Source organism: Mesorhizobium wenxiniae (assembly GCF_002284535.1).
GTDB lineage: Bacteria > Pseudomonadota > Alphaproteobacteria > Rhizobiales > Rhizobiaceae > Mesorhizobium > Mesorhizobium wenxiniae.
The window spans coordinates 57,672-173,014 of sequence record NZ_NPKH01000037.1; the positions used below are offsets into that span (position 1 = coordinate 57,672).

106 protein-coding genes and 4 pseudogenes (2 of these 110 cut by a window edge) are annotated in these 115,343 nt (G+C 59.8%); 81 read left to right on the top strand and 29 right to left on the bottom strand.

Annotation, left to right across the window (positions count from 1 at the left end; translation table 11 throughout):
- From CIT31_RS28890 to CIT31_RS28965, 17 genes and pseudogenes are all read left to right on the top strand, one after another.
- A protein-coding gene (locus tag CIT31_RS28890; protein WP_095521502.1) for a DUF7146 domain-containing protein crosses the window boundary here: on the top strand, nt 1–119 show its final stretch. The gene continues 919 nt to the left of window position 1, outside the view; only the last 119 of its 1,038 coding nucleotides appear in the window; its start codon lies off the left edge, out of view; the stop codon is at nt 117–119.
- 316 nt (nt 120–435) lie between these two features.
- Nucleotides 436–1,368: a DUF2493 domain-containing protein gene (locus CIT31_RS28895; protein ID WP_095521323.1), complete on the top strand. Its 933-nt coding sequence runs from the start codon at nt 436–438 to the stop codon at nt 1,366–1,368.
- A 214-nt stretch (nt 1,369–1,582) separates the two neighbouring features.
- Complete coding sequence (locus CIT31_RS28900) at nt 1,583–2,026, top strand: hypothetical protein (RefSeq protein ID WP_095521324.1); 444 nt, start codon at nt 1,583–1,585, stop codon at nt 2,024–2,026.
- Nucleotides 2,027–2,607: 581 nt separating this feature from the next.
- Nucleotides 2,608–2,928, top strand: a complete 321-nt coding sequence (locus tag CIT31_RS28905) for a DUF736 domain-containing protein (RefSeq protein WP_095521325.1) — start codon at nt 2,608–2,610, stop codon at nt 2,926–2,928.
- Between the two features lie 192 nt (nt 2,929–3,120).
- Nucleotides 3,121–3,381 carry a helix-turn-helix domain-containing protein gene (locus CIT31_RS28910; protein ID WP_095521503.1) on the top strand — a complete coding sequence of 87 codons (261 nt, stop codon included), beginning with the start codon at nt 3,121–3,123 and terminating at the stop codon, nt 3,379–3,381.
- Nucleotides 3,382–3,511: 130 nt separating this feature from the next.
- On the top strand, nt 3,512–3,775 hold the full coding sequence (locus CIT31_RS28915; protein WP_095521326.1) for a DNA -binding domain-containing protein: 264 nt from the start codon (nt 3,512–3,514) through the stop codon (nt 3,773–3,775).
- A gap of 106 nt (nt 3,776–3,881) precedes the next feature.
- A pseudogene (locus CIT31_RS35530) lies at nt 3,882–4,049 on the top strand (transcriptional regulator domain-containing protein); the annotation flags it as partial.
- A gap of 49 nt (nt 4,050–4,098) precedes the next feature.
- Nucleotides 4,099–4,638, top strand: a complete 540-nt coding sequence (locus CIT31_RS28920) for a DUF2285 domain-containing protein (protein WP_095521504.1) — start codon at nt 4,099–4,101, stop codon at nt 4,636–4,638.
- Between the two features lie 138 nt (nt 4,639–4,776).
- Nucleotides 4,777–5,031 (top strand): helix-turn-helix transcriptional regulator, encoded by a 255-nt coding sequence (locus CIT31_RS28925; protein WP_095521327.1) that lies wholly within the window; start codon nt 4,777–4,779, stop codon nt 5,029–5,031.
- 11 nt (nt 5,032–5,042) lie between these two features.
- Entirely contained in the window at nt 5,043–6,095 is a 1,053-nt protein-coding gene (locus CIT31_RS28930) for a replication initiator protein A (protein WP_095521328.1), read from the top strand.
- Complete coding sequence (gene parA / locus CIT31_RS28935; protein ID WP_095521329.1) at nt 6,092–6,745, top strand: ParA family partition ATPase; 654 nt, start codon at nt 6,092–6,094, stop codon at nt 6,743–6,745. The genes CIT31_RS28930 and parA overlap by 4 nt, the downstream gene beginning before the upstream one ends.
- Complete coding sequence (locus CIT31_RS28940; protein WP_095521330.1) at nt 6,742–6,993, top strand: ribbon-helix-helix protein; 252 nt, start codon at nt 6,742–6,744, stop codon at nt 6,991–6,993. Before parA ends, CIT31_RS28940 begins: the two co-directional genes overlap by 4 nt.
- Nucleotides 6,994–7,019: 26 nt before the next feature.
- Nucleotides 7,020–7,508, top strand: coding sequence for a DUF2840 domain-containing protein (locus CIT31_RS28945; protein WP_245316521.1), 489 nt, complete (start codon nt 7,020–7,022; stop codon nt 7,506–7,508).
- Entirely contained in the window at nt 7,505–8,062 is a 558-nt protein-coding gene (locus CIT31_RS28950) for a S26 family signal peptidase (protein ID WP_095521332.1), read from the top strand. Before CIT31_RS28945 ends, CIT31_RS28950 begins: the two co-directional genes overlap by 4 nt.
- Before the next feature lie 32 nt (nt 8,063–8,094).
- Entirely contained in the window at nt 8,095–8,442 is a 348-nt protein-coding gene (locus tag CIT31_RS28955; RefSeq protein ID WP_095521333.1) for a DUF736 domain-containing protein, read from the top strand.
- A gap of 3 nt (nt 8,443–8,445) precedes the next feature.
- On the top strand, nt 8,446–9,207 hold the full coding sequence (locus CIT31_RS28960; RefSeq protein WP_095521334.1) for a lytic transglycosylase domain-containing protein: 762 nt from the start codon (nt 8,446–8,448) through the stop codon (nt 9,205–9,207).
- Between the two features lie 242 nt (nt 9,208–9,449).
- A complete protein-coding gene (locus CIT31_RS28965) occupies nt 9,450–11,186 on the top strand; it encodes a relaxase/mobilization nuclease domain-containing protein (protein WP_095521335.1) in 1,737 nt (578 codons plus the stop codon).
- Between the two features lie 25 nt (nt 11,187–11,211).
- Here the strand turns inward: CIT31_RS28965 and CIT31_RS28970 are convergent, their stop codons facing one another.
- Nucleotides 11,212–12,054 carry a 5'-3' exonuclease gene (locus CIT31_RS28970; RefSeq protein WP_095521336.1) on the bottom strand — a complete coding sequence of 281 codons (843 nt, stop codon included), beginning with the start codon at nt 12,052–12,054 and terminating at the stop codon, nt 11,212–11,214.
- A gap of 246 nt (nt 12,055–12,300) precedes the next feature.
- Here CIT31_RS28970 and CIT31_RS28975 point away from each other — a divergent pair, with 246 nt between their 5' ends.
- The 13 genes from CIT31_RS28975 (at nt 12,301) to CIT31_RS29035 (ending at nt 24,452) form a co-directional block, all read left to right on the top strand.
- On the top strand, nt 12,301–14,283 hold the full coding sequence (locus CIT31_RS28975; RefSeq protein WP_095521337.1) for a conjugal transfer protein TraG: 1,983 nt from the start codon (nt 12,301–12,303) through the stop codon (nt 14,281–14,283).
- An 8-nt stretch (nt 14,284–14,291) separates the two neighbouring features.
- Nucleotides 14,292–14,744, top strand: coding sequence for a ribbon-helix-helix protein, CopG family (locus tag CIT31_RS28980; RefSeq protein WP_095521338.1), 453 nt, complete (start codon nt 14,292–14,294; stop codon nt 14,742–14,744).
- A gap of 202 nt (nt 14,745–14,946) precedes the next feature.
- Nucleotides 14,947–15,888: a P-type conjugative transfer ATPase TrbB gene (trbB, locus tag CIT31_RS28985; RefSeq protein ID WP_425350673.1), complete on the top strand. Its 942-nt coding sequence runs from the start codon at nt 14,947–14,949 to the stop codon at nt 15,886–15,888.
- Entirely contained in the window at nt 15,885–16,217 is a 333-nt protein-coding gene (locus tag CIT31_RS28990; protein ID WP_095521339.1) for a TrbC/VirB2 family type IV secretion system protein, read from the top strand. The genes trbB and CIT31_RS28990 overlap by 4 nt, the downstream gene beginning before the upstream one ends.
- Nucleotides 16,217–16,480 (top strand): VirB3 family type IV secretion system protein, encoded by a 264-nt coding sequence (locus CIT31_RS28995; protein WP_095521340.1) that lies wholly within the window; start codon nt 16,217–16,219, stop codon nt 16,478–16,480. The genes CIT31_RS28990 and CIT31_RS28995 overlap by 1 nt, the downstream gene beginning before the upstream one ends.
- A gap of 9 nt (nt 16,481–16,489) precedes the next feature.
- Nucleotides 16,490–18,964 (top strand): conjugal transfer protein TrbE, encoded by a 2,475-nt coding sequence (trbE, locus tag CIT31_RS29000; RefSeq protein WP_095521341.1) that lies wholly within the window; start codon nt 16,490–16,492, stop codon nt 18,962–18,964.
- Complete coding sequence (gene trbJ, locus CIT31_RS29005; RefSeq protein ID WP_095521342.1) at nt 18,961–19,734, top strand: P-type conjugative transfer protein TrbJ; 774 nt, start codon at nt 18,961–18,963, stop codon at nt 19,732–19,734. Before trbE ends, trbJ begins: the two co-directional genes overlap by 4 nt.
- 21 nt (nt 19,735–19,755) lie before the next feature.
- Entirely contained in the window at nt 19,756–20,022 is a 267-nt protein-coding gene (gene trbK-alt, locus CIT31_RS29010) for a putative entry exclusion protein TrbK-alt (protein ID WP_095521506.1), read from the top strand.
- Between the two features lie 3 nt (nt 20,023–20,025).
- Nucleotides 20,026–21,384: a P-type conjugative transfer protein TrbL gene (trbL, locus tag CIT31_RS29015; protein ID WP_095521343.1), complete on the top strand. Its 1,359-nt coding sequence runs from the start codon at nt 20,026–20,028 to the stop codon at nt 21,382–21,384.
- Entirely contained in the window at nt 21,381–22,070 is a 690-nt protein-coding gene (gene trbF, locus CIT31_RS29020) for a conjugal transfer protein TrbF (protein WP_095521344.1), read from the top strand. Before trbL ends, trbF begins: the two co-directional genes overlap by 4 nt.
- The gene (gene trbG, locus CIT31_RS29025) at nt 22,067–23,056 is read left to right on the top strand and encodes a P-type conjugative transfer protein TrbG (protein ID WP_095521345.1); all 990 of its coding nucleotides are present in this window, start codon (nt 22,067–22,069) and stop codon (nt 23,054–23,056) included. The genes trbF and trbG overlap by 4 nt, the downstream gene beginning before the upstream one ends.
- On the top strand, nt 23,053–24,231 hold the full coding sequence (locus tag CIT31_RS29030) for a TraB/TrbI/VirB10 family type IV secretion system protein (protein WP_095521346.1): 1,179 nt from the start codon (nt 23,053–23,055) through the stop codon (nt 24,229–24,231). The genes trbG and CIT31_RS29030 overlap by 4 nt, the downstream gene beginning before the upstream one ends.
- Nucleotides 24,228–24,452, top strand: a complete 225-nt coding sequence (locus CIT31_RS29035) for a DUF2274 domain-containing protein (protein WP_095521347.1) — start codon at nt 24,228–24,230, stop codon at nt 24,450–24,452. Before CIT31_RS29030 ends, CIT31_RS29035 begins: the two co-directional genes overlap by 4 nt.
- Here the strand turns inward: CIT31_RS29035 and CIT31_RS29040 are convergent.
- The 3 genes and pseudogenes from CIT31_RS29040 to CIT31_RS29050 form a co-directional block, all read right to left on the bottom strand.
- The gene (locus CIT31_RS29040) at nt 24,400–25,347 is read right to left on the bottom strand and encodes a LysR family transcriptional regulator (protein WP_095521348.1); all 948 of its coding nucleotides are present in this window, start codon (nt 25,345–25,347) and stop codon (nt 24,400–24,402) included. The genes CIT31_RS29035 and CIT31_RS29040 overlap by 53 nt on opposite strands.
- Nucleotides 25,348–25,369: 22 nt before the next feature.
- Nucleotides 25,370–26,004: pseudogene (locus CIT31_RS36205) on the bottom strand (acyl-homoserine-lactone synthase).
- A gap of 229 nt (nt 26,005–26,233) precedes the next feature.
- Nucleotides 26,234–26,956 carry a LuxR family transcriptional regulator gene (locus tag CIT31_RS29050; protein ID WP_095521349.1) on the bottom strand — a complete coding sequence of 241 codons (723 nt, stop codon included), beginning with the start codon at nt 26,954–26,956 and terminating at the stop codon, nt 26,234–26,236.
- 209 nt (nt 26,957–27,165) lie between these two features.
- Between CIT31_RS29050 and CIT31_RS29055 the strand changes: the two genes are divergently transcribed.
- The 6 genes from CIT31_RS29055 to CIT31_RS29080 all read left to right on the top strand — a co-directional run bounded on the left by CIT31_RS29055 (nt 27,166) and on the right by CIT31_RS29080 (nt 33,474).
- A complete protein-coding gene (locus tag CIT31_RS29055) occupies nt 27,166–28,722 on the top strand; it encodes a sugar ABC transporter ATP-binding protein (RefSeq protein WP_095521350.1) in 1,557 nt (518 codons plus the stop codon).
- Nucleotides 28,719–29,747, top strand: a complete 1,029-nt coding sequence (locus tag CIT31_RS29060) for an ABC transporter permease (RefSeq protein ID WP_095521351.1) — start codon at nt 28,719–28,721, stop codon at nt 29,745–29,747. Before CIT31_RS29055 ends, CIT31_RS29060 begins: the two co-directional genes overlap by 4 nt.
- A 58-nt stretch (nt 29,748–29,805) precedes the next feature.
- Nucleotides 29,806–30,750, top strand: a complete 945-nt coding sequence (locus tag CIT31_RS29065; RefSeq protein WP_077380568.1) for a substrate-binding domain-containing protein — start codon at nt 29,806–29,808, stop codon at nt 30,748–30,750.
- 111 nt (nt 30,751–30,861) lie between these two features.
- The gene (locus tag CIT31_RS29070; RefSeq protein ID WP_095521507.1) at nt 30,862–31,701 is read left to right on the top strand and encodes an SDR family oxidoreductase; all 840 of its coding nucleotides are present in this window, start codon (nt 30,862–30,864) and stop codon (nt 31,699–31,701) included.
- A 72-nt stretch (nt 31,702–31,773) separates the two neighbouring features.
- Nucleotides 31,774–32,769, top strand: a complete 996-nt coding sequence (locus CIT31_RS29075) for a Gfo/Idh/MocA family protein (protein ID WP_095521352.1) — start codon at nt 31,774–31,776, stop codon at nt 32,767–32,769.
- An 18-nt stretch (nt 32,770–32,787) separates the two neighbouring features.
- Nucleotides 32,788–33,474, top strand: coding sequence for an SDR family NAD(P)-dependent oxidoreductase (locus CIT31_RS29080; RefSeq protein WP_095521353.1), 687 nt, complete (start codon nt 32,788–32,790; stop codon nt 33,472–33,474).
- Between the two features lie 64 nt (nt 33,475–33,538).
- Here the strand turns inward: CIT31_RS29080 and CIT31_RS29085 are convergent, their stop codons facing one another.
- Entirely contained in the window at nt 33,539–34,693 is a 1,155-nt protein-coding gene (locus tag CIT31_RS29085; RefSeq protein WP_245316501.1) for a LacI family DNA-binding transcriptional regulator, read from the bottom strand.
- Nucleotides 34,694–34,724: 31 nt separating this feature from the next.
- Here CIT31_RS29085 and CIT31_RS29090 point away from each other — a divergent pair, with 31 nt between their 5' ends.
- From CIT31_RS29090 to panD, 24 genes are all read left to right on the top strand, one after another.
- The gene (locus CIT31_RS29090) at nt 34,725–35,942 is read left to right on the top strand and encodes a CaiB/BaiF CoA transferase family protein (RefSeq protein WP_245316502.1); all 1,218 of its coding nucleotides are present in this window, start codon (nt 34,725–34,727) and stop codon (nt 35,940–35,942) included.
- An 80-nt stretch (nt 35,943–36,022) separates the two neighbouring features.
- Complete coding sequence (locus CIT31_RS29095) at nt 36,023–36,772, top strand: 3-ketoacyl-ACP reductase (protein WP_245316503.1); 750 nt, start codon at nt 36,023–36,025, stop codon at nt 36,770–36,772.
- Nucleotides 36,769–38,319 (top strand): sugar ABC transporter ATP-binding protein, encoded by a 1,551-nt coding sequence (locus CIT31_RS29100; RefSeq protein ID WP_095521356.1) that lies wholly within the window; start codon nt 36,769–36,771, stop codon nt 38,317–38,319. The genes CIT31_RS29095 and CIT31_RS29100 overlap by 4 nt, the downstream gene beginning before the upstream one ends.
- Nucleotides 38,320–38,330: 11 nt before the next feature.
- Nucleotides 38,331–39,800: an aldehyde dehydrogenase family protein gene (locus CIT31_RS29105; RefSeq protein ID WP_095521357.1), complete on the top strand. Its 1,470-nt coding sequence runs from the start codon at nt 38,331–38,333 to the stop codon at nt 39,798–39,800.
- 10 nt (nt 39,801–39,810) lie between these two features.
- Nucleotides 39,811–40,632, top strand: coding sequence for an HAD family hydrolase (locus tag CIT31_RS29110; protein WP_095521358.1), 822 nt, complete (start codon nt 39,811–39,813; stop codon nt 40,630–40,632).
- 12 nt (nt 40,633–40,644) lie between these two features.
- Nucleotides 40,645–41,637, top strand: coding sequence for an ABC transporter permease (locus tag CIT31_RS29115; RefSeq protein ID WP_095521359.1), 993 nt, complete (start codon nt 40,645–40,647; stop codon nt 41,635–41,637).
- A gap of 69 nt (nt 41,638–41,706) precedes the next feature.
- Nucleotides 41,707–42,654 (top strand): substrate-binding domain-containing protein, encoded by a 948-nt coding sequence (locus CIT31_RS29120; protein WP_095521360.1) that lies wholly within the window; start codon nt 41,707–41,709, stop codon nt 42,652–42,654.
- 63 nt (nt 42,655–42,717) lie between these two features.
- Complete coding sequence (locus CIT31_RS29125; RefSeq protein ID WP_245316504.1) at nt 42,718–43,680, top strand: dihydrodipicolinate synthase family protein; 963 nt, start codon at nt 42,718–42,720, stop codon at nt 43,678–43,680.
- Nucleotides 43,677–44,117 carry a MaoC family dehydratase gene (locus CIT31_RS29130; protein ID WP_095521361.1) on the top strand — a complete coding sequence of 147 codons (441 nt, stop codon included), beginning with the start codon at nt 43,677–43,679 and terminating at the stop codon, nt 44,115–44,117. Before CIT31_RS29125 ends, CIT31_RS29130 begins: the two co-directional genes overlap by 4 nt.
- Nucleotides 44,105–45,760 (top strand): GMC family oxidoreductase, encoded by a 1,656-nt coding sequence (locus CIT31_RS29135; protein WP_095521362.1) that lies wholly within the window; start codon nt 44,105–44,107, stop codon nt 45,758–45,760. Before CIT31_RS29130 ends, CIT31_RS29135 begins: the two co-directional genes overlap by 13 nt.
- Nucleotides 45,747–46,535, top strand: coding sequence for an enoyl-CoA hydratase/isomerase family protein (locus tag CIT31_RS29140; RefSeq protein WP_095521363.1), 789 nt, complete (start codon nt 45,747–45,749; stop codon nt 46,533–46,535). The genes CIT31_RS29135 and CIT31_RS29140 overlap by 14 nt, the downstream gene beginning before the upstream one ends.
- A 26-nt stretch (nt 46,536–46,561) precedes the next feature.
- The gene (locus CIT31_RS29145) at nt 46,562–48,172 is read left to right on the top strand and encodes a GMC family oxidoreductase (RefSeq protein ID WP_095521510.1); all 1,611 of its coding nucleotides are present in this window, start codon (nt 46,562–46,564) and stop codon (nt 48,170–48,172) included.
- A 39-nt stretch (nt 48,173–48,211) separates the two neighbouring features.
- Nucleotides 48,212–48,493, top strand: a complete 282-nt coding sequence (locus CIT31_RS29150; protein WP_095521364.1) for a muconolactone Delta-isomerase family protein — start codon at nt 48,212–48,214, stop codon at nt 48,491–48,493.
- Nucleotides 48,494–48,692: 199 nt separating this feature from the next.
- Nucleotides 48,693–49,964: a glycerate kinase type-2 family protein gene (locus CIT31_RS29155; protein ID WP_095521365.1), complete on the top strand. Its 1,272-nt coding sequence runs from the start codon at nt 48,693–48,695 to the stop codon at nt 49,962–49,964.
- 237 nt (nt 49,965–50,201) lie between these two features.
- The gene (locus CIT31_RS29160; protein ID WP_095521511.1) at nt 50,202–51,152 is read left to right on the top strand and encodes an NUDIX hydrolase; all 951 of its coding nucleotides are present in this window, start codon (nt 50,202–50,204) and stop codon (nt 51,150–51,152) included.
- A 68-nt stretch (nt 51,153–51,220) separates the two neighbouring features.
- Complete coding sequence (gene nadA, locus CIT31_RS29165; RefSeq protein WP_165778585.1) at nt 51,221–52,195, top strand: quinolinate synthase NadA; 975 nt, start codon at nt 51,221–51,223, stop codon at nt 52,193–52,195.
- Nucleotides 52,192–53,727 carry an L-aspartate oxidase gene (locus CIT31_RS29170; RefSeq protein WP_095521367.1) on the top strand — a complete coding sequence of 512 codons (1,536 nt, stop codon included), beginning with the start codon at nt 52,192–52,194 and terminating at the stop codon, nt 53,725–53,727. The genes nadA and CIT31_RS29170 overlap by 4 nt, the downstream gene beginning before the upstream one ends.
- Nucleotides 53,727–54,581, top strand: coding sequence for a carboxylating nicotinate-nucleotide diphosphorylase (nadC, locus tag CIT31_RS29175; protein ID WP_095521368.1), 855 nt, complete (start codon nt 53,727–53,729; stop codon nt 54,579–54,581). Before CIT31_RS29170 ends, nadC (CIT31_RS29175) begins: the two co-directional genes overlap by 1 nt.
- 162 nt (nt 54,582–54,743) lie before the next feature.
- Nucleotides 54,744–55,685, top strand: a complete 942-nt coding sequence (bioB, locus tag CIT31_RS29180) for a biotin synthase BioB (RefSeq protein WP_095521512.1) — start codon at nt 54,744–54,746, stop codon at nt 55,683–55,685.
- Nucleotides 55,682–56,821: an 8-amino-7-oxononanoate synthase gene (locus CIT31_RS29185; protein ID WP_095521369.1), complete on the top strand. Its 1,140-nt coding sequence runs from the start codon at nt 55,682–55,684 to the stop codon at nt 56,819–56,821. Before bioB ends, CIT31_RS29185 begins: the two co-directional genes overlap by 4 nt.
- Nucleotides 56,818–57,453, top strand: a complete 636-nt coding sequence (gene bioD / locus CIT31_RS29190; RefSeq protein ID WP_095521370.1) for a dethiobiotin synthase — start codon at nt 56,818–56,820, stop codon at nt 57,451–57,453. The genes CIT31_RS29185 and bioD overlap by 4 nt, the downstream gene beginning before the upstream one ends.
- Entirely contained in the window at nt 57,453–58,718 is a 1,266-nt protein-coding gene (locus tag CIT31_RS29195) for an adenosylmethionine--8-amino-7-oxononanoate transaminase (protein ID WP_095521513.1), read from the top strand. Before bioD ends, CIT31_RS29195 begins: the two co-directional genes overlap by 1 nt.
- Nucleotides 58,715–59,698: a beta-ketoacyl-ACP synthase III gene (locus tag CIT31_RS29200; protein ID WP_095521371.1), complete on the top strand. Its 984-nt coding sequence runs from the start codon at nt 58,715–58,717 to the stop codon at nt 59,696–59,698. The genes CIT31_RS29195 and CIT31_RS29200 overlap by 4 nt, the downstream gene beginning before the upstream one ends.
- Before the next feature lie 65 nt (nt 59,699–59,763).
- Nucleotides 59,764–60,216 (top strand): aspartate 1-decarboxylase, encoded by a 453-nt coding sequence (panD, locus tag CIT31_RS29205; protein ID WP_095521372.1) that lies wholly within the window; start codon nt 59,764–59,766, stop codon nt 60,214–60,216.
- Between the two features lie 377 nt (nt 60,217–60,593).
- On the opposite strand, the gene CIT31_RS29210 is transcribed toward panD, so the two are convergent.
- Both CIT31_RS29210 and CIT31_RS29215 read right to left on the bottom strand, forming a co-directional pair.
- Nucleotides 60,594–61,283 carry a hypothetical protein gene (locus CIT31_RS29210; RefSeq protein ID WP_133116223.1) on the bottom strand — a complete coding sequence of 230 codons (690 nt, stop codon included), beginning with the start codon at nt 61,281–61,283 and terminating at the stop codon, nt 60,594–60,596.
- 563 nt (nt 61,284–61,846) lie between these two features.
- A complete protein-coding gene (locus CIT31_RS29215) occupies nt 61,847–62,566 on the bottom strand; it encodes a basic amino acid ABC transporter substrate-binding protein (RefSeq protein ID WP_206073428.1) in 720 nt (239 codons plus the stop codon).
- Nucleotides 62,567–63,184: 618 nt separating this feature from the next.
- On the opposite strand from CIT31_RS29215, the gene CIT31_RS29220 reads away from it, so the two are divergent.
- From CIT31_RS29220 to CIT31_RS35800, 3 genes are all read left to right on the top strand, one after another.
- Nucleotides 63,185–63,952 carry a basic amino acid ABC transporter substrate-binding protein gene (locus tag CIT31_RS29220; RefSeq protein ID WP_165778587.1) on the top strand — a complete coding sequence of 256 codons (768 nt, stop codon included), beginning with the start codon at nt 63,185–63,187 and terminating at the stop codon, nt 63,950–63,952.
- A 78-nt stretch (nt 63,953–64,030) separates the two neighbouring features.
- Nucleotides 64,031–64,699 carry an amino acid ABC transporter permease gene (locus CIT31_RS29225; RefSeq protein ID WP_095521376.1) on the top strand — a complete coding sequence of 223 codons (669 nt, stop codon included), beginning with the start codon at nt 64,031–64,033 and terminating at the stop codon, nt 64,697–64,699.
- A gap of 504 nt (nt 64,700–65,203) precedes the next feature.
- Nucleotides 65,204–65,329, top strand: a complete 126-nt coding sequence (locus CIT31_RS35800; protein WP_280950418.1) for a hypothetical protein — start codon at nt 65,204–65,206, stop codon at nt 65,327–65,329.
- 351 nt (nt 65,330–65,680) lie between these two features.
- Here the strand turns inward: CIT31_RS35800 and CIT31_RS29230 are convergent.
- The 3 genes and pseudogenes from CIT31_RS29230 to CIT31_RS29240 all read right to left on the bottom strand — a co-directional run.
- A pseudogene (locus CIT31_RS29230) lies at nt 65,681–66,219 on the bottom strand (transposase); the annotation flags it as partial.
- A 438-nt stretch (nt 66,220–66,657) separates the two neighbouring features.
- Nucleotides 66,658–67,428, bottom strand: coding sequence for an amino acid ABC transporter ATP-binding protein (locus CIT31_RS29235; RefSeq protein WP_095521377.1), 771 nt, complete (start codon nt 67,426–67,428; stop codon nt 66,658–66,660).
- Between the two features lie 370 nt (nt 67,429–67,798).
- Nucleotides 67,799–68,707, bottom strand: a complete 909-nt coding sequence (locus tag CIT31_RS29240) for an EamA family transporter (RefSeq protein ID WP_165778588.1) — start codon at nt 68,705–68,707, stop codon at nt 67,799–67,801.
- Nucleotides 68,708–69,211: 504 nt separating this feature from the next.
- Here CIT31_RS29240 and CIT31_RS29245 point away from each other — a divergent pair.
- From CIT31_RS29245 to CIT31_RS29260, 4 genes and pseudogenes are all read left to right on the top strand, one after another.
- Entirely contained in the window at nt 69,212–69,916 is a 705-nt protein-coding gene (locus CIT31_RS29245) for an MOSC domain-containing protein (RefSeq protein ID WP_095521379.1), read from the top strand.
- Between the two features lie 65 nt (nt 69,917–69,981).
- Nucleotides 69,982–70,737, top strand: a pseudogene (locus tag CIT31_RS29250) (IS5 family transposase).
- A 650-nt stretch (nt 70,738–71,387) separates the two neighbouring features.
- Nucleotides 71,388–72,623, top strand: coding sequence for an NAD(P)/FAD-dependent oxidoreductase (locus tag CIT31_RS29255; RefSeq protein WP_095521380.1), 1,236 nt, complete (start codon nt 71,388–71,390; stop codon nt 72,621–72,623).
- A gap of 52 nt (nt 72,624–72,675) precedes the next feature.
- Nucleotides 72,676–72,996, top strand: a complete 321-nt coding sequence (locus CIT31_RS29260; RefSeq protein ID WP_095521381.1) for a 2Fe-2S iron-sulfur cluster-binding protein — start codon at nt 72,676–72,678, stop codon at nt 72,994–72,996.
- A 125-nt stretch (nt 72,997–73,121) separates the two neighbouring features.
- Here CIT31_RS29260 and hutH read toward each other — a convergent pair whose 3' ends face one another.
- Nucleotides 73,122–74,642, bottom strand: a complete 1,521-nt coding sequence (hutH, locus tag CIT31_RS29265) for a histidine ammonia-lyase (RefSeq protein WP_095521382.1) — start codon at nt 74,640–74,642, stop codon at nt 73,122–73,124.
- Nucleotides 74,643–74,807: 165 nt separating this feature from the next.
- On the opposite strand from hutH, the gene CIT31_RS29270 reads away from it, so the two are divergent.
- Nucleotides 74,808–75,731: a LysR family transcriptional regulator gene (locus CIT31_RS29270; RefSeq protein WP_095521383.1), complete on the top strand. Its 924-nt coding sequence runs from the start codon at nt 74,808–74,810 to the stop codon at nt 75,729–75,731.
- Between the two features lie 5 nt (nt 75,732–75,736).
- On the opposite strand, the gene CIT31_RS29275 is transcribed toward CIT31_RS29270, so the two are convergent.
- The 4 genes from CIT31_RS29275 to CIT31_RS29290 are packed head-to-tail and all read right to left on the bottom strand — an operon-like array spanning nt 75,737 to nt 81,620.
- Entirely contained in the window at nt 75,737–77,251 is a 1,515-nt protein-coding gene (locus tag CIT31_RS29275) for an amidohydrolase family protein (RefSeq protein WP_133116225.1), read from the bottom strand.
- A 26-nt stretch (nt 77,252–77,277) separates the two neighbouring features.
- Nucleotides 77,278–78,984, bottom strand: coding sequence for a urocanate hydratase (locus tag CIT31_RS29280; RefSeq protein ID WP_095521385.1), 1,707 nt, complete (start codon nt 78,982–78,984; stop codon nt 77,278–77,280).
- A 24-nt stretch (nt 78,985–79,008) separates the two neighbouring features.
- Complete coding sequence (locus tag CIT31_RS29285) at nt 79,009–80,268, bottom strand: M20 family metallo-hydrolase (protein ID WP_095521386.1); 1,260 nt, start codon at nt 80,266–80,268, stop codon at nt 79,009–79,011.
- The gene (locus CIT31_RS29290; RefSeq protein WP_095521387.1) at nt 80,265–81,620 is read right to left on the bottom strand and encodes a dihydroorotase; all 1,356 of its coding nucleotides are present in this window, start codon (nt 81,618–81,620) and stop codon (nt 80,265–80,267) included. The genes CIT31_RS29285 and CIT31_RS29290 overlap by 4 nt, the downstream gene beginning before the upstream one ends.
- A gap of 481 nt (nt 81,621–82,101) precedes the next feature.
- Here CIT31_RS29290 and CIT31_RS29295 point away from each other — a divergent pair, with 481 nt between their 5' ends.
- The 5 genes from CIT31_RS29295 (at nt 82,102) to CIT31_RS29315 (ending at nt 88,878) form a co-directional block, all read left to right on the top strand.
- Complete coding sequence (locus CIT31_RS29295; RefSeq protein WP_095521388.1) at nt 82,102–83,358, top strand: Glu/Leu/Phe/Val family dehydrogenase; 1,257 nt, start codon at nt 82,102–82,104, stop codon at nt 83,356–83,358.
- Nucleotides 83,359–83,724: 366 nt separating this feature from the next.
- A complete protein-coding gene (locus CIT31_RS29300) occupies nt 83,725–84,792 on the top strand; it encodes a LysR family transcriptional regulator (RefSeq protein WP_095521389.1) in 1,068 nt (355 codons plus the stop codon).
- A gap of 480 nt (nt 84,793–85,272) precedes the next feature.
- A complete protein-coding gene (hydA, locus tag CIT31_RS29305; protein WP_095521390.1) occupies nt 85,273–86,727 on the top strand; it encodes a dihydropyrimidinase in 1,455 nt (484 codons plus the stop codon).
- Nucleotides 86,728–87,280: 553 nt separating this feature from the next.
- Entirely contained in the window at nt 87,281–87,958 is a 678-nt protein-coding gene (locus tag CIT31_RS29310) for an aspartate/glutamate racemase family protein (protein WP_095521391.1), read from the top strand.
- On the top strand, nt 87,955–88,878 hold the full coding sequence (locus tag CIT31_RS29315; protein ID WP_095521392.1) for a dihydrodipicolinate synthase family protein: 924 nt from the start codon (nt 87,955–87,957) through the stop codon (nt 88,876–88,878). Before CIT31_RS29310 ends, CIT31_RS29315 begins: the two co-directional genes overlap by 4 nt.
- A gap of 142 nt (nt 88,879–89,020) precedes the next feature.
- Here CIT31_RS29315 and CIT31_RS29320 read toward each other — a convergent pair whose 3' ends face one another.
- Nucleotides 89,021–89,806, bottom strand: coding sequence for an SDR family oxidoreductase (locus CIT31_RS29320; protein ID WP_095521393.1), 786 nt, complete (start codon nt 89,804–89,806; stop codon nt 89,021–89,023).
- A gap of 100 nt (nt 89,807–89,906) precedes the next feature.
- Nucleotides 89,907–90,095 carry a hypothetical protein gene (locus CIT31_RS33955; RefSeq protein WP_133116226.1) on the bottom strand — a complete coding sequence of 63 codons (189 nt, stop codon included), beginning with the start codon at nt 90,093–90,095 and terminating at the stop codon, nt 89,907–89,909.
- Between the two features lie 583 nt (nt 90,096–90,678).
- Here CIT31_RS33955 and CIT31_RS29325 point away from each other — a divergent pair.
- The 6 genes from CIT31_RS29325 to CIT31_RS29350 all read left to right on the top strand — a co-directional run bounded on the left by CIT31_RS29325 (nt 90,679) and on the right by CIT31_RS29350 (nt 98,179).
- Nucleotides 90,679–92,208, top strand: a complete 1,530-nt coding sequence (locus tag CIT31_RS29325; RefSeq protein ID WP_095521394.1) for an amidohydrolase family protein — start codon at nt 90,679–90,681, stop codon at nt 92,206–92,208.
- A gap of 665 nt (nt 92,209–92,873) precedes the next feature.
- Nucleotides 92,874–93,623, top strand: a complete 750-nt coding sequence (locus CIT31_RS29330) for an SDR family NAD(P)-dependent oxidoreductase (protein ID WP_165778590.1) — start codon at nt 92,874–92,876, stop codon at nt 93,621–93,623.
- Between the two features lie 159 nt (nt 93,624–93,782).
- Nucleotides 93,783–94,841, top strand: coding sequence for an extracellular solute-binding protein (locus tag CIT31_RS29335; RefSeq protein WP_165778591.1), 1,059 nt, complete (start codon nt 93,783–93,785; stop codon nt 94,839–94,841).
- A 4-nt stretch (nt 94,842–94,845) separates the two neighbouring features.
- Entirely contained in the window at nt 94,846–96,108 is a 1,263-nt protein-coding gene (locus tag CIT31_RS29340) for an ABC transporter permease (RefSeq protein WP_133116227.1), read from the top strand.
- Nucleotides 96,105–96,950 (top strand): ABC transporter permease, encoded by an 846-nt coding sequence (locus tag CIT31_RS29345; protein ID WP_165778592.1) that lies wholly within the window; start codon nt 96,105–96,107, stop codon nt 96,948–96,950. The genes CIT31_RS29340 and CIT31_RS29345 overlap by 4 nt, the downstream gene beginning before the upstream one ends.
- A complete protein-coding gene (locus CIT31_RS29350) occupies nt 96,947–98,179 on the top strand; it encodes an ABC transporter ATP-binding protein (RefSeq protein WP_095521399.1) in 1,233 nt (410 codons plus the stop codon). The genes CIT31_RS29345 and CIT31_RS29350 overlap by 4 nt, the downstream gene beginning before the upstream one ends.
- Before the next feature lie 328 nt (nt 98,180–98,507).
- Here the strand turns inward: CIT31_RS29350 and CIT31_RS29355 are convergent, their stop codons facing one another.
- Both CIT31_RS29355 and CIT31_RS29360 read right to left on the bottom strand, forming a co-directional pair.
- Nucleotides 98,508–99,125, bottom strand: coding sequence for a hypothetical protein (locus CIT31_RS29355; RefSeq protein WP_133116228.1), 618 nt, complete (start codon nt 99,123–99,125; stop codon nt 98,508–98,510).
- 206 nt (nt 99,126–99,331) lie between these two features.
- Nucleotides 99,332–100,399, bottom strand: a complete 1,068-nt coding sequence (locus tag CIT31_RS29360) for an Ldh family oxidoreductase (protein ID WP_095521401.1) — start codon at nt 100,397–100,399, stop codon at nt 99,332–99,334.
- A 1,014-nt stretch (nt 100,400–101,413) separates the two neighbouring features.
- On the opposite strand from CIT31_RS29360, the gene CIT31_RS36210 reads away from it, so the two are divergent.
- Nucleotides 101,414–101,806 (top strand): LysR substrate-binding domain-containing protein, encoded by a 393-nt coding sequence (locus tag CIT31_RS36210; protein WP_165778593.1) that lies wholly within the window; start codon nt 101,414–101,416, stop codon nt 101,804–101,806.
- Nucleotides 101,807–101,983: 177 nt separating this feature from the next.
- Here the strand turns inward: CIT31_RS36210 and CIT31_RS29370 are convergent, their stop codons facing one another.
- The 5 genes from CIT31_RS29370 to CIT31_RS29390 all read right to left on the bottom strand — a co-directional run bounded on the left by CIT31_RS29370 (nt 101,984) and on the right by CIT31_RS29390 (nt 108,041).
- Nucleotides 101,984–102,940 carry a DMT family transporter gene (locus CIT31_RS29370; RefSeq protein WP_425350676.1) on the bottom strand — a complete coding sequence of 319 codons (957 nt, stop codon included), beginning with the start codon at nt 102,938–102,940 and terminating at the stop codon, nt 101,984–101,986.
- Nucleotides 102,937–103,848, bottom strand: coding sequence for a carboxylating nicotinate-nucleotide diphosphorylase (nadC, locus tag CIT31_RS29375; RefSeq protein WP_245316523.1), 912 nt, complete (start codon nt 103,846–103,848; stop codon nt 102,937–102,939). Before nadC (CIT31_RS29375) ends, CIT31_RS29370 begins: the two co-directional genes overlap by 4 nt.
- A 55-nt stretch (nt 103,849–103,903) precedes the next feature.
- A complete protein-coding gene (locus CIT31_RS29380) occupies nt 103,904–106,075 on the bottom strand; it encodes a xanthine dehydrogenase family protein molybdopterin-binding subunit (protein ID WP_095521403.1) in 2,172 nt (723 codons plus the stop codon).
- Nucleotides 106,076–106,078: 3 nt separating this feature from the next.
- Entirely contained in the window at nt 106,079–106,534 is a 456-nt protein-coding gene (locus CIT31_RS29385; protein ID WP_095521404.1) for a (2Fe-2S)-binding protein, read from the bottom strand.
- A 73-nt stretch (nt 106,535–106,607) separates the two neighbouring features.
- Nucleotides 106,608–108,041 carry an NAD-dependent succinate-semialdehyde dehydrogenase gene (locus tag CIT31_RS29390; protein WP_095521516.1) on the bottom strand — a complete coding sequence of 478 codons (1,434 nt, stop codon included), beginning with the start codon at nt 108,039–108,041 and terminating at the stop codon, nt 106,608–106,610.
- Between the two features lie 271 nt (nt 108,042–108,312).
- Between CIT31_RS29390 and CIT31_RS29395 the strand changes: the two genes are divergently transcribed.
- Nucleotides 108,313–109,236, top strand: coding sequence for a LysR family transcriptional regulator (locus CIT31_RS29395; protein ID WP_245316507.1), 924 nt, complete (start codon nt 108,313–108,315; stop codon nt 109,234–109,236).
- Nucleotides 109,237–109,251: 15 nt separating this feature from the next.
- Here CIT31_RS29395 and CIT31_RS29400 read toward each other — a convergent pair whose 3' ends face one another.
- The 5 genes from CIT31_RS29400 to CIT31_RS29420 all read right to left on the bottom strand — a co-directional run.
- On the bottom strand, nt 109,252–110,028 hold the full coding sequence (locus CIT31_RS29400) for an SDR family NAD(P)-dependent oxidoreductase (RefSeq protein WP_095521405.1): 777 nt from the start codon (nt 110,026–110,028) through the stop codon (nt 109,252–109,254).
- Between the two features lie 15 nt (nt 110,029–110,043).
- Nucleotides 110,044–110,910, bottom strand: a complete 867-nt coding sequence (locus tag CIT31_RS29405; protein ID WP_095521406.1) for an alpha/beta hydrolase — start codon at nt 110,908–110,910, stop codon at nt 110,044–110,046.
- An 86-nt stretch (nt 110,911–110,996) separates the two neighbouring features.
- Nucleotides 110,997–111,698 carry a 4Fe-4S dicluster domain-containing protein gene (locus tag CIT31_RS29410; RefSeq protein ID WP_095521407.1) on the bottom strand — a complete coding sequence of 234 codons (702 nt, stop codon included), beginning with the start codon at nt 111,696–111,698 and terminating at the stop codon, nt 110,997–110,999.
- A complete protein-coding gene (locus tag CIT31_RS29415; protein ID WP_095521408.1) occupies nt 111,695–114,010 on the bottom strand; it encodes a molybdopterin-containing oxidoreductase family protein in 2,316 nt (771 codons plus the stop codon). The genes CIT31_RS29410 and CIT31_RS29415 overlap by 4 nt, the downstream gene beginning before the upstream one ends.
- 114 nt (nt 114,011–114,124) lie before the next feature.
- Nucleotides 114,125–115,343: the 3' portion of a branched-chain amino acid ABC transporter substrate-binding protein gene (locus CIT31_RS29420; protein WP_165778595.1), read on the bottom strand. 35 nt of this gene lie beyond the right edge of the window; only the last 1,219 of its 1,254 coding nucleotides appear in the window; the start codon falls outside the window, past its right edge; its stop codon occupies nt 114,125–114,127.

Genomic DNA, 115,343 nt, shown 5'->3' on the forward strand with positions numbered 1-115,343 from the left:
CGAGGATGGAGGACTTCAACGAGGATCTACGCTGCTTGGGCCTCGCCACGCTTCGCAAATCGATCGCGGACCAACTGGTTCGCCGGGATCGCTATCGTTTCCTCGAACGTGTGGCCTGAGCCAGGATGGAGCGCGGCGCAGTGCGGTCATGAGGCCGGCGTCACGCGAACAGGATCCACCGCCGGAGAGAGCCACGACCCGGCCTTCGAGAGGGCGATCGGGCCCACAACGGTCCGGCCAGGCAATGGCGCCGGCCGACTATTTTCCGGCGGCGGCTGCGCCGCCTTTCCATCGCGAGGCAAAATAGTCGGCCTCTGCCATCCTCCGCTGCCGCTCCGGCCCTCCGCGGCGCTCCGGGTGCGAGGCCATCCCGCCCGTGGGCTTTCGTCGCCATGAAGGCCGCGAGGGTCGCGGCCCCACCGACGGGAGTATCCCATGAGCGCACACGACGAGTCCGAACAGCACCACGCAGCGTCGCCCACCGATCACGTCCTCACCGAACTCCAGCTCTATGGCTGGCGCCCTTACGCCGATGACCCCGATCCGCGACCACTTCCCGACGGCGACCATGTCGCCGGAGCCGTTGCGGACATCTTCGATGCCCTCATCGCCACCCTCGGCGACACACGCCTCGAGCCCGACCTCGACGACCTGCTCTGGTCCGTCACCAATGTCTTCCACCGCGCCGTGCTGCGGATCGAGCGGCAAATAGATGACAACGAGCAGGCCCAGCGCCGCCTGCAGCGGGAACAGGACGGCACCGAGATCAAAGCGGTCGAACTCGAAAACCTCACCGCCCAGGGCCAGACCATGATCGAGCGGCGCGACGCCTTCGAATTGATGCGGGATCAGGCTTCCGAACACTACGAGCAGCACACCGGCTCGGCCTGGCGTCCGCGCACCGGATCGATGGTCAACCACCGGCATCTGACCGCGGCAATGATCGACAGCCGCGATTTCCTCGCCGCGCGGCGCAAGGCCGATACCGAGGTAATGCTGCCCGCCGGTCCGAAGATCGCCCTGACCGGCGGCCTCGATTTCAACGACCACCATCTCATCTGGGACGCGCTCGACAAGGTCCACGCCAAGCACCCCGACATGGTGCTGATCCACGGCAAGTCGCCAAAGGGCGCCGAACTGATTGCCAGCAAATGGGCCGACAATCGCAAGGTGCCGCAGGTCGGCTTCGCCCCGAACTGGGACAAGCATGGACGGGCCGCTCCGTTCAAGCGAAACGATGCGATCCTCGACATCCTTCCGATCGGCGTCATCGTGTTTCCGGGCACCGGCATCCAGGACAACTTCGCCGACAAGGCACGAAAGCTCGGCATCAACGCCTATGATTTCCGCGATCGTGGTCGCGCATGAGCGCTACCTTTCCCTCGCGGGTACCGCACTCGACCCGGCAATGCTGCCGGGTTGTCGTCGCCGGCGATTGTCGTGCGCCGCTAGTACAAACAACCGCGACCCTCGCGGGGCAATCAAGGCTCCCCAGATCGGGAGAATTGCTCTAGACTGATGTCTGCGCCGTGGAGGTGGTGGTTGGCGCGACCCGTCCAAACTATGCACGGAGATCACCACCATGATCATCATCGCCATTCTCGCCACGCTTGCCGGTATCGCTGCGCTGTGCTGGCTGTTGTTCAATCTCGCCGTATTCGCGCTGCCGCTGTTCGCCGGCATCGCCGTCGGCACCTGGGCGCATGACACAGGAGCCGGGATCCCCGGCGCCGTCATCGTCGGCGCCATTGCTGCCGCGATGACGTTCGGTCTCTTCCAACTCCTGCTGCTCGTCGCCCGACCCGCCTGGATCAAGCTCGTTGTGGTCCTTGCCTTCGTCGCGCCGGCAATCGTCGCCGGCTATCACGCCACCCTGGGCATCGTGAAGCTCACCATGCCCTCCGACGCCTGGCAGCTCGCCTTCGCTGTCGTGGGAGCGGTGGCGGTCGGCATCACCGCGTTCATGCGCCTGACCATGATGGCCCCGCCCGGACCAGCCGGACAGGGCGTCGCGGAAGTCTCGTGACCGTATCGGTGTGGTCGTGACCAGATCAGGCTGTAGCCCTCGCCTTCCAACGCCAATGGAGTTGCGGGCAGGATCGGAGTAGGCGCTCGGCACGAGCACGCGAGCCGGAGCAGCGAATTCCTAACTGCCCGCCATGCCAGTAAGCACCCCGATCCCGGCACCGCCATCTGGAGCGACAGATGGTCGGGACATTCCCGCCCTGCCGGAGTGTTGGAGAGCTGGCATTTCTCCTGATCCCGGGAAGGAGAGCGGCGCGCGCTGAGCGTGTGGGCCGGACCCCGCCTCTGGTTCGCGAGCCAGCCACGTTCTCCTTGCCTCGTTCTGCCTGTCCGACCGCTCCGCTACGGTCTCTTTCATGGCTTGATCTGGCCGAAGGCCGGCTCCGCCTCGATCGGCTAAGGCGCAACAGCGCCGTCAAACTATCTTCCCCTCCCGGCTGCGCCGGCATTCCTCGCGAGACAAGATAGTTCTCCTTTGCTGTCGGAGCCCCTGCGGGGTGCGCCGCCGATCGCCTCCGGCCTGCCGATCGCCATCGAGACCGCAATGGTGCGGGCTCGAGCAAGAAACCAAGGAGAACCACAATGGCTACCATTGGCACCTTCAAGAAGTCCGGCACCAACGAGTTCAGCGGCGAGATCGTCACCCTTTCCCTCCAGGCCAAGAACGTCCGCATCGCTCCCGATGCCCGCGCCAGCGGCGAGAATGCCCCCAGCCACCGCGTTTTCGTCGGCCGGATCGAGATCGGGGCCGCCTGGAGCAAGCAGTCCAACGAGGGCCGCGCCTACCTTGGCCTCAAGCTCGACGATCCGAGCTTCACCGCCCCGATCTACGCCAACCTCTTCGGCGACGAGGAAGGCGAGGGCTACAGCCTGTCCCGCCCGACCCGCCGCAACGGCGACTGAGGCGCGGAGCAAGCGCCCCGCCCGGCTGGTCCGGGCGGGGCCCTTCTTGGGCCAAGAAGACCGAATCAGTCGGCGTGAGGTCGCCCTTGGAACGCCTTGATCTGACGATTATGGGTGGCATTCGCTCCAAGAGCGACTATTATAGTCGTAGTTCTGGCTTCTGCGCCGCGCCTTGTGGCGGTGATCGAGTGCATGATCACCGCCCGCCAATCACGGGCCGCGCGAGCGTTGCTTGGCTGGAGCCAGGAAACGCTTGCAGAAGAGGCCGCCGTATCTTTGACCGCACTGAAACGCCTCGAATCCGAGAGCGGGTTGCGCGTGTATGAATCAACGCGCGACCAGGTGCGGCGCGCGCTCGAAGCGAACGGCATCGTTTTCCTGACAACGGAAAAGGGAGACGGGGTGATGTTCATGCGCGATGCTGCGAACCAGGGCAGCAAGAGACAGTCGTGAAGACTTGCTTTGGTAGAGCTGGAACGTTGTTAGACAGCGCCAGCATTTTTCACTCTTTCGCGCATGAGATGGCGGAGTTGATAACATTCCCCCTGTTCCCGGATACAAGGTCCCGGTGTGAGGGAGGAGAATGACACATTCGGAGTTCCTGGACGAGCCGCCCGTTGGTCCGCTGCTCACCGACTATGATCGCGAGCACATGAAGCTCTATATGCGGGTGCTCGACGCGGCGACCGAGGGTGCCGACTGGCGCGAAGCTGTCGCGGTGATTTTCGGCGTCGATCCGGATGCCGAACCCGAACGCGCCCGGCGCGTCCACGACAGCCATCTCGCTCGGGCACGCTGGATGGCGGAACACGGCTACCGTCATCTCCTGCGCGATGGCCACGACTAGCCAAAGCAATGCGCGCGGGACATCACTCGGCGCTTCTTTAGACTCTTCCCAAGTCATCAGGTTTAGGAAACGCTGTCCGCCCCACGTTGCGGCAACGAGGAGCACGATGACGGCCGATACATCCCGTTGGAGGACTTCGGAAGCATACGATTTTCTGGACTCCCTCGACCCTCCCGACCTTGCCTGGGAATGGCTCAGGCGCAACCCCGATTACCAGCAGGACTACGCAAGCGCCAACAGTCCTTCCCTGAAGCATCAGCTGCATCGGAAATGGGGCCTGCAGTTTTTTCGTCCCGCCGTCGTTGAATGCTGGCGAGGGTCCGGTGTTCTGGTCGGTCGAGGCCGATACGAGCGCCGTACTGCTCACGCACGCGCCAGCCATTGTGCCGGCGGCCGGGAACCTCTCTGTCGAGTTGCGCGAGACCTTGCCGCGCGCGGACGAGCAAGGCGTGCACTTCCTCCTCAAGACCGCCAGCCAGACCGTTCGGCTGGTGCGGCTCCCCGGTGTCCCGACCGGGGCGCCTCTCGCTGCACTCGTGCCGCTTGACGCGCACGGTGCCGACAGGATCGAAGCACTCGAACGGCTTTTGCGCGCTTTGCGGGGGCGGACCGTCCCTGACGACCAACGGCTGACATCGCAGCAGAAGCGACGGCACCGGTACATGCTCCAGGCAACCGACGGCCGCAGGAGCGGTGCCAGCTATCGCGAGATCGCCACCGTTATCTTCGGCCGTGACAGAGTAGCCTCCGAGCCGTGGAAGACCTCCACCGTGCGGGCGAGCGTCATTGGCTTGGTCAAGGACGGCCAAGCCATGATCGCGGGCGGGTATCGTCACCTTCTGCATCATCGTCGCAAGGAATAGCCCAAGCGCGGTGCGTTGAGGGATGAGGAACTTCGCCCTTCAAACTTCCTCATCCCCCCAGCCCAACAGTCTTCGCCACCGTGGTCGTCATCCGCCGCCAGCATCCGGCGGTCTCAATGAAGCCCCGGAGGCCCGACCATGACTTCCAATCCCGCCGGCATGCCGCCGCGCTATCTCAGAACACCCGAGGCTGCGCGTTTCCTCGGCCTCTCTGACCGGACCCTCGAAAAGCACCGCACCTACGGCACCGGCCCGGCCTATCGAAAGCTCGGCGGCCGCGTCGTCTATTCGCTCGAAGATCTGCAGGCTTGGGCCAACCGCGGCACCAAGACATCCACCTCCGATCCTGGAGTCGGAACCGTCCATCCGGCCCGCCGCTTCGAAGCACGCTGAGTGGTGATACGATGACGGCATCACACCGCCAGCGCAGCGAACGCGCTCATCTCGATCCCTTCGATGCGATCAGCGGCGACGTGCCGCCGCGCGACCAGCGCGATCTGATGGCACACCCGTTCTTCTCCCTCTCCAAGTCGCGCCGGGTCGCGCCGATCCACTACAAGGCGGGCGACGTCGAACTGCAGGTCTATGCCGTTGCGGAGCACGGCATGGCGACGATCTGGGATGCCGACATCCTGATCTGGGCGGCAAGCCAAATTCTGGCCGCGCAGGATCGTGGCCTTCCTACCTCACGCTTCTTCCGCTTCACCCCCTATCAACTCCTCAACGCCATTGGCCGCACCACCGGCGCGCGCAGCTACTTCCTCATCAAGGGTGCGCTCACCCGCCTTCAGTCCACAGTCATCCGCACGAGCATCCGCCAGGGCGAGCATTGGCGGCGCCAGCAATTCTCCTGGATCAACGAGTGGGAAGAACTTGCGACGCGCAGCGGCCGCGTCGAGGGCATGGAATTTGTGCTGCCCGAATGGCTCTATCAGGGCATCGTCGACCGCCGCCTGGTCCTTGCCATCGATCCCGATTACTTCGCACTGACTGGCGGCATCGAGCGCTGGCTCTATCGGATCGCTCGCAAGCACGCCGGCCGGCAGTCCGGCGGCTGGTGCTTTGAACTGCGCCATCTGCATGCCAAGAGCGGATCGCTCGCCCGCTATTCCGATTTCGCCATCGACATCCGCGCCATCACACGACGCCAGCCGCTTCCCGGCTATTTGCTGGCAATGGAACAGCCCTCTGGGCGTCCCGAACTTATCCACATCCGCCCTGTGGAAAAGCTGTGCGTAACTTCGCCGGATATCCGTACATCAGGCGCATCCGGTATCCGTACATCAGGCGCAAACCTATCTGTACTTCAGGCGCAGGAACCTCATTTAAGTCCTTGGCCCAACGACCGGAATCGCTCCCGTAAAGACTCTAAAGAAGAATCTAAATCTTATTATTTGGCGCGTTCCGGGGATAATCCGTGCACTTCCGGTCCCTCCCGCCGGAGGAACCGCCGATGATCGTCGCCCTCCTCAACCAGAAGGGCGGCGTCGGCAAGACGACCCTGGCGCTGCATCTCGCGGGAGAATGGGCACGCCGCGGCAGGCGCGTCACCCTGGTCGATGCCGACCCGCAAGGCTCGGCGCTCGACTGGTCGCAGCAGCGCAGCCGCGACGGTGCCCCGCGCCTGTTCGGTGTCGTCGGCCTTGCCCGCGACACGCTGCATCGCGAGGCGCCCGAACTGGCCCGCGATGCCGATCATGTCGTGATCGACGGACCGCCGCGTGTTGCCGGGCTAATGCGTTCGGCGCTGCTCGCCGCCGACCTCGTGTTGATCCCGGTTCAGCCGTCGCCGTTTGACGGATGGGCCTCTGCCGAGATGCTGGCACTTCTAAACGAAGCGCGCATCTATCGCCCTCAGCTCGCCGCGCGGTTCGTCCTCAACCGCTGTGGCGCCCGTACCCTGATCGCTCGGGAGACCGCCGAGACGCTCGCAGATCACGATCCGCCCGTCCTCTCGGCGACCGTCGGCCAGCGCGTGGTTTTCGCCGAGGCAGCACAGTCGGGGCGGCTCGCTGGGGAAATAGACGACGACAGCCCGGCCTCCCGCGAGATCGCGGCCCTGGCCGCCGAGATTGACCGGCTGAGCATAGCGACGGTCGCGCCATGACCAGCCGAAGCAACAAGCAGAGCTTCGCCTCTCGGCCCGGCGATCCTGACCGCTGGATCAAGTCGGCCGACACTTCGGCGCGCGGCATCGCGGCGTCCGAGTTCACCGCGCGTCTCACCATCGACGTCACGCCCGAACTGCGAGGCCGCATCAAAGTCGCCGCCTTCCATCGCGGCACGACTGTCGCCGACATGCTGCGCGAACTGCTTGCCCGCGAGTTTCCTGCCGACGACGGAGACGCCAGATGACCCAGCCCTCCTCCCTGCCACTGAGCATGCGGGCGACCGTCGCCGGCCCACCGCCCTTTACTACGCTGGTCGAACTGACCTGGCGTGAGAAGCGGATCGAATACTGGATAAGGTTCGGTCGGCAGACCTACGAACAAGTTCTCGATCGGCATCGCCGTCTCGTCGGCTTCCGGCCCGGCAGCACCTTCGCCTTCGTCCGTTGGGCGGCCAATGACTACGGCACCGTGCTGTCGCGCATCGACATCGTGCGGACGATCAACCGCGGCGAACCGTTCCAGACGCTGCCTTTCGTCAGGCCCGGCGGTGACATCCTGCTCAAGGTCGAGGGCTGGCCGAAGGTCGCCCGAGTGCTCGAGATCATCGATGCGATCGAGGCGCTCGGTATCGATGCCTGCGACGTCGCCACCGACCACTGGCGTCACGTAAGCCACCGCATCGCCGCCGGTGCCGAGCCGCGCGACTATGACGTCGACCGGCACGCAGCATGGCTCAAGCGTCGGCAGGTGGAGCAATGAGCCGGCGCGCGATCATCACGACAACGCTCGCCGCCGCCACGCTCGTCGCGGCGCCGGCCTGGCTAGGCTACGCCCCTGCCTTCATTTGGAACGCGTCCCCCAGCGTGCCGATCGGGCTCTATCGGCTTGCACCGGTCGAGCGCCTCGATATCGGCGACTACGTCGTCGTCACGCCACCCGAGCCCCTGGCCGCCCTTCTTGCCGAACGCGGCTATCTCGCGCGCGGCGTACCGCTCATTAAGCGCGTGCTGGCGCTTCCCGGCGCCAATGTCTGCCGCCGCGGCGCAACCATCATCGCGTTTGACCATGCCTACGGCTCGGTGCGCGAGCGCGACCGCCTCGGCCGTCCCCTGCCCTCCTGGCAAGGCTGCCGGAGGCTCGCCGACGGCGAGATCTTCCTCATGAACTGGGATGCACCCGACAGCTTTGACGGCCGGTACTTCGGCCCGCTCCCCGTCACCAGCATTGTCGCTCGAGCCCTTCCACTCTGGACCGATGCGGAAGGTGACGGCCGCCTCCATTCACATGCCGGTGACGCTGCAGACGCGCGCTGATCCCCTCCCAACCGCCAGAAAGGAACTCTTCCATGGCACAGATCGGTCAGTTTACCCGCACCCAGACCGGCTATTCGGGGCGTGTCCGCACGCTCTCGCTCGACCTCGCCATCGTCTTCGTCCCAGCCGACAACGCCGACGTCGAGAACGCACCGGACTACCGCATCCGCCTCGGCGACGAGGACGGCATCGAGATCGGCGCGGGCTGGCTTCAGACCGGCGACCGCGCCGGCACCTACATCTCGGTCATCCTCGACGACCCATCCCTTGCGCAACCGATCCGCGCCCGCTTGTTCCAGTCGGACGAGGACGGCCGCGACTGGGGCCTGCACTGGACGCGCCCGAAAAAGCGCGACGATCAGGACAGGCCGCAGGACTGAACCATGCTCCAACACCGCACCGGTGGTATCCTCCGGCGGCACGGCATCTGCTGCCGTGCCGCCATCCTTCTTCTTTCCAGCCTGTCGATCTTGGCACCCGCGTCGGCGCTCCTCGCGGAAGATGCCCCCATTGTCCGGCCGGTGGCGAACGATCGTTTCGCCGCCCACATTGCAGAGGCGTCGCAGCGCTTCCGCATTCCGCAGGATTGGATACGCGCCGTGCTCCACGCCGAGAGCGCGCAGGAGATTGGCGCGGTCTCCTCCGCCGGCGCGATGGGCCTGATGCAGATCATGCCCGACACCTGGGATGAGTTGCGCGCGCATCATCGGCTCGGCGACGACCCGTTTGATCCGCGCGACAACATCTTGGCGGGTACCGCCTATCTGCGGGCAATGCTCGACCGCTACGGAAATGTCGGCGCGATGCTGGCGGCGTATAATGCGGGTCCCGGTCGCTACGATGAGTATCTCTCAACCGGCCGCCCGTTGCCGGCCGAGACGCGCGACTATGTCGCCAAGCTCGCACCGCTGCTTGGCGGCAACCCGTTGCCCGTTCGAATCGAGACCGCGCCGCGGCCTACCAATTGGCGCGACGCACCGCTCTTTATTGTACCAGCCGGTGGCGTCTCTCCCGCCGGTTCGCTGCATCCCAGCAGTCAATCCGAAACACGATCGACGGCAGGATCTGCCCGCCATGATGGCACGGCCACCGCTCAGCCAGAGGGCATCTTTGTCGCGAAGTCCGGCGGGGATTCACAGCCATGAGCGAGCAACCAGTCTCGCGTCATGGCGAACCGCAGCGCAGCATGGAGAGCCGGCAGGGAAGAGCCCGCGAGAGCAACCGGAGGATGGCAGGATAAAGGGGCGCGAGGTGCGCTGCGGTTGGGGAGTTATATTTCAAGGACTTGCGAGGCATTTTTGAGATGTGCGCCTTGGGCGCCTACATCGCGAGACCGGCACTTGATCGGCGCTTTCAGTACCTTAGCGCGATGTGTGGAGATGCGGAGATGAGCGACCAAAGAGAGTTCCGTATCCGACCTGGCCGCATCCGTTCGAGCAAGACGCAGCGCGCGCGACCCTTCATCGCCCAGGCAATTGCCGCTGCACAAAAGGCCGGCGGCTCAGTCTCCCGGCAGGGAAGGATCGGGCCCGGCAACCGCTCGCGTTTCGGACGCGGTCAACGGGCATCAGTCCAAGCGAACCGGCTGCTCACCGCGCGCTCGCGCGGCGCAATCATCAAGGCTCGTGTCGTCCGCATGAATCTGCGCGGCGGCAACCTTCCGACGCATCTCACCTACCTTCGCCGCGAAGGCGTCACCCAGGATGGAGAGAAGGCGAGGCTGTTCGGTCCCGACACGAATGATGCACGTGCCGATGACTTTGCCGGGCGCTGCAAGGACGACCGCCATCATTTCCGCTTCATCGTCTCGCCGGACGACGCGCTTGAGATGTCCGATCTCAAAGCGTTCACCCGCGATCTCGTCGCGCAGATGGAAAGAGATCTCGACACCAAGCTCGATTGGGTCGCCGTCGATCACTGGAACACGGAGCACCCGCACGTTCACCTTATCGTTCGCGGTGTGCGCGAGGACGGCGAGAACCTCGTCATCGCGCGCGACTACATCAAGGAGGGCATGCGAGACCGGGCGCGCGATCTCATCACCCAAGAGCTCGGCCCCCGCACCGACCACGACATCCGCCGCGCCCTCGAGCGCCAGGTCCAGGCCGAACGCTGGACCAATCTCGACCGTCAGCTCCGGCGCGACAGTCAGCGGAACGGCATCATCGATCTCGCGCCGCGCGCCGGCGAGCAGCCCGACGAATACCATGCACTGAAAGTCGGCCGCCTTCGTAACCTCGAACGTCTTGGTGTCGCCCACCAGATCGGCCACGGCCAATGGTTCATGCCCGAAGAAGCGGAAGCGATCCTGCGCGAATTGGGCGAGCGCGGCGACATCATCAAGCGAATTCACCGCGGCCTCGCTGACGCAGGTGTCGAGCGCGGCGCTGCCACCTTCGTGCTTGCTGGAGAGGAGTTGCAGGAACCAATCATCGGGCGCCTGGTCAAGCACGGGCTCGACGATGAGCTCAAGGGCACGGCCTACGCCGTGATCGATGGTGTCGACGGCCGCGCCCATCACATCAGGCTTCCCGACCTTGATGCCGCTGGGGACAGCGCGCCAGGCTCGATCGTCGAACTCCGCAGCTTTGCCGACGCGAAGAACCGCCGCCGGGTGGCGATAGCAGTTCGATCGGACCTTTCGCTCGAGGAGCAGGTCACGGCTACCGGCGCCACCTGGCTCGACCGGCAGGCGCTATCCGACGGTCCTATCGCCCTAGGCGGCGGCTTCGGACGTGATGTCCGCGACGCCATGGAACGGCGGGTCGAGCACCTGATCGAGGAAGGTTTGGCGCGGCGCCAAGGCATCAGGGTGATCTTTGCGCGGAAGCTCCTGGACACGTTGCGGCGGCGTGAAGTCGACGCGCTCGGCGAAAAGCTGGCCGCCGAACTCGGCCGCCCATTCAACAAGGCGTCGACCGGTGAGTACGTCGCGGGCAACTACCGCCAGCGATTTGCCTTGGCGTCGGGTAGGTTCGCCATGATCGATGACGGCTTAGGCTTCCAGCTCGTGCCCTGGACACCATCGCTGGAAAGGAAGGTCGGTCAGCACGTGTCGGGCATCGCCCGTAGCGGCGCCGGAGTAGATTGGAGTTTCAATCGTAAGCGAGGGATCGGCCTATGAACGACGAGAGGACCAATGGCCGATGCTATTGCGAGTAGCTCACTGCGTGGCCGGCGGCCTTCGTGGCCCTCTCAAGGAGGCGTGGTTCCGATGCTTTCTCGCAAAAAGCCGCGAAGAAATCCGTTGCGCCCATCCAGCGTAGATCGTCGACGTCCTCGAAAGTGGGAGCGTCACTCCGAAGGGTCGCAAGGGTCTTGAAAAGCAAAGCCGTCGCATGACGCTTCCCAAGTACCTCGTCAGGAAAGCGTTCAAGCGGACCAAAACGGGCCAGGAGTCGTGCAGCTGACACGCGGCCGATCCCCTCCAGGCCTGGATACCCGTCGGCGCTATCGCCCACCAGGGCGAGAAAGTCTGGGATCAACCCCGGATCCACACCGAATTTTTCGCGCACACCGGGTTCGTCGCGGATGGTCTTGGTTTTGCGATCCACTTGGACGACGCGTGTTCCCTGCACGCATTGGGCCAGGTCCTTGTCCGGTGTCCAGATGCAGACTTTCTCGACGCGCTCATCGGCAGCCGCTTTGTTTGCCGCAGCAGCCAAGGCGTCATCGGCTTCGAAATCGATCATCGGCCAGACTACGACCCCCATCGCAGCAAGGGCCTTCTCGAGCGGATGGAACTGCGCGAGCAAAGCCGGCTCGATCCCCTGTCCAGTCTTGTATCCGGGCCACAGTCCATTGCGGAACGACTCGATGACATGATCCGTCGCCACTCCGAGATGTGTGGCTCCACCCTCGACCATTTCCAGCACGCTATGCAGCACGCCAGCGACCGCGCCAAACGGCTTGTCCTGACCGTTATTGAAGCGCCGTTGGCCGTAGAAATGGCGGAACAATTCGTAGGTGCCGTCTACCAGGTGGACAATCATATGGTGCTCGCGCCGAACGTTTTGTTGAATGAAGGCAATTCGACAGCCTAGCGCATTTTGCGAGCGAGCCTGTAGTGGACCGAGCGGATAATTCCCGATCCCGTTGTGAAGCCCCGTCACCTGCCTGAGCAAACACCGTGCTCCCCGGTTTTTCTTCGCCGCGGCACGCCGCGACACGACCAGTGTCGGGATGATCTTGAACCATGAACCTGTCTAGGCCGACCTCTGCTCTGCAGGGAGAAGGCGATGTCGGGAACGAAGATACTTTGGGGCCAGATTGTTGTCGTCGGCGTCATTGTGCTTGCCGCGAACTGGGGTGCCACGCAATGGACGGCTTGGCGGCTTGGCTTTCAACCTCAGCTTGGCGACCCATGGTTCGATCTCGCAGGCTGGCCGGTCTATCAGCCGCTCGCCTTTTTCTGGTGGTGGTTTTCCTACGACGCCTATGCGCGCACCATCTTCAACGAGGGCGCGATCATCGCGGCGTCGGGTGGCTTCGTTTCGATCGCCGCCGCCATCTTCATGTCGATCCTCCGCGCCCGCGAAGCCGACAACGTCGAGACCTACGGCTCCGCCCGTTGGGCGCAGCAGGGAGAGGTCAAAGGTGTTGGCCTGCTCGGCCAGGACGGCGTGATCCTCGGGCGATACGAGCGCGAGTATCTCCGACATGACGGCCCGGAGCACGTGCTGTGCTTCGCGCCGACCCGCTCGGGCAAGGGCGTCGGTCTGGTGATCCCTTCATTGCTGACCTGGCCGGGTTCGGCGATCGTCCATGACATCAAAGGCGAGAACTGGCAGCTCACTGCCGGCTTCCGAGCGAGGCATGGTCGCGCCCTGCTGTTTGACCCGACCAATGTTGAATCGTCGGCCTACAACCCGCTGCTCGAGGTACGCCGAGGCGAATGGGAAGTCCGGGACGTCCAGAACATAGCCGACATCCTCGTCGATCCCGAAGGGTCATTGGAACGGCGCAATCACTGGGAGAAGACTTCTCACGCGTTGCTGGTGGGGGCCATCCTTCATGTCCTCTACGCCGAGAAAGACAAGACCCTCGCCGGCGTCGCCAATTTTCTGTCCGACCCGAAGCGCTCTATCGAGGCGACCTTGGCCGCGATGATGAAGACACCCCACCTCGGCGAAGTCGGCGCCCATGCAGTCGTCGCGTCGGCCGCGCGAGAACTGCTCAACAAATCGGACAACGAACGCTCCGGCGTGTTGAGCACCGCGATGAGCTTCCTCGGGCTCTATCGCGACCCCGTTGTCGCGAAGGTCACCTCGCGCTGCGACTGGCGCATCTCCGATATCGTCGGCGGCGAGCGACCGACCACGCTCTATCTTGTGGTGCCACCATCGGACATCAACCGGACCAAGCCGCTGATCCGCCTGCTGCTCAACCAGATCGGGCGGAGGCTGACTGAGGATCTCCAAGCCAGGAACGACCGGCATCGGCTGCTCCTCATGCTGGACGAGTTTCCCGCTCTCGGCCGGCTGGACTTCTTCGAGAGCGCGCTCGCCTTCATGGCCGGCTACGGACTCAAGGCGTTCCTGATCGCCCAATCGCTCAACCAGATCGAGAAGGCCTACGGACCGAACAACTCCATCCTGGACAACTGCCACGTCAGGGTGAGCTTCGCCACCAATGATGAGCGCACCGCCAAGCGCGTGTCGGATGCCCTCGGGACCGCCACCGAAATGCGTGCGATGAAGAACTATGCAGGCCATCGCCTTTCGCCCTGGCTTGGACACCTGATGGTGTCGCGCCAGGAAACTGCCCGGCCGCTGCTCACCCCCGGTGAGGTGATGCAGCTTCCGCCCAGCGACGAGATCGTCATGGTGGCCGGCATTCACCCCATCCGAACAAAGAAAGCCCGCTACTACGAGGATGCCCGGTTTACAGAACGCATTCTGCCACCGCCTCGGATTGAGCACCTCGCACAAAGTTCGACCAACGACTGGAGTCTGCTCGCGACACCTGGGCGGCCGAAGCTTGATGCCAGCGACTTGCCTCCGATCGCTGTGGGTGATGACGAAGATTCGACCGAGTCCGAGAAACGTCGCCAACCCGAGTTGAGCAGCAAGGTTGCCGCCGAGACGACTCCGGTGATCGAGGACGAGTTCGACGCCGATCGTGCGGACGAGGACCCAGCAGTCCTCGCGCGTAACCTCAACCGCAGCATGCAGCGGGTTGCCCGGCAAGCTGACCTCGATCCTGGCGACGGCATGCTGTGAGACGGTCCATGCCCAAGCCCGGCAAGAAGCAGCGTCTCTCCATCTACGTCGACCCGCCGGTGATGAAGGCGCTCGTCGAATACGCGGCCCGACGTGACCTCTCCCGCTCGCTCGTGGCGGAGGCGGCGATCGCTTCCTTCCTGTCGCCTGATGCCGCTGAGCGGCACGAAGCGGCCATGACCAAGCGGATCGACCAGATAGACCGGCGCCTTAACCGCCTGGAGCGCGATCTCGGCATTTCGGTAGAAACCCTCGCTGTATTCGTACGCTTCTGGCTGACCACGACGCCGCAGCTGCCGGAACCGGCTCAGGCCGCCGCGCGAGCCCAGTCGGGCAAACGCTACGACGCCTTTGTTGCCGCCCTCGGCCGGCGACTCGCGCAGGGTCCAAGACTGCGCAACGAGATCCCAGAGGACATCTTGCCGGTCGGCGATTCGAGTTCCGGGGAACAGCAGTGGTGAACCGCCGATTCTGGCGTTCCGCCGTCCCCCTGTAATTCCACGCCACCGTACGACGACCCCTTGAGGCTTGTTGCAGTCGGCCCATTCATGCCTCTTCTACTTGTCCCCGATCCAGGGCCGCGCGTCGTGCGCGCCCGCAGCGGATGGGGACGACGTGGTGATTTCTTCACAGCGAACGGCAGCGGTCGAACGCGGTACGCGGATGCTCCGCACCGCGCTGGGTCCGGCTGTAGCCCAGTTTCTGGCAGACCCTGCGGTCGTCGAGGTGATGCTCAACCCCGACGGGCGGCTCTGGATCGACCGTCTGGCCGAAGGTCTCGCTGACACGGGCGAGCACCTTACGCCCGCCGATGGCGAACGCATCATTCGGGTGGTCGCGCATCATGTCGGCGCCGAGGTGCACGCCGACGCACCGCGGGTCTCGGCCGAGTTGCCCGGAACCGGCGAGCGCTTTGAGGGCCTGCTGCCACCTGTCGTCGCGGCCCCGGTCTTCGCGATCCGCAAGCCCGCTGTCGCGGTGTTCACGCTGGATGACTATGTGGCCGCCGAAATCATGTCGGCGACGCAGGCCGAGGCCCTCCGCGAGGCCGTTGCCGGACGGCAGAACATTCTCGTCGCCGGCGGCACCTCCACGGGCAAGACCACCCTCACAAACGCGCTTCTCGCCGAGGTCGCCAAGAGCGGCGATCGTGTGGTGCTGATCGAGGATACGCGGGAGCTGCAATGCGCCGCCCCCAATCTCGTGGCGCTCCGGACCAAGGACGGGGTGGTATCCCTCGCCGACCTGGTGCGGTCCTCGCTGCGCCTCAGGCCCGACCGGATTCCGATCGGCGAGGTTCGGGGCGCCGAGGCGCTCGACCTGCTCAAGGCGTGGTCCACTGGCCATCCCGGCGGGGTTGGCACCATCCATGCCGGCTCGGCCGTTGGCGCACTGCGCCGGCTCGAGCAACTCATCCAGGAAGCCGTCGTCACGGTACCTCGTGCTCTCATTGCCGAAACGATCGACCTGGTCGCCGTCCTTTCGGGCCGAGGTTCGGCGCGACGCCTCGTTGAACTCGCCCACGTCGCCGGCCTGGCCGTGGCCGGCGACTACGCCCTCGTCCCAGCCATCTCAACCCCCGAACCCACCGGAGCCTCGTCATGAACCTCAAAACCCTTCGCGCTCGTCCACGCGTCGCTGCACCCACGCTCACCGCGGCAGTCAGCCTGACGTTGACCCAGGCTGCCTATGCCGCGGGCTCGTCGATGCCATGGGAGGAGCCGCTGCAGCAGATCCTGGAGTCCATCGAAGGTCCGGTCGCCAAAATCATCGCCGTGATCATCATCATCGTCACCGGCCTGACGCTGGCTTTCGGTGACACGTCGGGGGGCTTCCGCCGGCTGGTGCAGATCGTCTTTGGCCTCAGCATCGCCTTTGCCGCTTCCAGCTTCTTCCTCTCCTTCTTTTCGTTTGGCGGCGGGGTGGTGGTCTGATGGAGGAGCCCGTTCCCGGATTTGCCGCACCCGTGCATCGCGCGCTGACCGAACCGATCCTCCTGGGCGGAGCGCCGCGTTCGGTGGCCATTCTCAACGGCACCCTGGCTGCTGCACTCGGGCTCGGACTGCGGCTCTGGCTGGTCGGCATCGTCCTCTGGGCGATCGGCCACCTCGCCGCCGTCTGGGCCGCGCGGCGCGATCCTCTCTTCGTGGAAGTGGTGCGCCGCCACCTCCGCATCCCCGGCAATCTGGGCGTGTGAGGTGTCGCAATGATGAACCTTGCCGAATATCGCCGCAACGGGGCTCGCCTTGCCGACTATCTCCCGTGGGCCGGCCTTGTCGACCATGGCGTTGTCCTCAACAAGGACGGGAGCTTCCAGCGGTCGGCGCTATTCCGCGGTCCCGATCTCGACAGTGCCGTACCGGCCGAACTGGTCGGCGTCGCCGGCCGGTTGAACAATGCCTTCCGCCGTCTCGGCTCGGGATGGAGCATCTTCCTCGAGGCGCAGCGCCATGAGGCCTCGACCTACCCCAACAGCATGTTCCCCGATGCAGCCTCGGCCCTAGTCGACGCCGAGCGCAAGGCCGATTTCGAAGAAGCCGGCATGCATTTTGAGTCCAGCTACTTCCTCACCATCGTCTATCTGCCACCGGCCGAGGACACGGCGCGCGCGGAAAGCTGGCTCTACGAGGGCCGCGACCAGACAGGCGTCAACCCCTGGGAAATCCTGCGCGGCTTCGTCGATCGAACCGATCGCGTACTCGCCCTGCTCGATGGCTTCATGCCCGAATGCCGCTGGCTCGATGACGACGAAACGCTGACCTATTTGCACTCGACCGTCTCGACTAAGCGCCATCGCGTTCGGATGCCCGAGACGCCGATGTATCTGGACGCACTGCTCGCCGATCAGCCACTCGCTGGCGGCCTCGAGCCGCGCCTCGGCGACGCGCATCTCAGAACCCTCACCATCGTCGGTTTTCCGGCGGCGACGACACCCGGCATCCTTGACGAACTGAACCGGCTGGCCTTTCCGTATCGCTGGTCGACGCGCGCCATCCTGCTCAACAAGACCGATGCGACCCGGCTCGTGACGAAGATCCGGCGCCAGTGGTTCGCCAAGCGCAAAAGCGTCGCGGCGATCCTCAAGGAGGTGCTGACCAACGAGGCCTCGACCCTGGTCGACACCGACGCTGCTAACAAGGCGGCCGATGCCGATCTCGCTTTGCAGGAGTTGGGCGCCGACGTTGCCGGCGAAGCCTATGTCACGGCGACCGTCATCGTGTGGGATGCGGATCCGCGCGTCGCCGATGAGAAGCTGCGGCTGGTCGAGAAGATCATCCAAAGCCAGGATTTCACCGCCATGGTCGAGACCGTCAACGCGGTCGACGCCTGGCTGGGCACACTGCCGGGCCACCTCTATGCGAATGTGCGGCAACCGCCCATCAGCACACTGAATCTCGCTCACATGATCCCGCTTTCGGCTGTGTGGGCTGGGCCGGAACGGGACGAGCACTTCCAAGCGCCCCCACTGCTCTTTGGCAGGACGGAAGGCTCGACCCCGTTCCGGTTGTCTCTTCATGTCGGCGATGTGGGACATACCCTGGTCGTCGGTCCGACCGGCGCCGGCAAATCCGTTCTGCTCGCTCTCATGGCGATGCAGTTCCGCCGCTACAGTGAAGCCCAAGTCTTCGCCTTCGACTTCGGCGGCTCGATCCGCGTCGCCTCGTTGGCGATGGGTGGCGACTGGCATGATCTCGGTGGCGAACTGACCGAAGGAACGGAGACTTCGGTATATCTTCAACCACTGGCTGGAATTGCTCACACGCCCGAGCGCGCCTGGGCAGCCGACTGGATCGTCGCCATCCTCGCGCGGGAAGGCGTCACCATCACGCCCGAGGTCAAGGAACACATCTGGACCGGCCTGACCTCCCTCGCCTCGGCGCCTGTCGAGGAACGCACCATCACCGGCCTCACGGTCTTGCTGCAGTCCAATGATCTGAAGCGCGCGCTCCAGCCCTATTGCGTCGGCGGTCCCTATGGCCGGCTTCTCGACGCTGAAGGTGAGAACCTTGGGCAAGCCTCCGTGCTCGCCTTCGAGACCGAGGGCCTGCTCGGCACCGGTGCGGCTCCGGCGGCGCTCGCCTACCTCTTCCACCGCATCGCTGGCCGCCTCGACGGGCGGCCGACCCTGGTTATCGTCGACGAAGGCTGGCTGGCACTCAGCGATCCGGGCTTTTCCAAGCAGCTCGCCGAATGGCTGGTCACGCTGCGCAAAAAGAATGCCAGCGTCGTCTTCGCCACCCAATCGCTGGCCCAGCTCGAAAAGAGCACCATCGCGGCGGAGATCATCGACTCCTGCCACACCCGCATCCTGTTGCCGAACGACCGCGCGATCGAGCCACAGATCACGGCGATCTATCGGCGCTTCGGTCTCAACGACCGCCAGATCGAGATCATCGCCAGGGCTACCCCGAAGCGGGACTACTACGCGCAGTCCCGGCGCGGCAATCGCCTGTTCGAGCTTGGTCTCGGCGAGGTGGCGCTCGCGCTGTGCGCGGCCTCGGCCAAGTCCGATCACGCCCGGATCGAAGAGGTGCTGACTGAGCACGGCCGTGAGGGTTTCCTCGATGCCTGGCTTCGCGCCCACGACCTCGACTGGGGGGCCGACCTCATCCCCGTTTTCACCCATCTCGCCGCTCCTGCGGCGGCATCGGCTCAACCCACCAAGGAGGTTTCCCCATGACCCGACTTCGCTCGCGCCTGCGCTCTGTTCTTCTCGCCGCCACCACGCTCTTGGTGCCTGCAGCGCCCATCATTGCCACGCCGGCTCACGCCTTGTTCGGCCTCGGCGACATCGTGTTCGATCCCTCTAACTATGCCGAGAACGTGCTGCAGGCGGCGCGGGCACTCGAACAGATCAACAATCAGATCCAGAGCCTCCAGAACGAGGCGGAAATGTTGATCAACCAGGCGCGCAATCTCGCGAGCCTGCCGTACTCCTCACTGCAGCGGCTTCAGCAGTCTGTTCAGCGTACACAGCAGCTCTTGGGGGAGGCCCAGCGAATTGCGTTCGACGTGCAGCAGATCGACCAGATCTTCTCCCAGCAATACGCCGACATGGATCTCACCGCATCCGACCAGCAGCTTGTGGAACTGGCGCGCGAGCGTTGGGGCAATACTGTCGGCGCGTTGCAGGACGCAATGAGGGTCCAGGCCGGCGTCGTCGGCAATATCGAGACGCAGCGCACGGAACTCTCCAATCTCGTGGGAGAAAGCCAAGGGGCGACCGGCGCACTTCAGGCGACCCAGGCCGGCAACCAGATTCTCGCCCTTCAGGCGCAGCAACTCGCCGACCTGACGGCGCTGCTCGCCGCCAATGGTCGAGCCGATGCGCTGTCGGCGGCCGAGCAGGCGGCCGCTGCAGAACAGGGTCGCGAACAACGCCGCCGCTTCCTCGAGCCTGGCCCCGGCTATCAGCCGGGCAACGCCCGGATGTTCCAGGGCGGCAGCTGACCTCAGGCGCAGGGGGTGATCATGGACGGCAAGATGTTCGCGCGCCTCGCGGCCGTCATCGCCATCGCTGTGGCCGGCACGGCCGCAGCGATCCATCTCGCGCACGAGGAGAGTTCGACCGCCGCGAGGCCATCGCCGGCCGCCGCCGAAGCACCGCGCACCGATCCGCTGCGTGACACGCTCCGACGCTGCCAGCAGATGGGCGAATCCGCAACGCGTGACCCCCAATGCCTCGCCGCATGGGACGGAAACCGCCGCCGCTTCCTTTCGCCTACAGCAGGGAACTAGGCCATGGAAGGCGCCGGCGTCATCGATCGCTTCCTCGAGGTCTTCACCTCCTATATCGACAGCGGCTTCGGCCTGCTCGGCGGCGAGGTGGCCTTCATAGCCTCGACGCTCATCGTCATCGACATCACCCTCGCCGCTCTCTTCTGGGCCTGGGGCGCCGACGAGGACATCGTTGCGCGGCTCGTCAAGAAGACGATCTTCGTCGGCATCTTCGCCTACCTGATCGGCAACTGGAACAGCCTGGCCCAGATCGTCTTAGACAGTTTTGCCGGCCTCGGCCTCATGGCATCGGGCACCGGGTTTTCCGTTGCGGACCTGATGCGTCCTGGACGTGTCGCCCAAACCGGATTGGATGCAGGCCGGCCGCTGCTTGAATCGATCTCCGATCTGATGGGCTATTGGAGCTTCTTCGAGAACTTCATCCAGATCGCGTGCCTGCTATTCGCATGGGCGCTCGTGCTGCTGGCTTTCTTCATCCTGGCCGTCCAGCTCTTCGTCACGCTCATCGAATTCAAGCTGACCACATTGGCGGGATTCGTGCTGATCCCGTTTGGACTCTTCAGCCAGTCCGCCTTCATGGCCGAGCGCGTGCTTGGCAACGTCATCTCTTCGGGAATCAAAGTCCTGGTGCTGGCCGTCATCATCGGCATCGGCTCGACCCTGTTCGGCGAGTTCACGTCCGGCTTTGGTGGCGAGGAGCCGACAATCGACGACGCCATGGCAATCGTGCTGGCAGCTCTCTCGCTCCTCGGTCTCGGCATCTTCGGGCCTGGCATCGCCAACGGCATTGTCTCCGGTGGGCCGCAGCTCGGCGCCGGCGCCGCGGTCGGGACCGGTCTTGGGGTCGGTGGCGCCGCAGTCGCCGCGGGTGGCGCCACCATGCTGGCTGCGAGGGGTGGAAAGGCTGCTTGGTCGGCGAGTGCCGCTGGCGTTCAGAGTGGCGCCACATTGGCCGGCGGCGCTTCGACCGCCTACTCTCTCGCCTCTGCCGGCGAAACCGGACCGGCGGGTGTCGCCGCGGGACTCGGCGGCGTCGCGCGCGCCGCGGGCGCTGCAGCGGGCTCGCCGCTCAAGCGCGCTGCGTCGCACGTTTCCGAGAGCCTCGGCGCTTCCTTCGATGCTGGTGGCCGCTCGGCTTTCGCAGCGACCGGCGGATCGTCCTCGATGGGCACTGTCGGCGGCGGCACCACGGAGCCGCCCGCATCTTCCACATCCACTAATGATCCGCCGGCCTGGGCCCGCCGCATGCGGCATAGCCAGGCCATGAGCCACGGCGTCACCGCCGCCGCTCATGCCGTCCGCTCCGGCGACAGTCACGGCGGCGGCGCTTCCATCAGCCTTTCCGAGAGAGATCGCACATGAGCTTCCTCAAACGAGCCGCCACCCACTACGGCAAGACGCCGGAGCCTGAGACACCATACCAACGCGCCGCTCAGGTGTGGGACGAGCGCATCGGATCGGCGCGCGTACAGGCCAGAAACTGGCGGCTCATGGCCTTCGGCTGCCTGATCCTGTCTGCTGGGTTCGCAGGTACCCTGGTCTGGCAGTCGGCGCACGGCACCGTCGTGCCATGGGTTGTAGAGCTGGATAGAACGGGGGAGGCCCGCGCAATCGAACCGGCCGTTGCCGACTATCGCCCAACCGATCCACAGATCGCATTCCATCTTGCGCGCTTCATAGAACAGGTTCGCTCGATCTCCGCCGATCCGATCATCGTCCGCCAGAACTGGCTGCGAGCCTACGAGTTCACTACCGATCGCGGTTCCGTGGCTCTCAACGACTATGCGCGCTCCAACGACCCATTTGCGCGCGTAGGCAAGCAGCAGGTCAGCGTCGAGGTATCGAGCGTGATCCGGGCTTCGCCGGATTCGTTCCGCGTCGCCTGGACCGAGCGCCACTACGAAAACGGCCAGCTCGCCGGCACCGAACGCTGGACCGCTATCCTCACCGTGGTGATCCAGCCGCCGCGCGATGCCGAGCGGCTGCGCCGCAACCCGCTGGGTGTCTTCATCAATGCCATCAACTGGTCAAAGGAGCTGGGGCAATGACCAGACCGACGATCCGCAAAGCCGATTTTCCGGTTTTCCGCAAACCCGTATCCACTCTTGGCGTGCTCGTGGTGTCCACCGTGACGCTCGCAGCCTGCGCCAGCGCGTCGAAGCCACCGCAGATCAGCTACGATGCCAACGTGCCGCCCTTGCCGGCTGTCGCCATCAGCACGGGCGACGGTCAGCCGCATCCCATTCTTGTGCCGCCCGGTTGGACCCCGACCAGGGGTGGCGATCCCGCGACCACTCCGACCGGTCGGGTCGAAAACGCCAACACCGCCGCACGCGTCGAACCGCGCAAGGAGGGGTACTACAACTCGATCCAGATCTATCCCTGGAGCGAAGGCGCGCTCTATCAGGTGTATGCGGCTCCCGGGCAGATCACCAACATCGCACTGGAGCCGGGCGAGAGTCTGACCGGCGCTGGTCCAATCGCCGCCGGCGACACCGCGCGTTGGATCATAGGCGACACGGAAAGCGGAAGCGGCGCGACCCGCCGGGTCCATATTCTGGTGAAGCCGACCCGAACAGACGTCACGACAAACCTGGTCATCACCACCGACCGGCGCACCTATCTGATCGAGCTGCGCGCGAGCGAGAAGCCCTACATGCCGGCCGTCGCCTGGGCCTATCCACGAGCCGCAGCACAGCGCACGAGCGTTCCCACCGCTCCGATTATTCCGGCCGTTGCCGCGCGGATCTATCGGTACGGGCTGACCGGCGACAGGCCGCCCTGGCGGCCGATGTCGGTGTTTGACGACCGACGCCGCGTCTATGTCGTTTTTCCGCGCGGGATCGTCCAGGGCGAGATGCCCCCAATATTCGTCATCGGCTCGAACGGCGAGCCCGAGATCGTCAACAGCCGCATTTATCAGAACATCCTGATCGTCGATCGGCTGTTCGGCGCCGCTGAACTGCGTCTCGGCAGCGGCAAGCGCCAGCAAACCGTCAGGATTATGCGAACCGATGGGAGGCCATCGTCATGAGCGAGACGGAAATCGGCAATACGACGAGAGCTTCTGATGCGACATCGGGCACCGCGGCGACCATGCGGCTGCGCCCCGACGCGCCGCGCGTCACCCGCATCTCCCGCAAGGTGCTCGCCGGGCTTGGCCTGGTCGCCGGCCTCGGCATAGGTGGCGCCATGATCTATGCGCTCCAAACCGCCGATCGGCAGCAGCAGGGCGATGAACTGTTCACGACCGAGCGCCGCCAGACAGCGGATGGGTTGCAGAGCCTGCCTTCCGACTACAGCGGCATCCCTCAGCTTGGTCCTCCACTTCCCGGAGATCTTGGCGGCCCCATCAAACGCGCCAGGGACGAGGGGCGACCGATCCCAGCCGAGGTGACGCCTACGCAGCAGCCGGATCCGGAGGAACAAAGGCGCCTTGCAGAAATGGAAGCGGCCCGTACCAGCGAAGTCTTCTTCCAGACCCGATCCGCGACCGCTACGGATCTTCCGACCTTACAACCGACGCTCGGCGGAACGGCGCCGAACCTCGCCGGAGCCGGAACGCAGGACAAGCAGCTTGCCTTTCTCAATGCCGCGGTCGATCGCCGCACGGTCGCGCCCGATCGCGTTGCTTTACCGGCCTCGCCGTTTGTGCTGCAAGCCGGCTCCGTCATCCCGGCTGCGCTCATCACCGGCATCCGCTCCGATCTTCCCGGCCAGATCACCGCGCAGGTAACCCAGCACATTTACGACAGCCCGACCGGAAGCATCCTTCTCATCCCGCAAGGAACACGTTTGATCGGCGAATACGACAATGGCGTCGCCTTCGGACAGCGTCGCATCCTGTTGGTCTGGAACCGTCTGATCTTCCCGAACGGCCGGTCCATTGTCCTCGAACGGCAGCCCGGTGCGGACACCGCCGGTTATGCCGGGCTGGAGGATGGCGTTGACTATCACTGGTGGGATCTGATGAAGGCCGCTGGCCTCTCGACGCTGCTCGCTGTCGGCGCGGAGTTGACGATGAATGACGACGACCGGCTCATCCAGGCGATCCGCAGCGGCGCCCAGGACACAATCAACGACGCCGGCCAGCAGATCATCCAGCGGCAATTGCAGGTTGCGCCGACGCTCAACATCCGGCCGGGTTTCCCGATCAGGGTGATTGTTGCTCGTGACCTGGTCCTCGAACCCTACGGAGTAGGCCAATGACGAAACTCAAACTTGGCGCCGTTCCCGACGACAAACCGTTCAAGATCTCGATCGAACTGCCTGCGTCCGTGCATCGCGACCTCGTCGTTTACGCCGAGATCCACGCGCAGGAGACTGGCCAGCCTGTTGGCGAACCGGCCAGGCTGATCGTACCGATGATCGAGCGCTTCATGGCGACGGATCGTGCGTTCGCAAAGGCGCGACGGAGTCGGCGGCCCTAGTCGGGGGATAGGGCTCCTGCAGCACCTTAAGGAAGTGCTCCAGCGCTGGGTTGTCGTTGTTCTTCTGCCAATAGGCGACGTAGTTGACCCGGCTCGGACCGTTGTCGTCCTGAACATCGCGATAGACTACGCCGGCGTAATTGGCGCCTATCCCGGCCTCACAGATCAGGCTTGCCCCAAAGCCGGCCCCCACCAAACTCATTATGTTTTCGGAGCTGACGTCCTGGCTCACGACCTTGGGCTGGATTCCGGGCGAAGCTAAGTTCGTCAGTAAAATGTCCCGCAGTTCCGGTCCGGGCTCACGCTTGCTGAGCAAGAACGTTTCGCCTCTGAGGTCGGTCCAATAGATGGTTTCGTTCGCCGACAATGGATGGCTCTCCGAGAGCGCAACCATGATGCGTTCGTCCCACAATGCCATTGCTCCCGCTTCGCGGACTTCCGGCTCGCCGGTGACAATGGCAACGTCGAGCGCGCCATGCTCTAGGCCTACGAAGAGCCTCTCCCGCCCGTCCTCGACGGCGCGGAGTTCCACCCGCGGAAATCGTCGCGCATGTTCCATCAGGCTCGCCCGCAAATTCCCCGCCGACAGCGATGTATAGAAGCCGACGGCCAGCCGGCCGGCCTCGCCCCGGCGTACAGCCTTGGCCGACGCCATCATGTGGTCCAGCCCATCGACCAGATGCCTGGAGGTCCGCAGGATTTCGGTGCCGACCGTCGTCAGACGCACGCCGCTTCTCGATCGCTCGAACACTGCGACTCCCAGACGATCCTCCATCTGTCGAATGCGGCGGCTGAGTGACGACTGCTCGATGCCGAGCACCTCCGCCGCGCGACGGAAGCTGCCATAATGCGCGGCGGCGACAGCGTAACGGAGATGGCGCAGTTCGATGGTCATTGTCGACCAGCAGCAGCCGTGATCACGCCGCCACCGGTTGGGCGACGCGAGCGACGAGCACGGGCGCTTGGAGTTGCCCCATTTCACGGACGTTCATCAGCACGGATTCCGAGATCAGCAGGTAACCGGCTAGCGCCTTTGTGTCATCAATCTGCATGGGCGGAGCGAAGCGTTCCAACGGCCATCCGGCGCGCCTCAAAATGCGCTCAAATCGAACGTCCGTAACCGTGACCACCGCCTCTTGATTCTTCGACAGTCCCCACTCGAGAATCCCGGCAAGCAGGCTGAACGTCGCGTCACGAAGGCCAGCTGCGGTCACACAGCCAGCCGATCCGGTATCTACACAGAAGCGCGAGCTTTCAAATACTCTGTCGCTTCGCGGAGCGGGATTCGATCCAAGCAGCGCGGGGAAGGTGTTCGCCAGCATCGTTGGCCCCATTGTCGGCAGCAGCCTCGCACAGCCACCGAGCTGCTGTCATCGATTGCAATGATGTAGGTTGGCTTGAGCGCATCGTAGGCGTCGATTTCCATATCGCCCGAAACAGACACGTCCCAATTCAGACGGTCTCGAAAAACGCGATAGCGCAAGCGGTGCATTCCCGCGATCAGATCAGGAAATTCAGAGTCGTCCGGGTGAGTAACTGGAATTACACGCATGGCAGCAGGCTCCTTTGCTTGAGAGCAACAAAGAGCACGGCGCGCCGAGCCGCGTAGCTGTAGGGTTTTACAGGCCGGCGAGCCGAACAAACCCAAACGCAATCTTGGCGAGCGAGACCACGCCTGCTCAAGCGCGGGTGCCGCGTTGATGGGGCAGTCGATCGGACCACGCAAATCAGAGCGGCACCGCGCTCAGCGGTCCGACAGGAAGCGGAGGCGAGGGTTTATTTCAGGACGAGATAAGGCCGCGGTGCGCGGCCTCGGCCACAGCCTGCGTCACCGTCGACGCACCCAACTTCGACCTGGCATTATCGAGATGGAAGACCACCGTTCGCGTGGTGATGCCGAGAATAGTAGCGGTTTCTGGCATCTTCTTGCCGCGTGCCGCCCAAGAAAGGCACTGCCGCTCTCGTTGGGTGAGTGGCGCGTCAGCAAGCCGGGTCAGGCCCAGTTGGAGTTTCGCATAGACGTGCGAATGATAGTACAGCGCGGCAAGTTGTAGGGTATCCATCACTTCAGTTGGACGAACCTCGACAACTGCGTCCATATTGCCGGCGAGCGTGAACGCGGCGAATCGGCCGAAGCCTCCCCGAATCGGAACAGTCGCGCCACTGTGAATCCCGAACTTGCCGGCCTCAGCGAAAAAGCGCTGTTGAGAAACTGAGGGAAGTCGCAACGTCCGGCGATCCCATTGAAACGACCGTTGCGATTTTCGAGCCAGCCCAACGATAGGGTCGATATCCTCGTATCTTTGCTCGATGTACCGTCGTGCCCATGATCCTGGATACGAAGAAAGCACCTTGAGCGCTGGTTCCGAAAAACCGAGATAGGCAAACCATCGGTAACCCAGCCGCGCCGCAAGACGGTCAGCCGCATTCCTGATGCCGACCTCATCGTAGGCCGTTTCCAGCGCATCTACGAAATCACCGAAGGTAACGTCGAGGAGTGTCATTCTTCAATCTTGACAGAGATTCGGCGTTATGCAAGAAATCGTTTTCTCACTTATCCCCGCCATGGCCGTCTACCGCCAGCGGGTATTACCAGAGAAAACGATTTCACAAAGAGGCCAAGAATGGCCCTTGTTTGGGAGGAAGCGATGAAATCAGGCGGTGTCTATGGTGGTCGGCGCGGTTTTCGGCCCGCCAAGGCAACGTTGTCCTGATGACCCGGAGCACGTCCTCGGCGACGCGGTCGCAAGCCCAGGCCGAAAACAAACCATTTGCGGTGATCGAGCGGATCACCAAGCGCTACGGTATCGCAACTGTGCTCGACGAGATCTCTTTCGCGATCCACGAAGGCGAGGTGCACGCGATCGTTGGCGAAAATGGCGCCGGAAAATCGACCATAGCTCGCGTGTTGGCTGGCCTCGCTAGGCCTGATAGTGGGCACATTACAATCGACAGCGAAATCGTCTCTGATTTCTCGGTGCGGGCCGCGGAGGAACGCGGAGTCGTCCTCATTCATCAGGAACTCGCCCTTGCCGAACACCTAGACGTCGCTGCGAACATGTTTCTCGGACACGAGTTGCACCGCGGCGCCTTGCTTTCGATTGCCGAAATGACGAGACGCGCTCGCGAGATGCTCGCAAGACTTGGTAGCTCTGTAATGCCCCGGCAAAGGGTGTCATCCCTCCCCGTTTCCGACAAGCAGATGGTGGAAATCGCCAAGGCGCTACTGCGAGACGCAAAGCTCATCATCATGGATGAGCCGACAGCGGTGCTCACGTCGCGGGAGACGGAGAACCTGTTCACCCAGGTCGAGCGCCTGCGTCGGGAGGGCGTAGCCGTCGTCTTCGTTTCCCACAAACTCGAAGAGGTCAAGCGCATCGCCGACCGCGTAACGGTACTCCGTGATGGGCGATACCAAGGCACTTGGAACATCGAGGATGTGACCGCTCAGCAAATAGCCAACCTGATGGTAGGGCGGGAACTCAATCAAATATATCCGCCCAAGGCAGCAGCTCCGGCTTCCAGTGTTGCCCTTTCGATCAATAACTTTTCGCCAGACATTCCATCACCACCGATCACCTTGGACATTTTCGCGGGCGAGATCCTAGGCGTAGCTGGCCTGGTGGGCTCGGGTCGTACCGAACTCTTTGAATCGATTGTGGCTCTCCGTGGTAGCCGCGGTGGCGACTTGACACTCTGGGGGCAAGCGATCCGACACAGTACGTACCGCGCCATGCTGGAAGCCGGTGTCGTCTACATAACCGAGGACCGCAAAGGGCGCGGCCTCCTTCTTAACGAGACCATCGCTCACAACGTTTCGTTCCTTGATCAAATCCTTTCGCGGTTCCGGCTCGTGGATGCCGACAAGGAACGCAAGGCTCGCGATTGGGCGGTACGCGAATTCAGCATTGATGCGCCCTACCCCAATGTGCGCGTTGGCAGCCTGTCCGGTGGAAACCAGCAAAAAGTCATGCTTGCGAAGTCCCTGCTGAATCGGCCGCGTGTCATCATCGTCGACGAACCAACTCGAGGAATCGATGTCGGCACACGGGCGCAAATTTACAGGATGCTGCGCCGCCTGGCTGATGAGGGAAACGCCGTTGTTGCGATTTCATCAGACATGCAAGAGGTCGTTGGTCTCAGCGACCGCGTGATGGTGATGCGTGACAACGCAATAGCCGGATTTCTGACCGGAACTGACATTTCCGAGGAAGAAATCGTGCAACTCGCGGCCGGCGTCGCGAACAATTCTCATGATGGTGAAAAATGACCCAGCAAGACACGACAAGGGCTTCCGTTTTTGCCGCTCACCCCGGCCGCGGTGAGGAGAAATCACGGTTCCAAATCGACTATGCGGCTTTCGGCCCGCTGCTTGCACTCGCCATCCTAATTGGGCTTGGAGCGATTCTAAACCCGACTTTTATCTCTATCGACAATCTCGAGAACGTGCTGGCGCGCTCCGCATTTATCGGAATCATCGCTATTGGCGCAACCTTTGTCATTACATCAGGTGGCATAGACCTCTCCGTGGGATCCATGGCTGCGTTCTCCGCCGCGACAATGATTGTCGTGATGAACGCAGCGGCTCCTTTAGCCAGTTCCGGCTATGCGGCGATCGCCGCTGGTGTCGCGGCAGGCTTTCTGGTGACTGTTTTGGCGGGCCTTGTGAATGGAGCCGCCATTACGCTCGGCCGCATTGAGCCGTTCATCGTGACCCTCGGGATGATGGGGATTCTGCGATCGCTCGTGACGTGGTTTGCCGACGGCGGCGCCCTCACACTCGACTTCGCCGTGCGCGAACTCTACCGACCAGTCTACTTCGGCGGTGTTCTTGGCCTGAGTTGGCCAGTCATCGCTTTCCTTGCGATGGCACTGCTTGGTGATTTCGTCCTGAGGAGAACCGTCTTTGGGAGGCACATTGCCGCTATCGGCTCAAGCGAAGATGTGGCGCGATATTCGGCGATCAAGGTCTCCAGAATAAAACTCCTTGCCTATGTCGTGCAGGGCGTCTGCGTGGCCATCGCGGTTTTTCTCTATGTTCCTCGGCTCGGCTCAGCAACGCCATCGACGGGCTTGCTGTGGGAACTGGAGGCCATCGCGGCCGTGATCATAGGAGGCACATTGCTGAAAGGTGGCCGTGGTCGCATCTGGGGCACGGTGGTCGGCGTCCTGATCCTTAGTCTGATCAGCAATCTCCTCAACCTCACGAGCATCGTAAGCCCCTACCTCAACGGTGCCATGCAGGGTGCAGTGGTGATCATCGCGGTGTTGCTCCAGAGGCCAAGCCAACGCTGACGTGTCGGCCAGGCACATAACGTCAACCCAAGTCGGAAATTTAACCGGAGGAACAGTCATGACACTGAAGAGAACGCTTATTGCTGCAACAATGCTCGGCCTAGCCGGCACTGCCACTGCCCAGGAAGAAAAGATCAGGATTGGCGTCTCGATTCCAGCTGCCACGCACGGATGGGCGGGAGGATTGAACTACCACGCCCGCCAGGCGATCGATCGGCTCCAAACACAATACCCGAACTTGGAAATTGTCCTGCAAACAGCGGCCAATGCCACCGAACAGGTCAATGACATCGAGGACCTGAACTCCGGGACGATGACGGCTTTGGTCATCCTTCCTTTTGAATCGGCGCCGTTGACGGCGCCCGTCAAGGAAATCGCCAGCCAAGGGGTCTACGTCACCGTAGTAGACCGCGGGCTGTCCGAACCCGGGATCGAAACGTTCCATATCGCCGGCGATAATCCGGCTTTGGGGCGTGAAGCTGCGCTTTACATCAATTCAAAGCTTCCAGATGGCGGCGAGGTCGTCGCCATGCGCGGCATTCCGACTGAAATCGACAATCAGCGCGTCGAGGGCTTCAAGAAGGCGCTCAACAGCAGCATCAAGATCCTTGACGAAAAGCATTCCAATTGGAATCGCGACGAAGGCTTTGCCGTCATGCAGGACTACCTGCAGCGCTTTCCGAAGATCGACGCCGTATGGACGCAAGATGACGACACAACGCTTGGTGTCATCGATGCGGCCCGCCAGGCAGGCCGTGAAGGAGAATTCTTCATCGTGGGTGGCGGCGGCATGAAACAGATCGTTCAAATGGTCAAGGAAGGGAGCCGCCAGGACGTCCCTGTTACAGTGTCATATCCACCGTCCATGATCGCGACAGCGATCGAGCTCACGGCCGAGCACTTCGTGAGCAAGATTCCTCTTGATGGCCGGTACATCCTGAATACCTCCCTGATCACGAAAGAGAACGCGGACCTCTTCTACTTCCCGGATTCTCCGTACTGATCATCAGGTCGGCCTCCCCGGCGGCTCGGCGGGCCGCCGGGTTTCCACAACCTCAGCAGGGCTTAGGAAGCAATGGCTGCAATCACAAAGCAGGACGAAATATCCGGCAAAATGCTCAACCGTTTCGATGGCAAGGTCGCGATAGTCACCGGTTCTACGCAGGGACTTGGAGAAGCAATTGCACATCTTTTAGTCGAGCGAGGTCTTTACGGCCTCGTTGTCACTGGGCGTAGCGAAGAGCGTGGCCAGAGGGTCGTTCAACACGTCCAGAAGCTTGGCTGCAAGGCGATCTTCGTGGCGGCCGATCTGTCCCGGCATGACGACGTGCTCAGGATCGTGAAACGATGTGACGTGACATTTGGTCGAGTGGATGTCCTCGTGAATGCAGCCGGCAATACCGATCGAGGCACCATCCTCGACACTGAGGAAGCGCTGTACGACCAAATCTTCGCTACGAATGTCAAGGCACCTTTCTACCTGATGCAGAGATGCCTCTCGATCATGGTCCGCGAAGGTATCAGGGGGTCGATTCTTAACGTGATTTCGATGAGTGCGCATGGCGGACAGTCTTTTTTGTCAGCCTACTGCGCTGCGAAGGGCGCGCTAGTGACCCTCACCAAGAACACCGGCTTTTCAATGATGCGCTACGGTTGCCGCATCAACGGCCTCTGCATCGGCTGGATGTATACGCCGGGCGAAGAGCAAACGATGCGGCGCTGGCATGGAGCGACGGATGGCTGGCGTGCGGACGCGGAGTCCAAGCTCCCCATTGGTCGAATGCTTGACATGAACGAAGTCGCAAGAACTGTCGCATTCCTATGCTCGGAAGAAGCGGGAATGATGACTGGCTCCGTCATCGACTACGATCAGTCGATCCCGGGCTGCTTCGACGCAGTTCCGCAGCCCCCAGGGATCCCGCTCGGTATAAAGACCAAACCGCCCGTCGACTAACCAACATCGTCGGCCTGCCGCGGCAAGGGCCGCGTCAGGTCCTCGACGCTCAAGAATCTGTGAGGAAGCATAGTGCTCAAAATCGGAATTCTGGGGGCCGCGCGGGTCGCGCCCATGGCGATCGTGGAGCCGGCGGCGAGACGCGAGGACGTCGAAATTGTCGCCATCGCGGCCGCTCGGCCGGGCAAGGCCGAAGCATTCGCCCGCGCGCACAACATACCCCGGTTCTATCGCAGCTACGAAGACGTCATCGAAGATTCCGAGGTCGACCTGATCTACAACGCCTTGCCACCCCATAGTCACGCGCGGTTTTCGATCCTTGCGCTCGAAGCGGGCAAGCACGTCCTTTGCGAGAAGCCGTTTGCCATGAGTGGTCCTGAAGCTCGAACTATGGTGGCGGCCGGAAGACGCTGCGGTCGACGGATCATAGAGGCGTTCCATGACCGGTATCATCCCATTTTTCTGTATCTCGTGGAATTGGTCGGGTCGGGACGCCTCGGGCGCATAAGCTCGCTCAAGGGTGTCTTCAATCACTCGATCGGTCCGGATGGCGGTGAGTTTCGTCACATTCCTGAATTCGGAGGTGGCGCGCTCATGGATCTCGGTTGCTACCCGGTCCACTGGTGCCGCTCGCTTCTCAACGAGGAGCCCTCAATCGTCGCGGCGCGCTGCAAGATGTCCGACACCGGCGTTGATGAGGAGATGAATGCTTGGTTGCGTTTTCCGTCGGGCGTCACCGCGGAAATCGAGACAAGGATGTCTCCTTCCTGGGATATGCATGCACGTTTCGAGGTTGCGGCCGAGCATGGGACAGTCATTCTGATCAACAGTCTCCTGCCCCATCGCGGTCATTCGGTGCTCGAAACGATCAACGGCAAATTCCGGGAATTCACGATCGCTGGAAGCACGACCTTCGACTATCAACTGGATGCCATCGTGACCGCCATTCGCAGTGGATCGCCCGTGCCGACTGAAGGCACAGACCCGATCGGCAATATGGACACGATCGATGCGATCTACCAAGCCGCCGGCGTAATGCGAGATGGCGTGGAACAGCTCATTTCCTGATTTTCTGAGGAGCAGATTATGTCTGTAGTGGTGATAACAGGAGCAGAACAAGGGCTGGGCCTCGCGCTGGCCAGGCTTTACGCCAATGACGGCTTCCGGGTCGTGGCCGGCTGCCTCAATCCGAATCTCGAAGGGATCGTCGCGCTAGCCGCTTCAAGCCCTCAGGTTGAGGTCATTCCCCTCGACGTCACCAGCGAAAGCTCGGTTGCCGCGTTCGGCGACAGGTTGTCCGGACAGGCCGTCGACCTTCTCATCAACAATGCAGGCATTCATCGGCGCAAGGGATCGGCACCCGAGAGCGTGGTCTTCAGCGACTGGGAGGACACGCTTCGCGTCAACACGCTGGGCGTGGCGAGAATCTCGTTTGCGCTACGCGCAAATCTCGTCATGGCGGCCCAGGCAAGGCTCGTAACCATCTCGAGCGATTGGGCTTCGGTTTCGCAACATCCCGGGACCGCTTACGACTACTGCTCTTCGAAAGCGGCGGTAAACAGCGTCATGCGGGGAATGGCAATGAACTGGGCCAAGGACGGTGTGATCATCTTGATGGTCCATCCAGGCTGGACGCGGACAAAGATGGGCGGGGCCGACGCTCCGCTTCTTCCGGAAGATAGCGCAAGTCGCGTGAAGTCGCTCATTTCACGAACGACGACTGCGGATAATGGGCGTTATGTCGACAACCTCGGCAACGATATGCCGTGGTAGCTGGTTTCGTCTTCTTCCTACGCGGCGTGGTCCAGGCGGCCTAGCTACGGCGCCGAAAGAGAGCCTAGTTCGCGCGACCAGGTCCCGTGCTCCCCCGCACGACCAGGCTGATAGGAAGCTCACGCTCTCTCAGGTGTCGGCGTTGCAGCGGTGATGCGAGAATGTAGTCGGCCGCAAGGCGCCCCATGTCCCGCGCCGGGACCTCCAGCGTCGTCAGCTCAGGCGCGGTAAGCACCGCGATTTCGAGGTTGTCAAAGCCTATGATCGAGATGTCCTTTGGAACAGCGAGGCCCGCTTCAACGCAATATTTGATCGCGCCGGCGGCGAGGATGTCGCTGCCGCAGAACACCGCGGTCGGACGTGGCGAAGAGGCCATCAGCATCTTCATCGAGCTACGGCCGTTCTCTATCTTGTAGGCGCCTTCGGCCACCGGAACTGAAGCAGCGTCGATACCCGCCTTGGCCAGTTCCCGCAGGAAGCCGTCCCGTCTACCCTTGGCCCGATCATTGTCCTGGGTGATGCCGGCAATCATTCCGAGCCTTGTGTGACCGAGATCGAGGAGATAACGCGCCGCGGCGCGCCCAGCCTTTTCATTGTCGAAGCCGACCGCGGCGCCCGCATCAGTCGCGGTAGAAGTGTAAGTAAAAACGTAGGCGACGCGCTTTTGTTCGAGCATGGCCAGCGTTTGCGGGCGGTGCTCGGCGCCGACCAACAATACTGCCTCTGCCCCCCTTTCAACGAGGAGCTTCGCCTGTTCGTATTCCAGGTCGATATCATAGGTTGATGTATTCAGGATAAGGGAGACGCCCTTCTCCGCCAGCCGCGCCTGAAGGGCGTCGACCATGGTTGCGTAGATCGCATGATCGAGGGTTGGAATGATGGCTCCAACCAACCGTGTACGTGTTGAACGCAGCGCCCGCGCCGACCCGTTTGGCACATAGCGCAATTCCGCTGCGGCACGAATGACTCGTTCGCGCACGCCCCTATTGACAGTGGGATTGCCATTAAGGACGCGGGAAACGGTGGCTGGCGAACACTCCGCCAATTTGGCGACGTCGATGAGCTTTGCGCCTTCCTCGTTGTCCATGCCTGCTTCCACGCTGCCTTGAGAAACCGTTTTCTGATAGCTCATTTTTCGTAACTTAGCACCGGTTTTCTTGCTTTTCTGTGCATAAGTCACTTGACATAACGAGGTAATTTCAAGAAAACGATTTCTCAAGGCCGTTCTCAGAAGGCCAGAGGGAGCGAAAATGCTGCTTAACGGCATAAAGATCGTAAGTTTCTGCCATTTCCTGCAGGGGCCCGCGGGCGCACAGTATCTCGCCGACATGGGTGCCGACGTTATCAAGGTTGAGCCTATCAATGGAGCCCATGAACGGCATTGGTCTGGCGCCGATGTGTTCGTCGAGGGAATCAGTGGCTTCTATTTGTGCGCAAACCGGAATAAGCGCTCGATTGGCGTCGACCTCAAGACATCAGAGGGCAAGGACGTTGCTCGTCGCCTGATCGCCAGCGCCGACGTGGTGATGGAGAACTTTCGACCGGGCGTCTTTGCCAAATTGGGCTTCGATGCGGCCGCCCTCGACGCTCTCAACCCAAACTTGATCTTCGCGTCCGCAAGCGGATTTGGTTCGACCGGGCCTATGGCGGATAAGCCTGGTCAAGACCTGCTGATCCAGGCCCGGTCGGGACTGATCGGAGTGACTGGCGCACCGAAGCAGGGTCCAACGCCTGTTGGCGCGGCAATTATCGACCAACATGGCGGCGCGCTCCTCGCGATGGGCATACTAGGGGCTCTTGTGCGCCGTCTCCGGGACGGAAAGGGAACGCGGGTAGAGGCTAGTCTGCTGAATTCCGGCATCGATCTTCAAGGCGAGGCACTTGTGAACTTCTTGGCCGGCAACTTTACGCGAAAGGTTCTTGATCGTGAGGAGAACCTTGCGACTTGGTTTCACGCGGCACCTTATGGGGTTTACAAGGCGAGCGACGGTCACGTCGTGATCTCGCTCTGCGACCCGGCAACACTGGCCGAAGCGCTCGATAGCGATAGTCTCCGCGAGTCCGTAGACATAGACCGGCTCGGCGACCGCGACGAATACGCGCGGCGGCTGAACAGTATGACCGCGAAACTCTCGGTGGCCGAGCTCGATCACCGCTTCCAGAAACACGGGATCTGGTCGGCGCCAATCCAGTATTACGACGAACTGCTGTCTGATCCGCAACTGGTTCACTCGGAGGTGTTCAGGCAGGTTTCCGTGCGAGGCCGCACCATTCACCTGGTCAACCACCCAAACCGATACGACGGCAAGGTTCCTGAGCTTCGCGTGCTTGCACTCGAGATTGGTGAACATACCCGCGAGATCCTCGCTGAACTCGACTACCGGCAGGCCGAAATCGAACAACTGTTGCGGTCTAAAGCCGTCGTTGCGTCGCGTGGTGAAACTGTGACTGCAAGGCAAGCCTCATAATGCTGGTAAAATCCTCACAGCATTCGATTGATGCACCATCCCCCAAGGGTCGTGAGCCAGGGGACCGAGGCGTCGCAATCGTGACCGGCGGGCGCAGGGGCATTGGCCGCGCGATCTGCCGTGAACTGGCCTCGGCTTGTTTCGACCTCGCCGTTGTCGACGCTGTCGACGACGAGAGCAGCCATGTGACTGTCGATCTCCTAAGAACGACTGGTTGCAAGGTTTCATTCTACAAACGCGATATTACTCAGACCGAAGGTAATTCTGATTTCATATCCCGTGTCGAAGCCGAACTCGGCGCGGTGACTTGCCTAGTCAACAACGCCGGGATCCAGGTCTCCGTCCGTGGCGATCTCCTCGAGGTCACGGAGGAGAGTTTCGACAGGTTGCTCAACGTCAACCTGCGGGGAACCTTCTTCCTCACGCAAGCGGTAGCCAAAGCCATGCTGGCACGGTCGGCTGGCCGGCATGACAGGACGATCATCACGATCACTTCGGCCAACGCTGGTCTGGTCTCGCCGGAAAAAGGACCCTACTGCATCTCAAAGGCCGGCCTATCGATGGCCTCTCAACAGTTCGCACTTCGCTTAGCAGACGCCGGGATCTGCGTTCATGAGGTGCGTCCGGGCCTCATCCAGACCGACATGACGGCCGACGTCTATGAGCGCTACACGAGCCAGGTCGAAGGTGGCGGGCTTTCCGCGATACGGCGCTGGGGGCAACCTGAGGACATAGCACGCGGCGTGGCCGCGCTTGCGGTCGGCGCGATACCTTTCAGCACTGGCGACATCTACCACATCGGCGGCGGAATGCAGATTCATCGGCTATGACGAAAGCTCTCTTTTCACTTCAACGAGAAAACGATTTCTCGAAACAAACGGCGGCTCCCGCACTGGTCCTCGAGATGCGGCGCATTCACAAAAGATTCCCCGGGGTTAATGCGCTGAAAGACGTCAGCTTCACCGTCAGCCACGGCGGCGTCCATGGTGTCATCGGGGAAAATGGGGCGGGCAAGTCAACGCTGATGCGGGTTCTCTCGGGGGCCTACATCGCTGATGAGGGCGAGGTGGTGGTTGACGGAAAGGTGGTGCCGTCCCCTACCCCCGACGCCATGCTGCGCCTCGGCATAGCCGTGATCTATCAGGAGCTCGCCCAGGCGCCTCACCTGACAGTCGCCGAAAACATTTTCCTAGGCCGCCTCACGAAGACCAAACTGGGGACCGTCGACTGGCCAGGCGTCAGAGAGGGTGCCCGGGAAGTGCTCGGTCGACTTGGCTTCGACGTGAGTCCTGAGGCCCGCATTGACCAAATCAGCGTGGCCCAGCGCCAGATGGTCGAGATTGCAAAGGCGATCGCACGCGACGCACGGATCATCGTTCTCGACGAGCCGTCAGCCGTGCTTGGTGATTCCGAGCTTGCGCATCTGTTCAACATAATTCGGCGTCTGAGCCGTGAGCATGGCGTCTCGTTCATCTACATCACCCATCGCCTGAAGGAATTGTTCGAGATCTGCGATGACGTCACCGTCATGCGCGACGGCGAGGTCGTGGCATCAACGCCGATCGACTCGACGAATACGGGCGAACTCATCCGGCACATGGTTGGACGTGAGTTGAAGGATGTCTTTCCGAAACGTGTCGAACCTCGGAGCGAAATCAGGCTGCGGGTCAGTAACCTGACGCGCGATGGTATTCTCGACAACATCTCGTTCGATGTCCGCCGTGGCGAAATACTCGGTGTTTGCGGGCTCGCGGGATCGGGGCGCACGGAGGTCTTGCGTGCCATCGCCGGTGCCGATCGTATCGATGCCGGCTCCGTCGAGGTCGATGGCAAGGCGGTCTCAATCGACACGCCCCAAAAGGGCCTCGCTGTCGGAATTGGACTGCTCCCTGAGGACCGGAAGACAGAAGGTCTGTTCCTCGACCAGTCTGTCGGCTTCAACATTACGGTCTCAAAGCTTGGACTGGTTAGCTGGCGGGGCCTGATCCGTCCAAGCAGCGAGAACTCGGTGGTTTCCCGGTTTATCCGTCAGATGCGGATAAAGACGCCCGCAGCGGGAACCAAGGTGCGCACTCTTTCGGGCGGCAATCAGCAGAAGTGCGGCATCGCGCGCCAGTTGCACGCCGGCAATGAAATCCTGCTCGTCGACGAGCCGACACGCGGAGTCGATGTCGCCGCCAAACGAGAAATCTATGACCTGCTGGTCGAACTCACGGCGACGCGCGGAAGCAGCGTGGTGATGGTCTCGTCCGAACTGCCGGAAATCCTCGGTCTTTGCCACCGGATACTTGTCATGCGCCAAGGCTGCGTGGCGGCCATTCTCGAAGGCCCCGGCGCCACCGAAGAACAGATCATGTCCCACGCGGTCTGGCATTGAAGGAAAAACAGATGAGCATACGAGACTACAAGCATTTCATTGGCGGCCGCAACGTTGACGGCGTCGGCACGGACTCCATTGAGCGCGTGTCTCCCGCCAACGGACAAACAGTTGCACGCTACGCCAGGGGAACCACCGGCGACATCGACCTTGCGATTGAGGCGGCACGCACTGCATTCGACGAAGGTCCGTGGCCGCGAATGAGCGGCATGGACCGCGCAAATATCCTGCACGCCTGGGCGGACCGTCTTCGGGAAAACAAAGATCGTCTCGTTCGTATCGAGGTCGAGGAGGTCGGCAAGCCTATCCGCTTCGCGCGTGGCGACATTGACGGCGCGATCGGCCTTATACGCTACGCGGCATCGCTCGCCCTGCAGATGTCAGGGTCGGCCTATACCAATCTCGGGGAAAATAAGACTGCGATGATCATGCGAGAGCCCGCCGGTGTTGTCGCGTTGATCACACCTTGGAACTTTCCGGCTTTGATCGTGGCCCAGAAAGCCCCGTTTGCACTGGCGGCCGGCTGCACCGTGGTGCTGAAGCCAGCCGAGTTCACCTCCGGCAGTGCGTTCGAGATGGCGGCATCGGCCTTCGAGGCCGGCGTGCCCGCCGGGGTCTTCAACGTGGTTAGCGGACAAGGCGCCACGATAGGCGACCACCTCACCTCGCATCCCGGGATCGATTTTGTTTCCTTCACCGGATCGACGCGCACTGGCCATCGTGTTGTCTCGAATACGGGGCGCAATCTCGTTAAGTCCTCAGTTGAACTTGGGGGCAAATCCGCAAACATCGTCTTTGAGGATGCGGATCTTGACGCGGCTATAGACGGCGCGCTGATGGGCGTGTTCTTCAACAATGGCGAATGCTGCATTTCCGGTTCAAGGCTTCTCGTTCAGTCCAGCATTGCCGACGAATTCGTCAAGAAGGTCGTCGAGCGCTCCTCTCGCGTGAAAGTCGGCGATCCATTCGACGAGGCCACAGACGTCGGGGCGCTCATCGATGACCAGCATCTGGCGAAGGTCGCCGCTTTCGTAAAGTCCGGCATCGATGAAGGCGCCGAACTCGTGCTCGGCGGCGGCATTGCAGCCGGGACTGGCGGGCATTTTCACGAAGCCACGATCTTCGATCGCGTCGATCCGACGATGACGATCTTCCGCGAGGAGATCTTCGGACCGGTACTGAGCGTCACCCGTTTTGACTCCGTGGCAGACGCAATTCGGCTTGCGAACGATACGATCTATGGCCTGGCAAATTACGTCTGGTCCAGGAACATCAACACGGTCATGACCGTAGCAAAGCAGCTGAGAAGTGGCCTTGTCCAGGCAAACACGGTGATTGATGGCGCCCCGCAGCTACCGCTTGCCGGGGTGAAGGGATCGGGCTTCGGGAACGAAATGGGCCAGGCGGGTTTTGAGGAGTTCACGCAGCTCAAGACCCTGCTCATTCACACAGGTCCCCGCACCCCGATATTTGGCATTTGAGGACTTGGCGATGCCCGATCTGCGCCTCTTTGTCACCGACGTCGACCGGACGCTGTTGACCCACGATTATGCTCTTCCGGCTCGCGTGTCTGGAGCCCTGCGCGCTCTTCGTGATGCCGGCGTGGCGGTCGTGCTGGCCAGTGCCCGGTCGCCGGCAGCGCTGAGGCCGTATGCGGAGCGCCTGGGCGTCACAGACCTTGCCATTTGCTTCAACGGTGGTTGGATCGGCAATGTCGCGACGGGGGCGTCAATTTTCCAAGCACCGATTGAGAGGGCCGCCGCGCTTGCAGCGATGATCGAGGCCAAGACTGAGGGCGTGAACCCCATGTGGTTTACGACGTCAGGGATTTACGCACTGGAAATCACCGAGAGCATCCGCCGCGAAGCGGAGATCACCCGTGAAGCGCTCCACGTCGTAGCCAATCTTGCCGACCTGCCTGACAAGCCAGGCAAGATCATGTGCGTCGCAGCCAATCCCGGCGACTTATCGGGCTTTCAACGGTTGCGGGAGCGCCTGGGCTCCGAGCTTTCAGTCGCCTCCTCGCACACACGGCTGCTGGAGATCGGACCTCTCCAGGTCTCGAAACGATCGGCACTCGAGACCCTGGCAACTCGGTTGAACATCACGCGAGCGCAGTGCGCAGCTGCTGGCGACGCCGAGAACGACATCGAGATGCTGGAGTGGGCGGGCGTTGCCGTGACCGTGGCCAACGCCTTGACCGCCGTCAAGCGCCTCGTCGGGTTCGTCGGCCCTTCCTGCGACCAGGGAGGATTGGCCGATGGCGTCACTTGGCTGTTGAAGCATCAGGCACATGCGCGCGCGGTTATCTAAGGGAGGAAGAACATGGAAATCACGGCGCGAGACGTTGCCCCGGGTTCAGTGGCGGGCATTTCCCGCAGGATGCGCTCCTGGGCACAAGGCATCGGGCTCTTGTGGGTGCTGTTGATTCTCTGCGGGGTCGCGATCTATCTCTCCCCCAGCTTTCTGCAAACCGGCAATCTGCTCAACGTCGGTCGTCAGGTTGCCCTGTTCGGCATCGTCAGCGTCGGCATGACTTTCGTCATCCTGACACGTGGCATTGACCTTTCCGTCGGCTCGATCGTCGGGGTGACATCCGTGAGCGCAGCAATGATGCTGGCCGCCGGCGTGTCGATCCCAATCGTTGTCCTCGCAGCACTCGCTATCGGCGTTTTGTTCGGCATCTTCAACGGCGTTGGTGTCGTCGTCCTGGGCATGCCGCCCTTCATCATGACACTCGGAACGCTGGTGATGGGCAGAGGCATCGCCATGACGATCGCCGACGGTCAGCCCAAGAGCCTCGGCTCGGCCGCAGATGGATTCCATTTTCTTGGTGGCGGGTTCCTGCTGGGAATCCCGGTCCCGATCTGGATCTTCGTCGCGATCGTCGCTGTAGCGTATTTCGTGCTGCGTCACACTGCTTTCGGCCGCCAGGTCTACGCAGTGGGCTCGAATGGCGAGGCCGCGCGCCTCGCGGGCATAAATGTCCCCCGCGTGCTGATGAGCGTCTATGTCATATCCGGCCTGCTCTCGTCCTTGACGGCACTCATCTTCGTTTCCCGGCTCACCGTCGGTGAGCCGACCGCCGGGACTAACCTGGAACTCGAAGCGATATCGATCGTGGTGATCGGCGGCACCAGCCTGTTCGGCGGAGAAGGCGGCGTGGTCGGGACCGTGATCGGCGCCGCGATCATAGCCCTGATGGCCAACATCCTCAATTTGCTCGGCATTTCGCCCTTCACGCAGCAAATCGTCAAAGGTGCGATCATCCTCGCAGCCGTTGGCTTCGAGGTCATGCGTCACCGGAAGGGCAGATAGGCATCTTTGTCCGGCGAGCCTCGACAATGGTGACGAGGACGCTGGGGCAGAGGAAACTGGGAGGTAGAAATGGAACTTACACGCCGCAGAACACTGACGCTCATGGCCAGCGCCGCCGCTATTCCACTGATCGGAATTGGCAGAAGGGCATTCGCTGACGACAAGATCAAAATCGGCTTCAGCCAATGTACATTGAACCATCCCTGGCGTGTTGCGCAGACCAACGTCAACAAGGCGTATGCCGATGCGAACCTGAAGGATGTCGAACTCGTCATCACCGACGGCAACAACGATTCCGGCAAACAGGTGTCCGACATCGAGAACCTGATCGCTCAGGGACCGAAGGTGCTGATTGTGTCGCCGCTCACTGCCGACGCACTGACACCCATCGTGAAGCAGGCCATGGAGAGCGGGATCGCCGTGGTGACCCTGGATCGTAAGGTCAACACCAAGGTGACGTGCCACATCGGCGCGCTCAATCTCCCGATCGGCGCGGCAGCCGCGGCCTTCCTTGCAAAGAAGCTGGGCAACAAGGGCGCCATCATCGAGCTTCAGGGCACGGCTGGCGCATCGGCCACGACAGACCGCAACAAGGGCTTTGTCGATGAACTAGCCAAGACCCCAGATCTCAAGATCGTGGCGACACAAAATTGCGACTACACGCGCGACAAGGCGGTCAAATTCATGGAGGACATGGTGCAGCGCTTTGGCGAAGGCGAGATCCAGGCCGTCTATGCCCACAATGACGAAATGGCGCTTGGCGCCATCCAGATCCTCGAAGGCGCAGGACGTCTTAAGGACGTTCTGGTGATCGGCATCGACGGACAGAACAACGCCATCGACGCGGTTGCCGCCGGCAAGCTGGCAGCGACGTTCACCTATCCGTACGTGGCGCCGGAGGGCATCGAATATGCCTACAAGATCGCGAAGGGAGAAAGCGTCCCGGAAGAGGTGCTCCTCGAATCCGTCGCGATTACCGCCGAGAACGCCAAGGACATGATCGGCAAAGGATTCTGAAATCGAGGAAGGGGCCGCCGCACGGATTGCGCGGCCCCTACGATCATAGGCAAGGAGATTAGAGTGACCAGTATCGCATTCGAGCCGAAGGGGGTGATCCCCGCCTGTCTGATGCCATTCGACCCCGATTTCGCGATCGACGAGCGGGCGTATCGGCGACACTTGAACGATATCGCGGCGGTCGACGGCGTCGACGCTATCGCCATCAATGGCCATGCCGCTGAGGTCCACGCGCTGACTATCGAGGAGCAGCATCGCGCCGTCGCCGTGACGGTCGAGGAGCTCGCTGGCCAGGGCGTGGCCACACTCGTCGGAATCTATTCGAATTCGAGCCTTGAGGCCGGGCGTCTTGCGGCACGCGCGCAAGCGGAAGGCGCACAGGGCCTGCTCGTCTTCCCACCCGATTTTATGGCGCTTGGCGGACATTTGCGCCCGGAAATGTCGATCGAGCATCTGAAGCACATCACGGGAGCCTCAGACCTCCCGATCATCCTGTTCCAGTACCCGCTCATCTCCAATCTATCCTATCCTTTGTCGACATTGATCGATCTCTGTGTCCGCTTCCCGTCAATCCGCGCGGTGAAGGACCAGATCGGCGACGGCAACCAGCACGAACGGCAGATCCGCGAACTCAAGGCCTTGGACCAACCTGTCCGGACATTGACAACTCACAGCGCGTGGCTTCTGGGGTCGCTCGCGCTGGGCTGCGACGGGCTACTCTCAGGCGCTGGAAGTGTCATTCCCGACCTTCAGGTCGCACTCTTTCGCGCGGTGCAGTCCGGCGACCTGACGCAGGCGCAGGCCGTCAACGACCGGATTTACCCGATGGTCCGCGCATTTTACGATGCGCCGCTCCTCGATATGCACAATCGCATGAAGGAGGCTCTGGTGCTGCTCGGCAAGCTCGAGCGTGCCGTTGTGAGGCCCCCATTGATGAAACCTATTCCGGCGGAAATCACCAAGATCGGCAAGATGCTGTCCGCCGCTGGCATCACCGGCAATACAGTCTATGGATACGCGGCATGACGTCGGCGGGCCAATTTTACCTCAATCCGGGCGATGAGGTGGTCCTCGAGCGCGAAGTGACCGAGAGCGCGGTAAGAGCCTTCGCAGATGTCAGCGGCGATCACTCTCCAAATCACGTCAATGATGGCGAGATGGAGGGTACCCCTTATGGGGGGCGCATCGCCCATGGCGCGCTGCTTGTGGGCTACATGTCGGCCTGCTCAACGGAAATCGTCGAGCGAGTTCCGGATGTGCGGGCGACCGAAACGCCGGTCTCACTTGGCTATGACCGAATCCGCTTCCTCCTCCCCGTCCGGATCGGCGACAGGGTCACCCTCAGATACACGGTTCGCGAAATCGACGCGGAGCGTCGCCGCGCCCGCTCCGACATTGTAGTCACCAATCAGAACAACGAGACTGTCTGTGTGGGGGAGCACATCCTGAAATGGGTTCGCTAGGCAGACAAGCCCCGACCTACGACTACATCGTGGTCGGCGGGGGATCATCCGGCTGCACGGTTGCCGCCCGCCTGTCGGAGGATCCTGATTGCAAGGTCCTGCTGCTGGAGGCCGGCGCCCGCGACTGGAACCCTTACATCCACCTGCCCGTCTGCTACTACAAGACGACCAAGGGCCCCCTGACCTGGGATTTCGCGCTGTCATCGCAAGTACATCAGGACGGCATAACGCCGCCCTACACTCAGGCGCGAGTGCTTGGGGGTGGCAGTTCGATCAATGCCCAGGTTTATATCCGGGGCGTAGCGGCGGACTATGACCACTGGAAGGCGTCCGGTTGCCCGGGGTGGTCCTATCAGGACGTGCTGCCTTATTTCATGCGGGCCGAGGCAAACGAACGCTTCGCGGACACCTACCATGGCACGGACGGGCCTCTGGGTGTCTCGGACCAACGCCATACGCATCCCTTGTCCAAGGCCTTCATCAAGGCGTGCCAGGAATACGGCATGCCCTACAATGCGGACTTCAACGGCCGCGACCAACGCGGCACAGGCCTCTATCAGGTCACCAACCGCAATGGTCGCCGCTGCAGCGCGGCAGTCGCGTATCTCGGAGCCGCGCGCAAGCGCCCCAACCTCGAAATCCGGACCGGCTGTGTTGTCCACCGCATCGTGATCGAAGGCGGACGCGCAGTGGGGATCGAGGGCGTGACAGGCAAGCGGCCATTTTTTGCGCGGGCCGAGCGGGAGGTCGTGCTCACAGCCGGGGCCATCAGCACGCCCAAACTGCTGATGCTGTCCGGCATAGGACCAGCGAAGCACCTTTCCGCCCATGGCATCCGGTCTGTCGTCGACCTGCCCGGCGTTGGGCAGAATTTCCACGACCACCTGGACATCTTCATGATGTACAACGTTACCGGCATCGAGAGCTATGACGTCTACAAGAAGGCCCGTCGGCAGGTCTGGGCCGGGCTGCAGTATGCGCTATTCCGCAATGGTCCGATCAGCGCGACCGTAGTTGAGGGCGGGGCTTTCTGGCCGGCGGATGGGAACGATCCCTCGACCGACATCCAGTTTCACTTCCTTGCCGGAACCGGGATCGAAGCCGTCACGGGAGATCAGTCAACGGGGAATGGATGTACACTGAATGCCTACCTCCTTCGGCCGCGTTCGCGAGGCACTGTCTCGCTTGCAAGCGCCGACCCCGCGAGGGCGCCGGTCATCGATCCCAATTTCCTATCGGAAAAATTTGATCTCGATCATACCGTCGAGTCAGTGCGGATCGGTCAGGACATCATGGCCCGGCCTTCGATGTCGAAGTACATCGCCAACGAGTTCATGCCCGGGCCTGCTGTTCGAAATCGGGCCGACTACGAGACCTACGTCCGCCGGGAAAGCCGTTCCGGTTATCATCCAGTCGGCACATGCCGGATGGGCGAGGACGACCTGGCCGTCGTTGATCCTGAACTCAGAGTGCGCGGGGTGGATGGGCTACGCGTCGCCGACGCGTCGATCATGCCATGTCTGGTATCGGGCAACACGAACGCGCCCACGATCATGATCGGGGAGAAGGCATCCGACCTCCTGAAGGGTAACCGCAAAGCGATGACTCCAGTTACGACGGGACTTGCGTATGCAGCGGAGTGAAACCATCACCCGCCTCGTTCTGGCGGAGCGAAGGGAGCGGGTTCTCGTTGTCACGCTCAACCGGCCCGACAAGCTCAACGCGCTGTCGAAGGAGCTTCTGGGCCAGTTAGCGGCGTGTCTGACCGAAGCCGAAGCCGATCCGACACTTGGATGTGTTGTCTTGACTGGTGCCGGCCGAGCCTTTTCGGCGGGAGCGGACATTGCAGACATGCTCGTTCGGGGCGTTGCCTCCTATACCGATCCCGAACGGCTGGAATCGTGGCGATCGGTCGAGGCTTTTTCAAAGCCCCTGCTTGCGGCAATCAACGGTTTTGCGTTCGGAGGTGGACTGGAACTCGCCCTGCTATGCGACATAGCCCTGGCCTCCGAAACGGCGACCTTTGCATTCCCGGAGATCAGGATCGGTTCCTTTCCGGGCGATGGCGGCACGCAACGCCTGCCGCGGCTCGTGGGCAAATCCTTTGCTATGCAGATGATCCTGACGGGACAGACGATCGATGCGCAACTTGCCGAGCACAAGGGCCTGATCAGCGAGGTCGTGCCTGCGAATCGTCTTGTGCAGAGAGCTCTGGAAATCGCCAATGCGGTCGCTGCGAACTCTGTTGCTGTCGCGCCCTTCGCCAAGCGCGCTGTCCTCGCCGCTGACCGGATGGCTTTGCCCGAGGGCCTGCGACTTGAGCATGAACTGACGACCGAGGCGTTCGGGCTCCACGACCGAAGGGAAGGGTTGAGAGCCTTTGCGGAGAAGCGACCGCCTGTGTTCATGGGTCGTTGACGAACCGGGAAAACCGGGAGGAAATGATGTGGGACTATATCGTGATCGGGGCAGGCTCGGCGGGTTGCGTGCTCGCCAACCGACTGAGCGAAGACCCCGGCGCCAATGTGTTGTTGCTCGAAGCCGGTAGCCGGGACTGGAACCCCATGATCCATATTCCGGGGGGCATCGGCAAGCTGTTCGGGCGTGGCGTGAACTGGCGGTTTCATACTGTTCCGCAGCAAAATCTTGACGGTCGCTCGGTGTGGTACCCGCAGGGGAAAACGTTGGGCGGATCAAGCTCGATCAACGCAATGATCTACATCCGGTGCCAAAAAGAGGACTATAACAATTGGGCCTCCTTGGGAAACCGGGGGTGGTCTTACGAAGATGTCCTGCCCTACTTCCGGAAGTCCGAGGACAACGATCGCCTATCCAACAGGTATCATGGACAGGGCGGACCGCTGTGGGTCTCCGACCAGGTCAGCCCGCATCGGCTCACCAAAGCCTTCGTGAGGGCCGCTCAGCAATATGGCCTGCCGTTCAACCCGGATTTCAACGGCGAAAGCATGTATGGCGCCGGATTCTATCAGGTGACTTGCCGGGACGGCCGCCGGCGCTCAGCGGCTATCTCCTATTTGCGCCCCGTCCGCACCCGCAAGAACCTGACTGTCAGGACTCGTACACGGGTGACGCGCATCGTCATCGAGAACGGCAAGGCGGTCGGCGTGGAACTCGACGGGGGCCGCGAGATCCTGCGAGCGAACCAGGAAATCCTCGTCTCGAGCGGGGCAATCAATTCTCCCCGGCTTCTTTTGTTGTCTGGCTTGGGCCCCGCGGATGAATTGAGGGCGCTCGGTATTCCACCGGTCGTCGACTTGAAAGGCGTCGGCCGCAATCTCCAGGATCACCTGTGTACAAATGTCCACGTCACACTGAAGCAGCCGATCAGCTACGATGGGCACGATCGCTTTCCCCGGTCGATGCTGCACGGGATGCGCTGGCTGCTCTATCGCAACGGGCCAGCTGCTTCCGTGATCGTCGAAGGGGGCGGTTTCTTCCAGACGGAAAATGCCACTCGTCCCGACCTGCAGGTCCACATCGCGCCTGCTACCGTGGTGCGTGGGGGGCAAACGCGGCTTCCTGGCGCACGGGGCTTCACCATCAACTCGACGTTTCTGCGACCAAGGAGCGTCGGGTCGGTCCGGCTTCGATCGGCCGATCCAGCCGCGGAGCCGCTGATCGATCCCAACTACCTCGCGGATCCTTATGACCGCGGCATGGCCCTGAAGTCAGTGCGGTTGATCCGCGAGGTCCTTTCGCAGCCCGCGATCGCTGGGTTCGTCGAGGCTGAGCGGCTACCCGGCCCGTCAGCTCAAACCGATGACGAGATCATGGCCTATGTCCGGCAATATGCATGCTGCGACTACCATCCCGTCGGCACCTGCAAGATGGGCGTGGACGACATGGCCGTCGTCGACCCCGAGTTGCGGGTGAGAGGCATCGAAGGGCTGCGTGTCATCGACTCCTCAATCATGCCGGTGCTGATCAGTGGCAACACGAACGGTCCTGCGATGATGATCGGCGAGAAGGGCGCCGATCTTGTCAAAGGCAACCAGATGGCGGTTCCCATTGCGCCGCTTGCCGCGGTTGCATGAACCGACGTCCTCCTGGCGCCAAAGTGGAGTGGCCGAAAAATGCAGTTCCTAATATTGTCCCGGCGGCGAACAAGTGAATTCACTGCAGCCGAGTTCGACGAATTGGCAAAACAGGAGGCGGACCAGGCGAGGCGGTTGTACGAGCTCGGCTTCACAAGACAGCTGTGGCACCGAGGCGATCAAGGCGGCGCCTGCCAGATCGCGGAGGCGGACGATGAGGGCGAGGTCAGAACCAAGCTCGCGACACTGCCGTTCGCGAAGGCCGGAATGCTGGACTTCGAGATCGTTCCTTTGAGGCCGTATGCGGGGTTCTACACGTGAACATCTGGCCAAGACCTGGCTGACCAACAGGTCACGCGAAGACCATTTGAAAAACCGCCGCCGTTGCCCTGCCTGAGGGACGCAACGATGCCGCCTGCCCGAATGGAAAGACCGGCCTCGCAGCGGAACTGCCAACTGCCGCAGGCAAAAGGCCCTCCCTTCCATTAGTCAGCAATGAGGCAAGTAGGAGATTGACCGCATGTTCGATCCCAAGTCGTTCCTGGCCTCGATCTTCTCCGCCGCCGTCGCGGCAGCTAATCCGGACCGTATGATCCGTGACTATCTTCCGCCAAGACCCAAGGGCCGGACTCTCGTGATCGGCGCGGGCAAGGGCTCCGCCCAAATGGCGTCGGCATTCGAGAGGGCTTGGGCCGCACCGATGGAGGGTCTGGTCGTAACTCGGTACGGCTTCGGCGCGCAGTGTGAGCGTACGGAAATCATTGAGGCAGCGCATCCGGTACCGGATGCCGCCGGCCTAAAAGCATCGAAGCGCATTCTTGAGAAGGTTTCTGGTCTGACCGCCGATGACTTGGTTGTTGCGTTGATCTCGGGCGGTGGTTCAGCCCTGCTTCCGTCACCTGCCCCAGGCCTGACGCTTGCCGACGAAATCGCCGTTAACGAGGCATTGCTCGACTCCGGCGCTCCGATCATGGCGATGAACACCGTTCGCAAGCATCTCTCGACGATCAAGGGGGGGCGGCTTGCACTCGCCGCGCATCCGGCCAAAGTCGTCTCGTTGATCATCTGCGATATTCCAGGCGACAACCCGGCGCTCGTGGCTTCCGGGCCGACTGTGCCCGACCCTGCCGATCGGGCCGACGCGCTGAATTTTATAGCGACGTATGGCATAAGGGTGTCCGCAAAGGTGATGGCGCATCTCAATTCTGCTGCTGCCGACGCACCCTCGCCATCCGATCCGCGTTTTGCCGGAAACGAGGTGCACGTCATCGCGTCAGCCGCCGTCTCTCTCGAAGCCGCGGCCGCCGAAGCGCGCAAGCAGGGAGTCGAAGCCGTCATTCTGTCGGATGCGATCGAAGGCGAAGCGCGGGACGTGGGTCGAGTGCATGCGGCAATCGCGCGCGAGGTTGCGCTGCGAGACCGGCCCTTCCCCAAGCCTGTTCTGATCCTTTCCGGCGGGGAAACTACAGTAACACTGCGTGCGAAGGGCAAGGGCGGCCGCAATAGCGAATTACTGCTGTCCTTCGCCATCGGCATCGATGGGCTTTCCAGTATTAGTGCCTTGGCCGCAGATACGGACGGCATAGACGGTTCGGAAGACAATGCTGGTGCCTTCGCCAACGGATCGACAGTCGCGCGGATGCGGCGGGCAGGCTTAGACGCCAGGGCCATGCTCGCCGGGAACAATGCCTGGACGGCTTTCGATGCCGTCGGAGATTTGTTTGTGCCGGGTCCGACGGGCACCAATGTAAACGACTTCAGAGCTATATTAGTCGGGGGTAGGCCAGCCTAGCGCCCTGCCTCGCCTAGGTCCGCAAAGCCCTCATCGTAGATTCGGCGGATCGTCATGGCCGAAAGCACGTAAGAGATTCGCGCGCAATCGGTTGTCTATCCTGCTCTAGCTGTTGTTCACCTCGACAAGTTGACTGCTGCTACGGCCCGGTTCACGCTCAGAATCGTTGTTGACTGTAAGGCAGACTACAGCGCGCCGCACCATGTTCGGGGCTTACGTGAAAATGAGACAGAAGACATTGTGAGGCAGCCCGCAAAAAACAGCCAGAGGCTTTCTGTTGCCGCGGAACTGATTGCGGTGCTGGTTGCTGTGACGATTGGTCAGCCGCGCGTCATGACCATCGAACGTGGTCAATCCTTGCCTTCTGGCCCATTTGAACTTGGACATCGGTCGCTGCAGTCGGGTCTGAGGGATTGGGTCGAACAGCAGACCCGCCACCCTTTGGGCTATATCGAGCAACTCTATACGTTCGCCGATCGCGACCGGGCGGCAAACGGGAGCGCGCAACGCGTAGTTTCGATTAGCTATCTCGCCTTGACCCGGGAGGAGCAGGCGGCACCCGCCGACAAAGCCGCCTGGCGCAACTGGTACGACTACTTTCCCTGGGAGGATCACCGTGCTGGTGTTCCCTCTGCATTGGCGGACGTGATCGTTCCGCGCCTGAAAACCTGGGCTGATTCCGCCGACGATCGCCCCACGCACAATGACCGCTGGCAGCGAGCGGCGATCGCCTTCGGCCTCGATGGCTATGCCTGGAACGAGGAATTGGTGCTGCAACGCTACGAACTGCTTTACGAGGCGGCCTTTGTTGAGGAAGCAGACCGCAGCCACGGTCCAGACACCTTGCTGTCGGTCTTCGGCCGAGCCATGCAGGCTGATCATCGTCGCATTCTGGCCACCGGCATCGCCAGGCTGCGGGCCAAGATCAAATACCGCCCCGTCGTCTTCGAACTGATGCCGCCGACATTCACGCTGCTGCAACTCCAGCGCACCGTAGAAGCGCTGGCCGGCAGACTGGTGCACAAGCAGAATTTTCGACGTCTGGTCGAGCAGCAGGAACTGGTCGAAGAGACCGGAGCGATGACGGCCGACACGGGCGGGCGGCCGGCCAAGCTGTACCGATTCCGGCATGGCGTTCTCGCCGAGCGCCCCGCAGCTGGGACCAAATTACCCCTCTCGCGCGGTTGACATTCTTTATGCTCAAGGTAAGCATATGCCCTATATATACTCTTATCGAGCATTACCGGGAGACGGAAATGACGGATGGGCTGGCGCGGAGCTCCGCGCTCTATGATCGTGTGCGGCGGGTCATTCCAGCTATCGAGTGGCCGGCGTTCACCGACGACATCGACGCCATTCTCGATCTGAAGCGGCGGCGAAACGCCGTCATCCTGGCCCACAACTATCAGAGGCCGGAGATATTTCACTGCATGGCCGACATTGTCGGCGACAGCCTAGCCCTTGCCCGCAAGGCGATGGCGGTCGAAGCGGACGTCATCGTGCTTGCCGGCGTGCACTTCATGGCGGAGACGGCGAAGCTGCTCAATCCGGAAAAGACGGTGCTCATCCCGGACCTGAACGCGGGCTGCTCGCTTGCAGATTCCATCACCGCTGCCGATGTCCGCCTGCTGCGGCAGCGCTATCCCGGCATTCCAATCGTCACCTATGTCAACACCTCGGCCGCCGTGAAGGCCGAGTCCGACATCTGCTGCACGTCGGGCAATGCGAAAGCCGTCGTGGAGTCACTGGGTGTTTCTCGGGTCATCATGCTGCCGGACGAGTATCTGGCCCAGAACATCGCCGCCCAGACCGACGTGCAGATCATCACCTGGAAAGGGCATTGCGAGGTGCATGAGCGCTTCACGCCTGCCGACATTCGCCAGTTGCGCGAGGACCATCCCGGCGTGACGGTGCTGGCGCATCCCGAATGTCCGCCTGAAGTGGTGGCCGAAGCCGATTTCTCCGGCTCGACCGCGGCCATGTCCGACTATGTCGGGCGGCAAAAGCCGCCCCGCGTCGTGCTAATGACGGAGTGCTCGATGAGCGACAATGTCGCGGTCGAGCACCCCGAAGTCGAGTTCATCCGGCCCTGCAATTTGTGCCCGCACATGAAGCGGATAACGCTCGCCAACATCCGTACAGCGCTCGAGCAGAACCGCCATGTCGTAACCATCGAGCCCGAGATTGCCGGGCGCGCGCGGCTTGCCGTCGAGCGGATGCTCGCCGTATGAGCGTGGAAGATCTCGACGGCCGGCCTGTCATCATCGGCGGCGGCATTGCCGGACTGATGACCGCGCTCCATCTGACGCCGGAGCCGGTGCTTCTTCTGTCGAGGACGTCGCTGGGAGCTGACGCTTCCAGCGCGTGGGCGCAAGGCGGGCTTGCCGCCAGCCTAGGCGACGATGATGAACCGGCGCTCCATCTTTCCGATACGCTCGCCGCGGGCAACGGTCTTTGTGATGCGGAGGCAGCAAGGCGCATCGTCTACGCGGCGCCCGCCGTAATCGAGGATCTGGCGCGCCTTGGGGTTCGCTTCGATTGCACGCCTGCAGGCGCTCTTCGTCTCGGGTTGGAAGCCGCGCACAACCGGCGGCGCATCGTTCATGCCGATGGCGACGGCAGCGGGCGCGAGGTCATGCGTGCCCTGATCGCGGCCGTCCGCTCAACACCGACAATAGAGGTTGTCGAGAGCATCGAAGCGCGTCGGCTGGCTGTGGAGGACGGCAGGATCACCGGTGTGCTGGCGAACTGTTCGACAGGGCCAGTGTTCCTTGCCTCGGGCCGGATCGTTCTCGCCACTGGCGGCATCGGCGGCCTGTTCCATGACACGACAAACCCGTTGGGCAGTTGCGGACAGGGCCTTGCGCTCGCAGCGCATGCGGGTGCTGTCCTTGCCGACATGGAGTTCATCCAGTTCCATCCCACCGCGCTTGACGGGCTGGGCCGTCCGATGCCGCTTATCAGCGAAGCGGTTCGCGGCGAAGGCGCCACGATCGTCGACGAGACGGGCCGACGTTTCCTGGACGGCGTGCGAGGTGCGGAGCTCGCACCGCGCGACATCCTCGCGCGCGCAGTCTGGCGACATCTTGCCGACGGCCATCGCGTCTTCCTCGACGCACGCCAAAAGCCAGGCGCGATATTCGCGCAGCATTTCCCGACGATCGCATCGGCCTGCGGCAGGGCCGGCATTGATCCGGCGCACGATCTCATTCCCGTTCGCCCAGCCCAGCACTACCACATGGGTGGCGTCGCAGTGGATGGCTCCGGCCGCACCTCCGTTCCGGGACTTTGGGCTTGCGGCGAAGTTGCCTCGACCGGGCTACACGGCGCCAACAGGCTTGCCAGCAATTCGTTGACGGAGGCCGTCGTCTGTCCGCGCTGGGTTGCCGAGAGTGTTGCCGGTTCGCCCGACGGCGGCGGAAAGCCAGCGATGGCACCTGACCTGCTCGCGCCGGATCCACGGCCTGTGCGCCCCATCCTGTCGCGTGTCCTTGGCGTCACGCGGGATGGCGAAGGGTTGAAGGAGGCTGCGCGGGCCTTGTTGCTGCTGTTGCAGCGGCACGACGCGGCATCCGATCCTGCCGCCGTCGGGCTGATGATCGCGGTTGCCGCCTTGCTGCGCCGGGAAAGCCGCGGTGCTCATTTCCGGACGGACTTTCCGCATCATGCGGCCGTCGCCCGCCGCTCCCAAATCACGCTCGACGCGGCCATAGCCGCAGCGCGGGAACTCGCATCCTCCCCAACTTTGGAAAGCGTGCTGTGATGAACCTCTCGCCACTTCCCGCAATCATGCTCGAGCCGCTGGTACGGGCAGCACTTCTCGAAGACCTTGGCAGAGCCGGTGACATCACCACTGATGCCATCGTGGCAAAGGAACACCATGCGACGACCGTGCTTTCGGCACGCCAGCACGGGGTTGTCGCCGGGCTCGATCTGGCGATGCTCGCCTTCAGGCTGATCGACCAGACTGTCGAGATGAGGGTGGAGCGAGCGGACGGCAGCGAGGTCGCGCAAGGAGAGACCATTGCATCGGTGAGCGGCCCGGCCCGGGCGATTCTCACTGCCGAACGGACCGCGCTCAATTTTCTCTGCCATCTGAGCGGCATTGCCACGGCGACGGCGTCGATCGTCGATGCGATACGCGGGCACAAGGCAAAAATCGTCTGCACCCGCAAAACGGCACCCGGCTTGCGGGCTGTCGAAAAATACGCCGTGCGCGCCGGTGGCGGCTCCAATCACCGCTTCGGCCTCGACGACGCCATCCTGATCAAGGACAACCACATCGCCATCGCGGGCGGCATTCGCCCCGCCATCGAGCGGGTGCGAACCGGCGTCGGCCATCTCGTCAAGATCGAAGTCGAGGTCGATACGCTGGCTCAGCTAGACGAGGCACTGACGCTCGCCCCCGACGCCGTGCTGCTGGACAACATGTCGCTTGACGAATTGCACCAGGCAGTGGCGATGGTTGCCGGCCGGGCGATCACCGAGGCGTCGGGCAGGATCACCGCCGCGATGGTGCCAGCCATCGCAGCGACCGATGTCGACCTGATCTCCATCGGCTGGTTGACCCATAGCGCGCCGATTCTCGATATCGGCCTCGACTATCGTGAGCTTTGACCGTCAGGCCTGACCATCGGCGGTCGACCGGGCTCTTTCGCGACGCGGTCCGCCAGTTTGCAAGGGCGCCCATGTCGCCACAACGCAAGGAACAGGATGGAAATGCACGCAGTGATTTCGAAAAAGACCCTGCCTGAAGCTCAATCCTTCGACGGTGGCCGGATGTGGACCCTGGAAGAAGCCCAAGCGATTCATGACGCGCCCTTCAATGATCTGCTGTTTCAGGCGCAAACCGTTCACCGGCAGAATTTCGATCCCAACAAGGTCCAGCTCAGCCGGCTACTCAGCATCAAGACAGGCGGATGCCCGGAGGATTGCGGCTATTGCAGCCAGTCCGCGCATCACGAAACCGGCCTGAAGGCGTCGAAGCTGATGGAGGTCCGGCGCGTCATCGCCGAAGCGACCAAGGCGCGTGACGCTGGCGCCACCCGCTATTGCATGGGCGCTGCCTGGAGAAATCCCAAGGCACGCGACATGGACGCGGTGGTGGCGATGGTCGAAGGCGTCAAGGCGTTGGGCATGGAAACCTGCATGACGCTCGGCATGCTCGATCTTGAGCAAGCCGCTCGGCTGAAGCAGGCTGGTCTCGACTACTACAACCACAACATCGATACGTCGGAACGCTACTACAGCGAGATCATCAGCACGCGCAGCTTTGCCGACCGGCTCGATACGCTCGCGCATGTTCGCCAATCCGGCATCAAGGTCTGCTGCGGCGGCATTGTCGGCATGGGGGAAGAGCCGGTGGACCGGATCGACATGCTGGCGACGCTGGCCAATCTGCCGGAGCATCCCGAAAGCGTTCCGATCAACATGCTTATCCCGATCGCAGGCACCCCGCTTGCCGACGCCAAGCCCATCGAGCCGATCGAGTTCGTGCGCGTGATCGCGCTGGCACGCATCATGATGCCGAAATCGCATGTCCGCCTTTCCGCCGGCCGCACCGCCATGACCGACGAGATGCAGGCGCTGTGCTTCTTTGCAGGCGCCAATTCCATCTTCGTCGGCGACACGCTGCTGACGGCGGACAATCCCGGCGAAGACAAGGACACTCTGCTATTCCAGCGTCTCGGCATCGAGCCGATGGAAATCGGCACGCAATGAACGAAGCCCTTCTTGCCCGGTATGACGCATCCTTGCGCGGACTGGCGCGCAAGGACCGCCTGCGGACGCTTGCGCCGCGCGCCGGGCTCGACTTCTCCTCGAACGACTATCTCGGACTTGCAGCCTCCAAAAGGCTGAGCGAAGCGGTTTCGGCGGCGATTGCGCGAGGCACGCCGGTTGGCGCCACCGGGTCGCGACTGTTGCGCGGCAATGCTCCGGAACACGAGGCGCTGGAGGCGGACGCGGCGGCGTTCTTCGGAGCTGAATGCGCACTGTTCTTCGGCAGCGGCTACATCGCCAACTTCGCTCTCCTGACCGCCCTGCCGCAGAAAGGCGACCTGTTGGTCCTCGATGAGCTCGCCCATGCCAGCATGCATGAGGGCGCACAGGCAGGACGCACCGAGGCCAGGCTGGCCGCGCACAACGATGTCGATGCTGTCGAGGATGCCATCACTAGGTGGCGCGCCGAGGGCGGGATTGGCCGTGTCTGGATCGCAGTCGAGAGCCTCTACAGCATGGACGGCGACCGCGCGCCGATGGAGAGCCTGGTCGCGCTTGCCGACCGGCATGAGACGTTCCTCGTCGTCGACGAGGCGCATGCAACCGGCGTCTGGGGACCGGACGGCCGGGGGCTGGCCGCCGCTTTCGAGGGCCGCGACAACATCGTCGCGCTCCACACATGCGGCAAGGCGCTCGGCGGATCCGGCGCGCTCGTCACCGCGCCGCGAACGCTGTGCGACTATCTCGTCAATCGCTGCCGGCCATTCATCTACGCCACCGCGCCATCGCCGCTGATGGCAATCGCGGCGCGCGAAGCGCTCGCCATACTGTCTGACGAGCCCCTGCGCCGCGTTCAGCTGCATGAACGCGTCGCCTTCGTCGGCCGTCAATTGGCCGAGCGCTGCGGCGTGACGCCCAGCGGCTCGCAGATCCAGCCATTTGTCATCGGCGACGTCAGGCGCACGATGACGATGGCGGCAGCACTGCAGGCGCGCGGTTTCGACATACGCGGCATACGTCCGCCGACGGTGCCCGAGGGCACGTCGCGGCTGCGCATTTCGCTGACGCTCAACGTCGACGAAGCCGACATTTCGGCCATGGTCGAGGCGCTCGCCGAAGTGTTGGCCACGGCATGAGCAAGCGCATCGTCGTCACCGGAACAGACACCGGAATTGGCAAGACAGTATTTTCGGCCGGGCTCGCCGGCCTGCTCGACGGTTTCTACTGGAAGCCGGTGCAATCGGGCCTCGACGAGGAGACTGACAGCGAGGTCGTCGCGCGGCTTTCCGGCTTGCCCGCCGAGCGCGTCCTGCCGGAAGCCTATCGCTTGAAGAGTCCGCTTTCGCCGCATCGTTCGGCTGAAATCGACGGTGTCATGATCGAGGTGGCTGACCTGTCGGTTCCAGCCGTGCCGGGTCCGCTCGTCATCGAAGGCGCCGGCGGGCTGATGGTACCGCTCAACCGGCGGACAAGGTTCATCGACATATTCGCGCAATGGCCTCTGCCGGTCATCTTGTGCGCTCGCACCGCGCTCGGCACGATCAACCACACGCTGCTGTCGATCGAGGCCCTGCGGGCCCGCTCAATTCCGCTTATTGGCCTTGCCTTCATCGGCGACGAGGTGACCGATACGCAAAGGACAATCGTGGAATTCAGCGGCGTGCCACAGCTCGGCAGGCTGCCGCACCTTGATCCGCTGACGGGCAAAACCCTGAGAGAAGCGATGGTTGCCGGCTTCGACCTCGCTTTGATTGCCGGAGGCGAATGATGCCGCAGTCCCAAGTTTGGCACCCCTTCACCCAGCACGCGCTCGAGCATTCGATCCCCGAAATCGTCCGGACCGAAGGCGCCTACCTTCACAAAGCCGATGGCGCGCGCATCCTGGACGCCATCTCCTCCTGGTGGGTCGTCACGCATGGCCACCGCCACCCGCGCATAATGAAGGCTATCGAGACAACCGCGTCTACCCTCGACCAGATCATCTTCGCGGGCTTCACCCACGAGCCAGCCGAACGTCTGGCCGAGGCGCTTGTCGGCCTCGCGCCCGCCGGCCTCGACCGGGTGTTCTATACCGACAGCGGCTCGACCTCCGTCGAAGTCGCGCTGAAGATGGCGCTCGGCTATTTCCGCAACACCGGTGCGCCGCGCTCGCGCATCGTCGTAATGGAGCACAGCTACCATGGCGACACCATCGGCACGATGAGCGTCGGCGCCCGCGGTGTTTTCAACGCCGCCTACGAGCCCTTGCTGTTCGAGGTCGACACCATCCCCCTCCCGGCCCCCGGGCGCGAGCAGGAGACGCTGGATCGATTCGAAGCACTCTCCCACGACCGGCGCGCCGCCGCGCTGATCGTCGAGCCGCTCGTGCTCGGCGCCGGCGGCATGTTGATGTACCCGGCCTGGGTACTCACCGAATTGAGGAAGATCACTGAGGCCTCCGGTACGCTCTTGATCGCCGACGAGGTGATGACCGGCTGGGGGCGCACCGGAACCATGTTCGCCTGCGAACAAGCATCGATCTCTCCTGATATCCTTTGTACCTCGAAAGGTTTGACCGGTGGCACCATCCCGCTGGCGGCCACGCTCGCCACAGATGCCGTTTTCCAGGCTCACTATTCGACAGACCGGCAGAAGACCTTCTTTCATTCGAGTTCCTACACCGCCAATCCGATTGCCTGCGCGGCGGCACTCGCCAATGTCGAGATCTGGCGCGACGAGCCGGTGGCCGAGCGAGTGGCGGCGTTGAGCGCGATGCAGGCCGCCGGGCTTCGGCGCTTCCGCGACAATCCGTTCTTCACCGACTGCCGGACGACCGGCACGATCGCGGCGCTCGACCTCCGCGCCGGCTCGGCCGGCTACCTGGCCGAGATCGGACCGAAGCTGCGCGCTTTTTTCCTCGAGCGCGGCCTGCTCGTGCGCCCGCTCGGCAATGTTCTCTATCTCCTCCCGCCCTACTGTATCACCGGCAACGAATTGGACGGGCTCTACAACGCCATCGAGGAGGCCGGCGAACGCTTCGGCGCGAAACCATGAGCAAATCGTCGCGCATTCTCGGGTTCGGTCATCATGCGCCGTCGCGCAAGGTTGAGAACCCGGAAATCGAAGACCGTCTCGGGCTTGAACCCGGCTGGATCGAGCGGCGCACCGGGATACGGTCGCGCTTCTGGGCCACGGACGAAGACACGCTGTCGGGCCTTGCCGCGCAAGCCGGCGACATGGCTCTGGGGAGCGCCGGCATCGACCGTGGCGACATCGGTCTTTTGTTGCTTGCCACCTCGACACCCGATCACCTGCTGCCGCCCAGCGCGCCGCTGGTCGCCCATCGGCTGGGACTGGGCCGCGCCGGTGCGGTAGACCTGACAGGCGCCTGCGCCGGCTTCATCTATGCGCTGATGTTCGCGGACGGGTTCACCCGCCTGCATGGCAAAGCGAGCCTTGTCATTGCCGCCAATATCCTCAGCCGTCGTATCAATCCGGCCGAGCGCGCCAGCGCCGTGCTGTTTGCCGATGCCGCCGGCGCGATGGTGAGTGGCCCCTGCGAGGAACCCGACCGGGGCATTCTCGGCGCTTCGGTGGATTCGGACGGCTCGCGCTACAGACTGATCCAGATCCCAGCCGGAGGAAGCAACACGCCGTTCCATGGCGACCTCGACCTTGCCCAAACGCGCATGACGATCACCGATGGCCGTGAGGTGTTCGCCAAGGCCGTCGAGATGATGACCGCCTGCTCGCGGGATGCATTGCGCGCGGCCCGCATACGACCGCAAGACATCGATCGGTTCGTGCCGCATCAGGCCAATGCCCGCATTTTCGATGCGGTCGGCCGAAACCTCGGAATTGCGGATCAAGCAATCGTCAAGACGATCACCGAATACGGCAATTCTTCCGCCGCGACGATCCCGCTCTCGCTATCGCTCGCCCATCGGACGCAGCCGTTTCGACCGGGCGAAAAAATCCTTCTGGCGGCGGCGGGTGCGGGCCTGAGCGGCGGTGCACTCGTCGTCGGAGTTTAGCGGGGCGACCGGACGCCAAAGGGATGGCAGGACCAGACTTCCATGATGATAGGAAAACGAGACCAATGCGAAAAATAGTCGCCGGCAAGCTGCACGGCATCCACGTCACCGAAGCGAACCTCAACTACCACGGTTCGATAACGCTCGACCCTGATCACTGCGAGGCAGCCGGGATCCTGCCCATGGAATTCGTGGAGATTTGGAACAAGAATTCCGGTGCGCGGATTTCGACCTATGTCATTCTCGGCGAGCGTGGCTCACGATGCTGCATCCTGAATGGTGCGGCCGCTCGCACCTGCCAGCCAGACGACCAGATCATCATCTGCAACTCCGTCTACCTGGACGAAGCGCATATCACCTCGCTGAAGCCGCGGGTTGTCACGTTCGACCAGGACAACCACATACTCGACCGCCTGAGCTACTCCGTCGATCTGGACGAAGTTGGCCGTTACAGTTTCTCCATCCTTGACGAGGCGAATGAGGCTTTGGCCATTCCAGCCCTGATCTCCGGGGCGTGACTTCACATATGTGTAAGCGTCTCCGCCCGTTCCAACTTGCTCTGCGCTGAAGAGAGTATCTAAACCCTGCCGGAGCCGCTGACACTCCGGCTTCGAAAGGAGGAAGCCAACCTCGCTTCTCGGCACGGCGGGCGTTCTTGAGATGTCGCAATGTCCAGCGTCTCCGTGGTGCGCTAACAGCGACGCGGCCCTCGTGTTTGACCCCTGTCTTAGGTTACTTGCGGTGGCGGCTTGCAAATTCTTGCCGCCTTTTCCAGCGCCGCAGCCGGGTCCTTGACGACCTGGCTCCTTCTAAGCCGGCGTTCTTTGAGTGCATAAGTACGATCACGCAAACTCATCCGGAACCAGGCTAAAGACTTCTCACTCCGGTGAAGATGTTAACCAGGGGTAGAAGAAAAGTTTTCCACAAGGCGATCGTACGCGACGGGCATCTGTAGGACGTTGCGGTCTCCTTGCAGTGCTGAAATTTCGATACCGAACCAGTGATGCAGAGGGAAAACGAAATTGGACTCCAGGCAAACAAATTTGATTGTGTTTTCGTGGAGTGACGAGAACGGCGCAATCAACCTTTCCAGATGCTCTCGATTGGGCAGTGCCGCCGACTGGCAATTCCAAACCTCCACGACATCGCCACGTCGCCACCAATCCGTAATGCCGATTTCTACGCACTCGATTTCGCGGCAGAGCGCGCTTCGTTTTTGGCGATATCGAGGCGGAATGATCCTTTCTATTCTATCAAGCATATCCGGAAAGCAACTCCAGCTTTCTGACTTACCGCACCAAAGTGCATGATCGACGGCGTCCAAAATATCGGGATCGCCGGTCTCGCCCGCGAACCTGAGGCCGAAAAAGAAATTTGATCCATCTCTCGTTCTGAAGCAAAATTCCACCGCGACGTCAGATTCCTTCCCAGCTAACGTTTGCCTCAATTCTTCCCTTGACGGCAACTCTTCAGGATCAAATCTCACAGCCGCCATCCAGTCAGCTTTAAAAGCTATTTGAACTCGAAATGGTGGCTTATCTATCGAATTGCTCAACGCTTCAGGAAATACAAACGCGGTGGTCATTTCGTCTCAGTCTCCCAAAGCTATGTATCGTCAAGAAGGCTGAACTCTCGATTCAAACCTACGATCAGCATTTTACCACGACAGATGTAGACGGAATAATCTTAGATTTAAATCCCCGAACCTGCACCCTGAGGTGAGTCGATCGGAAACAATTCATTACGCGGCTCAATCAAGTTTGCGAGTTGACATATTCTGGATACTCGACTGTTCCTCCGGAGACATCGGTTCCGAATGCGTTGCAGCGGCCTTTTTTGCCTAGGGTGAAACCCGTAGCTGCGTGCAAATCGGCGGGTATTTCATCGTTTGGTAGAGAGGTCGGTCCTCTGGCTGCAGCGAGTTGACAGACCTAAGACGTCTGCCGTGCGCGATGCGATGCGCGCTCTGACCCGATCCCCAAGCCGCTCGAACCCCCCGCTGATTGCCCACGCAGATGGAGCACACCACGAGGCACTGGTCAGAACCGTCGTCGCGAATTGGTCCGACCATCCGAAACAAATCGGTCGAGTTGAACGACCGAAAAGTCCTGGTTAAATAGCAGACTTTGGTTCAGTAAGATATTTGATTTAGAATTTGACAGGCTCGTCCTTAAACCACCGTTTATAAATCTTGGCATACTCACCGCTATCGAGCACCTTCTGAAGTCCGGTATTCACGAGATCTACATTAGTCGACCCGTGTGAAAAACCGATTACGTAAAAGTCCGTCGAAAGTAAATTAGGCAATACCTTTATACCTTTTACCTGTCCGGTAGCGATTGCATATTGCACTTGAGAAGCGTCACCCAGGGCGGCTTCCACATTTCCGGCCGCGAGCTCAAGCAGGCTGTTCGGCGTGTCGTACGTACTGATCTTTGCATCACGGATAGTGGTAGCTTTTGTAGCCCCGACTGAGCCGATTTCAACCGCGATGTGTTTGCCTTTAAGGTCATCCTCCTGCCGGATGGATTCATCTGCTTCAGGTACGACGATTACAATTCCAGTTTTAAAATATGGCTTCGAGAACGCGATGGATTTCGCCCTCTCCTCGGTCGCAGAAATCGCCGCGATTGCGCCATCATACGTCCCCGCTTTGAGTGCGGGGATAATCCCGGAAAAGGGAACGCTTTCGAACTTTACACTGAACCCAGCGGCTTTCCCGATCGCCGCCATCAAGTCGATGTCAAAACCGACCAGTGTAGCGTTGTCGTTATACTCAAATGGAGGGTAAGTCGGATCGGTCGCGAAAATTAACTCGACCGGGTCTTGCGCAGACGCAAGAGCGCCGAAGCTAAGGGAAGCGATCATACTTATCGTAGCTACACCAAGTAACTGTCTTGTCTGCGTTGCCAGAAGTCGAACCATGAGCCCAGTCCTCGCTGCGAATGCATCACGGTAAAGCGTCATGCGATCGAAGAAGGTGACAACAACGCGAACTTTGGATGCAGGCCGTCGCTACTATGGGTTGATGTCAGCGATGTTGCTGGACACACGACCTTCGGATGGTGTGGTCCCAGCAGCATGAACCGGATCGAAGCTTACAGCGTCTGGCCGCGAGATTCGCACTGGATTTGGGTCTGTTAAGAAGAGCGCTGGAGCGTCTGACGTGGCGGCGAGCGCCATGCCGTCCGTCACCGGCGGTACGGCAGCGGCTCTGCGGGGACCATGTTCCCGCTACAGCCAGAGTACATGCAACAAGCGAAGACCATAATCAGCCGTCGTACAACCCGAGGCGAACGCAGCTCGAAACCTACCGGGCGAACAGATGGGCAAATCAAGACCTGAAACGATCCACCCGACGCGGCCTCAGCACAACGAAGGGAAACTGTTTCCTAAAAAGTCACCTAAGGTTCGATGCTTAACAATTGGTTTGAATGGAAAAAAAGAACAAGCTTCACCAGTGACTCCAGAGGAAGGAAAAAAATTATGGGCTTTCGTGTACACCACTTGCTGGGCGCAGCTGCCATCGCGATGCTAGCTTCGCTAAACCATAATGCGGTTGCAAGCGCACAAGATCAGAAGGTACTGACTTTTGCGACTGACCCCACCTATCCGCCCTTCGAGTTCGAGAAGGATGGAAAGCTGGTCGGTTTCGACATGGACTTGATCGATGCCGTCGGCAAAGCTGCAGGGTTCGAGCCAAAAATTGAAAGCGTTCCGTTTGACGGCATTATACCTGCACTAAAAGCCGGCAGTTATGACGGAGCCATTGCAGCCATGGTAGCGACCGAGGAGAGGGCAAAGTCTATCGCGTTCTCGGTCCCCTATTTCAAAACAGGTGCCGTCATCCTTGTAAAGGCGGACGATACGACAATAAACGGCATCGATGACCTCAAGGGAAAAAGGATCGCGGTGGAACTTGGATCGGCGTTCGCCGAACTTGCGGCAAAGGTTCCAGATTCGACCGTCAGTACGTTCAGTGGATCCAATGCGCCTCTAATCGAGTTGCAGAACGGGAACGTTGATGCAGTTATCGGCGATGAGATTGCATCAGATCATGCCGCAAAATCAGGAGCAGCAAAGGGAATTAAGATGCTCCCCGGACTCATTTCAAATGATTTTTACGCGATTGGATTTCCACAGGGCTCCAAAAATATCGAGCTTGTAAACTCGGGCTTGAAGAAAGTCATCGAAAGCGGGGAGTATTCGGCGCTCTACAAAAAGTGGTTCAACCGCGAGGCGCCGAAGTTCTAATATTGCGCCTGGTCGATTAGCCCATCTGGTCTCCCCCACAGGGAGACCAGTAACTTCATTAAGAAATCACGAGTAGGTATGATGTTGTTCGAGCTGTTGGCTAATAGTTTACCCGCCCTTTTGCATGGCGCACAGCTGACAGTTTTGCTTGCAGTAATATCGTATATGTTCGCTCTAGTTCTCGGAACATTTATCGCTGTCGGACGACTGAGCAATTACAGAATTATTAGATTTTTTTGCATGGTGTACGTGGATTTCTTTCGTGGAACTCCGCTTATCGTGCAGATATTCATGGTCTATTTTGGCATTCCGTCCATCTTGCAGGAAATCGGGATACCTTTCCGTTTCGACAGGTTTTATGCCGCCGTCCTGACGTTAAGCTGCTACATCGCTGCCTACATCTCAGAGGACTTACGAACTGGGGTTCGTTCCTTGGGCACAGGACAGTGGGACGCCGCCAGAGCGCTCGGCCTGCGTCCTTCATATGTTTGGGCGTTTGTAATTCTCCCGCAAGCATTTCGACGCGCATTGCCCTCACTTGGAAATGAGGCGGTAGGGATCCTGAAAGATACCAGCCTTGTGGCCATCATTGGCTTCGAGGAGTTGTTCCGAAAGGGCCAGCTTATTGTGGCGAACACGTATAAGCCGTTCGAGATCTATCTTCTTGTCGCCATTATATATTTATTTCTCACGATGCTGACATCTTTTGCAAACCGGTTTTTGGAGCGGAGGTTCCAATCCCGATAGGCTTAGGAGCTAGGGCGCATCGGCACCGGGCTGAATTGTGGATGTGCAACGCGTCTCTCAGGTGCGTGGGGAGTCGCCTTCCGAAAATACCAACTTGTGGTCGACGGCACGACAGAGTATTGCCCCCCGATGCCCTGAACGGCGGCAGGCGAGATCGGAATGCACTAGGCGCGGTTGGCAATCGGCCCAATCGTCCCTCTGCCTTTTCCTGTTCCAGCGCCTCGACCAGACTCGACAGTCGAGCAGAAGCGAACTCATTTGTGATGATGCTCGATGGCCTGCACACCAAGCGGTCGCAATATAGGTTCTGCCTGTGCCACGGCCTCGCCCTGGGGAAGCTGACGCACCAGCGCCCCGTTATCTGACTGCTGGTGAAGTCAAAGCCGTTGAGATCCCGATGGGCTGTGAAGCGTGCCGCCTCGAGCTCGTCGGTGACGAACATAACCTCCCACTCTGCAGCCTCGGCCTTCAGCAGTTGCGGTAGAACTGGAATGGAAGCTTTAAATGCAGGCGCTCCTGTTCGGGGAGTTCGCCTACGGCCTGCGCCATGCCGTCCATCTTCACGATCCGGAGCATGGTGACCATTGCGCCGCTGGCAGGGTTACGACGCATGATTCCGGTACGCCATAGCTGCTGCGGTCAAGATGAATGACGCAAGTCGGTGACATCCGTTTGGTGTATTCGACAAAGCCGGCCGTAGGAGGAGCGTGATGCCGACATCGGAGTCCGAACTTCCTCGGTCCGGATGACATCGATGGTCCCCATGGCCTCACGCCGCCGCGCTTTCGAATGCCCGGGGGGATGGCGGCGCCCAAGAAGCTGTGGTGGCGGGTTCGCTTGTAGAATGCCTACAGTGATCGAAGATTGTCCCACGTCAGAGATTTTGAGGCAGATGGCGGGCTGATTAGCGGAGGCGTGGCTCATCTGGGTTGGCATTCTAGGCAGCGTCCCTACGGTGCTGCTAGCGTCGCTGGTTGATGGTTCTTTGTGCAATAGAATGGTCTGGCCGCGTCCGAAGTACACATCGGCTGGGGTGAGATTGTCGAGGCTCTCGTGATAGCGCCGGTGATTGTAGCGCTCGACGAAGGCTGCGATCTGGGCTTCGAGATCGCCGGGGAGGAAGTGGTTCTCGAGCAGGATGTGGTGGTTCTTCAGGGTTTGGTGCCAGCGCTCGATCTTGACCTGGGTCTGAGGATGACATGGTGCGCCGCGGGTGTGACGCGTGTCCCGATCCTGTAGCCAGTCGGCCAGTTCGCCGGCGATGTAACACGCCATTGTCGGACAGCAAGCGTGGCCGTTGCCGAACTGTCGCCCTCCCGCAGCCTGATGCGACAAGCGCCAGGCTCAGCGTGTCGATGACGTCCTTGGCTTTCATGGTGGTGCACAACTTCCCGGCAATGATGTAGCGGGAGAAGTCGTCCAGGATGGTAGAGGTAAAACCAGCCCCAGCCGATAACTTTCAAATAGGTGAAGTCGGTATGCCAGAGCTGGTTGGGCGCTGTCGTCTCGTCCTTGAACTCGTTTGATGACGATGAAGGCCGGGCTGTGACCGCATCCGCAATCATGGGGACTGTCCCGAATTCCGTGTGCACGCGGGCATAATTGGTAGAAAGAGTTCCCACTATGCCCCGACGCAAAGAGCCTGTGATACCCAATGATCTTCTCGACCAGTTGCTGGCAGGAGGGGCAGCCAGCTCTGCGTTCGATGAGGCGGCTCCATAGGCGGGGCCGTCGATCTCGCCAGCAGAAATGCAATCTCAATAGCCACTGTCCAGTCAAATATGGCGAACTGCAAACTGTCCTGTAAGCGGTCGTTAATTCGCTGGTGACTGTCAGGGTTACTGAGAATGAGGACGTCACCGCACCTAAGCGTCGGAATGAGAATCAAAGCCATGCCTTTCCGGGCAACTCTCCCACCTTGACGACTATGGACGAGATCACAGACCAGTGACCGCGATCTACTGCAAAATCTGGCAGAGAAACTGCTGAGTGCGGGCGTGCCGTGGATTGTCGAAAAAGTCCTTCGGATTATTTTGCTCGACGATCTCCCCTTTATCCATGAAAATAACGCGGTTCGCCACTTGACGCGCAAAGCCCATTTCATGGGTTACGCATAGCATCGTCATTCCCTCTTCAGCGAGGCCAACTATGGTGTCGAGAACCTCTTTGATCATCTCCGGATCCAACGCCGACGTCGGCTCATCGAACAACATTATTTTCGGACTCATGCAGAGCGCTCGAGCTATCGCAACCCGTTGCTGCTGCCCCCCAGAAAGCTGGCCAGGATATTTCTTCGCCTGCTCGGGAATTTTCACTTTCTCCAGGTAGTGCAGGGCGGCCTCTTCCGCCTTCTTCTTAGACATTCCTCGCACCCAAATTGGCGCCAAAATGCAATTTTCGAGGATTGTCAGATGCGGGAAGAGGTTAAAATGCTGGAAAACCATGCCCACTTCACGACGGACTTCGTCGATTTTTTTCAGGCTCTTTGTCAATTCGATCCCATCAACGACAATTTTTCCATCCTGATGCTCTTCAAGCCTATTTATGCATCGTATCATTGTCGATTTGCCGGAGCCGGATGGGCCTGCGATTACAATGCGCTCTCCCCGCGTTACTGTTAGGTCGATGTCATGTAATGCATGGTACGATCCATACCACTTGTTCAATTTGGAAATGGTCACCGCGACATCGCTCTTGGAGGTATTCGAGGCGTTAAATGACGGACTCATTTCTAATCCTTATATGCAACCGTTTGAAACGTAACCTAGACTGGGGTCTCAAAGCATTGGATGTATGCCGGCCTGTTACCACCCTGAGATATCGAACCATAGATGTTCAATCGTGAAACTAATGGATGCTTACGAGCGGCGGGTGTCGCCCTGCGCCGCAGTGGCGGATTAAGGAAAGATCGCTTCTACGGAGGCCGAGATCGCCATACAACTCAAGTGCCCGAACGACAACTCGTTTTCCGGATTTCGACCGGACGAGAACACATCGGCGTCTGTTGGCATCTTGGATTTGCAGCATCATGTGTGTCGTCGATGAGCCGAGGAGACCGTGAGCCCAGCCGCAGCTTGGTCTCTTCGAGCTCGCCGGAGGTCAGCCGGTGAGTGGCGGAGTGGATTTCGATGATGTCATCGTCGTGCCAATTGACGCGGCTGTAATAGCTGCCATGGCAGCCCAGCCGACAGCGGAAATCTTGTCGCCCAGGAAGGTCATGCCAATCAATGTTGCCACGGCAGGCTCTACTGCGACCAGTACGCCATAGTTCCGTGCTTTCAGCGTTTGCAATGCGCGGTACTCGAGCGACAGTGGAAGCGCAGATGCGAAGATTGCAACTATGGCCATCGTGAGAAGTCCTTGCGGATGCGCGACAAAGGAGGAAACGCGATCTGCCGGGATGAAGGGTAACAGGAGTGCACAGGATATGAAAATCGCCGATGGCAACGCTCCGTTCCTTCCTACCGTACGACCAAGGCGTTTGCTGCACACGATGAACCCCGCCCAGCCCACCGCTGAGACCGCTGCGAGCAGGACGCCCAATGGATCAAGCTCCGAGCCGATAGTCGGGCTAAGCAGTGCAATGCCTGCTGCGGCAAGCATGACCCACATGAATTCGACTTTCCTTCGAGATCCCACCACTGCAACGAAGATCGGCCCCATAAATTCGATGGTGACCGCAACTCCCAGCGGTATGCGATCGATTGCTGACAAGAAGGCACTGTTCTGAATTGCCATGCAGAGGCCAAACGCAACGATTGCGAATGGGTCGGTTTTAATCGCGTGGATGATGTGCTTCCGTTGAAGCAACGCCAGTAATGCCCCACCCATCAGGCTTCGCAGAAACAAGACGCCCAGTGGACCGAAAACGGGAAATAACCCGTGAGAGGCGGCAGCGCCGAGCGGTATCAATGTTACCGCCAGAACAACCATCATCGATGGAACAACAATGTCAGACAGTTCAGTCCGCAAAACAAACTCTCCCATCGCACCGGTCGGAGGCACCACCGTTATGGATCTCCTCAACCACGAATTACGTGCCTTTTGGTCAAACCGTGGTTCGATAATTTGGGCTGATCTGCCACACCCGCTGCATTGGAAGGAATTCATTTCCGCGACTTTGGCAGCCGAGCCGAAACAGCTATCGGGCGTTGCCCAATGACGACGAACCCATGGGTGAGCCGGCGTGGCCGTTTTGGGTTTTGTCCATCGACCGGTAGAGCGTTCGATACCGAGCATTCGGGTTAGTGACGTCACGGAGAGCTGCGGTCCCCCATAGATAGTTGCACCACCCGCAATCTTAGGTTCGCAGCTCGGCTATTTAATTAAACTTGCCAGAGATCATACTCCGGCATCTCGCTCGATTAGTCCGTTCGTAAAATACAATGGTAGCTCTAGAGGTAGCTTTAGACCGTATAACGATGGCTATAGCCGCGGATCGTGAAGCGCAGACGTCACTTCCGTTTATGATCGATCTCGCGTCCCACTCGCCTGCATCAATCGGATATTCGCATGAATCACGATGACAAGTCTCAAGCGGCGATGAGCCGTTCGCCCTCGAAGATCACCTCGATAAATATTGGACCGCGTGTTGAAGTAGAGATATTTGGGAATGTCAAACTAACTGCTTACGAGAAGCACCCGTTCCATCATGACGTGAGGATAGACGAAAAGGGAATAGTAGGAGACGGTCACTACGGTCGTGTAGCGGACGAGGCGCTCGATCACGCTGTTCAGCTCTGTAGCATGGATAATTACAATTTCTGGGAGGCGCGCCTGAATAAAAACCTGCGAATTGGCGTCTTTGGTGAATCCATAACATATGAGGGACCGAACGAATACTCGGTGCGCGTTGGCGATGTCCTAAAAATCGGTTCGGTAAAATTGCAAGTCACCGGGCCGAGGATCCCATGTGCCAAGCTAGCGCATTTCATCGGTGAGGATATTTCTTTTCCCAGAGAGTACCATCAGAGTCTAAGAACTGGCATTTATGCACGCGTTCTTGTTCCTGGACGCATTGAAGCGCGTAGTCAGATCGAGTTCGAAAGCACAGATTCGGCTCTTCCATTGATAGCAGAGATCGCTGCAGCGCTTCTCAACCGCGCGCCAGACAGAGATTGGATGGCAGCGCTTGCCGCCGAACCTCTGCTCTCGGTGATGATAAGGACCATGTATACTAAGAAGTTGGAAGCTATTTCCAGGAAAGGCGCGAGCTAAGAGAACGTTGTGAAAATCGTCTGGCTGTGGTTCCGTCTGCTGCTTGGTTATGAACCAAGCTGCGGATGTGGACAAAGCAGAGCCGTGGCCGGATGATCCAGTTTGCCAAGAAGGCCAAGCGCCACCCGTCTGATCCGACAGACGAAGAGTGGGAGCAGTTCGCACCTCTGATGCCCAAGCCTGAGCGTCGGCCGCCCGCGAGAGGTTGATTTCCGGGAGATGGTCCATGCCGTGCGCTGCCTGGTCCGCCCCCATTGCGGTTGGCGGATGCTGCGGATCCATTTCGGCCCGGGTAGACGGTCTGCGGCTGGTTCCGCGAGTTGCGCGGAGCTTTCTGTCCCAGACCATCCACGACGTGGCGCTGATGCTGGATCGCGTGCAGGCCGGGCGCGAGGCCAGTCCCATGGCGGGCATGATCGACAGCCAGTGGTCAAGGAAGCTGTTACGAGGGGTTACGACGCCGGCGAGAGGATTGTCGGCCGCAAGCGACACATTGCCGTCGACACGGATGGGCGGCTGTTGATGGTCAACCTCACCACCGCCGATATCTTCGGCATTGCCGACGCTCAAACGATCCTGACCGGCGGAAGCTCATGGACAAAACCGCCTATCTCGACTTTGTGGTCGAGATCATCCGTCGATCCGACGACCAGAAGGGCTTCCGGATCCTGTCCCGAAGCTGGGTCGTCGAGCGGGCCGCTGGCTTGCTGACAAGGTGGCGCCGCCTCGTGCGCGACTACGAGCAGCGCATCGACGTCTCGCAAGCCATGATCCTTGTCGCGACGGGCGGAAATCTCATCCGCCGAAACGCACATCCATGAATTTCAAAACGGACTCTAAGCGGTTCGCTTGAGAAGAGCCCCTCTGTCTTTGTACCAAGTGACTGAAGCTGACCTGCCTCCAGTTTCTGCAAGTTTTGGTTCTTTCCGACGTATTCCCAGGTTATTGTGTAAACGGGCGTCGAATTTCCGAAGTACGGCTCGGTCGCCGGCAGTGCCCACGAAATCGAGGTTCTTGAACTATCCGTGGCCTCGTCGGTCCGGGCTTCCCATGAGAGGATCGTCGACGACCTAGGGCAGAAAAATGTCCATGCCCGCCGGTCAACAAATGGGTTCGATCTATCTCGATCCCGCACGGGGGACGCCTGGCGGGACGAGCGGTCCCTTTCCGCTTGGCAACTCGGGTAAGCGGCAGCACAACGCGGGCACCCAGCTTGCCCACGGACAGGAAGCTTGTCCGTAGGAGTCGAATGATCGAACACATGATCACATTAGCAAGACGCATTGGGTGGAAAGACCAAGCAGCGAAATCAGTTTCACCTGCGCTCACCTGATGTTCGACGCACCGAGATTTTCCGGATCGAGATTCTGCTTTGCTATAGCGTCAGTCTCGAATTGCTAAATATTGGCAATCTGTGCGCCAAGTTGACGTAAAGCCCCCCTCCGGGAAATAGTGGAAAGTTCCAGCCACAATGAATGATAGTGTTGTTATCATAGGAGCTGGGCACGCGGGGGTGCAAGCGGCGGCCAGTCTCCGCGAGGAGGGCTTCGGCGGCGGAGTTATCCTCGTTGGGGACGAGCCCGAATTGCCATACCATAAGCCTCCCTTGTCGAAGAGCTTCATCAAAGATTCCGAGGCAAGATCGCAGCCGCTGCGCGGCGAACGATTCTATCTCGAGAACGCCATCGATCTTCGGCGCGGGACGCGGATTTCTCGGATCGATCATAGAGGTCGCGTTTTAGATATCGATGGCGGTGGAACGATCGCTTTTAAGCACCTCATTTTAGCGACAGGCTCGCGTGCGCGCGCGCTCGAGATAGAGGGAGGGGATTTGTCCGGCGTGCGGTCCCTGAGATCGTTAGCGGACGCAAGGTCGATCGGCGAGCTTAGCAGAATAGCCGCAGAGATTGTTATCTTGGGAGGTGGCTTCATCGGACTGGAGCTGGCCGCTACGCTCGCTGCATGCGGTCGAAGCGTGACGGTTGTCGAAGCGGCGGATCGCCTGCTTAGTCGCGCAGTATCCCCGGCAGTGGCGACCCACGTTCGCCATAGACTGGAGGCGAATGGTGTCCGCATCTTAACTGGAACATCGATTGGACGACTTGATGGGAATTCCGGTAAGGTCAAGGCCGCCCTCACCACGTCGGGCAAGAGGTTGCCTGCTGAGCTGGTCATCGTAGGCATTGGCGCAGTGCCGAATGTCAGACTAGCTCGGACCGCCGGTCTAACCGTCGCAAACGGCATCGCTGTAGACGACGGCATGAGAACCTCCCTGGCCGGCATTCTAGCGATAGGCGATGTCGCAGTTTATAAGCACTGGTTGAACGATGAGACCCTCCGATTAGAATCGGTGCAGAATGCAACCGACCAAGCCAGACTAGCTGCGCGAACTGTTGTGGGTATATCCGATGCCTACTCCGCCGTACCCTGGTTTTGGTCTGATATCGGCGATTTGAAGCTTCAGATGGTGGGGCTGACCGCACGCTGCGACACTCAAATCTTACTTGGTGACACAGGGGACGACAGTTTTTCGGTCTTCCACTACCTCGGAGACCGTCTAATGGGTATAGACTCAGTAAACCGTCCCGCAGACCATATGCTTGGTCGCAAGATACTCAAAGCCGGCTTTTCCCCCGCGCGTCAGACCGTCATCGCTGGATCTGACGAATTGAAGAGGGCGTTTGCGGCTTATCAAGAAAAGAAATAGCGGGAATTGGGAGGCTGTCCTCCTTGCGTCCTCAGCAACCCCAGGTATAAAAATGATCCGACTTGTCTTTATTACTTCGAATGGATCTCTTTACGAAGTGGAGGCCGAGGTCGGGTCGACTGCTATGAAATGCGCCGTGCGGAATTCTGTGCCAGGAATTGAAGCAGAGTGTGGTGGCGCGTGTACCTGTGCTACGTGCCATGTCTACGTCGACGATTCCTGGCTTGCTGCAGTCGGCGAGACGCAGGCGATGGAGGCTGATATGTTGGATTACGCTTCTGACGTTCGTGCAAATTCGCGGCTGAGCTGTCAGATTAAGATTCAACCGTCGCTTAACGGTTTGATTTTACGGATCCCAAGTAAGCAAGGGTGATAACCATTGCGGAAGCCGGTTTAATGCCTACTCCTAGGCGCCGCCCGATCCGACACTAAATCGCTGATAGCAAAATGCCGCGTTCCCGTAAGAACGCGGCATTCTTGCCTGGGAGGCATTAAGGCTCAGATTATCGGCAGCAGATCGCGTCCGACTGCATCGACGAGCGCCCCCGAGCGCACAAGCTTCGTCGCTGCGGCAATGTCGGGGGACTGACGGCGATCTTCTTCGAGATGCGGGACCACGGCGCGTAGCGCCGAACGCCCGCGCTCCAGGGCCTCGGAGCTCCGCAATGGCGCATGGAAGTCACATGCCTGCACAGCGGTCATCAGCTCGATTCCAATGATCGTCTGCGTATTCTGGGCCATCGGTAAAGTTCGACGCGCGCCGTGCGTCGCCATGGAAACATGGTCTTCCTGGTTTGCGGACGTCGGAATTGTGTCGATGACCGCTGGCGTCGCCTTCTGCTTGTTTTCGGACGTCAGCGCCGCGGCGGTGATCTGTCCCATCATAAGCCCCGAGTTCAGCCCTGCGTCGCGGGTTAAGAAGGCCGGCAGGCCAGACAACGATGTATCCAACAACATCGAGCTGCGACGCTCGGACATAGAGCCGATCTCAACAATCGCCAAGGCAAGATAGTCTGCCGCGAACGCCACGGGCTCAGCATGGAAATTACCGCCCGACAGGACGTCACCGTTTTCAAAAAGCAACGGATTGTCGGATACGCTCTGCGCTTCAATGCCGAGAATGCTGCTCGAGTGGCGCAAAGCGTCGAGGCATGAGCCCATGACCTGCGGCATGCATCGTAGGCAATACGGATCCTGAACTTTGCTGCAGTTGCGGTGGCTTTCCCGAATTTCAGAGCCCGCTACAAGTTCCTTCAAAGCTGCAGCGACATCCACTTGGCCGGCATGTGGGCGAAGCGCATGAATCCTCGGGTCAAAGGGCGTGTCGGTTCCCTTCGCACCTTCGAGTGAAAGGACACCCGTAACAAGGGCGGCCTCAAAGGCACGTTCCGTCTCGAAGGTTCCAGCAAGCGCCAATGCCGTTGATACTTGCGTGCCGTTCAGTAGGGCAAGTCCTTCCTTGGGAGCAAGAACCAGCGGAGTCAAACCGTGGTGGGCAAGAACTTCGGTCGAAGGGACGACTTTGCCGTCGACGACGAATTCACCAATGCCCATCATTGACGAAACGAAATGGGCAAGAGGAGCCAGGTCGCCAGAAGCCCCAACCGAGCCCTGAGCGGGTACTGCTGGAATGAGGTCGAGGGCGATCAGCTTCTCAATCATGCGAATAGTTTCGAGGCGAGCGCCGGAGGCTCCGTGCGATAGACTTGCGACTTTCAACGCGCCGATCAGGCGGACCACCTGCGCGGGAAGGTAGTCACCGACACCCACGGAGTGCGAGAGAATCAAGTTTCGCTGCAGCAATGCCAATTGATCGTCTTCAATACGGACCGTCGCCAGCTTTCCGAAACCAGTATTGATACCGTAAACTGGCGCACCTTTGCGGATGATGTTTTGAACGGCTTCCGCACCGGCGTTGATCCGCGCGTCAGCTGAGCCGGAGAGATTGAACGGCGCTCCCCAATAGATTTGGCGCCAGTCCGCGAGCGTGTTTGATCCAGGCACGATGGCAATCGTCATATGAACTCCGGAGATCGATCATTTTGGCTATTTATCTGCGGCCACGATAGTGAGGTCAGGGGAAACCTTGTAGACGCGAATCTGCACATAATGTTGCAGGGACTGGAAACAAAAGGCTATCCAATTTACGGTATTTGGAAACAGAGCTGAAATGCGACCAGGAAAATGAAGCAGGATATCCCGCCCCTTCACGATGTTGATATTCGCTTACTCCGGATATTCAAATCCGTAGTCGAATGCCGCGGTTTCTCGGCGGCCGAGGAGACCCTTGGCGTCGGCAGGTCAACCATCAGCAAGCATGTGGCTGATCTTGAGGCGCGTCTTTCCATCCGCTTGTGCGAACGCGGGCGCGCAGGCTTCAGCGTGACCTCGCATGGACAGATTGTCTACGAGGCGACAATCGAACTTCTCGACTCACTCGATCATTTCCGGTCGCAAATATCCGTTGCGAAAGGTCGCCTCTCCGGTTCGATCAACCTTTGGGTCATGGACAGCACCCAGTTCGAAGTCAGGAACCCCTTGGCGCAGGCTCTCGCCTCCTTCAATCGGAGAGAGGGCGCAGTTATTATAAACATAAATACGGCCGACCCCGAGGCCGTGGAGGAAGCGGTTATTAATCGCCAAGCCAATGTCGGAGTCACCATTGCAAACAGCGACATGCCCGGGTTGACGTACCGGGCCGTGGGCTCGGAAACGACTTCACTTTACGCCGCAAGCAACCATCCAGTGAATACGCTAACGGGAGGCGAGCGAATCAAGGATGTCGACCTAGAGAAATTCGACTTTGTAACTCGGGGATATCTCCGGAGCGAGCCAACTCTAAGAGGCCGTCGCTGGAAGTCCACCGCGATCGCTTTTCACGTCGAAGCCAACCTACAACTTGTACTGAGCGGCCAATATCTAGGCGTAATACCCGATCACATTGCGGCGCCGTGGGTAAAGAACGGCGAGCTCATCAGACTGCCTCTCCCCGAGGCTCAGAGCACGTCAACGATTTTCGCGGTCTTCCGAACCAGGTCCAAAAGCCTCCCTGTGGTGACAGCGATGGTCGAAGACATCGCAAACGCTTACCGGATGACCCGCAAATAATCACTTCAAGACCAGAGAGCCTGGAACCCCGCCGGTCTCCAGCAATTGCATCGTCCAGCGTAGGGCTTCGCAAAAGAGCTTTCTAGGCATTTGCGGTAGGCCTCTACCAAGTATGGTTCCAGTTCTTTGCCCTTAGGTATGCCGTCAAGGACCTTCTTTTGAATGACCGCGAGCCGCCCTTTTATCTCGCGGCGCACCTCCCCCTCGTCCACCGTCACAAACTCGCCGTTTCTCAAAATTGCAAGGCCGTCCACATACGAGTGCCGCAGCGCCCTTGCTGCGTCCGCGAATACGAGATGCACTTTAACGTCATTAAGCGGCGTGAAAGCATCCGCTTCCAAATCAAACATCAGAAAATCCGCTTTGAAGCCAGGTTGGAGCGCACCAAGATTATCACCTCGCGCCATCAGGCTGGCTCCATGGCGGGTGGCAGATCGCAAACCAGCACTGGCATCCAGCCATCTTTCATAGTCGTCCGTCTGCGTCGTCTGCAACATTACTCCAAGTTTCACGGATTCGAACATTGAGCAACCGTCGTTACCATTGTGATTGTCGGTGCCCAGGCCCACCGAAATCCCTCGAGAAAGCATCTCTATGACTGGCGCTATGCCACTGCCAAGTTTGAGGTTGCTGACGGGATTGTGGGAAATCTTGGATCCCGATGCAGCGATGACATCAAGGTCTTCCGCACACATCCACACACCGTGGATTAAAACGGAATTCGATCGCAGTACACCGATTTCGGCCATCATTGAAACAATCGATTTACCATAGAAGTACGGGCCGCTCATTGCCTGGACGCGGCTCTCCAGAACGTGTGTCAACACGGGTCTTGAAAGGCTATCTGCGAGATCCCAAGCGTCTTGTTGGAATTTCACACTGCATCTTTGGGGACCTGAGACAGACACAACAGACCTGACCCGACCGTCGTATTTGTCCGCAAGCACCTTCCATATCTCGAGCATGTCGCACTGCGGAACCACTGCGGATTGTCCTCGGCTCTTAAGGTGAGCAGGCAGGGCATCGTCAAGATAAGGAATAGTCTCGTGGCCGGGTCGATCCGAATATGCAATGCCGACATCAGCGCGGAGACCTAAATCCTCATAGGCTCTGAACACAGCTTCGATAGTTGGCGAATCGAGCTGCAGACCAAGGTGCACATCATCCATGACGGCTGTTGCTCCGCCCCGAACTAGCTCCATTCCGCCGATAAGCGTGCGAAGGTAGATCTCATCTGGCGTCCAGTTTCTTCCAACCGTGGGCGGATTGTAGATACTCATCCAGATTTCGAGAGGCAGGGGCGAAAATCGCCCTCTGTCCCAGCGGTCATGGGAATGATAGTGCGTGTTGACGTAACCAGGCGCAACCAGGAAGCCATCCGCGGAGTGAACCTCGGTAACCCCATAATTCCCAGGAGCGAGGTCTTTTCCCATAGCTATGATTGTGTCGCCGCGGATGACGAGATCCCTCTCGCTAGCCTCGTCATCTGCGTGGGCGAGCACGAGCCCGCCTTTTAGCATCCAGGTTGGCCCCTCGCTCACTGGCGTCAAGCCTTTTTCAGCGGGGGGCCGAAATTGGCGTCAGGCGACCACCACAATGGGATGCTGATCGTTTCATCTGTCAGCGGGCCCTTGCCTTCGGCGACCTGGCGAGCCATCGGGTAGCCCGCTTGCGCATGGCGAACGATACCGATGCCCGCATCGGTCGTCAGGCATGCCTCGAGGCGCATATCTGCCTCATCGGTTCCGTCTGCGATCATGGTTACCCCGGTATGGGCAGAGATACCCATCGTTCCGTTGGCCTGGATGGCGACAAGGTCCGCCATTGCCGCCGTGTTGAGGAGCGCATTTAGATATGGCCAGTCCGAAATAGCATCCGAGCCGTCGATCATGTCTTCCGTTTCGAATGCCGGATTGGCAATCGACCCGCAATCAAGATTGTCACGGGAGAACGCGATTGGGCCTTTCAACTCGCCGTTGCGGACCAGCGCGTTTGCTGCCAGCCCAAATGCTTTGCGCTGGCCGAACCCCAGGAAGCAGATTCGAGCGGGCAAACCCTCAATTGGTAGTTTGGCACTCGCGCGCGGGATCCAACGCTGGACAATCTGGTCGTCGGGAAAAAGCTCAAGCGCCAGTTTATCGAGACGGGCCTGATCCGCCTGTTCGCCCGAAATGCATGTCCAGCGGAATGGGCCCCGGCCTTGGAAGAAGAGCGGGCGTACATACCGCGCGATGCATCCGGGGAACCGGAAGGCCTCTTCTCGTGGCATACCGGCATCTACGCACTCTTTCCGAATGAACGTGCCGTACTCGAACACAACCGAGCCGCGATCCATGAACCTGTTCAGGGATTTCACCATGCGAAGCATGGTCTCGCGCGACCTCTGCAAGTATGTGTCTGGATCACCAATCCGTAGCGAAACAGCGTCACCTGGCGTGAAACCCGAGGCGACAAGCGCATACGGATCGTGGCAAGGGCACATTTCAGTGACAATGTCGGGTTTCCATCCTAGCTCCAAGGCCTCCTCCATCACGTCGCACATGTTCCCCGCCAGGATGATCCCGAGCGGTTGCTTGCGCGCCTTGGCATCTTCCGCAAGTTCGATTGCTTCATTCAGCGATGCAACCTGGATATCGGCGTAGCGTGAGGCGATACGCTGTTTGATTATGTCTTCACGGACCTCTACGCAAACCGTGACGCCACCATGCATGGTCATCGCGAAGGGCTGCGAACGACCCATCCCGCCCAGACCAGCAGTGAAAAAAATCCGGCCTGCAAGCTCGCCACCGAAGTGCTCGTCAGCGACCAGGCTTAGCGTCTCGAACGTTCCCTCAACGACGCCCTGGCTCCCGATGTATTGCCACGGACCAGCGGTGTAGGAGGAAAACGTCGTGAGATTCTGCTCCATGAGTTTGTAGAACATGGGCCAGTTCGCATTGATGACGTTCGTATTCCCCATCACCACCCGTGGGGCAAGCCTATGCGTTTTGAAAACCGCGACAGGCATACCCGCCTGGACCGCCAGCGTCTCGTCGTTCTCCAGGTTCTTAAGCGCCTCAACGATCGCGTGGTAACTTTCCCAGTTCCGCGCGGCCTTGCCGATGCCGCCGTAGACCACGAGATTCTCGGGGCGCTCGGCATTCTCGAGGTTGTTTTCCAGCATACGGAGGATGGATTCCTGTTTCCAGCCCTTGCATCTAAGCTCCTGACCACGGTGCGCCTTTACCCCGTTAAGCATGGCAACAGTACTCATTATGATTTCCTGTGTGTTCGATGATTAGTTTTTCGCATCGAGAGCGATGATCGTGTCGACTAGAGCTTGGGCGCCCCGCACGATCTGATCGATTGAACTGAACTCTTCCGGGCAGTGACTCCTGCCGTCCAGACAAGGAATGAAGATCATTCCGGAAGGCGCAAAGAGGGCAACATGCGCGGCGTCGTGGCCTGCTCCGCTTGGCATTGATCGGTATTTGAGGTTGGAAGCCGATGCAGCATCGGAAATCGCGAGCTGAATGTCCGTGTCCATTGTAACTGGGTCGCTCCGACCGATGATGCGCGTTCTAAAGGTAAGTCCTCGCTCCTCCGCGATCGTGCGGATCGTCCCCTCCGCCCATTTGTGATAGCGCGTCAATGGTTGCCCCTGCCCTGCACGAACTTCGAGAACAAAGGAGACGCGGCCGGGAACGACGTTCGAAGCGTTGGGGTGAACTTCGAGCTTGCCTACGGTTGCCACCAAAGGTGCGTAATAGTCTTGACGAGCTTGGGCATCAAACGCGGCGATCATCAGCGACGCTCCTACAAGCGCGTCCTTGCGCAGTCCCATGGGAGTCGCCCCGGAATGGTCGGCACGTCCTCCGATGTCGACCGCAATTCGCGTGATCCCAACGATCGCCGTCACGACACCGATGTCTTCCTCGGAGCCCTCGAGGACGCGTCCCTGTTCGATATGTATCTCCACGAAGCCTGCGATATCCCCGCGTGGACGCAGCGGAGCGATCAGCCTGTCGGGATCGCCTCCCATCCTTCGGATCCCTTGACCCAAGGTCGTGCCGTCGGCAGCTTTGAAATCCAGATGTTCATGCGAAAGCTCGCCTGCCATGGCGCGGCTACCGATGCAGGACAATCCGTACTGATTGGGCTCTTCAGCGAGAAAGTCGATCACCTCGAACGGATGACGCAGTCGATGACCGGCGTCGCGCATTGCCGATGCGACCTCAAGCGCAGCTATCACGCCCAAGGCGCCATCGAACCTACCTCCAGCGGGCACGGTGTCGCTGTGCGAACCGGAGGCAAGCGCACCAAGTCCATTACTCGTGCCATGCAAGCGTCCGATTAGGTTTCCACCTGCGTCGATGTTCGTCTCGAGCCCCGATGCACTCATCTCCCCTTTCAACCATTCGCGAGCTTTAAGATGTAGGTCAGAAAAAGCGGTTCTTTCCCACGGCCTTCCGGGCTCCGTGAATTCCGATAGACGCTTCAGACGAGCCGCCAGACGCTTCTCGTCAATACGGACGGCCGGTTTAAGGGCCGCCGTCATCGAACTGCTCCGGTTAAAGGACGGACAAATCGGCCGTCGCCAGGCGCGTTCAGGACGTCCTTCCCGTCCCACACCCGTTTGCCGCGAAGAAATGTCTGCTTCACTTGCGGAAGCTCGAGACCATCATAAAGGCTCCAGTCCGACACCGTTTTGGTGTTTAAAACGCTCCAGGGCGCTGTCGCCGGGTCGATGACGCTGAAATCGGCGTCGCGCCCCGATACGAAACCACCTTTCCGATCTGACAGGCGAAAGTGGCGTGCCGGGTGGTGGGAAAGGACGCGCGCTGCCACAGACAAATCAATGCCGCGGTCGATACAACCCTGCAGAAGTGCCGGCACCAGAACTTCCAGGCTTGGACCACCGGATGAATTTGCCAGCATGTTCGGGTTGTTCTTACGGTCCAGAGACCATGCTACGTGATCGGTAGACACCAAGTCGATGTCGCCGGCTGCGAGAAACTCCCAAAGCTTTTCTTTCTCCGTCGAGGGTCGCAACGGAGGATTGCCTTTAGCTAAACCGCCGCGGACACGGACGGTGTTCTCTTCGTCGAAAAGGAAATAGTGGATGCAAACCTCGACGGTAACATCGTAACCTTGACGCTTGTAGCTTTTGCAAATTTCAATGCCGCGTCCCAACGAGCAATGCACGACGTGTGCCCGGCATCCCGAGAAAGCACCTATCTCGTAAATCTCAGCTATGGCCAATAGTTCGGAGAGTGGAGTGTGCGTTTCGCCATGCGCCAAATAGTCCGTTCGCCCGGCCGCTTTCATCCGCTCGATCTGATGTTTAACGATTTCTTCGTTTTCATTATGAACTCCGGCCGCCAGACCGGTTTTGGCTATTTCGGTAAAAGCCTCGACCATCAGATAGGGAGGAATGCGGGGAAAGCGGTCCGGATGAGTTCCGAAGGTTGAGAATTTGAATCCGCAGACACCCGCAGCTACTTGCTCCGCGATCTTGGAGGCCCCATCGCTCGGACGTATCGTGCCGTAGAGTCCGACGTCAACATGAGCCTGCCGGGAAATGTCTGCGACTTTCTGATCAACGCTCTCGCGGTCGCAAACAAGGAGCCCCTCGTCATAGGGCATATCAACTATGGTGGTGACACCACCCGCCGCCGCCGCCTTTGTAGAGAAAATGAAGTTCTCACGATCTTTCTGGCTGCGGGAGTGGACCTGAGCATCGACCGCGCCGGGAAACACCAGAGCGCCTTCACAAGAGATTTTTTCAACCGCCGAACCGGGATCGTCTTGCGTTATCGAAACAATTTTTCCGTCTTGCACGGACAGATACCATCCGCGCCTGACGACCGTAGATGTCACGATGTCGCCTCGCACCACTAAATCCAACATGCAGCCTCCTACATTTTCATTTGCGAGCGGTTTCACGCCTTCAAGATCATGCTCCTTGCTCAGAATAGCGGGCTCTCTCGGCGACAAAAACGAATGCAGTTGCACGTAATGTTTGCGGACTACGCAACTAGTCGAATTGAGGGGTATCGTTGCCAACCAGGAAACAAACGTTGCAACGGTTTGGGTCGCTGGGAACGACCTGAACCGTATCGTAGCGCCTGCAAAAATGGCCTCGAACCGAGGCGGCTAACCACGATACGATTAGGGAGTTTCAAATGTTACAGAGACCTGGCACCGGCCTCGAGCCTACGAATGATGTCTGGTCCGGCTCTAAGCATCCGCGGTCTCTGAAATTCAGCGAGCGAAATTTGTCGTTCCGAGCAGCCTGGATCTTCCTCTTGGCCAGCTAATCTTTCCCGATAACGAGGTCGGTGATGAACGCTGTGCTCCTTACAGACCGCATTGCATGAGGAATTCACGGATGAGTATTTTCCAGGGGCCCGTCTTCGAGATGGCTCGAACCCAGTTTACAACAATCGCCGACTACCTGGGTATCGAGGAAAGCGAGCGCGACAGACTGCTTTTGCCAAAGAGAGCTATCGCGATTTCGTGCCCGATTCATCTCGACGACGGAAGAACTGCCGTTTTCCAGGGCTACAGGGTGCAGCATCACCTCACACTCGGGCCCACCAAGGGCGGTACTCGGTTCGCTGCTTCAGTTGACATGGGCGAGGTAGCGGCGTTGGCGATATGGATGAGTTGGAAGTGCGCTCTGGCGGGCCTTCCCTACGGTGGGGCAAAGGGCGGCATCAGCGTCGACCCGGTGTCTTTGTCTCCCCGCGAATTGGAAGCGCTGTCACGCCGATACATGCAGGAGCTAATCCCTTTTGTCGGGCCTCATGTTGATGTGATGGCTCCCGACATGGGAACGAATGAGCAGGTCATGGCGTGGTTCATGGATACCTACTCCATGTACCAGGGTCGCACCGTCAACGAGATAGTGACAGGCAAACCCGTACAGTCTGGCGGAACCGAGGGGCGGCGCGAAGCCACTGGCCTTGGTGTTATGCATCTGGCTTTCAGTGCCATGCAAGAGCTATCGATCGAACCCACCAAGGCGACCGCAATCATACAAGGCTTCGGGAATGTCGGCTCGATAGCAGGCATAGAACTTGCCCGACGGGGAGTAAGGGTCATCGGTGTTAGCGACCACTCCGCCTGTTTCTTTGACGTCAAGGGTCTCGATGTAGAGGCTATGACGCGTCATGTCGAAGCGCGGGGCAGTCTCCGGGGCTTTCCGGCCGAGGAATTCGAGCCGGGCGATCTTCTTACTCAACCTTGCGACATCCTCGTCCCGGCGGCAATGGAGCGTGTCATCGACGCTGCCAAAGCGACGAAGTTGCGGTGCCGAATTCTTGCGGAAGGTGCTAACGGCCCAACGACACCGGAAGCGGACAAGCTTCTTGAGGAGCGCGGTAGCGATATTTTTGTAATACCCGATATTCTGTGCAATTCCGGCGGTGTGATCGTCAGCTATTTCGAGTGGGTCCAAGACTTGCAGCAGTTTTTCTGGGGCTACAATGAAGTTGTGTCCCGCCTTAACCAGATACTTGATCGCAGTTTCCAGGCGATGGTCGAGCGCTCGCGTAGAGATCGCATCTCGCACAGAACATCCGCAATGAGCATTGGCGTTGACCGCGTTCGTCTTGCAAAGCAGAAGCGAGGACTTTTTCCTTGAGAGCGCCCGATAGCAATCCATTCGGGCAAGCGTGCCTTGGACAGGCGGCGCGAACCGCCGCTATCGCAGGAAGGCCACGTCGATCCCATGCCGTAGGCGGGTCTGTCGGTAGCGCGCGCGTCAAAAGACCTACGATCCGTATGATGCGGGCTGCTCGACGAGCAATCCGCCGGCGCCAGTCTCGTGGTCCCAACTCTCTGCTAGAGCGCGCGGATTCCCTCGAGATTACGCGAAATCATACTGCACATTTAGCGAAGTTGCACGTCGCCCTCTTAATTCCACGCCATAAGAAAATCCGCCAAGCAGCTTCACTAATGCACGCTATCGCGATTCAATGTGTGGCTCCGTTGAGAGCTGTTCATACCGATGGATCTGCATCCGACGCTGGGCAATCTCAGCCTTGCGATATACGCGGGCGATGTATGTCAGCTTCACCTCGAAGCGATTTGTGGGACGCTGCACGACACGGATTACTGTTGGTTGTGGTGGAGTAAAGTCGTCATGAATCTGCGGCAGCTTGAAATTTTCTGCGCCGTCATGAGGTGCCGGACTACCATCGCCGCTTCCTATGAGCTGGGATTGTCGCAACCTGCGGTCAGCAATGCGATCAAGCATCTTGAGAGCATGTTGGGTTTCACCCTCTTCGATCGCATCGGCAACCGCCTGATACCAACAGCAGAAGGACAATCGATTTTTCAGGACGCCCAACCTCTTCAGTTGATGGCGGCCGCGCTTGATCAGAGAGCAAAGGATTTGAAAGACACAAAACGCGGTCATCTACGGGTGCTGTCCACCCGGCCGCTAGGTGACAGCGTTATCCCAGTAGCAATCTCGCGCTTCATGCGTGGCCGCGAGAACGTGAGTCTATATTTCGATGTTCAGGACATGAACGGTGTCATTGGGGCAGTAGAAAGCGGCTATGCCGACCTGGCCTTTGCCCTTACACCACCGCCTCGGCCAGGGTTGGAGCTTAGCAAGCTCGCCGATGGCCGGATGGTGTGCGCCCTCCCAGAGGCGCATCCGCTGGCGCTGAAGCAAGTCCTGTCGCCAATTGATCTAGAGCATGTTCCCGTGATTGGCCTCGATCCCTTAAGCCGACTTAGATCACTCGTCGCGGCGGCGTTCCACGAGGCTGGCGTGCCATTTTCTCCAAACTTGAACGTTCTACAGGGTGCAGCAGCGTGCAGCCTCGTCAGCAATGGCCTGGGAGTCGCAATCGTCGACGAATTCTCGGCCTCGCGGTGGATAACGCAGGGTCTAGTAATACGTGCTTTTGAGCCGTCGATCGCTGTTTATGCAAGCTCGGTAAGCTTGAAAGACAGGCCACTTACGCGGCTCGGCAAGAAATTTGTTCAAGTAGCGACTGAGCTTATCCATCAAACGCAACAGACTGGCCGTGCCGCCGGCCCGCAGGCGAGCGTCAGACGCACTTAATGTACGTTTGTCTTTACTCGAACCACTTGTTGCAGGCGTGTTTAGAAAGTGCCTCAGCGATGACTGTCGAGGCAGAGAAATCACCGCTATCCAAATGTCCTCTTTATCATCTCAAGATGAGCGGCGAACACGGCATCCCTAAAACCATGACGTCAGCACGACGAGTGTCCCGCTCCCGCAGAATTGTCTGGCAGCATCCATTTATAATTTCAACTTATCATCCGGCGACCAAAATGATTATCCGCGCTGGCATGATCACGTTAGAGATGGCGTGTTGTTTAGCATTAGAGATTTGGGAGAGCATGGCGCAATATTGGTTCAAGCTGAACTTTCGGTCAATCGGGACGACAGGGTACATGTCCTCGGCCGCGAGCGCTTACGCACGGTCTCGATGCCAACGGCGGCTTAATCCGCGCTGTCATCCGATCATCAATCAACGAACTTTCGAACTCCATGTTCTGACTTTCAACGGGAAAATAGATGCGACATGATAGATTCGACGTTCTCATTCGCGGCGGAACTGTTGCTACGGCGACGGAGGTGTTCAAAGCGGATGTCGGCATTAAAGGTGAAGAAATCTTCGCAATCGGTCATGACCTTGGACGAGGCGACCGGGAAATCGATGCAAACGGCATGCTTGTCCTTCCCGGCGGTGTCGATCCGCACGTCCATATCGAACAGGTTTCGGCCAACGGCATCCTAAATGCCGATAGCTGGGAAAGCGGCACGACGGCGGCGGCGTTCGGCGGCACCACGACCGTCATTGCGTTCGCAGCTCAGCATGTCGGCATGAGTCTTGCGAGGGTGGTCGAGGACTACTCGGCCCTGGCTCGGAAGGGCGCTATTATCGACTATTGCTTTCATATGATTCTGGCCGATCCGACAGAAGAAGCGCTAACGCTTGACCTTCCCAAACTCATACGGGAAGGCCACTCATCGATTAAGCTCTTTATGACTTACGATCGCTTGCGGGTCTCGGATGAAAGCATCCTGGACGTATTGTTGGTAGCGAAAGAAACCGGAGCGTCGGTCTGCTTCCATGCCGAGAGCAGCGGCATGATCTCGTGGATGTCGAAGCACCTGTTGGCGGCCGGCTTCAGTCAGCCGGTTTACCATCCGTTGAGCCATCCGCGTCTGGCTGAGGCGGATGCCATCGACCGGCTGGTAAAACTCAGCGCGTTGGTCGACCACCCGATCATCATCTTTCACGTTTCGACTGCGGAAGGAGCGGCGATCATCCGGCGTGCGCGAGGCGATAATCTAAAGATCTTTGGCGAGACCTGCCCCCAATACCTGTTCATGGACGCGGGTGATTTGCAGAAGCCGGGGCTAGAAGCCGCCAAATGGATGTGCTCGCCGCCGCCGCGGACAGTCGACGATCAGGAAGCGCTTTGGAACGCCCTCGATCGAGGAGATCTGCAGCTCGTTTCATCGGATCACGCGCCCTATCGCTTCGACACGGGCGGGAAGTTGCGCAACGGCGACAAATCAAACTTCAAGGAGATCGCCAACGGAATACCCGGGATTGAAGCGCGCCTTCCGCTGCTTTTCGACGCGATGGTCTCGAAAGGCAGGCTAGGCCTCGATAAATTCGTGGAACTGACATCCACCGCCCCGGCAAAGCTCTTCAATCTTCATCCGCGCAAGGGATCGATCGCGATCGGAGCGGATGCGGATATCGTCGTCTGGGATGCCGAAAGGCGCGTTACGCTCACCGACGAGACGATGCATGACAGGACCGGCTACACGCCATATCGCGGCCGCGAAGTGCAAGGCTGGCCGCAGATAGTACTGCGGCGCGGCAAGGTGATTATCCAGGACGGGGAGCGGCACGACGAGCCGGGCTCCGGTCGTTTCGTTACACGATCCCGTATGCCCGAGTCTACGGGTTGGCTTGCCTCACATGTCGCGCAACATATGGCGTCTTTGAAATGAGCGCGCTGCAGCCTTTGACGCGACGATGGCGGTGCTGACCGGCGCGACAGGAGAAAGGCCGCATTACCGCGCGCGGTTTGGTGAAGTACCGCTCGACTAGATTACGCTGCCCGTAGACCCATTTGCTGGAGGCGAAGCCGCCGGTGTTCATTCTGGGCGGGATGCCGGCCCATGGCCCACGCTTGTTGGCGGGCGTTACGCGCCTGCCAAGCAGTCAGGACGAGATCAATTTGGCCCGCCTTCGGAAACGACGAATGCGTGAATAGCGCTCGTGAGCCCGCTTGATCGCCCTCGTCCCCAGCCGGAGCGATGTGCAGTGGTCGCGCCGCTTTCGGCGCGACCTGGCCTATTTGCAAATCGAATAGTCGATAGGCAGCGGCAATTAGACAAAGGATGGCTAGTTTGACTACCAGAGAAAACGCCGTCCTAACGCCCTAAAAATGGCCATGCGACCTAGCAAATCTGCGACAAAAGGATGCTGGGACTCAACCATGACATATGAAGTTGAACCCGTTCGGGCTTTGCCGCACATCCATCAGAGGAACCGCGTCGGATGACCATTTACATCCTCAATCCTAACAGCAGTCAGACCGTTACCGATGGCATCGACCGCGCCGTAGAGCCCTTGCGCCGGGCTACGAATGTGTCGATCAGATGTCGCACGCTGCACGAAGGCCCTCCTGGGATCGAGACCCAGGCCCATGTTGACGGTGTTGTGGCCCCGCTGCTGGACCACTGCAGGGCCTTGGAGGAGACCGCCTCGGCATTCGTCATCGCCTGTTTTTCGGACCCTGGTTTGGCTTCATTACGCGAGCAATCCAACCGACCGGTTTTTGGTATCGCGGAAAGCGGTATACTTACGGCTATGACGCTGGGCCAGCGTTTTGGCATCATCGCAATTCTTGAGAGGTCCATCCCTAGACACTTGCGCTATGTGGGCGCGATGGGGGTCACTGACCGGCTGGCTGGGGATCTGCCCCTTAATTTGACCGTTGCCGAATTGTCCGACCGCACTGCGACGTTTGAACGTCTCAAGATAGTGGGCTCCACGCTGCGTAAGGAAAAGAACGCCGATGTGCTGATCCTCGGCTGTGCTGGAATGGCATCGTTGCGGTCCGATCTCGAGGCAGAACTTAAGTGCCCTGTTGTCGATCCGTGTGAGGCGGCTGCCACTATGGCTGTTGGAAGGGTCGCTTTTGCCCAACTGAACAAAAAGGAGATATCGGAGTGAGCGGACTTACAGCGGGTGCAAATGGGGTCTACGTAATTGCTGTGACGCCATTCAGCGGTGATGGCTCCATCGACATGAAAAGCGTCGACCGTATGGTCGACTTTTATCTCGAGGCGGGAGCTACTGGGCTAACAGCACTGGGGATGATGGGCGAAGCGCCCAAACTTACGATTGAGGAATCGCAGGCCGTCGTGCGGCGGATTATCGCCAGAGTTTCTGGGCGTGTTCCAATCGTCGTGGGTGTCTCCTCGCCTGGGTTCGCTCAGATGCACACCCTGACGAAGCTGGTCATGGATGAGGGTGCAGCCGGAGTGATGATCGCGCCGCCCAGTTCCTTACGGACAGATGATCAGATTGTCAGCTATTTCGGGCAAGCGGCCGAATTCGTGGGGGGTGTACCGTGGGTACTTCAGGATTTCCCGCTGGCCACCGGGGTGCAAATCTCCGTCTCTACAATTTCCCGGATCGTAGCAGACAACCCGAACTGCGTTTGCCTGAAACATGAAGACTGGCCTGGGCTGGATAAGATTGGTGCCTTGCGTGACACGGAAAAATTGAACCGCAGGATCGCGATCCTTTGCGGCAATGGCGGTATCTATCTGCCCGAAGAGATGGGCCGCGGCGCGGATGGCGCAATGACAGGCTTTGCCTATCCAGAAATGATGGTTTCAGTCGTGAAACACCATTCCAAAGGTGAGATGGATCGCGCCCGGGACCTGTTTGATGCCTACCTCCCATTAGCCAGGTTTGAACAGCAACCTGGTCTTGGCTTGGCAGTCCGCAAATACGTTTTGGCCAAGCGCGGGGTCATTGCAGAGCCAACTTTGCGTCGTCCAGGTGCACCTCTGTCGGCGTCGACGCGGCAAGATATTGAAGTCTTGGTCGCGCGGCAGGAACATCGACTGCGCGAGCTTGGCTGAGGGCGCGCGCTTTTCTATACACGCCAGTCGTGAGGCGGGAATCCGCCGGGACATTGCCGAAAAAAGCGGCCTGTGATTGTTCTAGCGAGGCCGACTGACCGATTGGGGCAATGCGGGGACCGCCCAACGTCTTCACTTGGCATTACACACTCTGGATCAGCCCGCCGTCGACACGGATGACCGAGCCGGTGATATAGGATGCTCGCTGGCTTGCAAGGAATGCAATAGTATCGGCATACTCGTCAGGGCGTCCATAACGACCGACGGCGATCGACGCTTCGCTCTGTGCCGAAACATCAGCAACCGTACTCCCCTCGCGTTTGGCTTTCTGTTCGTCGAGGAAGGCGATACGCTGGGTTGCAATGCGCCCGGGAAGCACAACATTGGCAGTCACGCCATCGCGTCCGACCTCGCCGGCCAATGTCTTCGACCAGCCGACAAGCGATAGGCGAAGCGCGTTCGAAATCCCAAGATTGGGGATGGGCGATACAACCCCCGACGATGCTGAGGTGATTATCCGGCCCCATTTTTTTTCGCGCATGGCTGGGAGGACAGCATCCGTGATCGCTATCACTGATAGCACCATGGAATCGAAGTGTTTGCGCCAAGCAGCCGGATCTTGACCCGAAACCGGTGTCGGGGGCGGACCGCCTGTGATGTTGACCAGTATCTCTATCGAGCCGAACCTGTTTTCAATGTTGCTCAAATTCTGACCGATTGCATTAAGATCAGCGAGGTCCCAGCCAAGCGCCATTGCCCTGGTTGAGCCACCCTCAATAGCGGCGACCGTCTTGACCGCAGCATCCATGGCGATGTCAGCTACCGCGACAATGGCACCTTCACGCGCAAGAGTCTGGGCAATAGCGCCGCCCAGACCTCCGCCCCCACCGAGCACCAGCGCCACCTTTCCATTCAGCCCGAGATCCATATCTTATCAACTCCTGTTTCAGTCCGTCTTTTCGATATTGGTCGGCGCTGCTTCAACGGCACGCCAACCCACGTTTCTTCGTTGAAGTTCGCCGGCTCTCTTAAATTAGATTCTTCAGTTCAAATTGTGAGCAAGAATTGTCCAGTAAAGCCATACTGTTCCACGGCGATTGCGTTTGCCCTGGTTCTCGAGCCGCCTTTCGCGACGTGTGCGGAATCAGAAGTGGCTCTTCGGCATCGGCAAGCTTGGAAGCTATGTTGATGATCTTGCCTTCGATTTTTGCGAGCATGTTGACATCCGAGGCGGTCTATTACGCCGACAGTCGGAAATCGAATAATTTCTCAGCCGTTCCTACATGCAGAACTTATAGCTTGCAGGCTGGCGACCGATTGGCATCGGATCATGGCGACTCACGCCGACTCTGGAGTTCAACTCGCCGACGAACCGATAACAAAGCTTTATGGACGTACCTCATCAAACAATTCGACATTGCTGCCGAGAATCTCAAACTCAGCGGACATTCAGCCTGAGTATATTCTGATTTTGTGCATGGACGATTCCAATTTCTTGAACGCGGCATCGGACCTGGTCGGATACGGCCCCCACCCGCCGCATCTCCAATTGCCTTCCGGCGCCACAGTCGCGGTACAATTTGCCACCAACTGTGAAGAAAACGCGGAAACTGCGCCATTGAAGAAATGCGCGGACACGGCCGGGCCTTCCGGAGTTCGTGAGCACAGCGGCAACCTCCTTGATCACAAATTCATAGATTGTGCCGAGGCGAGTGGCTGCGTTTAGTGTTGTAGAAGAATCGACATCGCAAGACATGGGTCGCCCATCATCCATAAGGCGAGACACAAGGGACGCAAAACATGAACAAGATAGTCTGGGGCGGGCATTTAATCGCGGGAATTTCTCGCTCAGGGGTGGCCGAAATCATCGCCAACGGTGCAGCAGAAATTGCCGATGGCAGAATTGTGCGCGTGGGCCCGAAGGACGAATTGGTTCGGGGTTCACCCCATGCGGAACTCCTCGGCTCAAGCAACGATGTCGTATTTCCAGGCTTTGTAAATGCCCATCACCATCAGGGAGTAACACCCTTTCAACTCGGTTCCCCAGATCTTCCATTGGAACTTTGGATCAACCGCCGAACTGGCGGCAAGGCTGTACCTCCGTACCTGGATACGATGTACTCGGCGTTCGAGATGGTTAGATCTGGTGTAACCACAGTGCAGCATTTGCAGGGTCGCCTTGTCGGCCCGATCGAGAATATCTACGCCAACTCAAATGAAATCTTGCGTGCCTATGACGATATCGGAATGCGAGTCTCGTACTCCTTTGGGGTCCGCGACCAGAACCGCATGGTCTATGAGGACGACGAAATATTCGCAGCGCGGCTCCCTGGACCGTTGAAATCCAGAGCAATGGCGCATGTCAAAAACCAGGCCATCCGACTGGAAGCAAATTTCGAGCTGTTCGACGCTCTTCGAGAAGATGCGAAGGGTCATAAGAGCAGGGCGATTCAGTTGGCTCCGGTGAATCTTCAATGGTGTTCTGACCGAGCCCTCGAACTTGTTGGGCAATGCTCAGCGGATGCCAACGTGCCGATGCATATGCATCTTCTTGAAACGACCTATCAAGACTACTACGCGCGGCATAGAGCGCCTGGAGGTTCCATCGTTCAATTTCTTAGGGAGCGCGGCCTCCTAAATGATCGTCTGACCTTGGGTCATGGCGTGTGGCTGGACGAAGCCAGTCTGGACCGGGTTGCAGAGGAAGGAGTACACATCTGCCACAATTGCAGTTCGAACATGCGGCTGCGCAGTGGAATGGCACCTGTTCGGGCAATGCGCCGCCGAAACATAGGTGTGGCCATGGGTATCGACGAGGCTGGCCTTAACGATGACCGGGACATGCTACAAGAAATGCGACTTGTGCTTCATTCTAATCGCACGCCGGGCATGGAGCCCGGTGGGATCCTGACGTGCTGCGAGGTGTTCCAGATGGCGACCGAGGGCGGAGGCGATACAACACCATTCAAAGGTAAGATCGGGCGCATAGAAGTCGGCAGATCAGCCGATCTCGTGCTGGTCGACTGGTCGAACGTTTCTAGTCCTTATCTCGATGCTGAAGTGCCGATCGTCGATGCGCTGGTCCAGCGAGCGAAGTCAGGAGCCGTGCATATGGTAGTGATAGAAGGGAAAACCGTTCTAAGCGGGGGTGTCTTTGTCAATGTGGATGAGGTTGGAACCATCCGGGAACTTAGCGATCGCCTGCGCGGTCCAGTTCTTCCGCAGGAACTAGAGCTTCGGAATATGGCGATTGAACTTCAACCTTTCATCAAGGCTTTCTACGAAACATCTGGGACGGCAAAAATCACGGCCCGCCGCGAATACCGCTGAGCCTTCCCTATCGCGAGGCGGTTCGCCGCGGAGAACGCTCGATCCGGAGAGGCGCACACCATACTGACGCGGTCCCACGCTGGACAACCACCAATCGGGCCTGTGCGCGGAGTCCTCGGGTAGTCTCCACTATGGGGTCGCAAAGTACATCTTGACCTTACAGTCTCGACCACGAGGAAAAGCTCCTCATATACCCTCATCACCATCAGTCACTTGCCACCTTGTCGCGGTTGCCACTTGGATCTTACTCATCGCACGGCTCTGGGTTGTTCAATTGTGGGCGTTTGATTTCTCAGCGCACCGCATAGTTGTGTTGCGTGATTGTTAGTGCGGGTGTGCGGGCTACGGGTCGAGCCGGTTTGATCTGCCTGCTCCAGACTAGGCAGGCGCCGCCAACAAAACATCTCGAAGCAGCCGGTTCTCAGCCGATGCCGTCTTGGCGCAGATTGCTTCAGACCATTGATCGGTTGAATATTCGACCAACCAATGGTGATTGTTAACCTACGCCTAGTTCGCCTATCTACGGTCATTGGCCTGCAATCGCCAGACCTATCCGGGAGCCATATGAAACAAAGACTCTTCGCTATTGTTACTGAGGGGGGGCCGTTAGCCGGTGCGCCCCGCGCCACCCTAGAATTTGATATCGGATGTGCAGGAGAACAAAGATGATCGCCGGCCGCACATTGGCGGGACAGCGCGTGGTAGTAACAGGCGCCGCAGGTGGGATCGGAAGTAGCATAACACGCGGTCTGATCGAAGCGGAGGTAAAGGTTGTGGCAGTCGACCGAGATCACGCCCGACTGCTGACATTGTCGCAAGAAATTCGCGGCGACATAGCAACCCAGCTATGCGACGTGACGGATCAATCGGCGGTGCAGAGGGTTTTTGATGACATCATCAAAAACCTTGGCCCCATCGACGCCTTGATTCATTGTGCGGGAATGGATGCCCCACCAGGCTGCGCGTGGTCGGAATCCCCTGACCACTGGCGCGAGATCATAGATGTCGATCTAAATGCCGTCTGGTGGTGTGCCCGCGCAGTCCTGCCCCATATGATAGCACGCCGTACTGGACGTATTGTGTTGATCAGCTCGGTTGCAGCGCGAAGCGCAACAATCAACTCGGGCATCTCCGTGGCTTACAATGCAGCGAAAGCGGGGGTCAACGGACTCACAGTCGCGCTGTCGGCCCAGGTTGAAAACTCTGGCATCCTGGTCAACGCCATTGCGCCCGGCCCCACCGGAACTGGAACAGCTATGACCGCAAAAGAGCTCGAACAATACAAGACGGTCTTTCCCCTGGGTGAAGGTGGTCCTGAGCCCGTGACTCACGCTTGTCTTTATCTCCTCGGACCGGGTGGTGACTGGGTCAGCGGGAGCGTCCTGAATGTCAGTGGCGGCAAGTTTCGCGGCTGATCAGATCTCCCAAAAGGTAGGGCACAACCCGGAAGCCCACCGATCGCACCATCGCATTAGAGATGATGGACGCCGACGACCGGCCGATCCCGGCCACGCCGAATATCAAGACGATAAACTCAACTTTACAAACGCAAAAAAATGGAAGGGAACTCGTTTATGCGAAGCTTAAATGTAAAGAGAAGCGCCAAAGCGCTAATATGCTTTGCCGCCCTCGGAAGCGCAGGTGTGGCAACGGCTAAAGATTTGAATGTTGCGACCTTTGGAGGGGCTTGGACTGAGGCCGCGAAAGCCGCCTATTGGGATCCATTCACTTCCGAAACAGGCACAAAGATCATTGGCGACATCACGGACGATAGCCTGGGGGCGATCCGGGCCGTCGCGTCGACGCCAAAAGGTAAGTGGGATGTCGTGGAACTCGAAATGATGATCGCCAATGAAGCCTGCAGCGAAGGCCTCTTGTTGCCGATTGACAAATCACGCCTTCCGCAAAGTGACTATATCCCGTCATCGATTCATGAATGTGCGATCGCCTCTGCTGCTGTGGGCACCGTGCTGGTTATAAACACCACGCGCTTTCCCACTCACGAACCAACTACATGGCAAGATTTTTGGGACATCAAGAAATTCCCCGGCACGCGCGGATTGTCGCGATATGTTCAGTCTGTGGCTGTCGCTGCCTTGCTGGCCGACGGAGTTCGACCAGAGGATGTAAATGCAGAATTGCGTAAGCCCGATGCGCAAAAGCGAGTTTTTGCGAAGCTCGATGAGATCAAGGACCGTGTCGTCTTCTTCTCGACAGGCGCTGAATTCGCGCAGGGACTGGTGTCTGGAAGTTACGACATGGCGCTTGGTTGGAACGCGCGTATTAATTCAGCGAATGACGAAACGGGCGGAATATTCAAGATACTCTGGTCCGCCGGGTATAATCTGGGGATGAATGCCTTTGTCATCCCCGCGAATACGAACGACCAAGCTAGCGCGATGGATTATATAGCGTCGACGGCCTCACCGGAGCGCCAGGCCAAGTTTATGGAGATGTTTCCATATGGCGGCGCAAACAAGAAGGCTTACGAGCTTTTGACGCCCGAGCAGCGAGACCTACAGCCCGCGAACCCGGCCAACCTTCGTTACGCGGTCAACGACGACTACGACTTCTGGGCGGGCCGGCTCGACCAATGGCAGCAGGCACTCGAATCTTGGATCGCAAGCAAATAGCTTTTTGATTGAACAGTCTTGGATGCGCGGAATTTTTCCGCGCATCATTGCGCGAAACTCCAACAGATTGCGGCCAAACGTGATGCGCCAACTGTTCTTTGCAGCGCTTATTTTACCTGCAACCCTTTTCATCGGATACTTCTTTGTTGTCCCGGTTTTTCTTTTTCTGTCGCAAGGTTTTATGAAGGATGATCTGTCGAGCGCATTGAAAGAGACCCATGCCGCTCTGGGGCGAGACGGCACTGAAGGACTGGCCTCGGAGGCTGCCTATGCGGCTCTGTTCGCGGATATCAAGGCATCCACTCGTATCGAGCTCGGAAGGATTGCTGGGGAATTAAGTAACACAAATCCGGAGATGCGCCGGATTCTCCTCGTAACGAGCAAGTCTATCTCGAGCGAAAAAGGGAACGTCCTCTCACATAAGGACTGGTTTGCTGCGCAAAGCGAGCTTTGGCTGGCGCCGGAAACATGGGCGGCCATTGATGCATCGCGAGCACGTCTGACGCTAAGGTACCTAAAATCTACAGCTCCGTGGCCTACGACCGATATCTCGGAATCGGTCCCGGGCGGGCGCGTCCATTTCTTCACAATCTTCCTACGCACTATCGTAACCGGCTCCATGGTAAGTATTTTATGTTTGGCGTTCGGCCTGCCCGTGGCTTACTTGCTGCACGTTACATCCAAAAGAATGTCAGCCAACATCTTTTTTCTGGTCTTGGTTTGTTTTTGGACACCAATTCTCGCCAGGACATTGATTTGGATCGTCGTGTTTCAAAGAGAGGGCGTTCTAAATGGCCTGTCGGAGACATTCCTTGGCGAAGGTGGTGAGGGACTTTTGGGTACGCGTGTAGCAGTCATCGTGGGCATGACCCACATCCTGCTGCCCTACATGATCCTGCCGCTCTATGATGGCATGCGCAAAATCCCGCCGGAGCAACTCCGAGCCGGCCTGAGCATGGGGGCAACCCCTTTGCGGGCCTTATTGCTGGTCTACGTCCCACAACTTTCTACCTCGATCAGCGCAGGTCTACTGATTGTTTTCACACTGACGGCCGGGTTCTATCTGACGCCGCTGCTTCTTGGCGGAAGTGGCGATCAAATGGTGAGCTTCTACACCGCCTTCTACGGCCAAAGGATCGGTGACTGGCATAGCGCGGCAGCGCTAAGTATCTGGCTGATGATCGTTATGATAACCGCGGGTCTGACGGCTTCGGCATGTATTTCACTCATCAGGTCTGTGGCACGAGCAAGGCATGTCACAATATGACCATATCATCCAGTTCACTTACCAACCTTGGTACTGCGCTCGGCTTGACCGTTATTGCATTTCTTATCCTCCCGTTCTTTGCGATGGTTCCAATCTCCCTCAACGGCGGAGAGTTTTTCACGTTGCCGAGGAACGGCCCATCCTTAAAGTGGTATTTGTTTGTATTCAATGATGGGGGCTGGCGTCTTGCAGCGTTTAACAGCTTTATTACGGCTATTTCTGCTTCAGGGCTTGCTTTAGTACTCGGGGGGTTGGCTGCCATAGGACTCGCATATCATCGAAGCCGATTCTTATTTCTTGTGCAGGGATTTTTCCTGTTTCCGCTGGTAATGCCCACCGTCGTGGCGGCATTGGCAATTTTTATCTACTATAACAATGCGGGTCTGACCCAGACCAGGCTCGGCTTGATTGCGGCCCATACCGCCTTGGGCATTCCTTTTGTTGTTACTACCGCACTTGCCTCATTGAAGAAGTTCGACACCCGGCTATTCTATGCCGCAATCAGCTTAGGCGCTAATCCATATCAGGCCACGCGTTACGTTTTATTACCATCCATTGCTCCAGGGGTTCTGGCCGGCGCGGTGTATGCTTTCCAGGCATCTTTCGATGAGTCGATTATCTCTCTCTTTCTGACCGATGCGGCGCAGATTACCCTGCCGAAGAAAATATTCGCCGGGATGACGGACAACATTAATCCGTCAGTTGCAGTGGTCTCTGTCATGACAACCCTGATCTCCATCGTTTTGTTGTTGGCATTCGTGCTGCTGGAACGGCGGCGCGACGCAAGACTCGCGCAAAGTATGGAACGGTTTAACCCTCATGGAGATCAATACCTTCGATGACTTATGCAAGTGTCAGCGTAATTTGCCAGCTTATTAATGTATCTAAATCGTACGGAGACAAAGTTTTCGCGCTGGATAATATTGACTTGGATATTGTCGAGGGCGAGCTATTGTCATTGTTAGGCCCGTCTGGCTCTGGAAAGACCACGGCACTTATGCTTCTGGCAGGATTTCAGGATGTCACGTCCGGGTCTATCCTTTTCCGAGGCAAGCCCCTGAACAAGAAGGCGCCGCACCTGAGAAACTTCGGCGTCGTGTTCCAGAACTATGCACTTTTTCCACATATGACCGTGTCTGAGAATATCTGCTTTCCACTTAAGATGCGTGGTGTGGAAAAAGTCGAGATGTCCGAGCGGTGTCGTACGGCACTCGATATGGTCCACATGGTTGAATACGCCAACAGAAAGCCGACGCAGTTGTCAGGAGGACAACAGCAGCGTGTCGCGTTAGCTCGCGCATTGATCTTCAACCCTGAAATGCTACTTCTAGACGAACCGTTGGGAGCGCTTGACAAAAATCTTCGTGAAGAAATGCAATACGAAATCAGATCTCTGCATGATCGTCTGGGAATAACCATGATTTCTGTAACCCACGATCAAACCGAAGCGCTGTCGATGTCTGACCGAATTGCTGTGTTTTGTCGGGGCAGAATAGAGCAAATCGGATCCCCAAAAGAACTTTACAATGCTCCTGCAACGCAGTTCGTTGCAGGTTTTCTCGGTGAGACGAATTTCCTCCCCGCCAAAGTAATAGAGAGCAGGCCCGACACGGCATCAGTTCTTGTTGAGAATAGTTATCTGAGCTCAGCGAGATTTGCTTCTTCGGTTCCGGCAGGTTCGCAATGTATGGTGGCCGTCCGTCCCGAACGCGTTAGGATCACAACGGATAGAAATGATGCGCTTCGGATACCTGCCATAGTGAAGGATGCAGTCTTTGTTGGAAGCACATTGCGTGTGGTACTAACGACGATGGGCGGAACTGAAGTAACACTTTTGCGAATGCCTTGGGACACGGCTGAAATCCGATTGGGCGAGAAAGTTGAATTTGGCTGGGACGATGATGCCGCAATCGGGTTTCCACATTCTCCGTCTGAGTCGAAAGGGATTGCCGTCCCCCGTGAAGAAGCCGAAAAACGGTGGGTGGCGGTCAGCGAAAAGGCGAACAAAGTGAGGCGAGAGCTTCGTCCTCCCAAGTCGCAGAGGGCCCAGAAATTCATAACCTCTGATTGAGATGGCGCTGGAGCGTTTGATTGCGGCGCGTTTGCCTCATGAATGGTCCCCTGAGCCTCGGCGAGGAGGTCGAAATGCCCAGAGGCCTCACACACGAAAGGGATCGCTGCAATGTTGCGCCCCCACTGCTCAGATCGATCGCACGTTCGGCGACCTTATCGGCAGGACGTGTAAGCGGAGATGCTTTATTGTCTCATCTAAGACGAGCAGCGGGTCCGCGTCGGCGATTTCGGGTTCGATCGAAAACTGTATTCGGCCACAGCGTCAGGGTGAAAGCTGCGAGCTTCTTTACGGCGTCACGCAGGTCATCGTCCAAACCGGCTAGCCATCAACGGTCCTGGATCACGCGGTCGAACGAAACAAACGCGTTGGGATCAGGAAGCGAAACATTTGGCGCTTCGTCGAGGTAACCAGAAACCATGTTTGAAAGATAGGCCACCTTGTGGGCATGTGTACGTGACGTTTTGAGATACTCATGCCAGGCTAGCACCTCGTGGAACATGATTCTGCTGTCCCACGTACAAGCAACCGCAGTCTTCTCAAGTGTCTTGCGTGTCAAATTCGGATAACTATCCTCGACCGAATATGTCTGAACGTAAAGACCATTACCCTTCCCCCAGCAACTGATCGACAAGAAGCCCTGACCTAGGATCGCGAAGCCGATATGTTGTTTACAATCAACATTGCCGCGGTCGATCTCCTTGCAAATGAACTCTTCGAGGCCTTCGGCGGTCCCTTGTTGAAGCGGCCGGTCGTCGCGGATCATATGGTATATTTTCAGAGCCATCCCCGCGTGTAGCAGAAGGCCTGCCGGTTCGGCTCGTCTCCTAACGAAACCATATATTTCGCCGAACTGATCGCGTATCGTATCGACATTGCCTATGTCGCGAAGGTCACATGAATCTAACGCGTCAGGAAAAATAGAATTGTATGCCATGAACTGCATTTTCCTCTCCAATGTCAGCATTTTTTCAGACGGTCGAACAAGGATAGTATCCGTAACAATGTTGAGCCTTCATCCGGCTACTCGACTGACTGCCGTTGCATCAACTGCGTGCGCAGCGACATTTTGAGAGCACCCCGCGATGATTACTTTTCGACGGGAAGAAGTAAGGACAAGATCTGTTGCTTGCACTCAAAAGCATCAAGGCCTTAAACCATTGATGTCGGAAGTGAAATATCAAGCCCCCGGACAGCGTCCTTGATACGATCGACCAAAAACGGCCGGACTAAAATACCTCTAGAACCACTTCGACTGCTTCCTAGCCGGCCGCCCTCCCCCGGCATCCGAACTTCTTTTGCCTCATTTTCCAGCGGCACGTCCTTGACATACGCAATGAATCGCTCGACTTCAGCGGAGAATTCGACCGTGTCCCTAAACCGTGCAACGTCAATGGCAATCAACAGAAAGGCCTGATTCTCGCTCTTAGGATCGCGTTTCACCGTTCCTCCACTGGTGAGGGCGCCAGCAAATGCCTCAACGATCACCGCAAGCCCAAATCCTTTGTAGCCCCCGAACGGTCGCAAGGCGCCAAACCCATTTGTCCATGTGTCAGGTAAGGGCTCACCACGGTCCTTTGCTTCGCTCAAACGTCCATGGGAGACGGCACTTGTTGCCATGTCCAATATCAAATGAGGTGCCTTCGCCCGCGGAATTCCAAAAGCGATGGGATTTGTCGACAAGCGCGGTTCTATACCGCCCGGCGGAGCAACTTGCTGACCGCCCCCGGATTCGTTTGCTAGAAATATTGTCGCCACTCCAGCTTCGGCTGCAATTTCGCAGTAGTCAGCCAGTCGACCCCCCGCATCAGAGCCCTTCACCGTAATTGCAGACACTCCATGTAACTTAGCGCGCTTGATCGCGATTTTGGTCGCATCGCGCAGGATAATGTTGCCGAAGCCACGGTTCCCGTTTGCTATGACAGTAGAACCTCTGTCCCGCTCTATATGTAACCTTGCCGATGGAATGCAAGGTCCCCTTCGTCCACTGTCGACATACTCTGGAAAGCGACGTAGTCCGTGACAGTCGTGGCCAGACATCTCCGCAGATAATATAACATCGGCCATAAAATCAGCATCATCGGACATCATGCCGATTTCGACGAACGTTCCCGACATGAAGAGCTTGAGCTCGTCTAGCGAGCAATATCGCTCTCCTGTTTCCTCGCGCATTTCTGACCCCTTCATTTTACGCACTAGATGTGTGTTGTTATGCGACATTCGAAGTTCGAACGTTTGCCGATGTCCCTTTTTCAGGCACCGGACGACACGGGCGCTCCGAAAGACCAAGCAATCTAACTTTATTTTGCAATTCGACCATGCGGCAGTTGCTTAGAGAAATGGGTGACAAAGAAGGCAGGCGCAGCGAGTAACCCCGAGGTCTGCCGATGGCACCGCCATGTGAATGCCAAATCCTCGCCTCGACGAAATGCCGAGATGAATAGCTCGATACCAAATCAGAGGGGCGCGCATCGCCATAAACTTCCTAATAGAGAGCAGTTCTCGCCAAAAGCGCTATTCTCCAGATGCAGTGGCAGCCGATCTATCATCATAGTCTTGCAAGGCTTGATTCAGCGATATCAGCGTTTTTCAAATACCGCTTTCTTGCGCATACCTGGGTGCCCATCTATCGACGCACAGTTGCCGTTTCCAGAACTGACCCGACGCCGATACATGCAGCAGATCCCTTTTTCCGTTCGCGCTACCGAGCCATTCCCGCTTACACGAATGGCGGCGAACCCGCTCAGAGCCCACCAAACCGGCCGAGGCGGCATGGCTGACGTGAGATCACGCGGGCGACAAACGAGGCGTCCCGCTCCCGGAATGGTCGCAGCTGGCACCCCCGGTCACAAGATGCGATGGCTTGTGTCGCGCCGCCCACAAGAATGGCGGGATTGGGTTCGAACGACGATCGACCCCCCCCCTGCTCGCCACGACACCTATGTCGACTCCTGCGGCAACCGCAGCTCTCTTGCTGCTCGCAAAACTCGACGATGCTCTCGAAGATCTCGTCACGGGCCTTTCGACTCGCGAGTACTCTGTCGGGACCACGCTATTCTTCAACACCGACGTCCCCACCTTCGCGATTGGGCCAGTAACTTTCGAGCCGCGCGAGGTCTGGCTCGATCGCAAAGTGGCAGAAAGGCGACGTGACCTCGGTTGCCAAACGCCGCATAACTCGGCGCTGGGCTGGGGAGCCGTCATTTTTTCCGCAATGGGTAATCGATCATACTTGTGGCCGCGCCGGGCTACGTCGCGCAGCGCGGGCTACCGCAATCTCCCCTCGACTTAGCCGACCACGCGGGCATCGACGCCGGTTCCGCGTCGGCCGTCTGGCGCCTTCGCAACGAGACGGGAGAGCAGGTCCAAATCGCACCGCGCACTTGCCTGAGCGTCGATGAGGCGGGAGTGTTGCTTCAGATAGCGAAAGCGGGACTTGGGATCGCGCGTCTGCCGGAAACCATCGCAGGCCCGGGCCTCAACCGAAACGAAATGGTTCACGTGCTGCCCGGCTGGACGGAAGGGACGATCACCACCACCATCCTGACGCCGCACACGCGTGGCCAATTGCCCGCTGTCAGAGCCGTAGTCGGGATCCTGACAGAACCTGCTCCCGTGACACCATAGGACGGCCGGTCTTATTCATCCGCGCCCTCGACTTCGCAGCCATTTGTCGGCGGTCTGTCGTGCTCATAACGTTGTGTCTCGTCATTAGTGCCCGTTCGACGTCACGCGGCCATGTCTGCAATCAATGTTCGCCTGCACATCCGGACGGTGACCGCGAGACCGTCGAAGCAGGCGTAGTCATTTTGCTCCGGGCGCCTCCGAAAAGCTCCGGCGCCGCGTTCTCGCTTGTGCAACTAGCCCTCGCATCAGGAAGGCCAACAGTGCCGCCACGACCATAGCGCCGCCAGCAATGGTTCTGACTGACGGAATTTCCGCATGAAAGAACCAGACCCAGATTGGGCCAAGGATCGGTTCAAATGTACTGAGCAGCGCTGCGGACGCCGCCGGAACAAGACGCGCGCCGCTGACAAATAGCGCCAGGCCAAGGCCGAGGTTAATCGCACCAAACGCAAACAGCAGCATCATGTCCGAGCTGGAGACGACAAGGCCCGACGCACGGGTCAAAGCCCCAATCCCTGCAAGGACTGTTCCAAGGCAGGTGGCAGACATCATCGGGATTTGCGCGCAGCGACGCGTAATCACCGTCGCGATAGCGAACCCAAAGGCAATCATCAGTGCCAGCCCGTTGCCAATGAGGGACACGCTGCCGCCCAGCGAATCCGATACCATCACGGCTATGCCTGCAATCACCGCGACGATCGCAAACCATGTAGAGCCCGCTATCCGCTCGCCCAAAGCAACGAATGCGATGAGCGCGGCAAAAAGAGGAACCGCCGCCTGGATCAACAGGATGTTGGCAACTGTGGTGTAAGACAGCGCAATGACGAAAGCGGTGGAGTTGACAGCAAAGCAGCCGGCTACGGCTAGCCCCGGTAGGCCCATCTTGCTGAATGACTGAAAAGTACCCCGAAAACCATCACGCCATAGCATGAAGCTGATAATGAAGGTGGCCGCCCACAATGAGCGCCAAAACACAATCGTCCACGCATCGTCCACGTCTACGAAGCGCGCAATGGCTCCGCCAAAACTCCAGCACAAGGCCGCCAGGAAAACCAGAACCATGCCGAGCGATGTGCCACGCCACAAGGCGCGCCGTCCTTTCTCATCGGGTTTTGCAGGCGCGAAGCCGGTCATGGCTTGCACATGTCGCGTTCGGGATTTCTCTGCGCGTAACACCGCGACAACCCGTCATCTGCAATATCCAATCCGATGTCGAGGACCGGCGCGCTGTGTGTCAGCCAGCCCATAGACATGTAATCGACGCCGGTTGCCGCTACCTTCGGTGCGGATGTGCGCGTGATGCGCCCCGATGCCTCGGTGATTGCCCGCCCGCGCGCCAGCCTGACTGCCTCTTCAAGGACAGCCGTTCCCATATTGTCGAGGAGGACCGAGTCGACGCCAAGCGTGAGCGCTTGCGCCAGTTGTTCCACCGTATCGACCTCGATTGCGATCTTCATCATATGGCTGACGCTTGCACGAGCCCGCTCGATAGCCGGTCGCACCCCGCCCGCGAGCACGATGTGGTTGTCCTTGATGAGCACCGCATCATCGAGGCCAAAACGGTGGTTCAAGCCGCCACCGACGCGAATCGCGTATTTCTCAAGCGCGCGTAACCCCGGCGTCGTCTTGCGCGTGCAGGTGAGGCGCGCGGAATAAGCCTTGATAGCGCTCACCACTGCGGCCGTCTCGGTGGCGATGCCGCTCATGTGGCAAAGAAAGTTGAGAGCAACACGCTCCGCCGCCAGCAACCCGTGCGCCGGACCGTTCACGCTGGCAATGATGTCGCCTTCAACCACCCAAGACCCCTCCGGTAGCATCGCCGTCACTTTGATGTTCGGATCAATCAGCCGGAACGCCAGCGCAGCGACACCCAACCCGGCGACAATGCCTGACTGTCGCGCCACCAAGCAGGCTTCCGCCACAAGGTCCCAGGGAATGACCGCTGCAGTCGTCACATCGCCCGCTCGCCCGAGGTCTTCAAGCAGGGCAGATCGTACGAGCGGTTCGACGACAATGTCAGGCAGGAAAGTCGGACGCCGCAGTCCTGACACTCCCGCCAAATCGTTCTGTCCGCCACCGGACGGCTCCACGTGCCGCTCAGCTCAATGGCTGTAGCGGAAGCACCCGCGACCGCCGGCCCGTCGCCGCCGCGAGCGCATTGGCCACAGCAGGACCGATCGGCGGCACGCTTGCTTCGCCGGCACCGGTTGAGGGACTGGTGAGCGGGACGATGTGCACTTCGACCTTTGGCATTCCGCTCAGCCGTAAGACCTCATACGTGTCAAAATTGGTTTGATCGACGGCGCCGTCGCTGAGCGTGATCTTGGAATGAAGGGTTGCTCCCAAACCAAAACCGATGCCGCCTTCCATCTGCGCGCGGATCTGATCCGGCGCCACAGCCAGGCCACAGTCGATGGCGCAGACAACGCGGTCGACTCTGAAGCCGCCATCGCCATCGACGACGATTTCGGCCACTTGGGCAACAACGGAGCCATAGGTTTCGTGCACCGCCACACCCCGGAACCGGCCGGCGGAAAGCGTCTTGCCCCAGTTCGCCTTCTCCGCGACCAGGTTGAGCACTTGGATATGGCGCGGACGCTCTGCCAAGAGGCCGATGCGAAATTCGATCGGATCCGAGCCTGCAGCAGCCGCAAGCTCATCGATCATCGTCTCCATCACATAGGCGTTGTGGCTGTGGCCGACCGCACGCCACCAGAGCGTTGGCACGCCGACTTTGGCGTTGCTGACCTCCACGGCAAAATGGGGAATGCCGTAGGGCGTATCGGCAGCACCTTCTGTCAGGCTCGGATCGACGCCGCCCTGCACATACTGCTCGTATTGGGTGCCGGCCAGTATCGATTGACCGACGATGCGGTGTTTCCAGGCGCTGACCTTACCCTCCTGGGTCAAGCCCGCCTTCAAGACATGAACGCACATCGGCCGATAGCGGCCAGCCGTTATGTCGTCCTCGCGTGTCCACTGCACCTTGACAGGCACCCGCCATCCGATCGCTTTGGCACACTCGATGGCCTCGACGACGATCTGCGCGTCGGGTGTGCCGCGCCGGCCAAAGGCACCGCCGGCCATCGTCACATGAAGCTTCACCGCGTCCTGCGGCAGGTCGGCCGTCTTGGCCGCGATCTTCTGATAATGGTCTGGCATCTGAAAGCCGCCCCACAGGTCCAGCCTATCGCCCAGACGATGTGCGATGGCATTCAGCGGCTCCATTGGAGCGTGGGCAAGAAAAGGAAATTCATACGTGGCTTCCAATGTGGTCGCGGCATCCGCCATGGCCAGATCTGCATCGCCTCTGCTCACCGCCAGAGCGTCCGCGGGTCTGGCAGCGAGATCCCTGTACTCTTGCAGCAACCGGGCGGAGCCGCGCTTTTCCGCCTTGTCGTTGTTCCACTCGACAACCAGTGCTTCGCGCCCCTTGATCGCCGCCCACATGTTTTGCCCCAGCACGGCAACGCCGTGCGAAATCTCCACAACGTCCACCACGCCTTTGACGCGCTTTGCGGCCGCTGCATCGAACGATTTCACTGCGGCGCCGAACAGGGGTGGATGCGCAACGACCGCGGTCAGCATGTCAGGTAGTTTGATGTCGATCGTATAGTCCTGACGTCCCGATGACTTCGCCTTGGCGTCCAGTCGTCGAAGTTTCTCGCTGCCGATGTAGCGCCAGTCTTTGGGGTCCTTGAGTTTCACATCGCTTGGGACCGGCTGCCGGACGGCCGCCTCCACCAGCTCACCGAAACTGGCGCTTTTCCCCGATGGATGCGCGATTACCCCTGCGTCGACCGTGATCTCTTCTTCAGCGACGTTCCATGTCCTGGCGGCCGCGGTGACCAGCATGGCACGCGCTGTAGCACCCGCACGGCGATAGCGCTCAAACGACGACGACATGGCCGAGGAGCCTTGCGTCTCCTGCATGGTCCCGCCCATGGTGATGTTGTTGTAAAGCCTGGTGTTGCCTGAAGCACCGACCGCATGCATTTGTGTGATGTCGGCATCAAGTTCCTCGGCGACCAGGGCGGCGATGCCGGAGAAGATGCCCTGCCCCATTTCCACATGCGCCGACAGCACTGTTACGGAACTGTCCGGTGCGATCCGCAGATAGGCTTCGAACGGCGTCTGGGCAGATGTCTCATCGGCTGAAGCGTTAAGGTTCGGCAAGCCGAGAACAAGCCCTCCCCCGGCCACTGCCGAGAGCACCAGGAAAGAGCGGCGTGAAAGCTCCTTTGTGGGGTAAGTCTGGCGGCGGCCCATCGTTCAGCGCTCCATGATCCGAACGGCCTCGTGTATTCCGGCACGGATGCGGTGGTAGGTGTTGCAGCGACAGAGATTGCCGTCCATCGCAGCATCGATGTCAGCATCACCAGGCGTGGCGTTTTCCGTGAGCAGCGCGACTGCGGACATGATCTGTCCTGACTGGCAATAGCCACACTGGGGAACATCCAGCCTCATCCAAGCTTCTTGCACGGCTTCTGCCGCCTTGCCGTTAAGACCCTCGATCGTTGTTATCGCCTGCCCCTCCACCGAAGATGCCGTCGTGATGCAAGCGCGGACTGCCACGCCGTCGACGTGCACCGTGCAGGCGCCGCACTGCGCCGCCCCGCAGCCGAACTTCGTTCCCGTCAGGCCGAGGAGGTCGCGCAACACCCAAAGCAGCGGCATCTCGGGATCGGCGTCGAATTCATGCGAGGCTTCGTTGATTAGCAACTTCATCTCAGGTCACCTGGCTCGAACTGCTGGGTTGGGCAAACTGTCTCGCGAGTCGCATTGCGGCGTGGCCGGCCGGTCAGATGGTCATCCGGTGGGAGACGTTCTTGACCGTCATGTAGTGATGCAGACCCTCCGCGCCGCCTTCGCGTCCGTAGCCGCTTTCCTTGACGCCCCCGAAAGGGGTTTCAGCGACCGAGGCCTCTAGCGTGTTGATCGACAGGTTGCCGGCCTCGATGCGCTCGGAAAGCTGGTGGGCGTTGCTGGCCGAGTGAGTAAACGCGTAAGCGGCAAGGCCGAATGGCAGCGCGTTCGCCTTTTCGATCGCGTCATCCAGCGAGCGCACCGGGTTGATTAGCGCGAGCGGGCCGAACGGTTCCTCGCGCATGGCGCGCGCATCCTCAGGCAGCTCCGCCATGACCGTCAGCGGATAGAAATAACCGGCGCCCTTCGCGCATTCGCCTCCGGCCAGCAGACGCGCGCCCTTATCGCGAGCGTCGCGCACCAGTGCCTCAAGCGCGTTCTTCCTGCGGTGGTTCGCCACCGGCCCCATCTGGGTCCCGGATTCCAGGCCGTTGCCAATCTTGATTGCCTTGGCGCGCTCGGCGAAGGTTTCAACAAACGCACCGTAGAGCTTCTCGTGCACGAAGAACCTTGTTGGTGAGGTGCAAACCTGACCAGTGTTGCGCGCCTTGCGGGCCACCGAAACCTCCGCGGCAGCGACCGGATCGACATCGTCGCAGACAATCACCGGTGCGTGTCCGCCAAGTTCCATCAAAACGGGCTTCATGTTGCGTGCAGCGATCTCCGTCAAATGCTTGCCCACGGCCGTGGAACCGGTGAAGGCGACGAGCCGGATTGAAGGTTGTGGGATAAGGTGGGCGGAGATGTCCCCTGGTATGCCGAACACAAGATTAAGTACGCCCGCCGGCAGTCCGGCATCGTGAAAGGCGCGGGCGATGTGAATCGCTCCAGCGGGTGTCTCCTCCGCCGCCTTCAAGATGATGGAGCAGCCGGCCGCCAACGCGCCCGCGACCTTGCGCGACGGCTGGCTCATCGGGAAGTTCCATGGCGAGAACGCGGCGACCGGGCCGATCGGCTGCTGCAGAACGATGTAGCGAATGTCGGGCGCGCTCGGAATGACCCGGCCATAGGCGCGCAATGCTTCGGCCGCATCCCACTCGAAAAACTCGCAACCGCGCTGCACTTCGAGCCTGGCCTGGGCGAGCGGCTTGCCATGTTCAAGTGTGATCGAATAGGCGATTTCCTCGACGCGCTCGCGCATCAGCGCGGCGGCCTTGAGGATCACCTCGGCGCGTGTGGCGGGTGCTGTCCTGCTCCAGACCTTGTGGCCATCGGTGGCCGCAGCCAGCGCGTCATCGAGGTCGGCGCGGGATGCGATGGCAAGGGCTCCGATCACGCTTTCGTCCGCGGGATTGAGTACGGGCAGCGTGTCGCTGCTCGCTCTCCATCTTCCAGCGATGTAAAGCTCAAGGTCGGGATAGCTTGTCATGATCTGTCTTGCCTGCTGAACTCTGCGCCGCGCCATGGGCACAATGGACGTGACGCCGCCTGCAACCGCCACACAACGCATTTTTGTTGGGTCGACGCAGGCGCGTGTTGTCGACCGCTTGTCCTTGGGGTGCGGTCACCACTGAAGCTTTCTGTCACAGCTGCCCCGCAAAACTGCTTGTTCGAACGTGCATTGATGTTTTGCAGGTAATCGATATATCTCTCAATCTTGGTTTATAGTATTAATTGATCGCGTTTTCTTATGAGAGGGAATGACGATGCGAATTGCGCTGCGGCACATCGAGGCTTTCCTCGCGGTCGCCGAACACAGCAATTTTTCGACGGCTTCGCGCAATCTCAACGTTGCTCAGCCCGCCCTTTCCCAAGCAGTCAAGGATCTCGAGGCGGAGCTTGGCCTGCGTCTGTTCGACCGCACCACCCGCCGCGTGGAACTCACCGCCGCCGGCGTCGAATTCCAAGGGTCGGCGTCGAAGATCATGGAGGACCTTGAGCATGCCGTGCAGAACGTTCGCGATCTGGCCGCAAGGCGCCGCGGCCGGATCCGGGTCGCGGCGCCGCCGCTGCTTTCGTCTGTTATCCTCCCGCAAGCCATCGCGGCGTTCCACAACGACTTCCCGGGCATCACAATCGAACTCATTGACAAGGGCACGGAGGAGATCGTGGCCAGCGTTGCGGCTGGGAATGCCGATTGCGGGCTGGGCACCTTCTCGCCCACTGACGAGGGAATCGAGCGCACGCTGCTCATGCGCGACAATCTGATGCTGTTTTGCCCGGAAGGGCATCCTGTTCTTGAGAAGGCAGCGGTCAGTTGGACGGATCTGCGCGACTTGCCGCTCATTGCGCTCACCCGCAGCAGCGGCATCCGGCTGCTGGTCGACATGGCGACAGAGGCCGCCGAGCTATCGGCAAAGCCTGCATTCGAGGTTTCGCTGATCACAACCGCGCTGGCGCTGGTCGAGGCAAAGCTCGGTGTTTCGGTGCTGCCAACCTACGCCCTGGCAGCAGCCCGTCATTATGCCGTCTCGGCAAGGCCGCTTGGTAATCCGGTCGTCACACGCGACGTGGTCATGATTCACGCCAGCGGCCGGTCAATATCGCCGGCGGTTGTCAGTTTCAGCGGCATCGTTCGCAGCTATGCCCAGAAACTGGTGCCTTTGCGCGACGTCAAGGCATGACCGGTTGTGCGCCGATCAGGGGCGCACATAGTTGCCGCCGTTAACGTCGAGGATCGCGCCCGCAATGAAGCTTGCCGCCGGCGAGCACAGGAACGCGATCGGCCATGCGACTTCCTCAGGGCGTGCTGCCCGTTTCAGCGGCTGCTTCGCCAGCGCCGGGCGCAGGTCGAGGTCTTTCAGCATCGGCGTGTCGATCGTGCCAGGCGCCACCCCATTCACGAGGACACTTGCCGACGTATAGCGCGCTGCCAGATAACGCACCAGCGTGTGCAGCCCGCCCTTGGAGACGGCGTAGTGGGGGCCCACGCCGGGAAATGTGCCGCCGGTCAGTGCTGCCACCGAACCGATGAGCACTATCCGTCCCCGCCCGCTCGTCGCCATCCGGTCGGCGAAGGCGCGCGCCATGCGCATTGGCGCCTTCAGATTGGTGTCGAGCGCAAGCGCCAACTCTTCCTCGAAGCTGTCATGGTCCCAGTCGATCGGCCGGTAGACCCCGGCGCCAAGCACGAGCGCATCGATCTCTCCTGCCCAGCGAGCAAGTTCCTCCGGCGCTTCGACCCGGGCGATGTCGACTTCAAGCCGGGGCGCAGGCCTGCCGTTCCGGCTCAAAGCGAAGGACAGCTCTTCGCAACTGCGGATGTCGGTCAAAAGCACTTCCGCGCCGAGATCGAAACAGGCCCTTGCAACGGCTGCGCAGATGCCCCCGGCAGCTCCGGTGACCAGCACACGCTGCCCCTTCAGGCTGAAAGCTTGTCCAGTTTGGGTGACGATTACTTCCGCGGCTTCCTGCATGCTCGCTTCTCCTGGTCATTGGCCATCTAGAATTTGCCGGGTGACGTGGCGGAACACCGTCGTGCCCGCCTCGGCAAGTTTCAAGACGATATCGAAATGGTTGGTGTTGGCATACTCGGCGCAAGTCACGCGCGCGCCAGCATCGACGCAATGGCGTGCATACGTGCGCGATTGGCATTTGAATGCTTCCGTGTCCGTTTCTGCGTAAGCGACGTGCAGCATAGCGCCTGCCTGAACAGGCAAATGAATGGGACTGTTCCGCTTAGCCTGCGCCTTGTCGAAATTCATCCAGTCGTTGACATGGCAATGCCTGAGCGGCTCGAGATCAAAAAGCCCGCTGAACAGCGTCGCACTGGCGACGGCGTTGTGCGGCAAGCTGACGCTTTCTAGCCACGTACCGTCGAGCAGCATGGCCGCCAGATGCCCGCCTGCCGAACTGCCGCAAATGTGAATGCGGCTGCGATCAAAGCCGAGACGCTCGGCATTGTGCCAAAGCCAGACAAATGCAAGCCGCGTCTGGCGGACGATCTCGTCAATTGAGACGGAAGGCGCAAGGCTGTAGTTGATCGCCGCCACACCGATGCCAGCCTGGGCGAATGCCGGCGCCATGAAACTCGACTCATCTTTCGACAGTGCGCGCCAAAAGCCGCCATGGATGAAGATGAAAAGAGGCGCCCCAGGTGCCGGGACAAAGATGTCGAGCGTCTCGTCGGCGCCCTCGCCGTAAGCCACGTCGACCTCACCTCTCAGGGTTTGCCTTGCCGCGCGGCTCAGCCGCGCATAGGCATCGATGAATATGTCGACGTCGGGTACGGTTCCCCGCGCAAAGAATTCACGGTCAAGTGCTTGCCTGTCGATGCCACTGTGCGTCCTTGCAGTCATGCATCATCTGCCGACAAATATTTGGAAGCGTCGCGGATGGACGCTGCTGCCCGAACGAGGCCTGGCGCTGGCAGAATTCCAGTCCACTAGCTAAGCCCTTTCGGTTTTCGCGGCGCTGTCGATCCCGAAGGCTTGCCACTTCGGCGCTGGAGCTCACCCTGCGTCGCAGGAAGAAACCAGACGGAGGGATCGGCGCCGGTATCCTCTCCCAGCCGGAACGCACCCGGCGAGCGACGAGCGGCGGCGACGCGGCTTTCAGGATTGTCGACATCGCCAAAAGTGATGACTTGCGTCGGGCATGCGGCGACGCATGCCGGATCTTGGCCGGCGTCGACGCGGTGAGAGCAGAAGCTGCATTTCTCGACGACGCCAGCCACCCGAGGTTGGACTTCGGCCGCACCATGGCCCTTTTCGAGCCCGGGCGGAAGAAGCGGAGCTACGACATTCATTTCGATGGCGTCGAAGGGGCATGCCGGCTCGCACTTCCCACAGCCGACGCAAAGTTCCTGTTTGATCTCCACAATGCCGTCATCGCGCTTGACAATGGCATTGGTCGGGCACACCGGAATGCAAGGTGCATCAGCGCAGTGGAAGCAATTGCGCGGCTGGTAATATTTTCGGACATCAGGAAAGACGCCCACGGACGTATCGATCGTTTCACCACCGACGGTATCGACTTTCTGCCACCAGAGACCTTCGCCGATGCTGTTTTCCTGCTTGCAGGCGACCGCGCAGGCCCAGCAGCCTATGCAGCGGTCCAGGTCAAGAACCATCGCAAGGCGCGTCATGCTTCCGCTCCCTGCCGTTTCAGGGCCGCCGGCCGAATCTCGACACGGGTGTCGAAAAACGGGATGTTGGCGTGTCCCCAGATCAGCGTTTGACCGGCATTGATCTCACTGTTGGTGAGTTCTTGCACGTTGCCATCGGCGTATTGCTGCTGTTTCCAGCCCTCAGTGATGTTGCACATACCTGGAGGGAAATCCGGGTTGCAGACGACCCTGGCAACAACATGGCCACGGTCGTTGTAGGCTTCGGCCATCTCACCGTTGGCAAGCCCGCGCTGACGCGCATCATCGGGGTTCATTTCGAGAATCGGCTCGGGCCAGATCTCCAGTGTCCAGGCGGTGTTGAAAAAGGTGGAATGCGCGCGTTGACGGGCATGCGTCTGCACCAGCAACATTGGATAGCGCTCTGCCAGCGCATGCGTCAGCAAGGCTTCGTGATCGGCCACGAACGCCGGCAGCGCCTCCCCCAGTTCGGCGAGTTCCTCGATATAGAACTCGGCGCGACCGCTCTTGGTCGTGAAGCCGTCGTTCCCATACTGAACATGCGGCGTTGTCGGCACATTCAAACGGATTGCACCGCCGGCCTGCACCACCTGGTCATAGGTGATGTTGTCAAATGCAGGATCGCGGGCACCATCTATCTGCCCGCGCACCACGTCTTCCGACGATTCCCGAAACCATTCGCCCAGGCCGAACCTTCTCGCCAGATCACGCTCGATCTCAAAGTCGGTCCGCGCTTCCCCGACTGGATCGATCACCTTGGGGCGCAGATAGATGCTGTTGCCGAACACCAGGGCGTCGCGTGCCGCCGAATTGTCTTCGAGGAAAGTGCAGGCCGGCAGGACGATGTCCGACCACTGGGTAGTCGTCTGAAAGAAATGATCGACCGTGACGACGAACTCCAACGTCTTCAGATAGGCGAGCGACGTGTTCATGTCGCCCATGCGCTGATTGATCCAGTCGCCTTGACAGAACACCGCGCGCACCGGCAGGTCGCGACGGCCGACCTCAATCATCGGCACAGGTTTGGTCGAAGCCCATTTCGGCAGTGCTGGGCCAGGACCGAGACGAGCGGGATGAGAGCCGTGATAGTGGCTCTGTACGCCAACCCCCGCGCCAGGCTTGCCGATATTGCCCGTCACGATCGCGATTGCCGCGGCCGCACGCGCGAAAAGCTCACTATGTTTGTAGCGATCCACACCATAACCGAGCCCGATTTGGGCAGGCCCCGCTTTGGCGTAAGTGCGCGCCAGATCAACGATGTCGGAAGCATCAAGGCCTGTCAGTTCCGCCACATGAGACGGGGTGTATTTGGCTACAGAATCCGTGAGCAACGTGAACGCCGTAGCGACGGAAACTCCGTTGACCTCGAACCGCCCTTCGAGCGCTGGCGCCGCCGTGCTGTTAAGTTCCACCGCTCGGCCACTGTGCAAGTCCCATACTTGCGGAGCCGATGGCTTCTCCGACGTGGAGGCATCACCCGAGCGAAAATATTTACCGCTATCGGTGCGCACCAGGAACGGAGCACAGCTGTGATCAAACAGAAAAGGCCGGTCGATCAACCCCTCGACGATCAGCACATGCAAGAGCCCCAGCGCCAGTGCCAGGTCGGACCCTGGCCGTGGCGCAATCCACCAGTTGGCATGCATGGCGGTCGCCGAGTAACGGGGATCGATGACGACGACCTGACACCCGGCATCGCGCGCATTCAAAAGATGGCGCATCGCCGTCATCGCCGTTTCCGCCGGGTTGTGGCCCCATACGATGGTGAGCTTCGAATTCAGCCGGTCGGTCCATTCATTGGAATGCTGGCCGTACATGCCCTTGTCACCAAAGGTGCTGTTCAGACCCATATGCACGGCCATGTCGACGCCGCCATAGAAATTACTGGTACCGCCGCCGCCGAGCAGCGAGGCGAGCCTTGTGTAGCTGGCGATCGGCGAAGCGCTGGTGCTGCGCACGAAGGCAATGCTGGATGAGCCATGCGCGTCGATCAGCGCGTTGAAACGATCGACGATCTCATCGAGGGCCTCGTCCCAGGAGATGGGAACGAACTGCCCGGATCCCCGCGGTCCGACACGGCGCATGGGAGTCTTGATGCGTTCCTTGCTGTAAACCCATTGCGGCAAGGTCAGGCAGCGAACGCACAGGCCCGTATAGGCATCGTCGGGCGCTGGCGCCGGCTCAACCCGCACCAGCACGCCGTCACGCACGGTACATGCCAATCGCGAACGACCTCCGCAATTGTGAGCGCAGACCGTGTTGACGACCTGCTCCGGACTGACAGATGAGTTGCTCTTTGCCATTCTGATCATGTGCTTGGGCCGAAGCCCAATTTTTCACCTTGGCTGGCGCGGGGCCAAGCAGGCGCGATTCCGCGTCTGCCTGAAGTCCCGCCGCCAGGCTGTTTCGCCCTTACCCGGCGGCTCTCAAGGGAAGACCTTCCTTGGATTTTTGCCGGTCTCATAGGTGGAGACATCGTCGCTGGTGTATTCGTAGACCGCCGGCTTGAACTCCGCGCAATTGCCGTGCTGGTCGCAGCTTATGCGACCGGAGAGCCCGTCGAACTTCGATGCGAAAACGGCATCGCGCAATGCCTTGCGGCCAATATAGGTCGTGCCTTCGCCATCGGTGACGGCAACCTTGTCGATGGCGTCGAGCGCTGCCCGGGCGGCGTCATAGGCATTCGAGTGAAACCCCGAGATCGGCGCCTCGCCATATTCGGACTTGTAGTTTTCGAGGAACTTCGTGTAGCCGTCGCCCAGCGCTTCCGGAGAGATGTCCTGGTAGGTGAACTGGAAACCCACGACCGAGGAGCCGGCGGCCTGGATCATGTCCGCCGACATCAGGCCGTTGCTGCCAAGCAGCGTCGCATTTTCCATGCCTGGGACATCCTTGACCTGCCGGATGATCTGCGAGGCAGCGGCCACGAATATTGGCATGTAGACAAGATCGGGCTTCAGAGCCGCGATGTTGGTCAACAGCGGACGCATGTCGACTTCGGTCGGCGTTGTGGCCTCCTGCGACAGCACCGTTCCACCGAGCTCGGTGAAACGTTTGACCATGGCGCCCTGAAGCGCCTCGGCATAAGGACTGCCGTCGTGGATGGTCACCACAGATTTTTTCTTGAGCACGTTGTAAATGTACTCGGCGTCAGCTGCGCCTTGGGCGTTGTCGTCCGCAATCATGCGCACGAAGCCTTGATAACCTGGCCCGCGATCAGGTGCAGTCAGCTTCGGCGCCGACGCCGATGTGCCGATATTGGCGATGCCAGCCTTCCACAGGATGGGTGCTGCTGCCACCACCTCGCTGGAGCAGGCGGAACCAAGCACGATGATGGTTGCAGGGTTTGCTGCAAGCTTGGTCGCGGCGGTCTGGCCGCCTTCAGGCGTGCAGAGCGAGTCCTGAGCGTTCAAGACAAGCTCATGCCCGTCAATCTCGCCGCCGCGATCCTTGAACGCCAGCTCAACGCCGCGGCGAGAATCGATGCCCAGCGCCGCGTCCGGTCCAGACAGCACCCAGTAAGCTCCGATCTGGATCGGCGCGCCCTTTTCGATCTTGATGACGCCGAGCGGATCAGTCACCGCTTCTTGGGCCGCGGTGGGCGAGACCTGGCCGGCAGCAAGGGCGAGTTGCAATCCTGCTGTT

Excerpts from the sequence above, each read along its gene's own strand:
- CIT31_RS28895 (WP_095521323.1), top strand. The coding sequence starts at position 436 with ATGAGCGCACACGACGAGTCCGAACAGCACCACGCAGCGTCGCCCACC.
- CIT31_RS28900 (WP_095521324.1), top strand. The coding sequence starts at position 1,583 with ATGATCATCATCGCCATTCTCGCCACGCTTGCCGGTATCGCTGCGCTG.
- CIT31_RS28905 (WP_095521325.1), top strand. The coding sequence starts at position 2,608 with ATGGCTACCATTGGCACCTTCAAGAAGTCCGGCACCAACGAGTTCAGC.
- CIT31_RS28910 (WP_095521503.1), top strand. The coding sequence starts at position 3,121 with ATGATCACCGCCCGCCAATCACGGGCCGCGCGAGCGTTGCTTGGCTGG.
- CIT31_RS28915 (WP_095521326.1), top strand. The coding sequence starts at position 3,512 with ATGACACATTCGGAGTTCCTGGACGAGCCGCCCGTTGGTCCGCTGCTC.
- CIT31_RS28925 (WP_095521327.1), top strand. The coding sequence starts at position 4,777 with ATGACTTCCAATCCCGCCGGCATGCCGCCGCGCTATCTCAGAACACCC.
- CIT31_RS28930 (WP_095521328.1), top strand. The coding sequence starts at position 5,043 with ATGACGGCATCACACCGCCAGCGCAGCGAACGCGCTCATCTCGATCCC.
- parA (WP_095521329.1), top strand. The coding sequence starts at position 6,092 with ATGATCGTCGCCCTCCTCAACCAGAAGGGCGGCGTCGGCAAGACGACC.
- CIT31_RS28940 (WP_095521330.1), top strand. The coding sequence starts at position 6,742 with ATGACCAGCCGAAGCAACAAGCAGAGCTTCGCCTCTCGGCCCGGCGAT.
- CIT31_RS28945 (WP_245316521.1), top strand. The coding sequence starts at position 7,020 with ATGCGGGCGACCGTCGCCGGCCCACCGCCCTTTACTACGCTGGTCGAA.
- CIT31_RS28950 (WP_095521332.1), top strand. The coding sequence starts at position 7,505 with ATGAGCCGGCGCGCGATCATCACGACAACGCTCGCCGCCGCCACGCTC.
- CIT31_RS28955 (WP_095521333.1), top strand. The coding sequence starts at position 8,095 with ATGGCACAGATCGGTCAGTTTACCCGCACCCAGACCGGCTATTCGGGG.
- CIT31_RS28960 (WP_095521334.1), top strand. The coding sequence starts at position 8,446 with ATGCTCCAACACCGCACCGGTGGTATCCTCCGGCGGCACGGCATCTGC.
- CIT31_RS28965 (WP_095521335.1), top strand. The coding sequence starts at position 9,450 with ATGAGCGACCAAAGAGAGTTCCGTATCCGACCTGGCCGCATCCGTTCG.
- CIT31_RS28970 (WP_095521336.1), bottom strand. The coding sequence starts at position 12,054 with ATGATTGTCCACCTGGTAGACGGCACCTACGAATTGTTCCGCCATTTC.
- CIT31_RS28975 (WP_095521337.1), top strand. The coding sequence starts at position 12,301 with ATGTCGGGAACGAAGATACTTTGGGGCCAGATTGTTGTCGTCGGCGTC.
- CIT31_RS28980 (WP_095521338.1), top strand. The coding sequence starts at position 14,292 with ATGCCCAAGCCCGGCAAGAAGCAGCGTCTCTCCATCTACGTCGACCCG.
- trbB (WP_425350673.1), top strand. The coding sequence starts at position 14,947 with ATGCTCCGCACCGCGCTGGGTCCGGCTGTAGCCCAGTTTCTGGCAGAC.
- CIT31_RS28990 (WP_095521339.1), top strand. The coding sequence starts at position 15,885 with ATGAACCTCAAAACCCTTCGCGCTCGTCCACGCGTCGCTGCACCCACG.
- CIT31_RS28995 (WP_095521340.1), top strand. The coding sequence starts at position 16,217 with ATGGAGGAGCCCGTTCCCGGATTTGCCGCACCCGTGCATCGCGCGCTG.
- trbE (WP_095521341.1), top strand. The coding sequence starts at position 16,490 with ATGATGAACCTTGCCGAATATCGCCGCAACGGGGCTCGCCTTGCCGAC.
- trbJ (WP_095521342.1), top strand. The coding sequence starts at position 18,961 with ATGACCCGACTTCGCTCGCGCCTGCGCTCTGTTCTTCTCGCCGCCACC.
- trbK-alt (WP_095521506.1), top strand. The coding sequence starts at position 19,756 with ATGGACGGCAAGATGTTCGCGCGCCTCGCGGCCGTCATCGCCATCGCT.
- trbL (WP_095521343.1), top strand. The coding sequence starts at position 20,026 with ATGGAAGGCGCCGGCGTCATCGATCGCTTCCTCGAGGTCTTCACCTCC.
- trbF (WP_095521344.1), top strand. The coding sequence starts at position 21,381 with ATGAGCTTCCTCAAACGAGCCGCCACCCACTACGGCAAGACGCCGGAG.
- trbG (WP_095521345.1), top strand. The coding sequence starts at position 22,067 with ATGACCAGACCGACGATCCGCAAAGCCGATTTTCCGGTTTTCCGCAAA.
- CIT31_RS29030 (WP_095521346.1), top strand. The coding sequence starts at position 23,053 with ATGAGCGAGACGGAAATCGGCAATACGACGAGAGCTTCTGATGCGACA.
- CIT31_RS29035 (WP_095521347.1), top strand. The coding sequence starts at position 24,228 with ATGACGAAACTCAAACTTGGCGCCGTTCCCGACGACAAACCGTTCAAG.
- CIT31_RS29040 (WP_095521348.1), bottom strand. The coding sequence starts at position 25,347 with ATGACCATCGAACTGCGCCATCTCCGTTACGCTGTCGCCGCCGCGCAT.
- CIT31_RS29050 (WP_095521349.1), bottom strand. The coding sequence starts at position 26,956 with ATGACACTCCTCGACGTTACCTTCGGTGATTTCGTAGATGCGCTGGAA.
- CIT31_RS29055 (WP_095521350.1), top strand. The coding sequence starts at position 27,166 with ATGACCCGGAGCACGTCCTCGGCGACGCGGTCGCAAGCCCAGGCCGAA.
- CIT31_RS29060 (WP_095521351.1), top strand. The coding sequence starts at position 28,719 with ATGACCCAGCAAGACACGACAAGGGCTTCCGTTTTTGCCGCTCACCCC.
- CIT31_RS29065 (WP_077380568.1), top strand. The coding sequence starts at position 29,806 with ATGACACTGAAGAGAACGCTTATTGCTGCAACAATGCTCGGCCTAGCC.
- CIT31_RS29070 (WP_095521507.1), top strand. The coding sequence starts at position 30,862 with ATGCTCAACCGTTTCGATGGCAAGGTCGCGATAGTCACCGGTTCTACG.
- CIT31_RS29080 (WP_095521353.1), top strand. The coding sequence starts at position 32,788 with ATGTCTGTAGTGGTGATAACAGGAGCAGAACAAGGGCTGGGCCTCGCG.
- CIT31_RS29090 (WP_245316502.1), top strand. The coding sequence starts at position 34,725 with ATGCTGCTTAACGGCATAAAGATCGTAAGTTTCTGCCATTTCCTGCAG.
- CIT31_RS29100 (WP_095521356.1), top strand. The coding sequence starts at position 36,769 with ATGACGAAAGCTCTCTTTTCACTTCAACGAGAAAACGATTTCTCGAAA.
- CIT31_RS29105 (WP_095521357.1), top strand. The coding sequence starts at position 38,331 with ATGAGCATACGAGACTACAAGCATTTCATTGGCGGCCGCAACGTTGAC.
- CIT31_RS29110 (WP_095521358.1), top strand. The coding sequence starts at position 39,811 with ATGCCCGATCTGCGCCTCTTTGTCACCGACGTCGACCGGACGCTGTTG.
- CIT31_RS29115 (WP_095521359.1), top strand. The coding sequence starts at position 40,645 with ATGGAAATCACGGCGCGAGACGTTGCCCCGGGTTCAGTGGCGGGCATT.
- CIT31_RS29120 (WP_095521360.1), top strand. The coding sequence starts at position 41,707 with ATGGAACTTACACGCCGCAGAACACTGACGCTCATGGCCAGCGCCGCC.
- CIT31_RS29130 (WP_095521361.1), top strand. The coding sequence starts at position 43,677 with ATGACGTCGGCGGGCCAATTTTACCTCAATCCGGGCGATGAGGTGGTC.
- CIT31_RS29135 (WP_095521362.1), top strand. The coding sequence starts at position 44,105 with ATGGGTTCGCTAGGCAGACAAGCCCCGACCTACGACTACATCGTGGTC.
- CIT31_RS29140 (WP_095521363.1), top strand. The coding sequence starts at position 45,747 with ATGCAGCGGAGTGAAACCATCACCCGCCTCGTTCTGGCGGAGCGAAGG.
- CIT31_RS29145 (WP_095521510.1), top strand. The coding sequence starts at position 46,562 with ATGTGGGACTATATCGTGATCGGGGCAGGCTCGGCGGGTTGCGTGCTC.
- CIT31_RS29150 (WP_095521364.1), top strand. The coding sequence starts at position 48,212 with ATGCAGTTCCTAATATTGTCCCGGCGGCGAACAAGTGAATTCACTGCA.
- CIT31_RS29155 (WP_095521365.1), top strand. The coding sequence starts at position 48,693 with ATGTTCGATCCCAAGTCGTTCCTGGCCTCGATCTTCTCCGCCGCCGTC.
- nadA (WP_165778585.1), top strand. The coding sequence starts at position 51,221 with ATGACGGATGGGCTGGCGCGGAGCTCCGCGCTCTATGATCGTGTGCGG.
- CIT31_RS29170 (WP_095521367.1), top strand. The coding sequence starts at position 52,192 with ATGAGCGTGGAAGATCTCGACGGCCGGCCTGTCATCATCGGCGGCGGC.
- nadC (WP_095521368.1), top strand. The coding sequence starts at position 53,727 with ATGAACCTCTCGCCACTTCCCGCAATCATGCTCGAGCCGCTGGTACGG.
- bioB (WP_095521512.1), top strand. The coding sequence starts at position 54,744 with ATGTGGACCCTGGAAGAAGCCCAAGCGATTCATGACGCGCCCTTCAAT.
- CIT31_RS29185 (WP_095521369.1), top strand. The coding sequence starts at position 55,682 with ATGAACGAAGCCCTTCTTGCCCGGTATGACGCATCCTTGCGCGGACTG.
- bioD (WP_095521370.1), top strand. The coding sequence starts at position 56,818 with ATGAGCAAGCGCATCGTCGTCACCGGAACAGACACCGGAATTGGCAAG.
- CIT31_RS29195 (WP_095521513.1), top strand. The coding sequence starts at position 57,453 with ATGCCGCAGTCCCAAGTTTGGCACCCCTTCACCCAGCACGCGCTCGAG.
- CIT31_RS29200 (WP_095521371.1), top strand. The coding sequence starts at position 58,715 with ATGAGCAAATCGTCGCGCATTCTCGGGTTCGGTCATCATGCGCCGTCG.
- panD (WP_095521372.1), top strand. The coding sequence starts at position 59,764 with ATGCGAAAAATAGTCGCCGGCAAGCTGCACGGCATCCACGTCACCGAA.
- CIT31_RS29210 (WP_133116223.1), bottom strand. The coding sequence starts at position 61,283 with ATGACCACCGCGTTTGTATTTCCTGAAGCGTTGAGCAATTCGATAGAT.
- CIT31_RS29215 (WP_206073428.1), bottom strand. The coding sequence starts at position 62,566 with ATGATCGCTTCCCTTAGCTTCGGCGCTCTTGCGTCTGCGCAAGACCCG.
- CIT31_RS29220 (WP_165778587.1), top strand. The coding sequence starts at position 63,185 with ATGGGCTTTCGTGTACACCACTTGCTGGGCGCAGCTGCCATCGCGATG.
- CIT31_RS29225 (WP_095521376.1), top strand. The coding sequence starts at position 64,031 with ATGATGTTGTTCGAGCTGTTGGCTAATAGTTTACCCGCCCTTTTGCAT.
- CIT31_RS35800 (WP_280950418.1), top strand. The coding sequence starts at position 65,204 with ATGCAGGCGCTCCTGTTCGGGGAGTTCGCCTACGGCCTGCGCCATGCC.
- CIT31_RS29235 (WP_095521377.1), bottom strand. The coding sequence starts at position 67,428 with ATGAGTCCGTCATTTAACGCCTCGAATACCTCCAAGAGCGATGTCGCG.
- CIT31_RS29245 (WP_095521379.1), top strand. The coding sequence starts at position 69,212 with ATGAATCACGATGACAAGTCTCAAGCGGCGATGAGCCGTTCGCCCTCG.
- CIT31_RS29255 (WP_095521380.1), top strand. The coding sequence starts at position 71,388 with ATGAATGATAGTGTTGTTATCATAGGAGCTGGGCACGCGGGGGTGCAA.
- CIT31_RS29260 (WP_095521381.1), top strand. The coding sequence starts at position 72,676 with ATGATCCGACTTGTCTTTATTACTTCGAATGGATCTCTTTACGAAGTG.
- hutH (WP_095521382.1), bottom strand. The coding sequence starts at position 74,642 with ATGACGATTGCCATCGTGCCTGGATCAAACACGCTCGCGGACTGGCGC.
- CIT31_RS29270 (WP_095521383.1), top strand. The coding sequence starts at position 74,808 with ATGAAGCAGGATATCCCGCCCCTTCACGATGTTGATATTCGCTTACTC.
- CIT31_RS29275 (WP_133116225.1), bottom strand. The coding sequence starts at position 77,251 with ATGCTAAAAGGCGGGCTCGTGCTCGCCCACGCAGATGACGAGGCTAGC.
- CIT31_RS29280 (WP_095521385.1), bottom strand. The coding sequence starts at position 78,984 with ATGAGTACTGTTGCCATGCTTAACGGGGTAAAGGCGCACCGTGGTCAG.
- CIT31_RS29285 (WP_095521386.1), bottom strand. The coding sequence starts at position 80,268 with ATGACGGCGGCCCTTAAACCGGCCGTCCGTATTGACGAGAAGCGTCTG.
- CIT31_RS29290 (WP_095521387.1), bottom strand. The coding sequence starts at position 81,620 with ATGTTGGATTTAGTGGTGCGAGGCGACATCGTGACATCTACGGTCGTC.
- CIT31_RS29295 (WP_095521388.1), top strand. The coding sequence starts at position 82,102 with ATGAGTATTTTCCAGGGGCCCGTCTTCGAGATGGCTCGAACCCAGTTT.
- CIT31_RS29300 (WP_095521389.1), top strand. The coding sequence starts at position 83,725 with ATGGATCTGCATCCGACGCTGGGCAATCTCAGCCTTGCGATATACGCG.
- hydA (WP_095521390.1), top strand. The coding sequence starts at position 85,273 with ATGCGACATGATAGATTCGACGTTCTCATTCGCGGCGGAACTGTTGCT.
- CIT31_RS29310 (WP_095521391.1), top strand. The coding sequence starts at position 87,281 with ATGACCATTTACATCCTCAATCCTAACAGCAGTCAGACCGTTACCGAT.
- CIT31_RS29320 (WP_095521393.1), bottom strand. The coding sequence starts at position 89,806 with ATGGATCTCGGGCTGAATGGAAAGGTGGCGCTGGTGCTCGGTGGGGGC.
- CIT31_RS33955 (WP_133116226.1), bottom strand. The coding sequence starts at position 90,095 with ATGCTCGCAAAAATCGAAGGCAAGATCATCAACATAGCTTCCAAGCTT.
- CIT31_RS29325 (WP_095521394.1), top strand. The coding sequence starts at position 90,679 with ATGAACAAGATAGTCTGGGGCGGGCATTTAATCGCGGGAATTTCTCGC.
- CIT31_RS29330 (WP_165778590.1), top strand. The coding sequence starts at position 92,874 with ATGATCGCCGGCCGCACATTGGCGGGACAGCGCGTGGTAGTAACAGGC.
- CIT31_RS29335 (WP_165778591.1), top strand. The coding sequence starts at position 93,783 with ATGCGAAGCTTAAATGTAAAGAGAAGCGCCAAAGCGCTAATATGCTTT.
- CIT31_RS29345 (WP_165778592.1), top strand. The coding sequence starts at position 96,105 with ATGACCATATCATCCAGTTCACTTACCAACCTTGGTACTGCGCTCGGC.
- CIT31_RS29350 (WP_095521399.1), top strand. The coding sequence starts at position 96,947 with ATGACTTATGCAAGTGTCAGCGTAATTTGCCAGCTTATTAATGTATCT.
- CIT31_RS29355 (WP_133116228.1), bottom strand. The coding sequence starts at position 99,125 with ATGCAGTTCATGGCATACAATTCTATTTTTCCTGACGCGTTAGATTCA.
- CIT31_RS29360 (WP_095521401.1), bottom strand. The coding sequence starts at position 100,399 with ATGTCGCATAACAACACACATCTAGTGCGTAAAATGAAGGGGTCAGAA.
- CIT31_RS29370 (WP_425350676.1), bottom strand. The coding sequence starts at position 102,940 with ATGACCGGCTTCGCGCCTGCAAAACCCGATGAGAAAGGACGGCGCGCC.
- CIT31_RS29380 (WP_095521403.1), bottom strand. The coding sequence starts at position 106,075 with ATGGGCCGCCGCCAGACTTACCCCACAAAGGAGCTTTCACGCCGCTCT.
- CIT31_RS29385 (WP_095521404.1), bottom strand. The coding sequence starts at position 106,534 with ATGAAGTTGCTAATCAACGAAGCCTCGCATGAATTCGACGCCGATCCC.
- CIT31_RS29390 (WP_095521516.1), bottom strand. The coding sequence starts at position 108,041 with ATGACAAGCTATCCCGACCTTGAGCTTTACATCGCTGGAAGATGGAGA.
- CIT31_RS29395 (WP_245316507.1), top strand. The coding sequence starts at position 108,313 with ATGACGATGCGAATTGCGCTGCGGCACATCGAGGCTTTCCTCGCGGTC.
- CIT31_RS29400 (WP_095521405.1), bottom strand. The coding sequence starts at position 110,028 with ATGCAGGAAGCCGCGGAAGTAATCGTCACCCAAACTGGACAAGCTTTC.
- CIT31_RS29405 (WP_095521406.1), bottom strand. The coding sequence starts at position 110,910 with ATGACTGCAAGGACGCACAGTGGCATCGACAGGCAAGCACTTGACCGT.
- CIT31_RS29410 (WP_095521407.1), bottom strand. The coding sequence starts at position 111,698 with ATGACGCGCCTTGCGATGGTTCTTGACCTGGACCGCTGCATAGGCTGC.
- CIT31_RS29415 (WP_095521408.1), bottom strand. The coding sequence starts at position 114,010 with ATGATCAGAATGGCAAAGAGCAACTCATCTGTCAGTCCGGAGCAGGTC.